Raw genomic sequence first — 115,343 nt, forward strand, 5'->3', positions numbered from 1 at the left:
ACATTTAAATTGATTAGATGCTTACCGTTTCTCAATGTAAAGTATTTACCAAGGTATTCCTCAGGAACATCTCTTACTGACCTGCTGTCGTAAATCCCCCTCTGTGCCATAGATAACACTTCGGTATTTATATCTGTTGCAAGTATCTGTATATCCCATCTATCATACTGTTCCAGCATTTCCATAAGGATAATAGATAAGGTATACGGTTCTTCTCCTGTTGAACAGGCTGCACTCCATATTTTTAACTTATAATCTTTTTTTGCTTCTTTATATTTAATATATTGTGGCAGTACTTCTTCAGCAAAGTTTTCCAGTTGAGGAAAGTCCCTAAAAAAATAAGTTTCATTAACTGTGAGGTCATTAATGAGTTGATTAAATTCCGACTGGTCCGATGAGAACTTAATTAGTTGATAATATTCCTTGAAACTTTCCATACCCAACTCTTCAATACGCTTTTCAAGCCTTTTCTGAACAAAATATCTTTTTCCCGGCTCATAATAAAGCCCGGTCCTTTTATATATTACATCTATAAACTTTCCGTATAAATCATCTAAAAGAATCATATTCATACCCCCAGTCTTTCAAGTGCTTCCTTTGTACTGTCACATACATCGGGGATACCGCAGTCAATATATTTTCTTAGAAAACCGATTGCTCTCTTATCTCCATAGTGTCCTAGGGATCCTATGGCTGCAAGTTTTAAAAGTGTATCTTCACAATCCAAATATGATACTAACATGTCAAAACTTTCTGCTTCTTGAAATTTATACAACTCTGATATGATCTCATACTTGTTGTTTTCATTAGTTTCATTTTCTAAAAGTGTTGTCAATAATTCGAAAGAGCAACGATTTATTCTTTTACAAAGAGATTTTATTACATTTCTTCTTACTAGATGATCTGAGTCATTGGCAAGTATTTTAATATAGAAAGAATAGGATTCATTATCAAGTAAATCTATTATTTCAACAAGCTTTTTACGGGTACTTCCGGTATCACAATCCATTATCTGCTTTATCAAACTCTCTGCCTTTTCATTATCCAATCGCAACATGATTTCCAATGCATCAAGCCCTATAGTTTCTTTGAAGTCTTTTACTATTGCTTCAATCTCATCAGTATCCACCTTGTCTTGACTCGATATCAACCTTTTAACAGCCAGTTTTCTTATATTTCTGTTTGGATGCTTCAAACATTGGATTGATAAGGCGTTGTCAAGCTTCCCATGATTTATCAAGCCTTCAAGTGCTATGGTACTAAGCTCATTTTCTATAGAAGCAGAAAACCTTTTTAAAAGCTCTTCATTCATATAGCTTTCTATATCGCATATTATGCGAAGTGCTTCACTCGCTACCTTGATTTCATCATTATCGCACAGCTTTTCAATCTCAGGCTTAAGCCCTTCAATTTTTTTATTTCTGATTATTTTTAGAGCAAAAACCTTTATATCGGTACTATCATCTTCAAGTAAACCTATTATAAATGCTATTGGAATAATATTTAGCTGACATACTAGTTCCAAAAGGCTTTCTTCAAAAAATTCCATGTGGTGAAATCTTTTGATTAGAGTACTTACATCGTTGAGATAAAAACTTAGTTGAATCTTTGAAGCAGCCTTAATTGACTTAATTGTATCCTTTTCATTTTCGTACCTTAGCTTTTCCTTGTATATGCCCTCTATTATTTCTAGTGTTTTTAAACTTATAGATACCTTTTCATTTGAGTTAATAATGTCGCTTATACACCGTATTAGGGTTTCGTCACTGATTTTATATTCTTTTATATAAGTGTTAATAACCTTTTCCAGGTCACTTAATGATCCTATTTTGCCTAAAACTCTCACAAAGGAATTTACCAGAATATTTTTTTCCAGATCATTAAAATTATCTGACTCAATCTTTTCCTCTATAATTCCTATAAATCCTTCTTGCCGGAAGTTTCCAAGGGCATTTATTAAAGAATCCAGGACCCAGACGTTCATTTCTGATTTGAATATTGTTAAAAGTACAGGTAAAGCCTTCTTGTACCTATGTATTCCTAAAACTTCCACAGCTGTTTGAATCACATTGCTATCAGTATCTCTTAAAGCTTCCAAAACCAAGCTGCTGCTTTCTTCCGTCGGTATTTGTTTCAGTATGTCCAAAGCAAATTTTCTTATATTTTTATCTTCGTCCTTTAGTACTTCTCCAAGTATATTTACACTTTCTTGACCTATATTCTGTAATATTTCAATCGCTGCATTCCTTAGATAAGCATCTTCCGACCTCAATAAGGGAATGATCTGGCGTACAGATTGCTCCGACTTAAAAAAACTTATCTTTTCAATCAACACTTCCTGATTATATCTGTTTTTTTCATTCTTAAGTTTACTTAAGAGTACCGGAAGACTTTTAGTATCATTTTGTTTTGAAAGGCTCATATATTCACCCCATCCTTGGTTTTATACCTATTTGTAATGCTTAGACATCTTTTACAATTCCCCTGATTGACTCCCTCCATCTTTCCAGCTTGTCTATTGACAGGTTAATTATGCTAATTACATACTCAACACTTTTAAATGGCTTTAGAATATAATCATTAGCCCCGCTTTCCAATGACTTAATTGTTTTATCCATAGTGGAATAACCTGTCATCATTATGACCTGGGCCAGAGCATCATAGGATTTTATCTCTCTTAAAAGCTCTATTCCATCCATTTTTGGCATAACTATATCTGTCAAAACAATATGGAATTTGTCGTTCTTAATCCTTTCCAATGCTTCTTGTGAATCTTCAGTTGTTTCAACACGGTATCCCTCCAGCACAAGATTTTTTTTCAGAGATTCAAGTATGTCACTTTCATCATCCACAATAAGGATCTTGTAGTTTTGTTTATTCATTTCTCTATCCCTCCATTCTAAAGTGCTTTCTTCTACTGCCCCAGTTAAATCCCAAAATTGCTTCAACTTCTGAGTAATATATTTTAAAAGGTTCAATATCATTTAGTGAATCAAGTATATTGTAAATTCTTTTCCTGTAAATCCCATTATTAATCAGAAAAAAGCCTATATTATCATCCGCAAGCTCTCTATTAATTGTAATAAATGTTTTTATATCTTCCGGCTCAATCATTTCAATCTCACTGATGTCTATTATAATATTTTTAAAAACATTTTTATCAATGCGGCTGGTCAGTTCATGCAGTAATGATATTTGAGATTTTGCATGCAACTTAATTTTTCTAAAAACAATGTTATTTTCTATTAATTCATAGATTTCTCTTATGATATCTATAAAAATTTTTTGCAATAAAGCTATGGTATTACGAGATGCATAATTGGGATATTCCAAATAATGTGCCAGAATTTCAATTAAAACAAATATATCCTCTTTATACTTTACTAGTCTTCTTGTATCTATGTGAAATCTGAATTCTTCCATAGTACCTTCCAGTACTTTATAAAGCCAGTCTATAGTTTGTGATCTGTTCAACTCGTGAAAATCCATATCCATTGAAAAATTAAATACCAGATTGGCAATAGCCTTAAAGTTTTTAAAAAATGTATCAAAAAAATCTATATCTTTTGACTTGAATCTAATCTCACTCTCTTCGATATAGTTGCCGGTAACATTTATAATCTTAATCATCTTTATATCACCAACATCAAGAATCTGTAATAGTTCATCTTCATTCCTGTTTGTCGAAATAATGCTTTGATATGTTTTATTGCTATCCTCACTGCTTATGTCAACCATTACCTGATGAGATGGACTAGAATACAAAACAGCTCCCATATCGTTTATTGCATTTAAAAGCATGAACCTTCTGACATTTAGCATGGGAGTATCCTTCTCAAATACCAGATATACAAAAAAAGTGTTGCTATATATTTCATGTTCCTTATGAAAGTTCATACTTATTTCTTTATGCTCAATCTTTTCGTGCTTGTCCTTTATGAGCTTTGATATTTCATCTTCAATTTCCTTTGAAAAATCCGCTATATCTTTGGGTAGATCTTCAGTTATAGAATCAGATCTTATACAAATAAACTTTCTGGTAGTATCAAAAGCATCAAAACAAAGATTTATGATATACTTATCCAGTTTTAAGCTTCCCTTTCTTACAAGATCCAGCATGTCCTCAGTTTTATGTGTAAGGCTCGCAATCTCATCAAATCCTACCGATGCAGAAGAGCTTTTTAATGAATGTGCAGATCTGAAGAGTTGGTTAATATCTTCCTGAGAATATCTTTCTTCAAGCCTTAAAAGTGCCTCTTCCGCATTTTGCAAAAAGTCAAAAGCATCTTCAAAATATATATTTATATGCTCATCCATTTTGGGCCCTCCTTTTATTTTATGTCTAGGAAATTCTCACTACAGGTTTTGCTCTATTAAAGGCAGATTAATAATTATTTCTGTCCCTTCATTTAACTTGCTAAATACATCAATACTGCCCTGATGTTCTTTTATTATCCCATAGACTATTGAAAGGCCTAGCCCAGTACCACCTTCATCCAGGTAAGTAGTATAAAAAGGATTAAAAATCATTGTTAAGTTTTCTTCCTTAATTCCACATCCATTATCACTTACAATTACAGATACAAAATTATGATGTTTAAGTAATGTTTTTATTTCAATACATCCATGAGATTCATTTTGCTTTCTTATGGCTATTATTGAGTTAAGTATTAAATTTATAAAAACCTGCTCCAATTGTTGTTTAGAGCCGTTTATAATATATCTGTCCTTATGGATGCTGTTTATAAATGTAATTTTATGCCTGACAATTTCATTCTTAATCAATTTCAGTGAGTCCTCAAGACAATCAAACAAATCAACAGAGGAGTATCCCACCTTTTCCTGTCTTGAAAAAAATTTAAGTCCATTTACAATATCCATTATTCTCTCGGTACCCTTGTACATAGATTTTATGACCTCATCAAAGTCTCCTATTACTATTTTGATTCTTTCATCCCCTTGGACATCAATATGCCCTATTACAATATTCCAATATTTTTGAAGCAATTCTATATTAGACCGTATATAGGTCGTGGGGTTATTTATTTCATGAGCCACACCAGCTACCAACTGTCCTAGCGATGCCATTTTATCAGCTTGTATCAGTGCTTTTTCCTGGGTTTTTATTTTATCTAACTGCTCCTTATTGGCTTTTTTTAAGTTTTCAAGAAATCTATTCTTTTCCTCATCACTTCTAAGTAGACTTTCATTGGATTCTTCAAATTCTTGAACAATTGCAAGGACTCCTGTGTTAGTTTCTAACAACTCTTCAGTGAGCTTATCTATTTCATCCTCCAGCCTGTGCCTTTCATCCATCATATATTTAAATAAGAGATACCACTTTAAACAATCATTTTTCATAATCATCGCCCTATATAAAAGCAACTAAAACAGTTGCATCATCAGTTTCTTTGCCAAAGTCTCTCATAATTGTATTGGACAAAATAGCCGGGTTTTTCAGCAAAATCCCCGGATAGTTCCGTATATCCCATCTTGTAGAAATCCCATCCGAACACATAACCACTGCGGCACCACTTTTGTAAAATCGTTTATATGTTTTAATACTATTTACTTTACTGCCCAGGATACCATTTGTTGGCATCATAATCTCAGTCCTATCTTCACTGACATACCTTATATCTATATTACCTATGGAGGAATACTCAAATTCATTTTTAAACTTATCTATGACCACTATACCCATTGCCGCTCCACGTGTCTGTTTTAATGCATCATTAACAGAAAATATTATTTCTGTAAGGTTTTTATGATAATTGTGCTCTATTGTTCTTGCTGCCAATGTTGAGGCTTTATGAGCTTCATTTCCATGCCCCAGACCGTCTATAACTGCGATAATTTCTTTATCATTTAAGTGTTTCACATAATATGAGTCTCCATTTATATTAAACCCCGGATATGGTCTGCTCATTACACTTACTTTTATATCATTATTATATGGATCCAACTTACAATTTAACCATTTTTTAACTGTAACTACTGTACCGGCACATATTTCTTCAAAGGGATACCTTAAATATTTACTATCCTTGATATTAGAATATATCTCAAATGAATCCATCAGCCTTTTAACAGCCCCTAATCCTGTGCCCATAGTGCCTTTTGTAGAAAATCCATCTCTGATAACCTCATCTACATCAGCTATTCCTGGACCTTTGTCTTCAACAGTTATCTCTATTCCCATTCTCCCGCCTTCAGAGATTTCTGTTACTATGACTTTTCCATCAACCGCATTATGCTTTATAATATTGGTACATAATTCTGTAACAACAATAGATATTTCACCTACTTCACGTTCATTAAATCCTAAACGTGAGCATATTTGTGTAATACTTCGCCTTGCTGTACCTATATCATAATCCCCTCGTATATCCAGTATATCTATCAAAACCACCCCCTTAAATCCATTTCTTAATAACAACCTTTGTACCTATTCCAACCTGGGATGTTATGAAAAAGTAGTCCATCAGCCTTTTGCTGCCCGGAAGGCCCAAACCCATACCCTTTCCGGTAGTAAACCCTTCTTTCATAACAAGTTCAATATCTTCAATTCCTGGCCCTTCATCAATAAATGAAAACATAAGACCCTTTTGTGATCCATTTGAAATAACTTCAATAACAACCCTGCCACTTCCGGCATGTTCATAGACATTTCTAGAAAGCTCACTTACCGCCGTTATGATCCTGGTCTGATCAACCAAACCAAAATTCATTTCCTTGGCCGCTTCTCTTGACTTTTGCCGGGCAATCACTATGTCACGTTCTTCATTTATCATAACCTCATAAAGTATCATCTAGTTCCTCTCCCAGCTGATCATTCCCATCTAACCCATCATCCGCCAATCTTCCTGTTAATGCTGACTCATCTACTTCTTCTATGCATTGAGATTTAATTTCTCTTTTAAGTTTCTCAATTCCAGACTCCATATCCAAGGCGGTATTGACACTGCCTATTTCCAAGCCTAATTCAACCAAAGTGATGGCAACACAAGGTTTCATGCCTACAATCATGATTTCCGAGCCCAATAATCTTATCATCCTGGCTGTATCGGAAATAACTCTCCCCAAAAATGAATCAATTATATCCAACACAGATATATCAATAAGAACTCCAACCGCTTTATTCTTGTAAATTTTCTCTAAAATATCCTGTTGGAAGTTCACTATGGACCTATCAGTTAAGTCTCCCTGCAAGGATACAATTAGTATGTTGTTAATCTTTAGTATTGGTATTTTTTCCATTTATATCTCTCCATTACCTCTAGCTCTTTTTTACTTTCACTACTCGATAATCCATCATATCATATGCTAATTTTATACCATCTGCCATTAATGCTTTTGTCATAACGCCCGACAAATCCACCCCCAGGTGTACCATGGTCTGGGCAATTGCAGGACTAATACCGGTAATAATGATTTCTGCTCCAAGCAGTTTGATTGCACTTGCTGTTTTTAGAAGGTGGTTTGCAACAAGCGTATCAACAGTTGGCACTCCCGTAATATCAATAATTGCAACTAATGATCCGGTTTCAACAATCATTTCTAAAAGTTTCTCCATTATTAACTGTGTTCTTTTGCTGTCAAGTGTTCCAATAAGAGGTACTGCCAGTATCCTATCCCACACACTTATTACCGGAGTTGATAACTCTATCATATCCTGCTGCTGCCTTAAAATAATGTTTTCTCTTTCCTTCACATAAAGGTTGAATGTAAATAAACTCATTTTATCAAATACATCGGACAGCCTTATAATTTCTGAATTTATTGAAGCATTATCATCACTAAAATCTTTTTGCAAAACTTTAAAAACAATTGTCTTCAATGAATATATATACATGCTTATTTCCATAGGTCCCATACCTTTTAAAGCAGTGGTCCTTGAGTAAAGTTCCAATGACCCTTTTATACCATTAGAATCCATAGCATTTAAAGATACTTTATCTTCACTAAGCATGGACATAAAAACATCTAGAATCTGAGTACAAAAGCTTTTGACATCATTATCCGAAAGTACACTCTTTTTAATGATTTTGTTTAGTTTTATTTCTTTTTCCCATAAGTCTACGATAATATCCTTTTTATTTATTAGTAATTCATAGGTCTTTACACTATTTATTTTGTCCATATTTTCATTATTCTCCTATCTCATCACTGCTCTTATTATTTCATTGGGAATTCTATGTGATGGTGCCACTATTTGGGCACCTCCACGTTCAATAGCTTCTCTTGGCATACCGAAAACTACAGCAGTAGACTCATCCTCTGCAATTGTTATGCCTCCTGCTTTTCTTATCTTTACCATAGCATCAGCACCATCATCACCCATGCCTGTCATCAATACCCCTATAACGTTTTTGCCTCCGTAACACTCCAATACTGACTCCATAGTAACATTTACAGAGGGCATAAATAGTGTCTTTGGTGTATTTGTTAATCTGATTCCCTCTTTCCTAACTGTGAGATGATATCCTCCAGGAGCAAGAAAACCTTTACCATTAACTACTTTGTCCCCTACTTCTGCTTCTTTGATATCGATTTTACTTGCGTCATTTATCCGCCTCGCAAAGGTTGATGTAAACGCAGGTGGCATGTGCTGAACAATAATTATGGCTGCTTTAAGATCAACAGGAATCATTGGAAGGACCTCCATAAGTGTGTTGGGCCCGCCAGTTGATATTCCTATCACAACTACCTTGGATGCACACGATTTACTTAAAGATGATGTGCTTACTGCTGGCCTTTCTCTATTCGGCTTTATAATTGGTCTTTCAATCCTTCCTCTGATACTGCATTTTCTCGAGTACTTATAAGCTGCCTTTACCTTTTCAATGATCTCTTTTCCGACAATGTATATATTTGAGGATACTGTTCCAGATGGCTTGGCAACAAAATCAAATGCACCAAGTTCAAGTGCTTCGAATGTGATGAGTGCTCCTTCCTGAGACAGTGAACTTAAAACAATAACAGCAACATTAGGAAATTCATTAAGAATATGCTGCATAGAAGTAAGACCATCCATAAGAGGCATGTTTATATCCATGGTAATTACATCCGGCATCAATTCCCTTGCTTTTAAAATAGCATCTTCACCATCTCTTGCCACCCCTATCACTTCCAAGCTGGAATCAGTAGATATGATTTCCTTTATAGCCTTTCTCATAAGTGCTGAGTCATCAACAATTAATACCTTGATTCTCTCCATGGTTGTCCCTCCAAAACATAAGAAGATATCAATCATTCTCAACTAATGGTAATCACCCATCCCTCTCCCGGGTTTACCTTTTGAAATAAACAATTAGTAATACGGGAGAGAGATAAACAATTTCACTTGTTTATGAAACTGTCTTCAGTGACATTAAACAGTTTTTTATACTGGTTGCTTCTTGGCCTTTCCTTTTGCTGTCTCAACCTTCTTTTCCGGCTCAACTTCAATGGATGGTTTCTCATTAAACTTAAGAACCTTTCTAAGGCTTAGAATGAGTATCATCCTCTTTCCGCTGTCCAGCTTTCCAACCCCTTCAATATACTCAGTATCTATACCGCTGGATAATATTTTAGGAGGTGCTTCAATATAGCTTTTTTCAAACCTCAATACCTCAGATACAGCATCGACAACTATTCCTGTCTTCTTACTCTCTACATCCACTATAATAACCCTTGTAGAATCTGTCTTTTCTTGGTCTGAGAGACCAAAAAGTTTTCTTAGATCCAGTGCAGGAATAATATTACCCCTTAAGTTGACTATACCCTCAATAAAATATGGTGCCCTGGGTATCTTTGTTATTTCTGTCATCCTGTTTATTTCCTGCACATCGGTTATTTTTATGGCAAATTCCTCATTATCCAGTTTAAATGTAACCAACTGCTCCTCATCCATAAGCTGTCTTTCAATGCTTTTGGTCTCTTCTTCTGAAGATGATTCCTGGTAACTTTTTATATTACTAAGTTCATCCATTGAAAGCAGCTTTGTAGGTTCTAAGAGAAGCAACAGCCTTTTACCATTATTAAGCTTGGCTATTCCTTTAATCTGCTCACCGTCTGCATTGTAAAATACAGGTGGCGGAGGTTGTATTACGCTTGTCGGTACTCTTATGACCTCTGTAACCTTGTCTACTAAAATTCCAGAGGTCATATTACCCATATCCACTATGAGGATTCTGGTATGGTCGGTTAGATCATCATCTTCCATTCCGAAATATCTTCTTAAGTTTAAGATGGGCAGCAGATGATTTCTAATGGATACAACTCCTTCAATATAATGCTCGCAGTTTGGTACCTTTACTATCTCCGGCACCCTTATGATTTCCTTAACCTGCATTATGTTTAGTGCATACTCTTCTTTCCCAATCATAAAGGAAACAAGCTGCTCCTCCTCTAACATTTCTTTAGTTGATGTGGCTATTGATTCTGCCGTACCTGAATTGTTGGACATGTTGTCTATTATTTCATTCAAACCTTCCATGTCATCCATATTAAGTATCTTTAACAGCTCTAAGAACATAATAAGTCTTTTTCCGCTGTTTAACTTCACAACACCGCTGATATAATCGGTATCAATGTTTTTAATAACTGCAGGCGGAGGCTCTACTTCAGATGTATTAACCCTCATAACCTCAGATACCTTGTCAACAATCATACCTGTAGCTTTTCCGTTAATATCAATAACAAGCACCCTGCTGTTTTCATCCTTCTCTTTTTTTTCCATACTCAGCCTGGATCTGCCATCAATAATAGGTAGGACGCTTCCTCTTAAGTTGCACACACCCTCTATGTATGATGGAGCATTAGGAACCTTTGTTATGTCTGTTACCCTGACAATTTCTTTGACATTCATTATATTTGCTCCAAACTCCTCATGTCCAAGATGAAAGGTAACCAGCTGTATCTCTGTAAAGCTTGATGCATTTACCTGAGAAGCCATTGCTATACCCCCATTCCATTACATGTTTTGTAATTCATCAGCCAAACTTGATATTTCCTCAATGGCTTCTGCCAGCTCCTGCATACCTCTTGCTTGTTCAGATGCCGCATTTGAAGCCTCATTAGCTGCCTTTGAAGCCTCCTGTGCTGCTGCTGCAATCTGCTCAATTCCCTTTCTTGCCTGTTCAAGTGCTACCATTGATTCTCCCGCACCTTTGGCAACTTCTTTTACTCCCATGAGAATTGATGTCATATTCTCTTCGATTCCATTTAAAGACTCTGTAATCCTTTTTGCTTTTTCTGCTTCTGAGAATGCTGTTTTACTTGAAATATCTATATCTGAGGAAACTCTCAGTATTTGACTCTGAATTCCCCTTACAAGATCTTTAATTTTATCTGTATTTTCTGCAGACTCATTGGCTAATGTCCTGATATCACCTGCAACTACAGAAAAACCTCGCCCAAATTCACCGGCACGTGCTGCTTCAATTGATCCGTTTACTGCAAGCATATTGGTTTGAATAGTCACATTGACAATGGCATCAACAATTTTATCAATTTTCCTAGTAGTCTCCTCTAGGTTCTTTATATTCTTTGCAGATACAGTACTTGATTGTGCAGCTGAAGAAATTCCTTCAATTAGATTATCTACTCCAATTTTATTGGCTTCTATCAATTTTTGAAGTTCAGATACCTTATCGTTAGCTTCTCCGGCACTTTCGTTCATCTGTTTAGCTGCCACAGAAAGCCTTTCTGCTAAAGTCCCTGCTTTATCAGTAATCTCAGCCTGTGCTTTGGCACCTGTAGATATCTGTGTCATAGCGGTCATTATCTGGCTTGATAATGCATTAGCTTCCTCAACATTTGCTGATAACTCCTCTGCTGCAGCGGCTAAAGTTTCTGAGGATTTTTGAGCATCAGTAGATACCTTCAATTCCTCTGCCAATTGCGCAAGTTCAGCTGATGCAACATTCAACTCTTCAAATGCCTTGTTCTGTTCAGACAAGGACTTATCAATCTCTTCCGCTGCACTGCTTTGCTGTTCGGCAGCCGCCGCAACCTGTTCAGCAAGGGATAAAAACTCAGCAGCACCTTTATTGGCATCTACAGCATTTTGCGATACTTCATTAACACCTTTTTGTACTAAAGCAACTTCATCGTTTATTTTAACTAAATCTGATGTAACCTTCTTAGATTTTTCAATCTCTTCATTTGCCGATTTTGTTGCAGAGTCTATGTCACCAACAACAACTTTTACATTCTTTTGTATATCATTAACCAGTTCTCTTATATCTCTAGCTGATTTTTCTGATATTTCAGCCAGATTCCTAACTTCGTCAGCAACAACAGCAAACCCCCTTCCGTGTTCACCTGCCCGTGCTGCTTCAATTGCTGCATTCAGTGCAAGAAGGTTGGTTTGATCCGCTATCCTTACAACGGCCTGAACTATATTTCCAATCTCATCAGACTGTTTTTCCAACGCTGTAACCAGTTTAACAGACTCTAGATTCGTATCAGCCGACTCCTTAATTCCCTTTACAAGCTGTTCTATATCACCCGCTGTTGCTTTTATTAAGACTTGTGCTTCATCAACCTTTTGTAATGATTCCTTAGCCCTCTTGTCAGCAATTACCGAAGCTTTATCAATCTGGTTTATTGCTGCTCTGGATTCTTCAGCAGCTGACGATGCTTCGTTTGCCCCAGTTGCTATCTGGCCCATTGTTGCACTTAGTTCTTTCGCAGCATTACTGGATTCTTCAATACCTGAAGCCAGCTGTTCAGTTGTAGCGGCAATTCTTTCCGCCATCTGCTGCTGTTTTGCAAGGGTTCTGGCTTTTACTTTCTCCTGTGCCTGCTTTTTAGCCAGCTCCCTTTTCTTTTCAATATCATTGGCATTATTTTGTACTGAGGTTTGTTCAGTACGTTTTTCACCTACTGATGAAGCCCTAGACGTAGTAGCAGGCTTTGCAAGTCTTTTTTCCATAAAATTGATACCTCCAGTTTTTTTGATGTTTGAAAGTATTTACCAACTTCTATTACTACATTTAAAAATTCCCAATACTTATATAAAACTTGATCGTCTCCCTACACCCAAAATTCGTAAGTGAAAAAACCGGAAACAACAAGGTTGGGCCATAATTTCCAATAGACGAATAAAGGCCAATACAATTAACATAATATAAATATATTTTTATATCATGTTAGTTATATTGGCCTACATGTAACTGGCATTGCTTTACCATTCACAAAGTCAACCTATATTAAGAAAGTAAGGAGGCATACCTTGAACTAGCATCTTTGCCTTTTCAAAGTACCCATTAATATATTTAATTTTTAACATATCATTGGGGTATAAATCCAAACTTACTTATATCCAACAACAGAGTTATCTTATCCCCATTATCTGAGCTGTCAATTCCTTTTAGTACTTTTCCGTTTCTGCCTTTTTCACTTTCCTGAAAGTTCCTGATACTGTTTGATGAGATATTCAATACTTGAGATACTTTATTAACCAAAATCCCATACAAAATTTGATCTACAGTAATGATAATTATTCTCGAATTATCATTTGGAAGAAACTCCACTTCATCAAGAAAATATCCTATATTAACTACTGATATTATTTGATCCCTAAGGTTTATTATACCTACCAGGTACTCTTTACTCCTGGGTATTTTTACAACACCGGAATACCTGACAATCTCATTAACATACTTTAGTTCTATAGCGTACTCGGTATTATTCAAGCTAAAGTTTAGAAACTTAACATTATGTGTTTCTTCAATTATTAACTTATCATGTAAATTATTCGGTAAACTCTTAGGTGGATTCTGCAGATTAGTTGTTTCCTCGGGATAATAATCTTTTTTCTTTTCATCCATATTTTTTTCGGCAAGTTCCTTCTTCCTCTGAATATCAAGTTTTACTTTTTCGAAGTTATTTTTTAACTTATCACCCATTTTATCACTAGTAGTTTTTTTTGCCATTTTACCCAATCAGCCTTTCTACAACTAATGAAAATTGATTTGCCGCTACATTATCAAACTCAAATACTGTTTTACCCAGCTTTCCTGCCTCTGTAAGCTTTATTCTCCTGTGAATAGGCTCAGATAATATATTGCTGTTGCTAAAGAATTCCTTTAAAAACTCCAGGTTTTCTTTGCTATCATTAGTCCTTTGATCAAACATATTAGGAATAACCAATGATATCATATCAGGGTCTAATCTAAGATCTGCCAGATATTCATATATATTTCCTATCGCTCTTACTGAAGCTGCTTCAACCTGGACAGGCAGTACAATATTATCTACATAGCAAAGAACAGCATCATTTATTTTTGTTCTTTGGGGTCCGCAGTCTATAATTACATAATCATATCTTAAACTTTCCAAACCCGCTAATAATTCATTAAGTACTAAATCTATTCTGGATATCCTGTGGAACTGCGAATTTATCTGTTCTATGTGCATTGACGGGAGAAGATCAAGGTTTTCACGGGCACTTATAATACATTCTTCTATTGTGCAGCAATTTCTATTATTAATCAGATCAAAAAAAGTATTTTTGTAGTCATCCTGAGTAAATCCTAGAAACATGCTTGAATCATTCTGTCCATCCAGATCTATGAGCAGTATTTTAAAACCTTTTAAAGCCAGGCCATGCGCTATCTGGACAGATACCGTGCTTTTTCCTACCCCACCCTTATTATTAATTACTGCAATTTTTTTCATAGTATACCCCATTATCTTACAATAAATTTTTCTTCAATATTCTCTCTCATTGCTAGTATAATCAGGTTTTCCCCAGTTTTAGTACTTGTTTCATAATGCGAACTTATAACATCACAATTGACAATTTTTATAACAAGGTCTTTGAGATAATCTTTTGTCGCCTCAAACTGAGTTACTTTAAATTCCTTTATTTGTTTTATACCTTCAATATTCTCAGCAATTTTACGCTGAGCAAGACTAATTATATTCCCTGTACGAATTATTATTAGATCTTGAGAGATGATTGTCCTAATGGACTTTGGCCCTTTTCCATAAACTTCAGTTTCAAATTTACTTACAGCATCACTAATTTTGGCCTCTATTTGTCTTTTTATCATCTAATTAAACCAGCCTTTAGAATATTATTGTGTCTTTCAAAGGTGTATCTATCTTAATTCATTTTATAAAGTAATTACTGAATTCTTATCGGATATTTATACATCATTCTTAATACTGGATTTTTATTTTATATCGCCATTTTTTCAAACGAATCAAATGTATTTTATTCTATCATTGGCATACTTAGCTAAAATGGCACTTATGACAGTGTCATTTCTTCGCGGAATTCTTAAAGAAAAAAGCTAATGCAAAATAACCTTATAAGTAATTATTTTGCATTAGCTTCTTATAAAACATCATTATGTTAACAAATTTACTTCAAATCATCATCCATTGGCAAACATGTTTTGTTCCTTAAGAATAACGTCATGAGCTCCACCCTCTATTATACTGGTTGAGGACACTAGAGTAAGCCTTGCAGTCCTCTGGAACTCATCAATTGATGTTGATCCGCAGTTGCACATTGTTGACTTAATCTTGTGAAGGGTAATATCAAGATTATCCTTTAATTTGCCTGCATAAGGAACATAGGAATCTACACCTTCTTCAAAAGAAAGTTTCTGGCTTCCTCCCAGATCATATCTTTCCCAGTTGCGGGCACGCTTTGAGCCTTCTCCCCAGTACTCTTTAACATAATTGTTACCAACCATAAGCTTTTGTGTAGGGCTTTCATCAAACCTTGCAAAGTATCTACCCATCATAACAAAATCTGCACCCATCGCAAGTGACAGAGTAATATGGTAATCATGAACTATTCCACCGTCAGAACACAAAGGAACATAAATACCGGTTTTTTGGAAGTATTCATCCCTTGCTGCTGCAACCTCAATAAGAGATGTAGCCTGTCCTCTTCCGATACCCTTCTGTTCTCTTGTAATACATATGGAACCGCCGCCTATTCCAACCTTAACAAAATCGGCACCACATTCTACGAGGTACAAAAATCCTTCTTTATCTACAACATTACCGCCGCCAACTTTAACTTCTCCGTTAAAGGTTTCCTTAATCCATTTTAAAGTATCTCCCTGCCATTCGGTATATCCATCAGATGAATCAATACACAGGATGTCCACTCCCGCTTCTACCAATGCAGGAACCCTGTCCTTATAATCTTTTGTATTAATTCCAGCCCCTACCATCAAGCTTTTATTCTTGTCTAAAAGTTCATTGGGGTTTTCCTTATGTGAGTCATAATCCTTTCTGAAAACGAGATAAACAAGATTTTGTTTGCTATCAACAATTGGAAGACAATTGAGCTTGTTCTCCCATATTATATCGTTTGCCTCTTTAAGGCTTATACCGTCTTTTCCATATATCAATTGTGAAAACGGCGTCATAAATTCTTTAACCTTTTCATCAAGACTGCATCTGCTTAAACGGTAATCTCTGCTTGTCAGAATCCCTTCAAGCCTTCCGGTAGGCGTACCGTCATGTGTGACAGCAATAGTGGAATGCCCTGTTCTTTCTATTATTTTAAGCACTTCTCTTAAAGAACTTTCAGGTGTAATATTAGCATCACTTAATACAAAACCTGCTTTATATTTTTTTACTCGCCTTACCATGCTGCACTGCGATTCTATTGATTGAGAACCAAAAATAAATGAAAGTCCTCCACTTCTTGCCAAAGCAACCGCAACATTATTATCCGATACAGCTTGCATTATGGCAGATACTATAGGAATATTCATCTGGAGACTTGGTTCTTCACCCTTTTTGAATTTAGCAATTGGAGTTTTCAGGTTAACATTTTCAGGTATGCAATCTTTTCTTGTCAGATTAGGTATAAGAAGATATTCATTAAAAGTTCTCGAAGGCTCATTGTAGAAAAAAGCCATTTTCTTATCACTCCTTAGTAATTTATAAAAAAATAATCCCGTTAGGAATTTTTTAAAGTTTTCTGATTAATTTTTTAATCTATTTGGATATTTTATATTACAAATCCCGTTATGTCAATACATTTGAATAAATTAATATAAATAGTAAAAAATAAGCCTTGGAGGGATTTATATGGACAAGAAACTTACAAAAGAAACCAATCCAAAGCAGCCAATTGAAAAACACGATACAGCAGCATGGGCCAATATTGAAGCAGTTAAATCCGATTCCTGCGTAACAATTCCAAGTGACATACAGGTACGCAATTCCAAGGAATATGTTGATACAAATGAAAAATGATGAGTAAAAACAACAGCCTCGAACTTTATTATTGTTCTGAGGCTGTTGTTTTATTGTCTAAGAAATTATTGTGTATTCTACACCATAATTTTTCGCCACAAAGATCAGTGTTGAAAAAATCTCAAGCTATTTTGTTCCAATTTACACTCCATGCTCCCACATTTTCTTATATCTTTCAAACCTGTCCTTAGCATGTACTTCCGCTATATCAAACATCTCTCCTGCTATATCTGGGAATACATTCATTAACTGGGAATACCTAATCTCACTGTTTATAAACTCTTTAAACGGCTTTGTCGGCTCTTTGGAATCAAGTATGAATGGATTTTTGCCTTCATCCTTCAAAAGCGGATTATATCTATATAGATGCCAGTATCCCGATTCCACAGCCCTTTTCGACTGTAGTATACTTGTGCCCATACCTGTTTTAATACCGTGATTCACGCATGGTGCATATGCAATGACAAGAGATGGTCCCTTATAGTTTTCTGCTTCGGAAATAGCTTTTATAGTCTGGTTCATATTGGCACCCATAGCTATCTGAGCCACATATACGTAGCCATAACTCATTGCCATTAGCCCTAAGTCCTTTTTCCTTATCTTTTTGCCTGCTGCAGCAAACTTGGCTACTGCCGCTGTTGGTGTTGCCTTTGAGGATTGGCCTCCTGTATTGGAATAAACCTCTGTATCCATTACAAAAAGGTTAACATCATCACCTGATGCTAAAACATGGTCCACTCCTCCGTATCCAATATCGTATGCCCATCCGTCACCGCCAATCATCCAGAAGGATTTCTTTATTAGATAGTCTTTCTTTTCAATTATCTCATTAATAAGCTTGCTCTGACTTCCCTTGTAGTCCTTAATACTTTCCAAAACCATTTCTGCAGCCTTCTTGGATTCTTCTCCATCCTCCATATGCTTAAGCCAGAGATTAAAAGCTTCCTTTATTTTAGGCTCGAGATCAGTGTCCAATCCCTGTTTCATCAGATCCCTAAGCCTTTCTCTGATCTGCCTTACTCCTAAATACATACCATATCCGAATTCCGCATTGTCTTCAAAAAGTGAGTTAGCCCATGCAGGTCCCTTTCCTTCTGCATTGGTGGAATATGAAATTGAAGGAGAACTGGCACTCCAAATAGAAGAGCAACCTGTAGCATTTGCAACCATCATTCTGTCGCCGTACAACTGAGTCAAAAGCCTTACATACGGTGTTTCTCCACATCCTGGACATGCACCGTTGAATTCCAGATGCGGTCTTAGGAGCTGACTTCCTTTAAGAGTATTCTTATCTAAAAGGTTCTCTTTTGGAATTATGGTTGTTGCAAATTCCCAATGCTCTGCTTCCGCTTCAATTTCCTGCTCTGCAGGCTTCATTATAATTGCCTTTTCCTTTGTAGGGCATATATCTGCACAGTTTCCACAGCCTGTACAATCAAGAGGTGCTACTTGAACACGCAGCTTAAAGCCTTCAAGTCCCTTACCGGTAGCATCTTTGGTTTTAAATGAGGCTGGAGCCCTATTCTGTTCTTCCTCATTTAAAAGGAACAACCTGATTGTAGCATGTGGACATACATAGGAGCATTGACCGCATTGAATGCATTTATCAATCTGCCACTCAGGTATCATAACAGCAATACCTCTTTTTTCATATGTTGTTGTTCCAAGAGGATGCGTTCCATCCTCCATACCCAAAAACGAACTTACAGGAAGCTCATCACCCTCATGCTTCTCCATTTTCCTCTGTATTCTTTTGACAAATTCAGGTTCGTCCTTTTCCACTCCTTGTTCCTCCACAGCATTAGCCCAATCAGGAGGAATCTCAACCTTCAAGAGTGCATTAGAGCCTTTATCAACTGCCGCCTTGTTCATTTCTACAATCTTTTGTCCCTTTTTCCCATAAGTCTTTTCAATGGATTCCTTTAAATAATTTAGGGCATCCTCATAGGGTATAACATTAGCAAGCTTAAAGAAAGCCGACTGCATAACCATATTTATTCTGTTTCCAAGTCCTACTTCTCCGGCTATTTTTACAGCATCTATTACATAGAAACCTATGTTATTTTTGGAAATAGCTCTTTTGAGGTAAGCAGGAAGGTTTTCATCAAGTTCCTTACCTGTCCAGGGACAATTGAGCACAAATGTGCCGCCAGGCTTTAAACCCTTTAAAATATCATAATTATATATAAAGGACTTGTTGTGGCATGCAACATAATCAGCTTGATACACAAGGTATGGAGATCTTATGGGATTTTTGCCGAATCTTAAGTGAGATACAGTTGTTCCGCCGGATTTTTTACTGTCGTATGAAAAATACCCTTGTGCGTAAAGGTTTGTTTTATCACCGATGATTTTAATTGCAGTTTTGTTTGCACCTACTGTACCATCGGAACCAAGTCCCCAGAATTTGCAGTTTATGGTGCCGCTGCCAGAAGTATCGATATCATCAGTTTCCTTTAATGAAGTTTTAGTAACATCATCAACTATCCCAATTGTAAAATTATCTTTTGGACTTGTACTTTTCAAGTTTTCAAATACCGCAAGTATTTGAGAAGGCCTTGTATCCTTAGATCCCAAGCCATACCTTCCGCCAACAATCAATGGCTTCTCAGCCCTGTTCGAAAATGCCTTAACAACATCCAAATACAAAGGCTCACCTGTTGCTCCAGGTTCCTTGGTTCTGTCAAGAACAGCAATCTTTTTAGCACTTCCAGGAAATACATTAAAGAAATGCTTAATTGAAAAAGGCCTATACAGATGAACTCTTACCGCTCCTACCTTTTCACCTTTACTTATGAGATAATCAACAGTTTCATCAATTGTATCACAGGCAGAACCCATAGCTACAATAACATACTCAGCATCAGGTGCACCATAGTAGTCAAAGGGCTTATATTTTCTTCCTGTAATTTTCTCAATATCATTCATGCAACTTTCAACGATTTCAGGAGCCCTGTCAAAAAAGGGATTCTGCACTTCTCTTCCCTGGAAATAAACATCCGGATTTTGTGCCGTTCCTCTAGCAACAGGATGCTCAGGATTTAAGCTTCTTTGCCTGAAATCATTTACTGCATTCATGTCAACAATACTTTCAAGGTCTTTATAGTCTATAATACTTATTTTTTGATACTCATGGGAAGTTCTAAATCCATCAAAAAAATGTATAACAGGAAGTCTCATCTTAATAGCCGACAAATGAGCTACACATCCCAAATCCATAACTTCCTGGACATTTGATGAGGCTAGAAGCACTGAGCCTGTTTGTCTGCATGCCATAACATCCTGATGATCTCCAAATATGGATAATGCATGGGTTGCAATTGCTCTTGCACTAACATGCAGCACACCAGGCAAAAGCTCACCTGACATCTTGTAGAGATTTGGTATCATTAAAAGCAGCCCCTGGGAGGCTGTATATGTTGTTGTAAGTGCTCCTGCCTGCAGAGACCCATGCATTGCACCGGCAGCACCGGCTTCCGACTGCATCTCAACCACCTTCACCTGCTGCCCGAAAATATTTGTCTTTCCATGGGATGACCATTCATCCACACCTTCAGCCATTGGAGATGATGGTGTAATAGGATAAATAGCTGCAACCTCTGTAAAGGCATAGGATGCATAGGCTGCAGCCTGATTACCATCCATTGTTTCAAGTTTTGGCATATTTTATTCTCCTTAACTTTTTGATTTTATTTTTTGCCAAGGAGAAAGAAAATATTCCAATGTACTAATATAGGGTTTGTTAATCTCTTTTTTGGTTATTAATTTGATTATGCTCTTCATTTATTGCTTCATCAGATTCTTCATTTTCATCATAATATTCCTTTATTTCTTTAGTCTTCTTAGAAGCAAGCCTAATCCTTTTCTTTAGGACTTTCTTATAAAACACCACAATAGCAATTATAACTATACCAACTAAAACCAAAACTGGGAGCAACTCCACCAACACCAGTATAAGCTCACTTAAGAAAGTTACGACTCCCCCGATGCTTTCAGTAAACCTATTAGCCAACCTTTCCCAATATGTAGCTTCTTTTTTAGGCTTGGATTGTGGAGCCTTCTCACTCATTTCAATTGTTATGGTAGATAGCTGAACCATATCTTTCATTTTATTCAGCGTACCTGTCAAGTTCTCAATTTCATGCCTTATATCCGTCAATCTGCTCTCTATTTTAAAAATAGTATCCGGATCGGCAGTTTTTTTGAGATATTCTTCAAGCCTGCTTTCTTCATATCTAATAAGCCGTAATCTTGATTCAGTATCAAAAAACTTATCTGTAACATCATCGCTTTTTATATTTTCATTAATAAGCGTTCCAAGTCCCTTCAAATCCCCAATAATACTGTCAAACCTATCCTTATCAACTCTTATAATTACTGTGCCCCTTGTTATGCTTTTTTCACCCTCTGAAACATATACCTTGTCTTTTCTAATATTTGACTCCTGAATGAATCCATATGTAGAAATCATTGACTTAATCCTTCCATATGCACTGTCAAAGTTTTCTACCTCTATAGATACAAACGCATTGCGAATTATTTTTCTCTGAGACAGGATTGCATTATTTGGAGTATCGTTTGATGATATTGTTGTGGCAGTTATTGCATTTGCTTCACTGTTATTACCGTTTACAGCTCCAGCTTCAGGTTTGCTGCCTGAATTATCGGCAACACCACCTACCTTTTCACTAAATTTTGTCTCTACATTGTCATACTCTACGGAACCGTCAAGTGATATCTTAGATTTTGAATCATTATAGCCATACTCAGATAGTGCTACTGCAGGTGCTTCACTTGTGTTTTCCTTTCTGCTGCCGCACCCAGTAAATATTGACACTGCAATCATTAACAGCATCAAAACCGACAAGGATTTTTTGAACATGGATATGCCCCCTTTGTTATATCTCATTCATGAATGGTTTATATACATAGACGCATACTAAATGATTTTGTTCCAGAAATTTATATATAATCAGTATAAATTTACTAATACTGAATTAATTAAAAGGAAAAAACACATATTTACAACATTTATTTTTTGTGTTAAAATAGAATGCGTCGTCGGGGTGTAGCTCAGTTTGGCTAGAGTACTTGCTTGGGGTGCAAGGGGTCGTCGGTTCAAGTCCGGTCACTCCGATTAGTTTACAAAACTTAAAGTCCTTGAAACTGAATGGTTTCGAGGATTTTTTCTATTATTAAGCAAGCACTTGTTTTGGTAGGATTTGGTGTTTCTTATCATTATTTATCATATAAAACCGTTAATAATCATTTGTTTTGGTGTATAAATTGGTGTATAACTATTTTGCTTAGAACCCTTTGTTTTAAATACTTTCATAGTATTTTTCTATAAAAAATTGGTGTATAACTTTTGGTGTATTTATTTAGCTAAAACCAAATTATTTAACACTTTAATTGCATCTACTTTATTATCCTGAGTTAAATGAGTATAAATATTTAGTGTTGTTTCAATTTTGTTATGCCCTATCAGACTACTTATAACCTTTATAGGTACATTTTCTTCAAAGAGACGAGTAACAAAGCTATGTCTAAATACATGCATACCTGATTTATTGATATTTGCTTTATTACACACGATATCCATTGATCTTCTAAGATTTTTAGGAAACATATATGTTCCTGCTTTACTGCAAAATACAATATTATGATCGTCAAATCCTTTTTGGAATCGCTTCTTTTTCATTTCTTTTAAGAGATCAATACATCTATTGGTTAGTGGAATTAACCTATTAGCTGATTGAGTTTTTGGTGTATCTTGTACTTTAACTACAAGTTTTTCCTTAACTTTGTCTTTGACACTTATAACAGTTTTCGATATCTTTACTTCGCCCTTTTTTAGATCAATGTCATTCCAGTTTAATGCTAATATTTCTCCACTTCTAGCTCCTGTATCTAAAGCAAAAATAAATAACTCATAAAATGAACTTTCTTTTGCTTTAGTCTCAAACCTATTTTGTTCTTCTCTTGTAAATGCTTCAACTTGTTTTTGTTTAGGTCTTGGGAGTTGTAAACCATCACATGGATTTTCATTAATAAGCTTATTTTTAATTGCTAACTTAAATGCTGGATTTAAAATATTCTTGATTTTCTGTAATGTAGATGTTGAATAACCTTCTCCAAAATTATAAAGCTTATTTATAAAATCTTGTATATGTATGGGTTTAATATCTTTTAGCTTGTTATCTCCTATTTTAGGGTTAATAATGGTATCTATAAGCGTTCTATATAATTCTAGTGTCTGTTGTTTTAAACTTGTAATTTTATAAGTATTCAACCATTGATTAAGCCATTGTTTTAATAGCATTCTTGAAGGTTCATAATAGACTTCATCATATACTTGTGCTTGAAGTTTAATCATTTCTTTAGCAACTTCTCCCTCAGTATTGCCATAAACACACTTTCTAATCATTTTTCCATTAATATCTCTTCCAACATTGACTCTTCCCATATATTTTCCACTTGGTTTATGATAAGTAATAGATCCTGTATTATTGTTTCTTTTATTCATAACATTTCACAACCTTTCATATTTTTGGGTTATTCATCCATTCAATAAAGGAACTCTTGGTAATAACAAATTTTTTACCAAGCCTTATCGAAGGAAAATTTTTTGAGTGAAATAACTCATATGCCTTTCCCAAACATATTCCAATTATTTGTGAAACGTCATTTACTGTAAGAAATAAAGGTAAATCTTCAATATTATTTATGTTTTCAAGGTTCATAAGCACTCCTCCATTTTACATTATTAAGGTTATTCAATCAATACAAAAAAGGTAGTGCCTTTAATCGGCACTACCCAAATTTTTCAATAAAATACTTGTTTTAAATTAAATCTTAAAAAATAAAAACATAACGAAAAAACCACCTCAAAAAGGTGGTTTTTTAAAGTTTATATACCATAGGATTATTAGCAATTCACATAATGTGTTGTTAATAATTTAGTCCTATGTGAATGCACAAAGTGCATAAAAGTCTTATTGATAATTTAATTTTATCACTATTATTATATTCAGTCAACTATTTTTTGATTCCTATTAATAATTTGATTTTTTCTTCAATCTCTACTCTTTTGTCAACATTATCTATTGAACACACATATTTCTTTAATCTATTTTTACTTATAGATTTTAAATGTTCTAGTTTAATAATTGATTTTTTAGATAAATCATTATGATCAATTTCTACATGTGTTTTCATTAATCTTTTTTGATTTCCATTAACATCAAGTATATCAGTAAGTGGAACTATAATTACTGTATTACTATCAGAATTAAAAATTTGATTTTGTAATACAAGTACTGGTCTATTAGTGCCATTTTGTTCACTTCCAACATTCTTTCCTAAATTTGCTTCATAAATAGACCATTTATAAATTAATCTAGGTTTTTCTTTGGTTCTATTTGATTTTCTATAAACTTCTTGTCTAGTTTTTTCTTGTTGAGATAAATTTATCTTCTTTGAAGTCCAATTTAATATAGGAATAGCAATATCAACATTTAAAGCATTTACATTACTTTTAATTTCTGTTAATAAATTATTTACAATATCTTTTTTTGTAATTCTATTTGCCATTATTTCTCCTCCACTCAACAAAATACTACCTAATTATATCATATTATGACAATTAGGCAAATATTTTGTAAAATGTGAAGGTTGTTGTTACTATTAGTATATGTTGGGTTTGGAGATTTGTTACTTCTTAAACTTGTTAGCTGTCTTTGTTATAAGATGGTTAGTGGTTTTATTTTAATAATTGTTGACTTATTATAATATTGTATAGTCATATGTTACTGTCATACTGTGCTGATCATCTTTTATAATTGGGGTGTCTAGGTTTAACATTTTTTAAACTTGCTTGCAGCCTTTACTATCAACCAGTAAACATCTTTATCTTTACTTGCTTTATCAATCCACTTCTTTTTATCTGTAATTATATTCACTGTCTTTTCCATAAGTATATTAATAGCATTTTCAACATCTGGATTTATCAATTCTGTTTCATTTTCATAACATTTTAATTTTCCAAACACATTAAAACTAGTAAATAATTGAGTGTTAACAACCCCATAAAACGTTGATCTTGCGTGCAAAACACGATTGTTTCCTAAATATATTCCTATATGTACTATTTCATTTGTACCTTTAGTAAAACATAAGTCTCCAACTTTCAATTCAGCTTTAGTAATAGGTTTGCAGAGTTTATCATAAATACCTTGAGCAGTATAATCTTCTGAAGGTTTTATTTTGCCATCTTTCTTAAGTGCATATAAAATTAGATCCGAACAATCCCCACTATATTTTCCAATCCATTTTTCGGTGCTGTACCCATTAAAATAATAATGCTGTTTACCAAAATTATTAATTAACCTTTGTAATTCCTTGGAATCTAGCACCTTCTCAAAATTGCCACCCCATGCGTAGCCTTGTCCTAATTTACTATTTGCATAGTTTATAAAATCTTTTAACATATTAACACCTTCTTTAAATTTTACCTAAAACTTTTAAAACTAAAAGAATTATAGATGCTATAATTCCACCAGTAATTAAACTTGGAATAGCTTTACTTGTAAACCATCCTAATACATCTGTAAAACCTCTTTTACTTAATTTGGCAACCATGTTTTCTATATTCTTTAAAGTTGTAGCCATTGTATTTAATTTCTCGTTTACAATTCCATTACCAACTTTAATTTCTGTAATATCTGCTTCAACTTTGTCTTGCCTTGTTTCTAATTTATCTATTCTTTTTTCTAATGCTTCAATTTCAGTACTCATTTTAAAAACCTCCAATTATTGAAAAATCTTTTTAAATGTTTCTAATACTATTTGTACAAAAGTTTTCTTTGGTTCTGGTGGAGGAATAGGTGGAATAGGTGGTATTGATTGATTTGCCATAATTATTGACCTCCCTTAATTGATTGATTCATTTTCATATCATTATTTTGAATTGATTGTGAATAATTTTGATTAAAATAATATTTTGCAATATTACTTTCTTTAATAGAATTAGAAATTGTAAAAAATCCAACCATTATTGTTACACATATTAGCAATGTAAAAATTATACATTTTAAAATATTTACAAACATTTCATATGTGTTAAAGATTTTTTCTGTTTTTTGTAGTACTGAATTTACTGCATCTAATACTTTCTCGTTTAATTGTTCCATGTTTAACACCCTTTCCAAAAAATAAAAAGCATAATCCCAATTAAGAGACTATGCTTTATTTTTATAGGTGTATTAATATATACACCATTTCCTGTTATGGTTTCCTGAAATATATAAGTACAAAGCACAGGTATTCAGGAAATACCATTCATCAAGTTGTACATACTTGATTTAGTGCTTTGCTTGTTTAGTTTAACATATTTAATTAATTTAATCAATAATTCATTATGTTAAATATTATGTTAATTCAAAACATTCTGCACAAAAATACATTGGATTATTTGTACCTCTAAATAAAGAAAATCCATTATAATCTCTTTCTGGACTAACCCTTACTCTAATAATATCATTTACATTTAATTGAACACTTGCTGATACAGTTTGATATATTGTAGTGTTAAATTCAGGATCATAATCAATATTTAAGATTGTATTAGTTGTACCTCTAGTCATTATTAACTGTGTTTTAATACGATAGTTACTGTCTTTCATTACTATATCTATATCTACACTTGCACTTATCCTATATTTACCTGCAACTTTACATGTAATACAATCAGGTTGAGATATATCAAACATTCCATGCGTATCATAATCTGTACCTGTCCATGGTACATAAATTCCTACACCATTATTATATGAAATAGGTACAGTTGTTCCACTTGCTTTTACTTTTACATTAGGTAAAGTAATTATATTATTTATAGCTTCATCTATTTTATCTAAATTACTATTATAATCTTCTCTTTTAAAAAATAAATCTGTACCATCAGGCTTTTTTAATCCTAAGTTTGTTGTTAGACTAGACATTATTCGTCCAACTCCCTTCTTCAATTTCAGTCCATGTTAAATTTAAATTTTCAATTTGATCCCATGTTAAATTTAAAGATTCTACATTATTCCAATTAATTGTTTTAAATTGTATTTCTAATCCTAAATGTGCAGGTTTTCTTGTCACAATATAATTATAGAAATCACTATACTCTGAAGGTGGAGAATAATAATCTAAAAATGTAATAACTAATGTAGAATTTAATAGTCCAACATTAATTTGACCATAATTAAAAGCTTGTGCTAATTCTTGAATACGAGTAGCATTTAATTTATTTAAACCTATCAGATAACTTTTTATAGTTCCTCGTCTATCATTTAAATTTGTATCACTTTTAGGATTAATATTGAGGATATTTTTTTCCCATCTATTTAATCCATAATTTGTTGCGGTATCAATAAACATTTCATTTTTAATATCTTCTTTACTATCATTAATATCTTCAAATTCTGGTGATTCTGCTTGTAATATAGAATCAATTTCCAAAATTTCATTAAATTCATTAGGTAAATATTTTTTCATTTTTTCGTATTGATCTGACAAGTAAATCACCTCTTTATGTAGATTCAGTTAATGTTAAACTGTTTAAATTCGGTATTTCTTCTGTTAATAATGTTATATCTGAATTTCCACCATTTAAAGTTAAAGAAACTATACTTTCTATTTCATTTAAATTTGTCAATACTGTACCAATGGTGAAATAAGAAACAACATTCTTTTTATAGGAAATTTCATTTCTAAAATAGTTTCCTATTGCTAATTGTGTAGCCTGTTGAGCTTGTGTTAACGTATAACCTTCAGCAACATTAACAGTTGCAACTATATTAATATTCTTATAAGTTGCTGTTGTTACTGTTACTATTGCTCCTATTGGTGCTACACCTTCACCTAGTCCTTCTTTATTTGGATCTAAAAATTCCTGAAATGAATTAATTAATTCTGTAGATGCAATATCATTGTTTGAGTTTAAAATAGATACTTTCACTGTATTATTTCCATTCCATATTGGAAAAACTTTAACATTACCTATTCCAGAATATTCATTTGCCCATTCTACATATTGAGCAACATTTCCATCTTTTTCAATATTTTTAACTTTAGAATAATATCTTTGTCTTAAACTATTATCATCTTCTATATCTTCACCCAATATTAATATTTCAGTTAAATTTGCTGTTTGAAGTCCTTCTATATATGAAATTGGAATTAATTGTCCTGTAACAGTATTTCCTATAGAACCTGCTATTTCACATTGCATTTTATATTGACCATTTGCTATTTTTTCTATAGCTATAAAATTTACGCTTGAATTTACTGCTGTAAATCTACTACCAATATCAATATCTAATGCTGATCCTTCTGTACCTGTAAACACACCCTTTTGAATTGTTTTACTTGCTGAAATTCTTGTTATTCCAATTTCAGAACATTTTTTATCTAAATATATATTTTCTGCTGTATCTGCAAAAGCATTATTTAAAATTAAATCTAAATCTATATAAGATTGTGCTAATTCTGCTGCTGCTGGTGCAAGTGCATCATATATTATACTTCCTTGTCTCTTATCTATTGTATTGGGTACTCTATCAAGCATATTAGTCAATATTACTTCATATGATTTACCTTCAAACATTTACAACCACTCCTTCTATAGTAATATCACCTTCTGTTGTATTCGCAGTAAAAGATACAACAAATACACTTGATTCTGAATTATTTATAATAAAATCAGATAATGATATTATTCTATCATCTGCTGTTAAAGCTTCTGTAAATACTCTTTCTAATTCTGCTGAAACAAATAAAGGATCTTTTCCAATTAATCCTTCTAATTCAATACCATAATTCCAATCATAGATGGCATACTGAAATCTTTCCGTTTCAATTATTTTATATATTGCCTGTTTCATGGCTTGTTTTCCATCTACATAACCAGTTATTCTTTTATTTGTAGTATCCCAATAATATGTTAAAGTAGGTTGGTTAACTACTTCTATATCTTCACCAATATTAATATCACTACTAGGTATTATTGCCATCATTACACCACCTTTGACAATACAATAAATTTTTGTCCTTTTTCTACTCTCAATAAAATAACTTTATCATTAATTTGTAAACCTTCATTTATTGTAATTTCCTGTGAATCTACTGTAATTTTCTTTTCAATTACATTAGATGTAAGAATTATTACACTTTCAGGTAATTCTAATTTTTGATCTATTTTAATCCTTAATGGTGATATACTTGTGACTTCACCATGTGTATAATCTGTTAATTTCATAGTTTCCAATCTATTTGTAATTATATCTTGAATCTGTGGTAAAAACATTGTATATCACCATCCTTAAATAACCCTTAATTCTAAATTCATTGTATAATCATTGTTTGAAAATGAATGAGTTGCTTTTTCTATAAGCATAAATTGATTTAAAACAATATCACCTAGATTTAACTTATTTATAAAAATAGAAAATCCTGCTCTAGCTCTAACATCACCAATAACAGGAATTGACAATTTTCTATTAACTCTATTGTATAAAGACAATGATTTATTTGCTCTTTCAATAATTTGTGCTTCATTTAAACTATCATCTACATTTTCATAATATTGTAACTTACCCCATTTTGCTATAGTGCTACTATCCTTAACAATATAAACCTCTCTACTACCACCAGATTTATCTTTTTTCACAAGTTTAATCTGATTATATGTATCATTAATTGAACTTGAATAATCAAAATCAATTAAATTTGTTTGACCATCTATAATTAAATCTGTTTTAAGATTTTCAACATTTCTTAAATCCAGCTTTCCAAAATTATCAAATAAAACATATAATTTTTTCGTAGATAATAATGTTAAATCATTTGCTTTATATATGATATCTAATAAGGATTGATTATCTTCTACCATAGAAGGAATTACATAACCTGTATCATCTATATTACCTGTTTTCAATTCCCAATCATTAGCAATTTTAATTAAAACTTCACTTGCTTTTTTGTTTTGAAATACATATGTTTCTTTATTTTTTAGATATCTTAATTGATCACAAGCTACAACTTTTATTACATTATCTTTATTTCTACTTTTAGAAAAAACAAATCCATAAAATATGTTATTCCCATGGTATTTAAATCTAACAATTGAACCTTCATAAAATGATAGTTCTCCATTTGGAATAATACTAAATTCAAGATTACTTGCTTCTCCTAATCTTTCTGTACTCCAAGTAATTGTACCTTCTACTATATCCGAAATATCATATATATCACTATTGGTATTATCTTGTATTAATAATTCTATATTATCCAAGTTTTAACACCTGCCCAACATATATTGTATATTTTGAATTTGATGTATTTTTATTTCTTTTATCTATTTCAGTTTTGTTTAAATTATATAAATTAACATACTTAGAACCATCATTCAATTGATTTTTAGCTATTAACCATAATGTATCACCTGATTTGACTGTATATGTTTTAGGTATATTTTTAGTAATTGGCCTATTAGATTGTACATTTACAACTTTTGAAGTACTTGTTGAAGTAGATTTCTGAAAACTTAATTTTTTAGTGCCATATTCACGATATTCTTTTAAATTTAATGAATACTCCCAATCCCCTAAAGCTCCTGCAACTTCCGTAGCAGTATAATCTTCTATTGTAACAAGTATATTTGTCTGAACATCTGAAATACCTTCATATGTTTTTCTTGTTACTACAAGCCTAACAGGTTTTTTACTTTCCTTATATTGTCTAAATTTTACCAAATAAAATATTGGATATTTAAATAGATTTTTGGTTAATACCCATGGATAATCTTTATTATTAGGTAAAGTACTTTTAAAACTTATTTCTCTTAAAGGTATATCTTTAATTACAGATATTTCACCTAATTTAACTAATTCATATGTTTTATTTGAACTTTTTACTTTTATTTGAAATTCAGAAGGATTTTGAGGAAGACGTATAGTTTCACCCTCAAAATCAAAAAATATACCATATTCTTCTATCATTATCTATACGCCCCTCTGCTGATAATGCAATTTGCTGTTCTAACATTTCTTTTATTCTATTAGCAACAACGTTTACATCTGCTGTTTCACGAACATCACCAAATTTAACAGTTATATTTGGTGCTAAAGTTGAAATCTTGTTAATAGCTTCTCTTTCAGCTACATCACGCAAAAGCTTAATATCTTCTGCATTAATTTTAACATCACTTTTAATACTTCCTATTTGTGAATTACCTTTTCCAAACAAATTATCTTGACTATCCAATAACGAATTAAATTTATCTCCAATCATACCTGCAATATTCTGAACACCATCTACTGCAAATTGACCTACTTTTTCACCAATTTGTTGACCTTTATTAAATGCATCTCCATAACTAATCTGATTAAATCTAGTAAGTTTAACAACATCTTTGTCACTTTTTAGATTATCTCTTTCAGTTTTAAGTTTCTCTAATAACCCTGTCATTCCACCTGTCATATTTACATTTAGACCTGGAATTTTATTGATTATACCTTCAATACCTTTTGCTATATTTGTTAAAAAACTTAATGCATTTATAGCCAAATCGAAAAACAATTTCTTTACTGCATAAATAGGGTCACGCCAAACATTAATGAAAAATTCTGCTACAGATAAAACTATATTGGCGAAATATGCAAAATTGTTAAATAAAAATGCAAATAATGAACCAAATATTCCACCAACTACACCAACAACTTTTACAACAATATTACCAAACTTTATCATTGCAAATAATAATAATCCTATTGCAGCACCAATTAATAATATAGGCCAATTTACTGCTAACCAAGCTGCTGCCTGTGCCAATATAGGAGTTACCATTAACCATAACTTAGTGATTAACATTGGAATTTGTGTTGCTCCCCATAATAAAAATGCTGCTCCAATACCTATCAAAATAGGCTGAATTATATTCCAATTTTGCTGCACAAATGTTCCTATTGCTATAAGTGAATTTAGTAATCCACTAAGAATCATTACAACTACATTTAAACTACTTGCCAAAGCATTAACAAAAGCCATTCCACCAGAAGAATTGAATAAATTAGTAATACTTTGTTGAATTGGAATTAAGCCAACCATAAATTTATTTTTAATTAAATTACCTATATCTCCAAATGTCATTGGTATTTTTTTGAATTGGGCATCTGTTTCTTTTGCTGAATTAATCATAGCATTTTTAATAATTTGTGCTGTAATTTTACCTTCAGAACCCATTTTCTTTAAGTCACCCATAGGCACTTTCATTTCCATAGCAATTGCTCGTGCTAACAAAGGTGCATTTTCCATAATACTTCTAAATTCATCCCCTTGGAGTTTACCTGCTGCCATAGCTTGTGTTAACTGATACATTGCTGAAGATTGTTCCTGAATAGATGCACCACCAATTTTAAATTGTTTATTCATCTGTTCTACAAAATAAATAGCTTCATCATTAGTTTTAAATGCATCTTTAGCCAATATACCAAGTTTACCAACACTTGAAGCCATTAAAGCATATTCACCCCTAGAATCTTGTGCAGCACGATATATTTTATCTTGAAGTTGGGCAAGCGTTTGACTTCCATCATTTATTAAGTTTAATCTAGCACTTATATTAGATAAATTATCTAATGTTTCCATAGATTTTTTTATAGCATAGAGGCCAATTAATCCACTTACAATATTTTTCAAATTTGAAAATATACCTGTTGATTTTTGTGCTTCATTATTATATCTTCTTTGTGCTTCTGTTGTATGATTAATTCCATTGTTTGTATCATTAATACTTTGTGTCATTCTCTGTATTGCTCTATTTGCACTCGTTACTTCTGCTCTTGCTGATGCAATTGTGTTACTCAATCTTATATCTCTTGCAGAGGCAGAATTAAGCTGTTCCATAACATTTAATGTCATATGCATTGCTTTTACAATTGATTGCAAAGGCTTGGAAAATTGGTCATTTAATTTTAGAGTAGATGAATACGTTGACATTCTTCACACCTCCCACTTGAGAAAATTAAAACCACCTACAAATAAACAGGTGGTTTATATAATCTATTTTAATTTTTTTTCATCTTCAATTTTGATTAATGTACTTGCATAAATAAATGCTTTTTCTGCATCTGGTAAATCTGCAAATACACTTGGTAGTATATGAAGCTTTTGCAAGGCATAGTGTGCCATATTAAATTCACTATCACCTTGCTTTATTAGTTTTTTGCTTCTTCAACTAATTCTTCTAAATTTTCGCCAAATCCAGATAATATAAGTATTTTTTCAGATAATGATATAACCTCACCACTTCTTAAAACTTTATATAAGTATTGAATAGGTAAAGTTGCTCCTACTGCTTTAATGCTTTCAGCATCTTTAAAATTAGGGTCTACTGTTCCTTCTATAACAATCTTTTCAGCGAATGTTACATTATCAAACTCTGCACCATTTTTAGTTATTTTAGTGCAAGCTTTTTGAATGGTTTTATATTCAGATAAAGGAACTGGCCTTATTTTAAATTTTAGTATTTCTCCTGTATCTTCATCTCTAAATCTATTTGAAATTATAACTTCTTCTGTTACTTCCTCAATTATATTCTTATTTAAAAATGCTTGTAATTTAGACATAATAATATCTCCTCTTATTTAAATTAATTTTAGTTGATTCTGTTATAATAAAAAGGGACTGACTAATTAGTGAGTCCCTTTATAAATTAGAAAAACTATCCAACACTTCAAAATCATCAAATGTAAAGGAAATTTCTTCGTCTAATGCAGTAGCATCAACATCAAGTTTTGCAAGTATTACACCATCAATATTACAATTTTTTAGTACTGTTGTTTGTTTTCCTGTTGCTGAAGCTGGGTCTTCATTTGTTACCTGAATATCAAAATAGGTATCCTTTCCTGTTCTATTATATTCAGACATTAAATTCCTAAAGATTGAAGTTATATAATAAATAGTCATAGTGCCAGTACCTTTCCAACCTCTGGATTTTGAACCAGTACCACGCTTACCAAGTGTTTTCACTTCTTCTTTATTTTTCTCAATTTTTGCTTCTACTTTTTTAACATATGCCAATTCTTCAATATTCCCATTAATCGTTGCGAATGCTGTTCCTTCGCCACCATTAATAACATCTTTTACATTATTAAAAGCCATAGTCTATTTGCCCCCTTAAGCTATATTTACAATTACATAAATCTTTTCTACTGCATCTACAGGTTGTGCATAAAGATTTATTACAACTGCATCAGATTCTTCTCCTGCAAGAACTTCTATATCAGTTTTTGCATCAAAATTTTGGATTCCATTTAAGCTCTGTAATGTCTTCATATAAGTTATAAGCTCATTTTTTAAAAGATTTCTACCATTAGCATCATTATTGACTTTACCAATATAGAAATTTTCATAAATCTTTTTCGCATCAACTGCTATAGCATCAAGTGTACGAATCACTTTATTTTTTCTAAACTCTTTGCCTTTTTCTGAAGTAAATGAAACAAATGTGTTTATATCCTGCTCAACTATAACTTCTCCACTTGCATTTTTAGTAAATACAAATTCTCCTGCATTAAGTGCAGTTATAATTTGACTATTTGTATAAGTAGGATTTACAGGTACATCACCATCATATTTTCTGTATGTAAGAGATTGATTTACATTTGCTCCTGCTACTGCACCTGCTGTCCAAGCAACTAATTTTGCATCATTTTTAATTGATATAATACCTTCATAATTAGCACTAGCATAATTATAAAGAACTGCCTGTATTTTTCTACCTTCTGTATCTCTTAAACGAGCAACAAAAGCTTTATATACAGCTTTAATATCAGAATCATCACCAATATATCCAACTGTATTAAAATCTACAATTTCAATTGCACTTGTAAAATTAGTATGATTTGTACTTGTTACAGTTCCATTTGCCCCACCTGCTAACAAAGTTCCTGCTGAAACTGTTAAATTACCAGTACCACTAAATACAACCCAATCATTGGCTTTTAAATTTGCTACAGTAGAAACTAATGATTGTCTATCTTGCTCTACAGAATCAACATAAGTTATAACATCAAATTTGGTATTATCATCAATATTCTGCTGAATAGCAATAGAAATATTATTTCCACGCAAACCTGAATATTTAGCTGTAACAACTAAAGTTCCAAATGTTTTTGTTGCTTTAGTACCTGTATTAAGTCTATATACATATACTGTTTTAGCATTTCTTAAAGCTTCTCTAACATAAAACAGTTCACTGGTTGGTGTTGTTGCTGTTGCATATGAATACAAATTAGAATTAAACAAATCATAGCCAAACAGTTTAAAGAAATTAGCTTCAATATTTACTTCTGTAACTGTTGCTTCTGCACCCCAATCCATTATTAATGGTAAAGCACAAATACCCCTATCTGATACATTTCCTAAACTATCAGGAATTGATTTAAAATTTACATAAACTCCAGGTCTTACTTTATTTTGTGTTGCCCAAGTTCCTCCAGCCATACTTTATACCACCCTTTCCAAAAACGCATTAATTAAATTTTCTGCTTCTTCTATACTATAAGTACAATCATCTTTCAAAATTGCCATTATTACATCTTTGTTATAAGAAGAAAATTTCTTACTATTCAAAATCTGTTCTTTTGTATACTTACTAATAGTTTCAATTTCTTTTTTTGACATGATTATCAATCCTTCTTTATATATGAATTAGTATCAAGTGTTTCCATATTAACACTGTCAACTGGTATTTTTGTTGAAACATTTATATCCAAAAAGAAGTGTAAAACTTTATCTTCAATATTATGTCTTTTATTTAATCCTCTTAAATTACCACCAGACAAATCAGAAAATAATTCTAGCTTTTCATATAAATCTTCAGCAATCATATGATATTGTTCATCAATGTTAACTGTGTTTTCATCAAGGAAACAATGAATATCGAACATAATATTAAATCTAAATCTATTTTTACATTCTTTTTTTGTATCTTGTTCTATTATTTTTACAAAAAAACAAGGTTCTTGAAATCCTTGTTTAATTAACTCATCATATATTTCATAAGTTGGATACGATGTTTTAAGTGCCTTAACAATTGAATCTTTTATATTTGTAATTATCATATCGCACCACCTAACAATTGTTTAAATCGCTTATCCCATTCTTTGGGTATACTCTCTTGAATCTCTTTTAATGAAATAGTTGCCATGAATTTACCTTCAATCCATGCTGTTTTTGTTCCCATTACCACACCTTTATTAGAGTTTGGATTATAAACAAATCTTTTACCTTTCCATTCCCCAGGTACATAATGTTTATCAACTCTATGTCCAAATTCAACATAACTAGCATAATCCAATGGGTTTGATAAAATAACAGTTAAATTATTTCCATTTCTTTGAATGTTTGATAATACCCATTGCTTTCTTAAATCACCTGTCAATACAGGAGTTCGTTTTTTTGTTCTTGCTAAAGCTTTCAAAGCAATTTCATAAAAAAACTTTTCAATTTCAACATCTATTGTTTGTGATAACTTTTCAAAATTCTGTATAAAATCTTTAAACCCTTGTACATCTAATGACATAATAACACTTCCTATCCTCTATCAAGCCTATGTAACAACAATTCTTGGTGTGTAGGATATAAAAATGGTTCTCCTGCTTCATAAGTTTTGATTACCTTACCATTCCTTATTACCTCAATTCTATCACCTGTTTTAATCTCAAAATCATTTGAGCAAAATAATTTAATCTCATAAGATATATTGTTTTCTGTTGGTGTTTGGCTTTGGATAGGACTATTTAATTCTTTTTGACTTATTCTACATGGCATATTTTGAATAGTTGGTGTTGAACCAGCATTAACTCTTGTTGCTCCTGCTGAAGTAGTTGTTTTACTATATCTATATACATTAGCAGTATCAGTATATAGTTTTTTATATTGCTTTTTAATATAATCAATAGTACTTGAATTTAACATGTTAAATCACCTCTGTATATTGGAAATTTTGTAATTCAGACATGTTCTCTTCCAAGTAACCAATTATATTTTTAGAATCTTTGCTACCTTTTATTTTAATATTTGTGTCACCCATATTAACAGAATCCAAACCATCTAATCTATCATCTTTTATCTTCCTAACTATAATATCAACAACTAAATCTGATAACTCTGTAGGAAATGACGATAGACCACAAATATTAACTATCCTTCTTTGCAAAGCAGATATATAATAGTTAATTATTGCATCTTGACTTGTATCTGAAATATCAAGCAACAATTTAGCTGTGGATAATATTTCTGAATTAGTCATAATTTCACCCCTATTTATATACAATCCATGCACTACCTGCACCACTAAATGTCAATTTAATAGAAGTATCGCATTTTATAGGACAATTTGAAAAATCTACACTTGTATTATTTATTGCTGCCCATTTTGCAGTTGTATCATCATTTAATGTTACATTATAATTTCCATTAACAAGAATTTTTGCTACTTTACCTGCACTTGTTTTAACTGTTTTTGTTTCTGCTGCTGTAGCAGTAATAAGAACAGATGTCCATCCTTTATTAATATTTTCTAAAATTTCTGTGGTTCTAGCTACACTCACAACTATTCACCAACTTTCGTTAATGCTTCTAATATATCTTCTTGCTTCATGCTTCTTTCAAGTTTTATACCTTTTTCTTTAGCAACCTTTTTTAAGTCCTGAAAAGATAATTCTGAATAATTTATATCTTTATTTTCGTTATCATTGCTATTAGATTCTTCATCTTTAATATCATCAGAAGATTTATCATTATCTTGATTATCTTGTTCATCACAAGAATAATTAAGGTTCTTTAATTTTTCTATAATAACAATATCTTCAGTTACAAATTCTCCATTAACAAATTTACATAAAACTTCATCATTTTCTTTATCCCAAATTACACCATGACCATAAAATTTCATTATTTCACCTCAATTAAAAATAATAAAAGAGGCTGAATTAACAACCTCTTTTAGTTTAATTTTCTTTATACCATTTTTAATAAATCTTTCATGAACAAAGTTTTTATCCCATTATCATGAATGTACTGAAACATTTGCAACACTAAGTCACCTGAGAATTGCCATCCAACTGGTTCAACTCCTACAGGGCTAACATCATGCCAGTAAAATGATGGAGTTATACCACCTTCCAAACACCAATCTAAGTATGGTTTAATATCATCTACCCAAGTAGAACCTGAGCCTAGTGCTATATTTGGTAATTCCCATTTATTTGCTATTGGTAAAGATATTGGGATTCCTGTTCTATTAACTCTAGCTGCCTTGCAACCATTATCACGTAATCTTTGCATCATGGGTTCATCCCAGCATTCTCCTGCACCTGGAGTTGCAAAATAATATGCACCATCACCCCAACCTCTGTTTAGCATGTAGTCACGCATTAAAGCAAATTCATTGATTTGTGTTTGAGGGTCAGCTAAGTGCAAATCCTCTGCGTGAGTCCAACTATGATTACATAACTGTACAGTGCCACTATCAAGAGCTAAAGCATCTAATTCTGATTCAGTAAGTAAGTTTTCATTACCACCAATTATACTAGAATGTGGTATCCAAAAATTCCACTTAATCCCATACTGTTTTGCTAGTGCATGTGTGACTGTTACATTGTTTTTATAACCATCATCTGAGTGAATTAAAACTGCTGGTTTAACATATTCATTATAACTACAATCAGAAAAATATACTGTTGGTTTGTTTTCTCCAATCGCCCATACTCTATAAGAAAGTATTTCAACCCAATTCCATGTTGCCTCGTCTATGTTCTTGAACATACTTTTCGTTATTTTAAAGTGATTCCATCCATTAGATAAATTTGGCTTCGTACTGTCTGCATAGTAACTGTAATAAAGCATTTCAAATTGTGGATATGAAGAAGTTGTGGTTCGCAGAATAATCCCTATTCTATCAACTTGAGATATATCAGGAATATAGCACCATACATCAACACAGTCAAGCTCACTCATATTTTTTTGTATATATTTATCAATAATACTTAATGTACTATCAACTGGTGTAGTAACAGCTAAAGCTTTTCCATCAGCCTGATGCGAATATGTTTGGTTTGTTATCAAAGTAGGTACAGTACTGGGGGAATAATCTTCTACTGATGCGAAGTCATCCAGCACTACTTTATTTTTATAATTAATTAAACTGCTAGAGTAACAACTTTGACCATTAAAATACGCATCTGTGATGATATTGCCATTACATTTTACATCTGCAATACTACTACTATTAAATATCATCATTTTGTTATCACTCCTTAATCATGTATACAATACCATCTGTATTTTTAGTTTCAGGAAGTGCGTCATATTCAGCTTGAGTTAATATAATGATTTTTTGCAAATTGGCTAATTTCTCTCTTATTTTTGGCTGTATTCCAATTAATGTATCTGCCATTTCAAATTCACCTTATCTTTCCTTATTATCAAATAAAAAAGGGAATATATTTCAATTCCCTTAATTAATAAATTAAATTATTAAGTCTTTAAGTTAGTTATTGTTCCATGCATAAAAGAAGCTCCATGAGCTAATCCAATCTGTCCAAAAATCTGACCTGATTCTGCTGCACCTGTTTTAGCAAGTTCTTCGTAGAACAAATTACCTTTATTAGGTACTGGCTGGAATACAGGAGCAATTACAGACATATCGAATATACCAATTGTTCCTGCTGGCATAAATCTATCAAGTTGAACACCTATATTTCCAAAATCTGTTTCTATTTGTTTAATGTTTAATCCACCTATAGCCCTGTCCATGGGTGCATAACCATAAGCATTAGATATTCTTTGCTTTTGATAACCATTACAGAAAAGAACCATATTTTTGAAAGATGCTCCATTTGTAAACATTTCAAGTAATAAAGAATCTATCAATTCTTTACTTAATTCTGCACTTGCTGCATCAACTGTATTTCCTGTAGAACAAAGTTCAATCATACCTCTTGTCTTATTTGCTACACCTGCATTTGTTGCAATTTGATATGTACCATTTAAGAAAGTATAGTTAACATCACGAGCGATTTTTTCTAATGCTCTTGCTATCTGGAAATCTCTTTCAGAAGGTGCATTATTTGATGCTCCTGCTGAATTTATTCCTGAAAGTCTACCAGCATTGCTCATTTTCACATAAGAAAGTGATACCTGTTCTTGGAATATCTGAGTTACGTTTTTATCCTGTGTTTTTACATAAGATATTGCTGTTGGTGCTGTCAATGAAGCTGTTTCAGTAATTGCAGGCTGACTAGCTGATTGATGTGAATATAATGAATCTACTGGAAACTCAAAGTTTTCTGTCATCATTCCACCTGTCAAACCACCTATCATTGAAAGAAAAGGTGTGTTAATTGCATCTGCTGTAAAAAGCTCACCTGTATAATTTGGAAGATTCCATACTGTTCCTGCTGCTACGTTTGCCATATTTATCATTCTCCTCTTATTTTTTAAATTAATTATTTTTTATTTTGCAATGCAACCATTTTATTTTTAATTGCAATTGCTAAAGGCATATTTCCATTGCTCATTGCTGTTGCATATTCTGCTTGCAATGCTTGTAATTCTGAATTGTTATTACTTCCTCCACCATTTGGTGGCACATATGAATTTCCTGCTATTCTTGCTTCTACTTGCTTTTGTATATGATCATTAAAAATAGCTTCAAATGTTTCTATATTTTTATTAGTGCTTTCTAAATCAGCACCAAGAATAAAATCTATAATAGATACAGGAAGTTGTTTTTCTGTTGCTGTTTTAATAGCTGAATTAGTTAACTCTTTTTTAAAAGTCTCTTTCTGCATCTGTTCTAACTTCAATTCAAGTTCCTTCATCTTTATATCTTTGGGATCAGCTTCAGGAAAACGTTTCTTTATTTCTGTATCAATTTCTTTTTGCAAATTGTTAGTCTTCCAAGTTTCCAAAGACCCTGAAGATATGTTTTTAATTCCTCGTTAGAATCCTTATTACTTTCTATAAATGTTTTTATTTCATTAAAATCCATATTAAATCCATCCCTTTCTGCCCTCTTAACGATTAAATCCCTAAGAACGCAATAAAAATTATTTTGATATTTTTTAGTTAATATAAAAAACCACTTTGTTTATAAACAAAGTGGTCAATTTAATCTACATATTTTTCTTTCCACTTTTCATAAGTCATATCACCTTCAACATAATATGTTTTACCTTCTGAATTTCTTGCAATTCTTTCAGGTGATAATTCATCTTTAAAATATGGAATTATTGTTGATCTACAATTTGGATGACTTGGAGGATAATTTATGCCTACTTGTTTGTCAGATAATTTAAATACTAATCCATCTAAACCCTGACAAATTTCTGAAGTTAAATTGTCCAATGTGGCTACATATTCATACTGTGATACTACACCAGAAGCAATTAAACCATCTCCAAAGCTTTCATTAGAAATATGATTACTTTCAGTTCTAACTAACCTTATAGCATTGTTATATGATATATCTAATCTCTTAGATAAACGTTTTGCTGTATTTTGTCCACTATCACCACGAATAAAACTTTGTGTCAATTCAGTTTCAAGTGTACGAATTAATTTATCCTTATCCTTATAAATCCTGTCTGAATAGTTTTCACCTAACCATTGAGTTTTAACAACTTTTTCAATAGTATCAGTATTTAATTTATCAAAGCTTAATCCAATTGATAAACCTGTTTGAACTGTCCAAATACTTCTATAATAGCCATCAGAATAAATATTATTAAGTAATTTACCAGTTTCTATATTATTTTTAGAAGTTAATAATTGAATTTGATGTTCTATTTCAATTTTTAATGCTTCAATTCTTCTAACTCTAGCTCTTATACTCATATTTTCCAGCTTCTTTATATATTCTGGATTATCTGAATATAATTTAGCTTGTTTAATATATTCATCTAATGAATCCTTAAACTTACTTAATTCTGATTTGCTTAAAAGCTTTTGTGCTTCTATATAATTTATATTATTATTTATTGCATACTTTTGATAGAAAACAGATAGTTCTTTATCTATATTGTCTTTTACATTTTGGTAAGACTTTAACAATAATAAACCATATTCTTCTGCTTTCTTTTCCTGTAATATTAAATTTTGCTCTGATCTCTTAATCCAATATTCTTTATTGGGAATAGCCATTATTGACCACCACCAGTATTTGAATTGGTATTGTTAAATCCAAATTGATTATTAGTATCTGGATTTACTTCCATTTCTTGTTCTTCAAGCCATTTCTTATAAATTAATTCTGGATTATCTACATCACCAAATTTTGATAATATATGAGTTCTAGGATATATTTGTAATAGATTTGGTATAGCATTGGATAATGTTGTAATCTCTTTTGGTATATTTAATGTAAATTTAACATTTACTAATCTATAATCAAACTTTGTTCCAGTTAATTTATAATAATAATCAAAGAATAATTTTAATCTTTGTTTTAATACTTTTTCTATAGCAGATTTCATTAAACTTACTTTACATTCCAAAGCATGTAAACGTTGTCTTAATGCATCTCCACTTGTATTACTTGTAGGTGTTTTAACTTCATCAATCATAGATGCAGCACCATATACATCTTCTTTTAAATTATTTATATGATTACTTACAAATTCACCTATTTCTTTAGTAACGAATTCCATACTAGCATCTTTATTTTTACAATTTACCCAACCATTATTAACAACATCTTTATAAAATTCATCTGTATTTCCTGAACCATCAGAATCTGGTTTAATAGACATACCTTTAGAAAATAAAATTGCATTTCTATTATCATTGATTTCATTTTGGTAATTGCTAATAGAAGTATTGTAAGCATCTTGTTCAGTCTTATAATCTTCTAAATTTGCTATAGCATAATCATTAAGCCTTAATACACGCATAGGAACTTTACTAAAATTATGTTTCTTCCTGCTCTTTTCTTCACCAATCTGCAAACTAGTTACATTATAAGTTATTACTTCAGTATCAGTATAAACATCAAGGTACTTTTTAACAATACTTGAAGCTGTACCAATACTATCTATAGCATCTTCATAAAAGTGTAATCCAAGTAATACATTTTTATCTGCTGTTCCATCTTCTAAAATAAAAGCATTTAATGGATTTAAAGCCAAAGAACCAAATTCTTTATCTGCGTTTATGTAGTTAAGCTCATAACTTTCACCAAAGATTAAACAATATCTTAATAACTCTTGATTATGTAATGTTTCCCAAGTAGAGAAATTTAAATCTATTATATCTGTAACAGTTTTATCAGCATTTTTGTGTATGTAATTAACTGGATTACTTAACAAATAACTTACATATTTTTCTATAAATTCTTTATTAAAGTTCTTTACAAGAATATCATTGCTTCTCGAATCAATCCTTTTATAATCTGCATATATATCATGTAAACCAATATAATACTTTTGATATATCATTTTTGCTGCAATATTTATATTTAACTGTTCAAAACATTTTTTTATTAATTGCATCTGTTCCAAAATCTCACCACCTTACCTTCTTCTATATAGGTCACTTATCTTAAATATATCTATAGGTTCAAGAACTTCAATTTCATCAATCCTATTGTTAAATTCCGCGGTTATATCAGCTCCATCGTCATGGGCAGAAAAGTTACACCCTTGAAATTCCATAATTTGTTCTATGAATTCAGTATCTTCAGAATTGAATATAATTCTTCCATTATTAACATCACCAACAATTGTTGAAATCTTATCATCTTTATTTTTGTTTTGAGATGTATTAATAATTTCTATATCTCTACATCTTAATTCATGATCTTTACATAATTCTTCACGAATTCTAATTGCATCTGCTCCACCATAAGTATTTTTTTCAATCCATATGTGGGTAATATCTTTAAACTTTTTTAAAAGGTCTAAAGTATGTTTAATATAGGCATCATATTCTTTTCCATTTGATTGTTCAAATTTAAGAAGTTCACCTTTACGACAATATTTAAAACCATTATCAGATAATGAACCAACCAGAAATGCAAAATAGTCTTTTTTTTTACCTTTTACTTTTGTATTTGTTCCAGCAGGGTCAATACAAAGCATAGTCTTTAAGAAATTATGTTTGTTAATTTCTTCAGGTGATTCAGTTCTATTAGATTTGAATTTCTTTTCTCCAATAGTAGCTGCATCATTCATTTTTTCAGTCATGAATGCTTCTCTATTCTTCCAGTACTTAACAGCTAAATCTTCAAATCTATCCCATTTATCTTCCCAAAGTATAGGAAAATACATTAATTCTTTATTTTCTATATAAAAATCCTTTGCTTCTTGATAAGGATTATCACGTTTATTATCAAAATAAATTCTTTTACATTCCAACCATAAGCCTTTATCAAATATATCTTCAATCTTTTGTCCATCTTCAAGAATAATTGCTCTTTTTAACAATGTCTTATAATCTTTTTGCTTACATAATCTACTTATAAGACAATTACTTTTCATAATTGTACCTATAGATAAAATCTTTGTTGCTTTACCTACTTTTACACCATCTCTATATGTTGCTGTATCACCAAATTCTTCAATCTCTTTACACCATTTATCCCACTTCTTAATACTTGCTTCTTCTGTTAAAACATCTGCTTCATCCTGAAAATCATCACCAATAAAACATGTAGGTCTTATTCCCCTATAGTTCATACCTCTAACTGAAGCACCTGAAGATACTATTTGTATATCTGTACCATTAGATAATTCAATTTCTTCACTATTTACAGTGAATTTTTTAGTATCAATTAATTTACCAAATGCTTTAATTATAAATTGATTGTTTTCAAATACAGTTCTAATATTATCCATAAATTGTTTAGCATCTCTTTCTTTTTTTGCTCCAATTATAGTGAATATAGATTGTTTATAGCAATGAAGCCATATTGTCAAAGCTAAATCACACACGGTTGTTTTTGCACAACCTCTTGGAATAACCATATTACCTTTATCAAAGTAATCTTTAATAAACATTTCATCTATGAAATTCCACATTTCATAATGAACTGGTGCTAATCCTCTTTGTTTATTAGTTGGTTTTGCAACAAATATATCCTGTAAGTAATATAAACAAAAGAATTCAAAAGACTTTTGACCTAAATAATAAGCTAATCCATTTTTTCCCCATAAATTAGTACTTGTTCTTATTAATTCAGTTGCCTTTTTCTTTGCTTCAGCTTTAGGATAATTTTTTTCTTGTATTAATTGAAATGTAAGATATTTGTGAAGTGTAATTTGGTTATATCTATCATTATCAAAATTATTGTCTATCATTTAATTCACCTGTTTCTTAGGGTTCAAATCCTTAAAAAATATTATAAAAAACTGTAGAGGTAATCACCCCTGATTTTTGAGATTTCCAAAAAGAAGGGTATGGGTAGGGTATCATGTATTTTTATACACAAATTAACGTATATCAATGTATAATATACATTCTGATATGCATAAAAAAATATAATTGACATACATTAATTTATTATAATCCTTGTAACCATTGATATGACTATATTATAAGTAGTTTTTATAATATAATACAACTGAGATTATGTTGTATTGAGTTAAACTTAATATGCATTGTGTTGAATTGACTACTAATTAATTACAATTTTACTTTGTATTAAAATTAATCTTTTATTGTATCCTCTGTATTATCCCAATCTTCTATATCTTCTATAATATTACCTGCATTATCTGTATCTTCTATATTCTCTGTAACTGTAAGCTTATTTGGTATCTTCCCATTTAGTACCTCATATATGTACCTGGCTGCTTCAAGCTTAGTTGCTTCATTCTTGCCACTTTCAGCAATATTTATTATAGTATTTATAGCAATATCTAGCTTATTTTCAAACTTCTTTTCGCTACTATTCTTTAAAAAACTTTTATGCTCTTGTATCCTTCTGTCCAGTTCAGCTATAAAAGTCTTGTTCTTTTTTCGCCAATCCCATAGAGTAGTTCTTTCGACACCACAAGCAGCAGCTATCTCGTTAATTTTATAACTTCCATCTATTATCATTTCAATAGCTTTTAAATGTCTATCATCTAGTATTGGTAACTTTTCAAATCCCATATTATCACCCCAACTTATCAACATTTCATTTTAATATTCCAACATTTAAATCACTCTTACATAGACAAAATTTATTAAATACCTAGAAAAAACACTTGAATATGTTGCAGTTAATAAAAAATGTCCATCTATTTAAGTATCCTATACTTTTATTTTTCAAATACTTCAGGGTTATCCAACAAAAACATATACAATCCATTACTAAATAATTCAACTTGCTTTTCTGTCAGATCACTACCGTACATTTCATCAATGCCATGGACTATCTCATGAATAAAGGTAGCTTTCTTCTGATTATCATTAAATTTATCAGCTATATTTATATATTCATTATCATAATTGATTTGTCCATAACATTCTTTTCCATCAACATAGATATCATGATTAACCATGTTAATTGTATAATTCTTGTAGCCAATTTTCACTTCATTTGTAATTTTCATATGATACCTCATATCTTCAATTTAAAATCGCACAACAAAAAACCTCCTGTTTTCAAGAGGTTTCATTCATTATTATTTGATTGCTATCTTTTTACTTTCTTATGTTTTCTATTTCTATTCATTTGAACCGCTTCTTCTATATAATCCTTGATTATTTCCTTTTCAGGTTCTATAACATTAATTTGTTTCCTTAATTGAATCTCATCGTTTAAATATGCTATAAAGTATTTATACAAGTAATTCTTTGCAGTTATACACCTATTCGAATACATTGTAATCAATACAAAAATAAATAAAGCTATTATAAGAAAATATACTCCGGTTAATAAGATATCCAAAAATGTTTGATTTAAAGTGTTTTGAGAAATTCCTATAAGTTCACTTTTAAATTCAGGTTTATTGAAATCTGGCTTATCAAATGTTTTACTCCAATAACTATTAATTAAAGAGTTTTTAAATCCCCAATAAACTGCAGCAGCAGAAAACATAATAGAAAACATGATATTAGTTATAAAAGTTATTATCGGAAGAAAAATTTTCATGTAATCTGATTCCAATCTTAACTTATACTCTTCCAGCAATTCACTTAATCCATCTTCTTTTATTTCTTTTATTTTTTCAATGTTTTCTAACCTTATTTTATTAATGTGCTTATGCCAAGTTTCATGTTTTATTACATAATTTAAGCAATATCTGCAATATTTTAATTTTATTCTCATCCTGATGTCCCCATTCTAGAAGTTTTATTAGAATGGAATATTCTACATTCTTACAAATAATCCTTTATTATTATATAAATTTCAACAGCTAAAAACCTCTACCTGATTTTGATAGAGGTTTCAAGCACTTATAATTTTTTACTATTTATCTTCTAAATGATCTTTAACCGCATCAGCTGAAGTTCCTACTGCTTTTACAGCATCTTTTAATTCTTCAGGTGTACAATCTAAAATATCAGTCCAATTTCTTACTTCATTAGGATCATTAATATCAATTCTTTTTCCATCTAATGGTTGCCTAATTGTTTTATCATCTGGCATACAATTCACCTCCCTTCTAATTTCCTATTTCTCTATTAGGAGGGAATTTCCTGCAATTAATATAAATATTTTAATAAATATGTAAATTAAACAATATCTTCAACAAACTCTGGCTTAATTGGTTCTAAATGAATCCATTTTGTTATTCCTATTTGACTTATATACCCTTTGTTAACATCCTTATAGAACTCTGCTATCTGCTTTGGTTTGTATCCATTTATCTTAAGCCACAATATTTCAGCAATTATTTTATTTTTATATTTCGAATTAGGATTATTACTCCCTGAATTTACTTTCTGTCTTTTGATAGTTGTAGACATGTCTTTGTTGCTACTATGCTTTGAAACTTCATTCTGTGTATTACAACAAGAGCTTCTATACATCTCAATATAAAATTTTTCTAAAACACTTAAAGCTTTGTGTAAGTTTTCCTTTTCCTGAAAACTCATTTCCTTAACTTTTTTGTGTTCAGATTCATGAATTACTTCAAAAATCAATTCTTCTAAATCAAAATAATATTGCAGAATCTGTTTATTAGTATTATTATACAAACCTCTTTTCAAATAATAATTGTGCCTACTTAGTGCATCATTAATCTCTATAGCACTACCGACATAAATATACTCTTGAGAACCCTTTAATCTCATACCATATACACCAGCACAATAAATATTTCCTACAACTTTCATTTTATCATTCATAATTTGCTCCTATCTTGTCTTTCAGGCTTAGACATAACCAACTAAATTTAAAATACCTATATTGTTTTCCTCCCATATAAAAAGAAAAGAGCTGCCACTTAGACAGCTCCAAACAGGAGGATTATATTTAAAGCAGCTTTACTGCTATGAAATATCTAAATTATTTTTAATTTTTTCTTGACTATTGCATTTGAAAATGTTAGTATTATTATGCAGTATTATATCTAAATATTTATCTTAAAAAACTAATACCCTTTTGATTCTAAAAACTCACTCAAAGCCTTATATTGAGCATCTTTTAATATATATTTCTTTTGTCCTTTTCTCCATCTACAGAAATAAGGTTCATCTATATTTAAAGTTTCACATATAAATCTAGCTTTAATACCACATTCCCGTATATATTTATTTGTTCTTTCTACTAGTGTTTCATTCATAACCTCACCTTTTAACATTTAACAATTTTTTTTGTAAATAAAAATATTTTAAATATATATTGACTTTTGATTTTGGCTTTGATACAATAGAGTTGTCGATACTATATAATATAAATTATCTTGTCATATTGTAATTGACTAAAATTTGGCTCAAACCCTTTATTTTACTATGTTTTATAACTTTATTGCATAAAATAAAAAAGTGCCTTTAAGCTAGTAATATAAAGGCTTAAAGGCACTTTTTAAAATGTGGAATTTATTTCTTCTTTCTCAATTTATCTTTTTCTTTTCTGTTTTTATCGGAACACTTTTCACATCTTTTTTGGTTGTTAGATTTCTTTTTATATCTCCTACCACAACCCAAACACATAAAAGTCTTTTTATTAAGTTTTATATTGCCAACAATCACATCACCAAAAGCTGTCCATAATAAACTCTTACATCTGTCTTTATGCTTGCTGTAAACATATTTTATTAGTATGTCAACAATATCTACTATATCAATAATTCTACAATCATTATCTTTACTCACAACTGACAGTATTTCCTGTTTACATTGAGAATAAATTATACTGGATTTATTGATTATAGTTTCTTCTTCAGAATCATTTAAATTTGTATCTTTTACTTTTATGAACCATTTATTTTTAGTTTCGTTCATTTCTTCATATTTGTTAATAATTGCTTCACCATAAGTTTTATAAACTTCTGTCTCATTAATTTCAGGATTATTCATTATATTCTTGATATAGAACTTACCAATTTTACTAAAATCATAAGTAAACTCATTATCTTTAATATCCTCAAACTTTTTACAGACTTTATTAACAACACTACCATTAATTTCTTCAACTTGACTTTCTTTTTTGTTCTTAGCATATATAAAGAAATGTGGATTTTTTAGCTTATCTAGTATTTTGAATTCAATTTTTAAATCTTCAGGTATTTTAGGGAAATATTTAGTTTTAGCAGCATCAATACTAGCATTGTTTATAAAACATATTTTTTTTGCCAATGTTAAAGCATTATCATTGATACCATCAATATTCCAAATTTTAGTCAATCTATTACTATAAATACCTATGTTGCCATACTCCCATGCTAATTTCATACTTTCCCAAATAGAATCATTATTTATTTCTTCAGGCTTACCTGTACCTAATTCATAATATAATGGATTAATACCCTTCATTGCTTCTTCAGCAACTTTAGTCCAAGTGCTATCTGAAATTACTGTTGCTTCATCCCCATCTACATCATACATAAGAAGCTTTGACATTATAGTATGACAGCTTGTATAAATACAATTGGTTATAAACCACTTTTGGGTATTATCATCTATCAGATTAGTATTTATTGCATGTTCTCTATACAATGACGGACTTCTTAATATATCAAGTGTTACACCATCATCATATAACATACAACTTACTTGACCATCTTTCAATAAACCTTCAGGATTCTTATTACCTGAAATCAGATATTCTAACCATGCAAATACATCAGGGCATAAAAACATTCGTTTTGTATTTTCAATAATAAATTTACCTGCTTTTGCTTTCTTTTTTCTGCTGTTTATTGCTCCTGATAACATATCTTGTACATGATAATCATGTAACAGTTCAGGGTATAATAACAATGCATCTTGTAAAGCATTTCTTTTTCTATTTATCTTAGTTGCTCCCAACATTTCAAGCATTGTATCTGTATCATTATAAGCATCCTTTATTTCATCATATGTTGATTTAATTAATATATTAACTTCTGTTTCTGTCATATTGGTTAAACTTTGCAAAAATTGATAGTTTATTTCTTTATCAAGGAATGTATCAGGCTCTATATTAAGTTTACATGCTTCACACTCTAATTCAATAAAATAATCCTGATAAGTTTTCCAAGCAGTTTTATTACCACTCTTTTTTGCTAGGTGCTTATAGTATTTATACATCTTGAACTGTGATTTGGTGAAAATATATCTTATGTCATGCTTTTGTAAATCCCATTCAACTCCATCTAAATCACGAATAATATATTTGTTTACACTCGAACAATATTCTAGTAGTGATTTTTTGTTTACAGGTATCATTAGCCCCTTCATCCAAGGTAAACGGCATTGGAAAGCATTGTCTATTTCACTATCAGTAATATATAATCCTGCACCATCACTATGATTTATTAGAATACTTCTATTATCATTAAGTGTAATTTCAAAAGTTTTATTATCAATATAATCAACAATTCCTGTAACTTCAGTCTCAAAATCAGGAATTACTATTGCTTTAGATATATCAAATCCTTCCCATAAACTTGAAGCTGAATTTGTGAGTGCCAAGTATGTCAAGTACTTGTTCACTATGCAACCTTTATATTCTTCATCATCTATAATTTCAATATAACTATTAATATCATCAAGAATTAAACCACACATTAATTTTTTCTTAAAAGTATTAAAGGTGCTTTCTTTAATCATTACTACCTTTTTTTTGCGTAACTGTCCCGCACTTGAAGTAAATACACAATAAGTATTACCCAAATATTTAAAGCCATTTTTGACCAATTGTTCAATAATATCATAATAAACAGTTTCAATAATAAATATTTCCTCTGTCAATTCATCATACTTTAAATCAAGTGTTCTGGTTAAGAATGAATCAAATAAAGCTATTTGCTTATATACTTTAACCTTTTCTATTTCTTCACCAGTATCCTTATCTTTGTATTTAAAATATAATCTATCTCTTTCAAGTGTCCTAACTAAATCAACATTAGATTTACGTTCTTCTTCAAATTCTTTATGTAATTTTTTTATATTATCTTTACAATCTTTATATTCTTTAATACTCTTTAATTTTTTCTTATAAATACTGATTGATTTCATTTTATCGCATTTACATTTATCTTTAACTTCTCCACAATCCTCACAAATGACTAAAGATAATTTATTTTCATTATCAGAAATAGTGTCTTTATCCTTATCAGATAATCTGAATTTTTTACTTCTTTTCACATCAGCAGATTTCAAAATTGCATTAAAATACTTTTTTAATTCCTCTAATTGTTTTATTTCTTCATCAGACATTTCAGTATCTTTATTATAAGTTTTGGATTTTAAACTTTCATATAGTTCCTTCTTAACTTTATACTCACTTAAACTTTCAGTGATTATTTCAAGCATACTTAATTTAGTATGTTCCTCAATAAGTTTTTTATATTTCTTTGTTTCCAGATACTTTTTATTTAATTCGCTCTCTTTAGAAGTGTAAAAATCCTTTACATCAAGCATAAATAGTTTAACCTGTTTATTCATCATACTATATAAAGTCCTCCTATTATTTGATCCCTTATTATTTGAATTTTATTTTATAATTTTCATAATTACCTGATTAAAAGTCAAAGTCAAAAGCCTAACGCGGGGCAAAGAACGCCCCTTGTTTGGTCTTTGGGAGAAAGGCACTCCCAAATCCCATCAATATATTTATTTTTTATATTTTATAAATTATTGAATAATAATATTGATTAATGATTATAATTAATATATAATAAATTTCATCAATAAGTATTTTACTTTTTGTTTTATTGTTGTGCTCACATATAATAAAGATAAGATGTATTAAATTTTTCAAACGCTCACTATCACTACATTTCAAGTTTTTTTGAGGTCGCAAAATCTGACTAATAGTATGGTTTTTGGTCGGAAAACCTGACTCATCAAAAATACTTCTCCATTACTTTGAAAGCATATTCTGGTTCACTATCACCATAAATTATTTTTGGATTAATACATATTTCTTTTTTGTTCGAATCTATATCTTTTTCAATAAATATCAGAACATTTTTACCATCTGCCAATTTAATCTTCTTCAATTCCTTTTTGAGCTGAAATAGATACTTCTTATTATATCCAAGAATTGCAGCCAAATTGTCTAAAGTTAAAATGTTTAATAGTTCCAGGTTTTGCTCATCTGGATTAGTACAAAGTATATTCCAGTACCTATTAATAAATGGAATTAACATAAATATAATTCCTAGTTGTTTATGATTTTTTACAGGAGTATTTTTATATAGATGCTGTATTGCATCAATATAGATCCTTATATAATTCCTTTTCAAAATAAATTTCTTATGTTCAGCAGGAAATCCCTTAAAAAAATGTGCTTTGTTTAAGTAGAGCTTATCTTCTTTTTCTTCTATTATTTTTAATTTCACTATCTTATTATAAAATGTGTAGAACGTTTCTTTATGTAGCTTTAAAACTAACTGATTAAGATTTTGTTTTGTTAATACTGTTCTATTATCAAAGGTTAATATTCCTTCATATGTAACAAATGATGCAAGATATATTAATCGAGTTAGATCTGCCTGAGTTAAATCTTTTTTTGATTTGCAATATCTATAAATCATGAAAATAAAACTTCCACTTATTTCTTTGTTGTAATCTTTCATAAAAAAGACTTTATTTTCCTTTTGTAAGGCCTTTTTTTGCTTATCTCTTAATTCAGCTTGTTTGTGTCTATCTTTTTCTGTTAAAATTATTGGTTTATCATCTTTAGTAAATTCTGTTCTCTCTCCTGTTTCTGCATCTATATATATTCCTGCTAGATTATTATCCATTTAGCTCCTCCCATCAATTCACTTTATTTAGTTTCTTAGTTGAATAAGAATAACCCCTTAGTTCTCTATCTCTTTTTCTCTTTATAGCATTGGCTATTGCCGTTTCTTTTTCTTTTTTTAAAATTTCATAATCAGCATCTTCAAGCTCACGAATCTTTTGATAATATATGGCATAATTTTCATACATCCTTCTAAAAATGCCTTCTTTAAGCCTTAAAAACTGATATTTATGATAGAAAATACATTCATTTATTTCATTCATACGAATTGTATGTTCATTTAAATCTATTATACTTGCTAAAGAATTCGTACTTTTAGTTCCTAGATTTCCATTATTCTTTTTATATATAGTAACTGCATTATTTGTTTCCATATAATATATCCTCCTGTTAATAGTTCAGTAAGGACTGCCCCTTAAAGATAGTCCTCCTGATTTAGATTTAATTTGTTTAAAGGTTTGTAAATGGAGGAGCAGAACATAATTCTGCTCCTAACAATGAGCTTTTGAATTTAATTATTGTCTTTCTTTTTCTTTAATTTTTCTTGTCCCCAAGGTGTTTCAGCATTTCCTTCAATTACATCTTTTATTGCATTTCTTATTTGGTTTTGACTCATACCTTTTACTTCTTCTTGTACTATTTCATTTGAAACTTTATTAAATATAGCTTTAGCTTCATCAAAAGTAATATTAAATTCACTAGCAGCTTCATTAAGAACTAAATCATCATGTTTTGAAGGATAATAAGCTCCATCCCTTTTTATGTAATATTTCCATTTTGTATCACAGAATTCATATACTTTCTTTTCATTTATATCTATTATCATCTTTAAATACCCTTTCATTTTTAAATAATCTTGTTTTTTTATTAGTAACTATGCTATAATTTCATTACGAAAAATTTTTCTTGATGCTTTAAAGTGTTGGTAGCACTTTAAAGCTTTTATTTTTTGTGCAGGACTTCTAATTTGTAGTTGTATCATCAACTTATCTCCTCTCTATAAAATTTATATAAGTTCCAAATTGGAATCATATTCAATTAATTAATAATTTAGAGCCTTTATTTTCTATAGCCTTAAACACTACTTCCCCGTCATATTTAACATCCTTATATTCAGTTATGTAGAACTTGAAACCAGCATTTAGATTAATATTTAATGCTTCAAGTGTTTTTATTACTTCTTCAGCTTTCTTTTGTGAATATGAAGATATATATCTTCGATCATTATGACCTGTAGAGCCGATAAAAAACCACCTAGTTTCAGATTCTTTGATAAAGCAGTTTTCATCAATAATTGTATTAGTAGTTGATTCCATAATCATATAACATGTGTTATCTTTCACACCCTCAACAACTTTAAAACTATGTCCTAAATTCCCTACATTATTATGTAACATTAATTTCTTTACCGCATCTTTTGCAATTTCTTCTGTAGCATATCCTCTTTCTGGTTTCTTAGTTGGGTTATAGTAGAATGTTTTACCAACCTTTTTAATGCCATCTTTAAAGGTATACATGTTGTTCTCGTCCTGAATTAGATATTGTTCCATAATATTGACCTCCTGTATTTATCATTTAATAATATTCTATAAATATAATATACCAATTATATTATAATGTCAATATTATATTTGTTATATTTAATATTTTTTTATATATTCCTATATTATATAATACTATAATATATATAAATTATATCTTGACATTTAATATAGTTAATATTAATATTAAAATATAATAGTTATAGGAGAGTGTTATAAGGTGCTTAAACCAAAAATATTAATAAATGAGCATATCCGAAACAGAATCACTGAAGAACGAATAAAAAGCGGAAAATCTGGAATTGCAATATCAAAAGACATTGGAAAATCAGATGCATGGGTATCATTATTAGAGAATGGTAGAATTTTATCTGTAAAATCATCTGATTTAATTAATTTATTTAAAGAATTATTATCTATAAACGAGGAAGAATCTGAAAAATATATTGAAGACTTGATTAAATCAAATAGTAAAGAATCATCTATTTCTGATAATAATCATAATAAAGAAAAGTTAAATATTTATGATAAGCCTAAAGACTTAATTAATGAAGACAACTTCAAAAAATTTGTAAAGGATATAAACGCTGGTCTAAAGTTTGCTTTTAAAAATAACGAGGAATATACATTCAATCAGGTTGTTCTTTTTACAAGGAATATGCATTTTGATCTAGGTTTTATGCTAGCATTAATGAGCTTTCCTTACTACAAACTGGATAAACTTGGTTTCGAGGATAGACAAAATTTTTTAGAGAAAGTATATGAGCTAATCAAGGACTTCAGCAATACAACTGATGATGATGAGTTAGAAATTGAATTTAATAAGTAGTGCAAAAATAAGAGGAGCAGTTACTGCTCCTCTTATTTTGCTCCCTTTAACTTTATTTATATGTAATTACATCTTACATTTACTGTTTTTTGTCTTTTAACATCTCTTTAACAAAGATCTTTTTCATTTTAACATAATTATCTTCTGAAATTAATTCTTTTTTTACTGCTTCTCTTAATAATCCAACTCCGATAGCTATACCAATAGTAGTTGATATGTCACAATTTAATTTTTCAATTTCTTCTCTTTCCTCTTCAATATCTAACATTTTAAGCATTATCTCCTTGTGGTATTTGCATTTTCTTTATAAAACTATTTTTCATTTTTATATATTGCTCCCTATTTATTATATCTTTATGTAACATACTTTTTAAAATTCCAATACCAATTGCAATATCAATAGAATATTTATTTTTTCTATTTCTTTAATTTCATCTTCACAGTCAGAACTTAACATATGTGTTTACCACCTCTTCTCCTTACGATAGCTCTCCAATAATATCTTACAAATATCATCAGATACTTTATCAATATCTTCCTTGCCGTTAAATCTCAATTCAACCCACATTTTGTATTTTTCATTGTATCTTATAAATCCATATGTATTATCTTCATATGTAAGCTTTTTATATTTATTATTCAAAAATAATACTTCTTCTTCTTTTATAATTTTTTTATTTTCTTCTTCCATCCGGGGATCACCTCTACATCAAATAATCAATTTTGGTATCCACAGAATCTACACTTATAAAAATCCATTAAGAATTCCATATTGATACCAAATGGTATAAAATTAACTTCACCACACTTCTGACATTTATATTCTGTTAAAGCTTTATAAATAGCCTCTCGTATAGCCTCATCATGTTCTTCTTTATTATTATTCATTTTTACAATCACCTTCATAATTAAAATTACTCATGAGTTATGTAAATTATATACCGAAATTTGTCGAATTTCAAGTAAAAAACATCGATATTTAAAGATATTTATACTATTACTTAGATATTAAGATTTATTTTGCCCATATCACGTTATTTGATAAATTTTATATTAATAATCATTAAATTTAAGGTTTTACTATTTTGTTACCAAGCCGCTGAAATGAAGTATTTGAATCTGATGAATTCTTTGTAATATTATTTCATTTGTTTAATTGTGCTAGATTTAACGAACACTATTATACATTTAAGGGTAAAAATGAGTGAAAATCGATGATAAATATTATTTTAATATTCATAGATTAAGATATCGTATTTTATTGTGATAGCTGAGACAGAAAAGAGGGGAAAATTTCTAATAAAAATAACAGGTATATATAAATTCACCTGTTAAAGTTTATAAAAGATTTATATTATAATTGTTATGCTCTAAATATCAATATTTTCAAATGCTTTTCCTATATCATCACTTATAGAATCTTTATCGTATTCTATCTTATATATTAGATCCGAAATCATTTCTTTTAATTGAACAACATTTGTGGCTAAATAGCCATCCATTTTTACATTAGTTATCTCGTAAATTCTTCCTCGCTCTAAGTCACTTAGTTTATTTTTAATATTATCAATCTCATGACTATATTTTTGTGAAATATCGATTACCTTATTTGCCATCATGATTCCTCCAAAAATTTAATCTAATCCAATTTTATCCGCACAATATTCCCCTATTGCCGTTTCCATCATTTCTGCCCATGATTCAAATTCTGTATTTTTATTTACATATGCATCCAGTTCTTCCTCTGGAATTTTATCAAGATCTTCTGCCGATTCTACTTTATATTGGCTTTTATCAAACATTTCGCCCAATGTTTTAAATGAGGTATATTTCTGAATAAAATTATCATTAAATAAAACTTCAAAAGATACTTCATTTTCACCTTCAAGTTCCTCTGCTTTATTTACAATATTGTGTATATCTTTATTAAAGTCATCTATTCCTTCCATCTTAAATCCCATTTCGTATACCTCCACTTGTATTTTTAATTCATTATATCACTTAAATGTAAAGTATGCAATTATATGTAAATACCTTCACTAAAAACAACTTTCCCTTCATTTGTATCCTTCTCTAAATCTATAATCTTCTTACCTTTACTACATAATTGAGTTTAATTCATATATAATCAAAATCATTGTAAAGTTATGTATCATTTGATAAAATATTTATTAAATTGGAGGTATATAGAAGATGAATGATAAGATTAAGGAAATATTAGTAGAACTTAGACTACAAGAAGATGATATAAATGAAATTTTAACTAAAGGTGAGGTCATAGTAGATATTTTAACAGCAAAAGATTTTGCAAATGTATTTCTTGAAAATGGAGCTTCTTTTAGTTGTGAACCTGATATTGATGCATTAGTTAAAGTCACAATGCCAATAAAAAAGTAATTTTTATATTTAAGAGGATGATAAAAATGTTCAAAGTAAAAGAAAAGGATAGTAAGCAGCTATTACCAATAATAGTTTATGCAGTTAGAACAGATAAAGATAATTATTCATGGTTTTTAATTTATGAAAATCATAAATGGATCTGGAGAGGATCAAGTACTTATGAGCCTTGGATAGAATAAAATTAAAATATTAAGAGGAGTGAATTTTATGATGAATGAAATAACATATTCAAATATAATTAAAGATTCAGTTAAAGCTACTGAAAAGAAAATAAATCGCAATTTAACTGAAGATGAAACCAAAATAATAAAACATGCAATAAGAGCTGCTTTAAATGAAGTTAATAGTTTGGAATCAGATGATAAAAATCAAATGGTATTAGATGAATTAAAAGGTTGGCTTTTACAAGGTATAACATGTTTAAAAAGTGATAATTATTCAGAACAAGAAAAACCAATAATAGATTTAAAGGCAAATACAATGGATATGATCTTACAAAAAATCAATGAACTGGAAAATTCATTATAAATAGTGAGGTATAAATACACCAATGGAAAAACTTAAAATATGTTCTGTTAAAGTTATAGAATCTGATAAGTTAAAGTTTAATTATGAATATCCAAATATTGTTGTATTCAACCAAAATGACAAAGAAAGAATCTCAATATATGGTGAAAGAATTTGTGAAATATTATATAAATATATACACAACAGGTCAGAAGACGTCATTTTTACATCATATTTTGATAAGAACGATATTCAAATGGATATTGATAGTTCGATCAATAAAAAGTTAAAAAATGAGGAAAGACAAAGTTTAGCGGATATATCTGCTTTTGTATTAAAAGTTGTGTTTAAAAATTTAGGAGATGTTTGAGATTAAACGAGTTGATCTATATTTTATTATGGAGGAATAAGATGAGTAAGTATGCAGACAATTTAGCAGAAGCAATAATTGATATTGACAATAATGATAAAGCAAAAGCTGAGAGATTAATAATAAAAGCTACTGGAGAAACAGAGATAAGATTCTCTTGGTGGACACAAGGTGGCACTCATTTTCAACATGCTCCATTAGACATGTCTGAAGATAACTGGTTATGTCTATTTGAAGCAGCATTTGAAAATAAAGTGTTTTCTGATGAGTTTATCAAAGGACTAAAAAAAATGATCCAAAAATATAACAATCATTTTTAAATCTTATGCAGAAACCACCTACAACTTCTTATTTCATACCTTAATTCAAATAGTCTTTCTGATCCAGCTATAGTACTCTGACAGGTATAAGTAATTATATTGCTTCCAGATATCTTTTCTTCTTGGGATTTAATAATCTTTTCTATTTTAATTACTAATTCACCCTTATCTGTAGGCATTTTGAATTTTATTGGTGTAAGCTTACCTGCTGTAGTTGACATATAGATCATTTCTATCGGTTTCATATGTACTTTCATAAAATAATCCTCCAGTCATAGAACATATGTTCTATTATCAATTATACTAGAGGAAGATTATTCATGTAAAGACCTAAAATTGAATAACAAATAAAAAGGGTCTTAATAGAGAGTATATACCTATTAAGACCCTTATACTATTTTATCAAATAACGTTTACTACATCACATCATTTTGTACACCAACACGTATAACTTCCTCATTTACTATTTCCACTCCAACACCCAAATCAAAATCCCATGTGCATTCAAACAATATTGCAATTGTTCTTTCATCAGAATTTTTTATATAAAAATTAACTGGCTTAACCAAACTCCCTACTTCGTCTACATTATGAATAATCGGTGCAATTTTATCAATATCTGCTACTCTTTTTTCTCTTTTTAGTGGGCATATTGACTGATAATAATTAAATATTTTTGTTTCTATTTCTTTTATAATTCTTTCTTTATTTTTTGCAAACTCTACCATTGATTTTCTCTGAACATCAGTAATATCTTCATCTTCATCTTCACATTCAATTGATAGAGTTATATTATTATTCTGATTAAATATAAAAAATTCAATTTTCCCTTGCCATAAATAATCATACTCTAAGTGTCCAAACAATTCATCTTGCATACTATTTTCCTCCATTTTTCAACATTATTTTATATTCTCCACATCCTCCCAGATGTTGGAATATAGGATGGTTAATTTCACTTGGAACTAACTGTATTGTCTCACAATCATTTAATTCGTGCCATGTATAGTTATTCTCTTTAATCCAGTCTGATACTCGTTTTGCAGTCCATTTTTCGCCTGTTTCTTTAGTAAGCTTTTCTGCTAGCTTTTTATTAGCTTGTGCAAAATTTTTAGGTCTATCTTCTGTCATTTTATCAATTTTAAATTCTTCAATTACAAATTGTGAAAAATCTGGCATTCCATTCTTATACTCGATACCACTAACACCTATTTCTTTCAGAGTATCAGCTACTCTCTCATCAGTAGAAACAAAAGTAGCTTCACCAGGTTCTCCTGTCCAATGTCCAACTGAACTTGGATTCCCAGGCATTTCTTCGTAACGCTCATCTAAAGTACTGTATTTGGGTACAACTTCATTACCTTTTGTATATAGTTTACTGGCTCCTGCTTCCTCTAATATAGCTTCTGCTATAACTGCTAAAACAATGTTTGGTTCATTTGGAAATAATTCTTTTAGCTTTATTATTGATGTTATTTTACTACAACCAGAAGTACGTTCTTTTATTTCTTCAGCCATAGCATTAATAGCTCTTTTTTCTGCTGTTGGAAAACGTTTTTGTAACACTTCAATAAGTCGGCATCTTTTCCCAGATGTTGCACCTGTATACGATATCTCCCCCATTAATTCACCACCCCAACCATAGATTTTTATGGTAAAATGATGTGTTATGTATTTAATATTTAATTATATGTAAGAATTAGTAACTTTATTGTATGCAAAATTTCACCATAAAGTTGGTATTTTTTACATAATACCATTTTTTGTAGTGAAATTCAATCAATAGATATAAAATCTCTGACCTTGAAAACAAAATTAAGAACACAAATCAGGTTTATGATACTAATTTTATCTTCAATTGGTGTAATTAGTGGTGTATAATAAATAGAAAGCTTACAGTAAATGGCGTTCTCAGACTTTTTGAAATGCTTGGGGTGCAAGGGGTCGTCGGTTCAAGTCCGGTCACTCCGATTAGAGAACAAGCGACTTTCACACAATGAAAGTCGCTTTTGTTTTGCAGTTTGCCCCCAATTATACGAAGGAGTTATTTAAATGGAAATAAAGAAAGAATTATTCGAAGCTTCAGCAAAAATTATAGGTATCTCTATTGAGGATGCAATAGCACACCATAAAGTGTTGGAGAACATAAATTCAATTTATGTCTGGAATTCAATTAGAGGAGGTGCTGCGGTTATTATGGAAAACGAGGACTCATTCCTTTATGCAAATTCTTCTATAAATTTTGATGAACACTTGCGAGCGTTTTTATCTGGGAAGCGTACAGAACCTAAAATGTTTAAGAAATAATTTTTTATAAAATTAAAGGTCTGAAATTAATTTTCACCTCTAGAATGTTAATTTTCTTATGAATCCTTTGGGTTATACCTATAATCACCAAGTAAACATCTATCTTCTACGCTACCTTTACATTCTGATTAATACCATCGATGACCTTTCGAATCCCCATCCAGACACCCAATATAATGAGGGATTATAGTCATGACAAAAATGGTGGGTTATTTCAACTGCTTCTACATGATGATTAACAGCATTTAGTATTATATCTTCCAGCTTATCATCACCATCGGACCATATTGTATGATTTGTCTTTTAACTCTATAAGGGATACCAACCGCTTTCAATAAAGATAGTTGTTTACGCATATCAAATTTATCAATATCAATTTTCATAATACAATAAAGAGGAGCCAAATCAAATATACAGTTGATAAAATTATTTAGAAAAGGGAAAATTATAATTATCGAGAAACGCATAATAAGATTTATTATACTTACTAAAGGAGAAAATAATATGGGCAAAGTTCTATATATTAAAGCAAATGCAAAACCAGAAGGATTATCAAGAACTTTTAAAATATCCGATAAATTTATAGAAGCATATAAGCAGAGCCATCCTAATGATGAAATTACAACACTTGACCTTTATAAGGAGAATATCAAATTTTTGACAGAAAGTGATATCAACATAGTCTTTGGTCCGAAGACTGAGGAAAGTAGGAAGCATCCTGTTTTAAAATATGCTTATCAATTTGCTGAAACAGACAAGTATATTATCGCAGAACCTCTATGGAACCTAAGTATTCCTGCTATACTTAAGGCATATATAGACTATATTACTGTTACCGGTATAACATTTAAGTATACAGAAAAAGGTGCAGTTGGATTATTACATGGGAAGAAGGCTGTGAATATAGTTGCTAGAGGAGGAGATTATAGTTCTGAACCTTTTAATATGTATGAGATGGGTGATAGATACTTAAGAACAATATTTGGGTTCTTTGGAATTACAGACTTTACTACAATATCTGCAGAAGCCTTGGATATAGTAGGACAGGATGTTGAGGCTATTGTTGGTAACACAATTGCAAAAGCACAAGAATTAGCAAAAGGTTTCTAAGATAATAAAAAGTTTGTTTATTCGAAAAAAATATCCCTCTTGCAGCTTTCTTTCAAGCAAGGGGATATTTTTTTCGATCATAATTATATCGTTATATTATTATCAAGTTTATCTACTTACTTGGGGTTTCAGATACTTATTCCAACTCCCCCTATATATGTTTCCCAGCATTCGGGGAGTAGTTCAGACATGGGATTGGCAATAGGTATTCTTAAAATTTCTGCCTTAATCATACGTCCTTTTTCAGGCACTGCCTCTGATATAGTAGGCAGAAAAATTTTTTATATGTCGGACTAGTTATTTCTCTTATTACTATGGTTATTTATTTTTTTGCTACTACTCAGCAAACTTCATTCATAGCAAGACTTATAGAAAAAACATCCCTTTTCCCTTCATCTTTGCTGCTGCTTTTAGGTTTGGTTTATGGTGGAATCGTAAGCTTTATTACATTATTTGGTAAGAAAGCAGGTATCAAAAATGTAGGATGGTTTTTTCTATTTTTTGCATTAGGCCCATTCCTAGTTCGTACTGTATCCGGAAAGTTATTTGCATTCCTGATCGCTTTTCTAATTGTATATTGTATTTATCTGGTTAGAGTTAAGACACCTGAGCAAGTGTAGAGCATGGCTATGGTAGACCCTTTCTCTAAATCTTGCTTAATATTTTTCCTATCATTATCAAATAAAGCATTCTTTAACTTAATTATTACAACTTTCACTTTTCATCTATATTAAATTTAAATTTTTAATCCATTTCTTTTTTCCATAATGATATCTTCCAGTTTTTTTGCAGTACTCTCAACATCACTATCTAAAATCAAGTACCCGCCTGTTATGTTTTTAAGGTCCTCAGTCAATAATTTTGTAACCAGATCACTTCCTGTTATAAAAGGCGGAATTGCCAGATGTAAAGGAATTCCTAAGGAAAGGCCAAATGCACCATCTGCCAGTGCTTGCTCTTCAAGCCATTGAGGAGCAGAGAATACTAATGGGAGCTTTGGAATATCAACACCTATTGCTTCTGCAATCTGAGATGCAACAATTTCAAGCCTGCCGATAGCAAGACATGGCCCAAAATTGAGAACTGGAGGAATTCCCAAAGTTTCGCATACGGAACGTAAGCCATCACCTGCAAGTAGTGCAGCATCAGGGGACATGAGACCTACATTTTCAAGAGCACCGCTTGAACATCCTGCAGATAAAACAAGAATATCCTTTTTGATGAGCTCTTTTACAAGTTCTACTGTAAATACATCATGCCCTTTTGCAGTAAGGTTTGAACATCCTACAACACCTGCAATACCCTTAATTTTACCGTTTACAATAAGTTCAATAAGTTTTGACCAGTCTCCTCCCAGAAAATCTTTAAGAGAAACTTCACTTAAACCAGTTATTACATTGGAGTCACCATGATCTTTTGGGTAATTTATCTTTACAGATTGTCTACGACTCTTATAGCTTTCTATAGCAGTATTAATGATATACTCGCTTATCTGTTCCCGCTCTTCATACCTGTAGGGCAATAGCTCTGCATTTGTTTTTTTGGCAACATCATCAATACATATCATTTTAATCATAAATTCATTAGCTATTGGCTCAATTCCCGGAATGGTACAATTGAACTCCGATATGACAAGATCAACAGCTCCCGTTGCCAAAACTGCTTCACTGGTAAAATTGTTACCTACATGACCTGAATAAATATCCTGATAATGCTCTCCCCTTACCTGCAAGTCCTGGCCAACACAGGTACAACCCACTATTTTAAAACCTTTGGCACCTATAGCTTTAGCTTTTTTAACAACATCATGTTCTATAAGTACTTTCTGAAGATGAGCCAGATTGGAATGCTGGTGACCTGTTATCATAATATTTATGTATTCAGGATCTATAACTCTAAATCCAACAGGAGCTTTTCTTATGACAGGTTCACCTAAAATTATATCGTTTAAAATATTAGTAAGCATAAGACCGTATAAACCCGTTGATATTCCAAGTTTCAGACTGTGCAGCAGCATATCAGAAGCATCACTGCTAAGATTGGTTGATGTTTTGACGACAGCATCAAATACTTCAGATTTTGCTCCACCGGGAATGAGGTTAAGCTCTTTCCATTTATCATATCTAGGTGAATAAGATATCTTTTCTACCAAATCCATTTTTTCATATGATGGCTTATATAGATCAGAAAGCACTTTATCAGCAACTTTAATTGCTTTTTCATAAGTATCCGTCTCTTTTATATCAAATGCCTGAGCCAGTCTATCCAAGGCATTTAGACCTTTAATAGTTTTTCTATTTAAGGCTGTATTTTTTAAATTTCTAGCAGTGTTTTCTACTATATGTATGTAGCATCCCGAGCCTGCAGCTACTGCCCTTAAAAAATTTCTGGCTACAATAGTGTGAGCATCAGCTCCGCATACACCACGCGGAGATTTTGGAGTTATTTTACAAGGACCATTGGAGCAGGATTTGCAGCTTGAACATGCATTCATATCATAACCTCCTTTAATGTATACCATTTTAGTATAGTATTAATCATAAAATAATGGGGTTTTCACCCCGAATTATTATTTTTAATCTAAGATTATTAACACTTTTTATCTAAAATATCTTGAAAAGTTATAGTAGATATTTCGTTTATTAAGGTTTTTTGTACTTTTAGAAGTGCATTATGCACTCCGCAGCTATTTGACCTGGAAAGATTGCAAAGTTTCGGGTCAGACAGACAGTATAATTGTTTGAACATCTAAGAGAAAAGCAGGGACTGATATATAGCTTATCAAATAATTTAACACTATCCCACAATTTTGGGATGATGGATACTGTCATCTCCCTTCGACCTAATAAATTACGCAAAATTCTTAAATCTTTAATAGAAATTTCAGCTAAACTGAAAAACGAGCATTATTCAGAAGAATTTTTACAAAAGGAAAAAATGAGATTTATCAAAAAGCGTTTTTAGTGATGGAGAACAACACATATGCTGCATACTGGTACAATCAAATAGAGTTAATTCTTGATAAGAATTTTGCAGATGATCTGCAATCATCGGTAAGTAGGGTAAATAATATAACTTTAGAGGATATAAAGTTTGTTAGGGATCACCTGTTCAATTCAAAAAATTGGTTTTTGATATGTATCGGAAAATTATTTTTCCTTCACAAATGGTTGCTTATAAGAAAAATAAAGAAGATGTTAGCCTGATGGTTTAATATACTCAGTTTGGTGAATCTTCATTGAATGTTAGTATACTAATCACCTTAATTATACTTTATTATACAAGTAAATATGGATTTATTTTTTAATACATGATACATTTATAATATGACATATTTCTTCAAAAAATTTATAAAAGGAGGAGTGTACAATGAAAAGAAAATTGATGGTAATTCTTGCATTTTTATTTTGTCTTACCATCGTATTTCCAGTTAACGTACAAGCAGCAACAACGCTTACATCAAATGCTACTGGCACAATTGACGGTTATAACTACGAGTACTGGAAAGACAACGGTACTGGTACTATGACGCTCAATGGTGGCGGCACATTCAGTTGCTCATGGAGTAATATCAATAATATATTATTCCGTACTGGTAAGAAACTCGGCTCGACCAAAGCATGGCAGGATTATAATGGTATAACAATAGATTATGCCTGTAACTACCAGCCAAACGGCAATTCATACATGGCTGTCTATGGGTGGACGGAAGATCCCCTTGTAGAATATTACATCATAGATAGTTATGGCACCTGGAAGCCACCAGGAAATGGTATACCAATGAAGGGAACAATTACTGTTGACGGGCGTACATATGAAGTTTATCAAAACTCGAGAACAGGACCTTCTATTAAGGGTGATAATACAACTTTTCAGCAGTATTGGAGTATATGCACATCTAAAAGAACAAGCGGAACCATAAGTGTCAGCGAACACTTTAAAGCATGGGAAGCCAAAGGAATGAAGATGGGCAAGATGTACGAAGTTTCCATGGTTGTAGAGGGTTATCAAAGTAGTGGTAAAGCTGATATGACTAAAATGAATCTTACTTTCGGTCCATCTCCGTCATCCTCGACAAGCAATCCAAGTCCGACGCCTACAAGACCAACAACATCAAGCACAACTAAGATAAGTGCTTTTGATACAATAGAAGCAGAAAACTACAACGATTATAGTTCATCAACTATAGAAAAAATCGGTACTGGTGATGGAAACGGTGTTGGTTATATTGAAAACGGTAATAATCTTGTATTTAAAAATGTGGACTTTGGAAGTGGAGCTACATCATTTAAAGCTCGTATTGCTGGTGAAAGCAATACAGATATACAGTTAAGATTAGGCAGCCCAACCGGCACCCTCTTAGGTACATTGTCTGTAGCACCAACAGGGAGCTGGGATACATATGAGGAACAGTCATGCAATATAAGTAAAGCTACTGGAGTAAATGACTTGTATCTGGTATTCTCAGGCCCGGTTAACATTGACTGGTTTACATTCGGAAGTGGAACATCACCTTCAACACCACCGTCAACTATACCGTCAACTATACCTTCAGGTTCATCATTAAAAGGCGATCTCAATAATGACGGTGTTATAAACATGGCTGATGTTATACTATTGGCTACTAAATTTAATTCAGTGGCTGGAGATGGAAAATATGTTGCTTCATATGACTTGAACAGTGACGGTTCAATAAACATGGCTGATGTTATTATAATTGCTTCAAATTTTAATAAGACAGTCAGCACTACCACAACGACAACAACAACTACCAAAGTAACACCAACGCCTATACCATCACCTAAGGGGACTGCATTGTACCAATTGGCTGCGGCAAAGGGAATAACATTTGGTACATGTGTTAACAGTCAATGGTTCTCTGGTCAAACAGGTTCAACTTATGATAATATTCTAAAAAATGAATTTGGAATTGTTGTAGCTGAGAATGAAATGAAAGTTAATGCTATAGAGCCTTCGCAAAATAATTTCAACTTTACAAACGGCGATAAATTGGTTAACTATGCGTTAAGTAACAATAAAAAAGTACGTGGACATACTCTTGTATGGCATTCTCAACTTCCTGGATGGATGGGAAATTGGAGTGGAAGTCGTGATGGACTGATTTCAGCGATGAATAACCACATTACCAAGACCATGGAACATTTTAAGGGAAAAATCGCAGAATGGGACGTTGTCAATGAAGCTTGTGATGATAGTGGTAATGGACTTAGAAAAAGTGTGTGGACAAATAAAATAGGTAATGATTTTATAGACATTGCATTCCAGACTGCAAGAAAAGCTGATCCTGATGCACTTCTTTTCTATAATGATTATAATATTGAAGATATGGGTGCCAAGTCCAATACAGCATATAATATGATTAAGAGCATGAAGGAAAGAGGAATTCCAATTGACGGAGTAGGATTCCAATGTCACTTTATCAATGGAATGAGTGCTTCCCAGCTTAATGCTATAGAGCAAAATATCAAGAGGTATGCAGCTCTCGGATTACAGGTATCCATTACTGAGCTGGATATACGTATGAATGATTCAGAAAATCAAACTACCGGCTTCCAGACACAGGCAAACAATTACAAGTCATTGATGGAAATTGCCTTGAGAAACCCTAATGTTAAAACATTTGTGGTTTGGGGCTTTACTGATAAGTTTTCATGGATTCCATCAACTTTCCCAGGAACTGGTAGAGGTCTGATTTATGATAGTAATTTAAATCCAAAGCCGGCGTATAATTCACTAAAAGAAGCACTGATGAAATAAAGACAAATATCTCAAAAATGTGATAATCAAGTGGGAGGGAATTAATTATTTTAATTCCCTCCTCTCACACCACGGCACATACCGTTCACAATAATTTACATGATGCTTCCTTGATGATTTACCACATAACTCGATTGTATTTGTCCATCTCATGTCGCATTAAATGTTCCACAGATTGCACATGGCATGTATTTACAGTCTTCGAAGTAAATTGACGTCGTTTCATGCTTCAGTACTTTAAAACCTATTCTCTATTATAAAGTCACAAACATATATGAACTGCTCAGAAGCTACTTTATTTCTCTTCATATCCATTAGGATTGTTAAGTTGCCACCTCCATGAATCTCTACACATATCTTCAAGACTCATTTCTGCAACCCATCCCAGTTCTTTCTTGGCTTTAGTTGGATCTGCATAACAAGCATCTACATCTCCAGGCCTTCTATCAATCAGGATGTACGGTATTTTTTTTCCTGTTGCCTTTTCAAAGTTATCAACTACATCAAGCACGCTATACCCTACTCCTGTTCCAAGGTTATAAGCTTCAACGCCTGTTGTGTTCATAACACTTTCAAGTGCTTTTAAATGACCTTTTGCAAGATCTACTACATGGATATAATCTCTTACACCTGTTCCGTCATGGGTATCATAATCACTACCAAATATACTTAACTTATCCCTTTTTCCAATAGCAACTTGAGTGATATAAGGCATTAAGTTGTTTGGTATACCATTTGGGTCTTCACCGATTCTTCCACTTATATGTGCTCCAATAGGATTAAAGTATCTTAGAAGAGCTATACTCCAGGAATTATCAGCCATAAATACATCTTTTAATATTTGTTCTATCATGAGTTTTGTGCTTCCGTATGGGTTATTCGCACTCAGTGGCAGATCTTCAGTTAGTGGAGACATATTGGTCATTCCATATACAGTTGCTGATGAACTGAACACAATATTTCTTACATTATATTTTTGCATTAACTCACAAAGAATTAGAGTGCCAGTAATGTTATTATGATAGTACCTTAGAGGTATTTGAATAGACTCTCCCACTGACTTTAATCCTGCAAAGTGAATAACTGCATCAAAAGTATTTTCAACAAATACATTTTCCAGGTCTTCTCTATTTAATAGATCTAATTCATATAATGTTAACTTCTTATCGGTTATTTGTTGTACACGATTTAAGGATTCTCTTTTACTATTTAAAAAATTATCAACTACAATTACATCATATCCTGAATCAAGTAGTTCAATACATGTGTGGCTTCCTATATATCCTGCTCCACCAGTTATTAATATAGACATGACATTCTCCCCTTTTTTCACTACTTTTTATTTAGACATGCCCCAAATATAACTTCCCGTATAATTTCACTTTAGTGTTAACTTAACTCGTGAACACACGCTCAAAACGGGAAGTAATATTTCAATCATGCCTTAACAGCTTTTTTACTTTACCTTTTATAGTAGAAACAATAACATCTACATCATCTATTTTCATAAAATAAATTATAATAAAATACACTAAAGCTCCGATCCCTATAGCAGCAATAAGTAAAATACTGGAAGAAATTTTCCCAATCAAAGTATTATAAACCAGTTTTGCCATAACACCCATTAACAATGAAGCACATAATATTTTCACAAAGGAAATGGTTATAATTTTTAAACCAAATGAACCTATCTTCTTCCTTAAACTTATAAATAATAACCCTGTGCAGAATAATGCTGAGATACTTGTTGCTAATGCAAGTCCGCCTATACCTAAGAATTTAGAAAGTATTATATTCAAAACAATATTCATCATTAGTGCAATAGCAGCATTAATCATCGGAACCTTGGTATCTTGTAAAGCATAAAAAGCCCTTGAAAGGATTTCTCTAAGCCCAAATCCCACTATCCCTACTGCAAAGAAGAATAATGCTTGAGATGTTAACACTATCGCGTCTTGATCAAAGGCTCCACGTCCAAATAACAGTGTAATTATTTGCTCTGAAAATATCATCGCTCCAATTGTTGATGGAATAACCAATAAATTTATTCCATTGATTGATTCTGACAGATATCTTTTAAAATCTTTCATGTTATTCTCCGCAGCCATTCTAGAAATCATAGGATAGATAGCGGTAGATATAGAAAGCACAAATATCCCCTGTATAAATTCATTAAGTCTATTAGCATAATTTAATGCAGATATTCCGCCTACTACAATTTGAGATGCTATTGTTCTATCAACAAGTATATTAATTTGATTTACAGACACGCCAATAATAACCGGCAGAGCAATATATGCCATACTTCTAATATTCTTATCATTAATATCCAAGACAAGTTTGTATCTATATCCTTTTCTATAAACATAAGGTATCAGAAGCATTAGTTGAGCAATAGTAGCAATAAGGCTCCCTATAGACAAAACCAGTACACTTGAAGCAGAACTCACAAAAATTGACAAAATAATAAAAAAGTTCATAGGAAGCCCTACTAACGCAGGTATAATATAGTTTCCCTTAATATGAAGATATCCAGTAAAAACATAAATGAGACCTGTAAAATATACCCCGTATAGACTTATTTTTGTAAACCGCACAGCTAATGCCAATGTCTCACCTTCAAACCCTGAAGCAAATACCCTAACAATTTGATTTGTGAATATAAGGCCAGCAATAATGATGCAAGTGCATAAAACAATCAATATATTTACTAGATTATTAGTGTATCTATTCCCTTCAATTACACCCTCATTTTGCTCAATTTTGCTATACATAGGGATATACCCTGTGGTTATTCCAGTTCCTATAAAAGAAAACACAACAAACGGAATTACTTGAGAAATTAAATAAGCATCACTGACATTTGATGCTCCATAAAAGTAAGAAAGCGTAATGTCCCTTACAAATCCAAATACTTTTGAAAATATTGTAATTAACATTAAAATTATTGCTGTCCTCTTCATCAAATCCTCCCCATTACCTCCTATACTTTTATGATAATGTATCTTTCTATATGTTTTGCAATAATCATTTTACATTTTTAATTATTGCAAAACATTTTACTTGATTCATATGTTGCGAAAAATTCATTTTATAATGCAAATGCAGGTGATTCAACTGCATTTGCTAATGTAAAATCTTTTTCGTAACATATATAAAAAGCATTCCAAGATACTATTCAACAAAACCAATACCGATTTGTTTATCTAAGTCGACTATCATTTGCCTTTTCATCAAAGTATTAATCTTTTTATTTCTTATTGTATAATCACTACCATATTTAGGTGACTGTTCAAACATTTCCTTGCTTCTTTTTATATATTCACTGGTTGTACATATAATTTTCGCAGGATTTCCTGCAACTACAGAATTATCTTCTATGTCCTTTGTTACTACACTGTTAGCTCCAATTATTATATTGTCACCTATTCTTACATTAGGAAGTATTGTGGAATTCGCTCCTATAAAAACATTGTTTCCTATGGTTGTTAAACCTATCTTTGTATAACCTATATACATTTTAGTGCTTGCATCATGTGCTAAAATTGTTACCCTGGGGGCTAAAGTAACATTGTCACCAATTTTAATTAACCAACAATGTGAATAGTCTAAATCGCAGCCAATCATCCTTTTGAAATTTTTACCCACAATCATACCATTTTTAATATATTTTTCAGTCAATATTTCGCCCCTAATTCGATATATAAGTTTTTTTATAAGTTGTTTTATAAATTGTTTCAACGTACATCCTCCCTTATTTTAGATTGTCTTGGGAAAAATTTTAGTATTAGATATATTGGTAAAGCATAAGTTAGAATTACAGATAAAGCTATAGTATAGTTATATAAAACAGGTATACATGCCATGAAAATGGCTAAAAAATTTCCGATAAACTTTTTAGTAAAATTATCTGCAACTTTTGATTTATATTCATTTTTTATACTTAGATATACAGCTAAACATGAAAATATCGGTGATAAAACATATCCAAAATAATAGTATGCTTGCCCTGAAGCAGGTATTATCTGGCTGACATACATAAAATTTATCGATCTCGTCTGATTGAATAACAATGTTATATTGGTCATATCTACGAAGAATGTTTTAAACAATGGTATGGCTTGTAAATTATCAGCAAAAAATACACTTAATACATTATTCTTATGAATTGATAAAGCTGTTGCAAAATTTACAGGTCCTCCAAAATATGCTTGAATCGTATTGGATAAGTTATAGAATACATTAGATGTTCCTGCATTTGATGATATAGCAAATAATCCTAATCCCCCTACAAAAGATATTAAGACAAACAATTGTGCCAATATCCTTTTTTTGTAATCCTGATATAAAAGGAGCAAGATAAAAAATAAAGATATTGTTAAAAATAAGTTTAAAGCTGTATTATCCGTTGATATTAAACTGTTCAATACAATTATAATAGTTGAAATGAATAAGCAATAAAAGGGTGGCTTAGATTTCACAGATACACGATTTCTAATAAATAGAATTATACCAAGTACTATTATAGGTCTTAATATTTCTATAGCCCAGGTTGACAAATAGAATACTAAAGGTGGAATTTGTTTTCGTGCCATTAGATAATTTATAGTCCACGTTCTTACATCTTCCTGAGAGCTTAAAATCAAAAATCTATAGTTATATCTAATTTCCGGATAAACTATAAAGCATGATAAAATAAATATCAGTAATAGACTAATTAAAATTTTATTATGGCCTAATTCAAACTTTTTCACTATAAACTCGGGATCTAGTAATGTACTATTGTTTTTAGTGTAATATTTCTTGATCAGAATACTAATAATTACGAAAACTAATACAAATTCATATATCATCATAATAATAGCTTTATCCATATTTTCGTAAACATCAGTATTTATATTAGATGTCTCATAATAAGCTAATTTTAATAACATTGGGGATATAACCATTCTTATATAATAAGTTCCTATTATAATAGGGAATATCATACTTTTGTGTAAATTCATATAAACATTGATAAAGATCATACTGCCAATAGTAAAGAACATAGGTAAATAGGGCAGCATGAAATAGTACGGCGGAATACTGTCATCTCTCAATAGAACTAAGGTGGTACCTATTCCCGATAGTATTATAAATACAATTAAATATAATTGTAATATATTTATTTTTTTCATCGATTAACCCCACTTATTTTAATAAACATTTTTAATTGCCAAGTTGATTCAAGTAAAAATCCTGAAGATTTCTACATTCTTGATAAATGTCAAATCCAGCATCCTTAATGCACTGTGTCATATTTTCTCTCGTATAACCATTATCATATTTTAAAACTTGGTCCGCCCAGAATTTTGCACTATCTTCCAGAGCAACAAATTCAATGTTTTGTGTCATCTTAATTTTTGTAGGAACATTGTTTGACACAATACATTTCAAGCCAGCTGCCTGGGCCTCTACCAAAACTATTCCTAACCCCTCAAAAATCGATGGAAATAAAAAAACATCCATAGCCTGCATCAAACTATATACCTCCAAGCTACCTTCAATAAACCTAACGCTGTTAGAAAGACCCAGTCCCTCTACTTTTTGCATTATCATATTTCTTAAATTACCTTTTCCAACTAGCATTAATATAGAATTTTTATTCTTTTTATGTACTTCATGAAATATATCAACTACAAAGTCATGATTCTTTGCCGAATCAAATCTACCTACATGACCAATTACAAACTTATTTGTTAACTGATACTCTTGTCTAACCTTTTGCCTTATATTATTATTAAAGACAAACTTACTTATATCTATTGCATTATTTATATGCATTACTTTATTCATTGGTACTTGGGACTTTCCATATAGCCATTTTCCAGCAATATCAGAACATGTAAAGTAGTGAGTTGCAGTTTTATGAATTGAAATACTGTTAATCTTATGTAAAATGTGATGCATTTTATTTTCCGCTCTTGTACTATGTGCATGTATAATACGAGTTTTTACGCCGTTTTTTTTAGCCATTTGTAACGGCTTAATATAGCTTAATGAACTAACATGCTGATGGACTATTTGATACTCTGGATTATTTTTAAAAAAATCATCTAAATCTTTTTTATTTTGTCTCAAACTTTTTCCTCTGGGTGTAATATAAAATATATATCCACCTAAAGCCTTTATTTCATCGTCGTAATCCCCAGGAGTTTTTGAATGTACAAAAAAATCGAATTGAACCTTATTACGATCTAGATTTCTATATATGTTCATTATAAACGTTTCTATTCCTGCCATATTCATCTTACCTAATACATGTAGTACCCTAATCATGGTGCACCTCTTTTTTATTGACCCATATTATATTAGACATGATTGAAATATTACTTACCGTTTTGAGTGTGTGTTCACGAGTTAAGTTAACTTAGAAAGAGAAATTATTCGGGAAGTTATATTTGGAACATGCCTTAATTAAATACTGTTTAAGGTGATTCCTAAAAAATAACTGGTCAACTGGCGATTTCAAAAATATTGAATTTAGTACTTTTCACCATTAAGAATTGACCAAGGAAATTTTTGAAATCGACTAAGTAATATCCTAAATTTCCACAGAAAAAGCTAAACCCTCTATTACCTTTTTATATTGTAACAATGTAGTTCCTGTTACACTATTCCAGGAATAATATTTATTAATAAATTCCCGTGCATTCACCCTATACAAGTCTGTCATATTGATATCTTTAATAATTAATTGCAACCTGGCTGCAACATCTTTAGGATCAATAGCTACCTTCCATCCACATTTATAATTTTCAACCTCTTCAGCTAAATTAGTACCCGGCGTTAAAAGACAGGGTATACCAAATGAAAGTGCTTCCAAGACTGACATAGGCTGCCCCTCTGACCTTGATAACAGAACAAAAATATCAGTACCTATTAGTACTCTTTGCTTTTCATTGTCGTATACCGGTCCATGTAGTTTAACTATATTTTCTAAGCCGTTATCCGATATTAAGTTTTGTAGTATTTTTCTGCATCCTCTATAGTCAGAACCATATATATTAATAACAACCTTATTTTTTAATAGTTCTTCCTTAATTATTGAGCTAGCCATTACTAAACAATCGAGACCCTTATTCTGAATATCCAACCTACCTATATAACTTATATTGATAGAATCTTTACTACAATCTTTAACTGTATTAAATACATTTGGTAAATCAACACCGTTTCCAGCTACAAAGAAGTTTTTATTCCATAAATTAGAGTTTTGTGCTTCTCCATTGGATAAGTACTGTACAGCTTTTGATGTTTTAATGAGTTTATTTAAAAAAAGAATATTTCCTAACTTTTTCTTTATCTTTTTTTGCTGTTGTGCAAATTTAGTCATTCCACCATGGGGAACAACAATATATGGAATACCTCTCTTTAAAAGATGTTTTGACATTCTTAAATGAGCTGGAATATATGTACTATGAAATATTACTATATCAGGCTTATTAAAAGGCTTGTCTAGTTTATCCAAGTCAAATGAATTGAAATTGGAATAATCATAAATACTGAAGTCCCATTTTTTTCTTTCTACTTCCAGAGTTTTCAAATCTAGCTTTTTACTAATTATTAAGGCTGAATTTATCCCATCTATTTTATTCTGGTTACTTACTATATTTGGAACAACTACTGATACTCCAGAAGATTTATTAAAACTTAGTGGTGCAATATGTAATATAACCATAAGCAGGCCCTTTCAACACATTCTAGATATAATAGCATTATTTATACAATTGCTCCTATTGAACATATAATAAAAAAATATAAAATATTTGATTTTTCTTCATTTCATAAACTATCTGAGTTTAATTAATTCTACAATTATCGAATAAGTATATTTACGATCAAACTTCATATCAGCTAACCTACGATTGTTATAGCCCATCTTTTTTCTTAATTGGTTTCTGCTGTACAACACTAATAGCTTTTTAGCCAAATCATTAGGATCATTCTTGCAATTTAATCCTATTTTATATTTATTAACCAAGCCTCTATATTCCGAACTTTCCTGTGTATTTAACACAGGCAGGCCCGCTGCAGCATAATCGCCAACTTTATTAATAATGCTTCCGGCAGATCCATTTTTAATAGGATTTACAGCTATATCGCATGACAACAACATACTTACCATTTTTCCATAATCCAACCTCCCACAAAATTCAACATCTACGTTTTTTTCCTTTGCATAGTTCTGAAACTTTGATTTTAATGGCCCATCACCTATCACTATAAACTTTATATTACTAATTCCTTTTTCCTTAACTAATTTCAACGCATCCATAACATTTGTTAAATTATAGCTATGTCCCAATGTCCCGATATAAACAAGCCTAATTTCACCTTCTACCTTATTCAAAGCCTTATTTTCTTTCGCTAAATTATCAAAATATGACAACTCTGTCCCTAAAAAAACAGCATGGCCCTTTTTACACTTCTTATTTACCTTTATTGCTCTATCTACATAAGTTTGAGATACTGCAACAATATCATCAGCGTTTCTATAAATATATTCAGCTTTCTTTTTTATAGGCCATAATATAATATTACTAATCAACGGAATATTAAAAACCATTTTAAATGCTTCCGGCCATAAATCCTGAACATCAATAATCAGTCTTATATTATTCTTTTTAGCATACTTGGTTGCTACTTTAGCAACATCGAGTGAAGGAACTGCACAATAAATAACATCAGGCTTTTTTCTTGTAGCCAGATAATCTTTTAAGCTTTTACCCATAATATAATGACTGTAAAAACGCTCAATGGATATATTTTTTGAATATCCAGGCTCGTAAAGCATGGTAAGCTTATAGCTAATATCATTAATCTGATGTTTCGTAATAATTCTCTGCGTTTTAGTCCTATGTGAAAAGCTAGATGTAACTAATTCAACACATGCATCACTTTTGTCAATTTTTTCTGCAATATAATTAAATCTCCCATTACCATATTCACCTGGTATCTGAGTAAAATGTGCGATAATTAATATATCTTTCAATCCACTCACCTACATAAAAAATATAATTGTTCCTTGTTTAAAAAATTAAGTTATTATCACTTATTTATATAGTTAGCGTCTTACCCTATATGCCGGAAAGAACTTTGAGTTTCTATCAGCCCCCACGATTTCACATAACCTAGAATTAATTTCTTCGTTCCATATTTTTTTTCCAATATAAAATCTAAATTCAGTGTTACAACCAAACTGCTTTTTAAATAAATACAAACTATCATCAATATCATTGCTTCTGCCACCACCATGATGAATTAACTTATACCCTTTTTCTTTTCCCCATATGGTAATTGCATATCTCAGTATGTATGCAGGCGACAGATAAAGAAACTCGTTAAGTGTACCTGACAAGTGAATATGAATTGTTTTGTCGTAGATAAAATAGAACCCCATAGCAATGGTAAGTTCTTTGTAAATTGCTTTAACCAGTACAATATTCTTGCCAAACAACTCAATGCAATGCTTAAAATATTCTTCATCAAAGTAATAATAATCATCTGCTTTATTTCGTTTCATTGTTGAGTAATAAACTTTAATAAAATCGTCCACATCACTTGGTTTTTCAATTATTTCAAAACTAACCCCGTTTCTTAATGCTTTTTTTATATTCTTACGACACGATTTAGAAAACTCTGATTGAAAAGGGTCACCGTATTGCTCTAAATTAGTTCCAATTGTGTTTCTAATATGTTCCACATCATAATAATCTATAAAATCTTGTGCATTCCCGATTATTGGATGAAATCTTACAAATTCGCTTACGATATTATTCTTATTACAATACTGATTCAACGCTAGACAGAAGTCATTTACCAGCTCTTTCCTGCGTCCTTCTTCGCACCACTCAATTATAGGTCCACCATATCCATAAGGAGTTATAATGTCATAGTAGGTTTTTTCATCTATTTTTAATGGTACCTGGCGTTTAATAAACATGTGACTTACAATTCCATAGTCACTCTTAAACTCAAACACTTCACTAACTCCATTTTCAACTTTTTCATATAACTTCCCGTAAGATGATTCAAAATATAAATCATTCATATAGTACCGAAGAACCCTCCTATCGTATTTACTAACCTCTCCATATCATACAAATCATATCTTTGGTCACAAATTAAAGATAACTCTTCTTGATATACATCGCTTGTATCAGTACTAAGACAAAATTCATTAGGAATAGGCCAATGAATTGGGCAATACATTCTATTAGCTATCAAATAGTTTTTAAGTGCATCTCTTATATCTTTTCTTGCTCTTATGGGAAAAAACAACGGGCAATCTTTAGTAAAATCATGATTGCTTATTAATGGTTTTATATTATTAAATTTCTTTACAGCCTTGTGGATATAAGATGCATTTTCTCGACGTTTCTTTTTTATCGTATATATATCAATTGTAGATAAAATACTTCTAGATACTCCATCGATTTCAATACTTTTATAATCAAGATAAAGACTCTTATTAAATCGAGAGTACATTTCTGAAAAATTCTCCTTACCACTCTCTTTTATCAGCGTTTTCTTCTCATATTCCTTAATATATTCTGCCTTTTTAGACATAGCATTTATCTTAGTATTTATTATTGATGACAGCGGCAGCTTCAATGTTTGTCTGGAGAACTTACCTTTCTGTTTTACAGCCAAACCACCACTAGGAATGGCAAACCACTTCCTTAGACTCGCAACTTTGTAGTCAGATTCATTACAATATGGTTGTTCACTTAATAAGCGATGGGTTATATCTTCAATAACAATTGTACCTTTGCTTTTGAATACTTTAATTATTGAATCCATTACTGTGCTGGAAAATCCGAAATAACTGGTGGAAAAAAAACATCACATGATTTATCATAATCTACTATATACTCTAATCCTTCATTAGAAAAAATAACCTTATAGAAATCAATTTGTATACCTTTATCAATAAATGCTTGTAACATCGAACTACAGCAATAAGAAGGAAAATATACAGATTTAACTTTTGTAGTGATATCTCTTAATACATAATCAATTGCTGTCCGCCCAGAAAAAAGAAGGCGATGATCTTTACCCAAGTTGAGCCAGCTTGGTGATTTTATGGTGCCTTCGTTTGGGATACTATCCAGCCAAAACTCACTACCTATCTCTCGCATTTTTGATACTCTCTTCGCAACAAAGAATAGGATAGTACATTATGATATTTACCTCTTTTGTAAATTCTAGATCGTAAAACCCCATCCTTTTTAAATCCGCACTTTTCAAAAACCTTCTGAGACGGATTATTGTATTCCAATATATTGGCTGTCAAACAATTCAAGTTCAATTCATCAAAACAGTAATTAATTAAAATTCTGATTGTTCTGGTTCCAATACCCCTACATCTAAATTCATCACTCTTTATTTTAATATTTAAATTCGCAACAGAATTTTTAAAATCAAATGAACTTATGGAAGCCATTCCTACTGCTATAAGATTTACCTCTATAATAAATTTCATATCATCAGAATTTAGATTATTAATCCATTCAGCTTGGATTTTTGAAGAAACAGGTAATGACCATCCGATAACCATATTCTCTAATTCAGGATCGTTAATCATATCTTTTAGAAAATTAGCATCTTTTTCTTCTATGGCACGGAGTACTATATTTTCATCAATTAAAAGCATTTTATTACCACCCTTCGTGTAACTGTAATCAATTAGAAATGTGCTTTTTTCTTGTTCCATTCTATGTTTATGAAAATCTTCTACCCTAGCAGTCCCTCTTACTGATACACCCTCCTGCTTAAAAACTTTTAGCATTGTTTTAAAAATTATTTTTATATCACCCCAGAAGGTTATTTTATTTATGTATTGAATGTCATAAGCAAATCTCTCTTCCCACATCATTGTATTTCTTCCGTTAATCTGGGCCAAACCTGTTAATCCTGGTCTAACATCATGACGTTGTCGTTCAATATCATTGTAATATGGTAGATAGATTGTAGCCAAGGGCCTGGGTCCTACAATTGCCATATCTCCACGAACTATATTCCAAAGTTCAGGGAGTTCATCCAAAGATGTTGACCTCAAAAACTTACCAAACTTAGTAAGCCTTACACTATCAGGTAATAACTCTCCATTCTCATCTCTCTCATCAGTCATTGTCCTGAATTTATATATTTTAAATATTTTTTCATTAATTCCAGGCCTATCTTGTTTAAAAATTACCGGACTACCTAGTTTAATTTTCACAAGAATAGCTACCGTTAATAGGACCGGACCTAAAATAATAATAGCAATACCAGCTAAAATAAAATCCATTGGTCTTTTAATATATTTCTTATAAATACCTTCTTTACTTGATAGCACTGCACCTTTTTTAGTTTCGGTTTTCATCTATCTCCACAACCCCTTGGTAATCTTACAAACTCTCTCTAAATCGTCATCCGTCATCTTCGTATCACTTGGTAAGCAAACACCATTCTCAAATAACTTTTCACTCACATCTCCACCAACATAATCATATTTCTCAAAGAAAGGCTGCATATGCATAGGTTTCCATACAGGCCGCGATTCGATATTCTCAGTTTCTAAAGCTTCCATTATTTGAATAGGCCTCACTTGGCCATTTAAAGTCATGACACTTAACCAATAGTTGGGCTCATTCCAATCATTGATAGGCATAAATTCTACACCTTCAAGGTAACATAATTCTCTCTTATAATATTTAAAGATGTACTTCTTCTTAGCTACTCTCTGTTCCAATACTTTAAGCTGTCCTCTACCAATACCGGCCACAACATTGCTCATACGGTAATTAAACCCTAATTCGCTATGCTGATAGTGCCTTGCTTGGTCCCTGGCTTGTGTTGCCCAGAACCTGGTTTTAGCAATCTTCTCTTCGTTATCAGAAACAAGCATACCACCACCTGAGGTAGTTATAATCTTATTGCCATTAAAGCTAAACACACCAAACTCACCGAATGTTCCGGTATGTTTGCCTTTATAATAAGTTCCAAGTGATTCTGCGGCATCTTCTATAAGCACTACGTTGTACTTATTACAAAGTTCAACAATTTTATCCATATCCGCTGCCAGACCATAAAGGTGAACCACTATTACTGCCTTCACACGATCTCCATATTTTATTAAAGCCTGTTCTAATAGTAATGGATCCATATTCCAGGTAACAAAATCACTATCTACAAAGACCGGAGTAGCTTTCTCATAAATAATCGGATTTGCTGAAGCTGAGAAAGTCAACGATTGACATAGAACGATATCCCCCTCTTTTACCCCAACTAACTTAAGTGCAAGATGAATCGCAGCAGTTCCGGTTGTTGTTGCTGAGGCTGCTTTGGCACCTACCTTAGCCGCTAATTCGTTTTCAAATTCAGTAACATTTGGTCCAAGTGGAGCTACCCAATTTGTATCAAATGCCTCCTTAATATACGCCATCTCATAGCCCTCTTCACTCATATGAGGGGACGCCAACCAAATCTTCTCAGCCATTACTATTACTCCTTTTCAAAACAAATTCTTACGGAAATATTTTAAAAATATTACTTCTCATAAATGTAAAAGGAACTAAGAAAATAAAATCATTTTTCTTAATCCCTCTGTATCTTTTAACATAAATAACTGTATGATTTTTTATAATTGCTTTACTTTCCTATACAACCCTGTAAATGCAATTGCATGTACAAACATCTTATATGGCTTCAGGTGGTAAAATACAAACCCTACAGCCTAACGCCTTATCCTAAACACAATACGGTATGCAGCAATATCGTCAATATAACCTCTTCACTTCAAGCTAAGCCGAAACTTAAAGCATAAAGATCCGATTTTTTAAATGGGTTCAACCATAGAAACTGACAGTTCAATCAGTCTAGATTCACTCATAAAATTTACTCTTAGTTTTACTCTTCCTTTTCTCTTGTCCAGTTTTTCAATCAAACCCTCCATTCCTAAAAGAGGCCCATCGATCACAACTACTTTTCCTTCGTTTAGTCTTATATGTGAAGGCTCAATTATACCTTTATTGGAAATAAGCTTGCCAATGATATTTATCTCGTTTTGGTTAATTATATACGGCTCACAGTCATCCTTTAAGACCTTGATCAGATCAGGTATATCTTTTAACAAATAATATTCATCCGGTCCCAAATAGCCATTCAACAATATATATCCAGGAAATAAAGGTCTTAGCTTATATTCCCAAATACCGTTTTTTTTTCTCTTAGCCGTCTTTTAGGTACAATTACCCTTAGATTTTTCTCCCTTAGTCTATACTGAAGTCTTTCCTTTAATATATCTTCCTTCCCTGTCATAACAAAAAGTGCATACCAGTTGTTACATGTATTAATATCATTCAACCCAATCACTCCCAAAAGTTTATAGGGGAAGATCTTAAATTATTGCTAACCTAATACAATAAAAGGAATGTTTATATACTCGACAATAACATGATATTCAATTTTAAAAAATATGTGAATGATTTTGGAATTGGACATCTCGTATAAATTTCCAAATTTAATTGATTTTTTCCCTAACAATAGCTGTTTTAATTAAAGTAGGAAAGTGTAATTCTTATTCAAAGTAATTTTATGAATGTATGATATATAGAGGATTAATTTGAGTTATGATTTCTGTATAACTATACAGAGTTAAACCCCATTAACTCAGCATAGAAAAGATCAATCCATAAAACGCATTATTTATAATCATTTGGAGTACCCCAGTTTTCAAACCGATTAAACTCAGAGTTTGTTGAGTCAAAATTTATCCATATGGGTGCATTGTCTAAAACCGGATATGCATCAAAAAATCTTCTATCCCCATACCTAACAGCTTCCAATGCTAATGGCAGCTCACGCCTAAAAATTGCATTACGTACAGCAGATACTGTTGGACCAAATTGGCCATCTACATAAACGTATACAAATAGAAATGGAAATCCATTGTTCGTTCTCCATTCTGCAAGCACCTCATCTCTCATGGTATTGATCTTCTCATATGCAAACTGGAGACCTATGGTAAGAAAAAGGTCTGCTGTCATGTCCGAGTGGGTTAATGTATACTTACGGCCTACTATTGGCTCAGTAATTGTAACACCAGGTCTGAATTCAACATACAGCTTTTCAGGGTTTAATCTTCTCACAATTAACCTCCTTGTGCGGAAGCTGTCAGAAAATACAGCATCCTAATAATCACAAAATCAAACTCATTCAAATTATCCTTAAATAGTTACATTGACTCTTTTATACTATTATATTGTTGAATTTGTGAATTAGTGTCTTTTGATTAACTTATTTACCTGTTATTGCTGCTTGTAATTCTTTTGGAAGCAATATTAACCAAGGTGCAGTTAGTATTCCCATAGCGATTGCAGTTTTTATATAAATTCTTTTTTCTAATCCTTGTTTTTTAAATAGTTTAAAATTATATAATCCAATTAATATTCCGGAAAAAACTACTATTGACAGACATGAAAGAGGGTTAAAAGTATTTATTACATTTGATTCTTCAAGTATAAGTAGTGAAATGGAAGCAAGGACATCAATTAAAATGCCTATAAACCAAGCTTTTGATATCGGAATAATACATTTCTTCCACTCAATTTGGGCTTTAGTAGCTATAAGAACTGCTCCTATAACAACACTATCAATTACATAATTAACAATCATTGATATAAATAAGAAAGGCGGAAAAAGAATTATAATCCATATCGGCCAAAAAACATCATACAGTTTTTGCCTGTTTCCAATTGTTTTTATGTACATTTCAATAACCTTGATAATTATCATCACCATTTAAATAATATTTTAATCTACAATCACAATTGTATTTGCGTGAATTCATTAAGATTCTGGCACAAATTTACTTTTATGTTAAGACATGATTAAAAATTACAATATTACTTCAATAAAAAAGCCATACCCTAATATTTTTAGTAATATTTTAGTCATTTCTTAATTCCCCCTTGAAAAAAGTATCACCGTGCCTTAAAATAACTTCCGGAGGCGAATTTGATGAAACTTGGATTTTGCGGCGGTGCACAAGAGGTTGGTGCAAGCTGTATTCTTTTAAATTTGGACGGTAAAAATATAGTTCTGGACTGTGGAATGAGAATGGGTGGTTCAAAGGAATACCTGCCTGATCTCAGTATAATCCAGGAAAACGGCGGTGCTGATGCCATTGTAATAAGCCACGCTCATATGGACCATACTGGAAGCCTTCCGGTACTCAGCAGAGAATACCCTGAAGCTAAAATATGCATGACCCATGCAACCAAAGATCTTGTTCGTGTTCTGTTATACGACAGCTTGAAAATTATGGAGTACCGTGAAACTGAAATACCCATTTTTGCTGAAGTTCATGTGAAAAATATGCTTGACAGGATACTGTGTTTTTCGCCGGGTTTTACCTTCAGGCCTTTTGATAATGATGTGACAATTACATTTTACAATGCAAGCCATGTCGCAGGAGCTGCCTCAGTATATATAAGCGGCAAAGAAGGTTCTTTTTTCTACAGTGGAGACTTTTCGCTACAGCCTCAAAAGACAGTTGAAAAAGCTTCATTCCCAAAGCTTCGCCCCGATATCGCCGTCATAGAATCCACTTATGGAGACAGGCTTCACTCCAGCAGGGAAACAGAAGAAAGAAAGCTTGTTGAAAAAGTTGGAGAAATAATAAAAGAAGGTAAAAAGATATTAATTCCTGCTTTTGCACTCGGGAGAGCCCAGGAAGTGATTTTAATACTCAAATCCGCTATAAACAAAGGCGTTCTTCCTCCTTTTAGAATTTATACCGACGGTATGGTCAATGACATTTGCCGAGTATATAAACTTAACCCCAATTATCTTAAAAGACAGCTTTCCAAAAAAATATTCAAGGGAACCGATATCTTTTTTGACGATAATGTTATAGCAGTATCAAACAAGCAACAACGTGAAGAAATAGTAAATTCCATGGAGCCCTGTTGTATTATTTCCAGTTCAGGTATGCTCTCAGGAGGCCCAAGCCAGTGGTATGCCGAAAAGCTTGCTCCTTTTGAAGGAAATTTCATAGCCATTACAGGCTACCAGGATGAAGAATCACCCGGAAGGCAGCTATTGGAACTATCTGATAATACAATTGACTCTGAAAGGTTTTTAAAACTGGGTGAATCAAATGTACCTGTTAAATGTGGTATAGGAAAATTCGGCCTTTCTGCCCATGCGGATAAAACCGGAATAATTTCACTCACCCATTCCTTAAGTGCAAAAAAGGTATATTTCGTACATGGAAATAGGGAAATTACTTCTTCACTTGCAAATGACGTGCAAAAAGAGTACCAAGGACGGATATATGCACCAGCAAACAGCGATATATATGAAATAAACCTCACTAACCCCAGAAAACAATTAACAAAGACTGAGCTGGGTTCATTGAAAAAATCAGAAGCACTTACTAATGATAATATAAAAGATTTATGGCATTATATCATAAAAACGTATGGTAATAGTAGAGCGTTTACAATTGAAGAAATTTTCTTTATCTGGTCAGGACGGGAAATCAAAGAAGAAGAGGTTAATAAACTCATTATTCTTATAAATACCTCTCCATTTTTTGAAGCAGGTTTAAAGTACCCGTTTATGTTTCACGCAATTGAAGAGGATATAATCGCATCAATTGATCAAAAGGGGCCAATGGAATCAAACTCCATGCTCTCACTAATAGATACACATTTCCCTCAGGAGGCAGGTATTTACAAAAAAGGTGCCCGCTTTGACGAAAAAACAGCTCTCATTTACTTTAATTTTCCTCAGGTTGCTTCTAAAAAATATGAAAATGAAATAAAATCATTTGAAGAAATATCCGGTTGGAAGGTTGAAACCAATGAAGACTGCAATCTTTTGGCTGTTCAGAATTTGATAACCTCATTACTTCCTTCCAATACAGAATTAACAGGATCTGTCTCATACTACAGGAATGAAAACCTCATAAAAGCCGCATTGAGTGCCGAAATCAACGAAGAAACCAAACAAAAATTATCCGGTGAATTTCTAAACACCTCAGGTATTAACCTGGATTTGATAACACCAGGCCAAAAAACAACTTCAGTACACATTCCGGTTAGGAAATATGATTTCCAGATGGAGCAAAATCAAGCACTTTCCTTGATTGATGAAGCTTTCCAGGATAAACCCGACAAGATTTACAGAAAAAGCATCAAGTCCATAGACGGCGTAGGCTCTATAGAACTATCTTTCATTTCCCCTGCTATTGGAGAAAAATACCGTTCATTGATAGATGAATTGGAAAGCAGGGTGATGTGGAGTTTGAGAATAAATCCCACACCGAACCAAAATGAAATATTCAATATAGGCACAAGATTGTTTGCAGAAAAGGGTATCCAACTCAAAAAAAATCTTGCATACCTACCCAAAGAAATGGTTATCAAGGCTGTTGTCAGTTCTATCGAGCCAGACATGGCACAAACCATAAAAAATGAGTTTTGGGATAAAATTGGCATGACGTTGATTATTAATAACAATTAAAATTACCATTACTTATCATCTTCTTTTTTAATCATGTCCTCCATCTTCTTTTTTACTTCCTGTGGCAATGCATCAACCAGGTAATTGCGATCTATTCCTGCCTTCTCCTTATATTCCGTCATCAATTTATTATTGGCTCCTATAATCTCAGCATACAGTTCCCTGGCAGATAACAGTGAGCATCCCTCACCTCTTACGATCATCTGCTGTAAACCGTCCGATGTAGCAACTGTTATATTATAGTTTTTCTTATTGTCATGAGCAAATTTTTCAATATAATTATCAGCTGTTTGTGCCTCTCTGGTATACACAAGATGGATATTATAATAATCAATTATTTCTTCACGATGTCCCTGAACACGATAAGCATCAAACACTGCAATAATCTGACATTTCCGAATCCACTGGTAATTACTTAAAAAATCAAGCAGTTTTATTTTTGCAGAATCCATGTTTTCTTCTGCAAGTTCTTTAAGTTCCGGCCATGCAAAGATAATATTGTAGCCATCCACAAGAAGATACTCATCTTTTGTTTCCTTTTGCCTGCCAGCATAAGCGGCAGGTTTATAGTTACTTTCATAATTTGTTCTTTCTCTTTTCCAGACAACCTTCTTACCTTGGTTTGCATAAAAGGTTTTATTCATAATTTGATCAATTTCTTCCAAGCTGATTGACCTTTCTTCTGAATATGCTTTATATTTTGGGTTTGTTTCTTCCAAATTGGATTCTTTTTGCAAAAAGCTTTCAACATGCATGTAATTCTTTACTTCATCCCATTCCACCAAAAAACCTGCTCCTTGAGCACAAAACACAGAACCTGTGGGATTTCCCACATCTCTTTCGGAATCGTATCCTATACGTTCCATTACCTCATGTGTATTATGGCATGGTTCATATCCTTTAAGGCTGCAGAACAACCTGCCAAGACCTTTAGTATACGCCATTACCTCCTTCTGATAATTCCTCATAGTGATAACGGGTGCACTCCCAACAAGAACTGCCATATCGTCGTTTATCTGGGAAATTTCTGATGTACCATTCATATTCTCAATATCAGTCATTGCCCTTCCCACCATTTTCTCAGGAAGTTCCAACTGGAAAGCATAATATGGCTCCAATAAAATGGATTCCGCTTCCTTTAAGCCCTGTCGCACTGCACGATAGGTAGCCTCTCTGAAGTCACCGCCTTCTGTATGTTTATTGTGTGCTCTGCCTGAGACTAAAGTTATTTTCATGTCTGTAATAGTTGAACCTGTTAGTACACCTTTATGAGCTTTCTCTTCCAGATGGGTCAAGATAAGTCTTTGCCAGCTTTTACTCAAGACATCCTCACTGCATTCTGATCTATATAGGAGGCCGCTTCCCGGCTCCCCAGGCTCCAATAACAGGTGGACTTCTGCATAATGCCTCAATGGTTCAAAGTGCCCTACACCTTCAACAACATTCCCAATAGTCTCTTTATATACTATTCTTCCTTCATCGAATGCTACATCCACATCAAATCGGCTTTTAATAAGGCTTTGCAGAATTTCAATCTGCACTTCTCCCATTATCTTTGCCTGAATTTCCTGCAACTGCTCATCCCAGGCAATCTGAATCTCCGGTTCCTCTTCCTCAATCTGACGAAGCTTTGGAATCATTACTCTTGGATCGCAGCCTTCAGGAAGTACTATCCGATAAAGCAGCACTGGTTCTAATACAGGTGCTGCTGATGCCTCCTCTATTCCCAAACCGTCACCTGGCCTAGATTCACTTAACCCAGTTAATGCAACTACAGAACCTCCATCGACCTCATTTACAGGCTCAAATCTTTGACCGGAATATATGCGAATTTGATTCACTTTCTCTTCCCATACCCCATTGGTCAATACATCTTTCACTTTAAGCTTTCCGCCTGTTAGCTTCATGTGTGTAAGTCGGTTACCCTGCTCGTCCCTTGTTATTTTGAATATTTTGGCTCCAAACTCATCAGTATAGCCAGGTGCTTTTGCATACTTTACCAAACCATGGACAAACTGCTCAACACCTTCCAATTTTAAAGCTGAACCGAAAAAACATGGAAATACTTTGCGTTCCTTGACAGCCACGCCAATCCGTGCAGTTTCAATATGTCCTGTTTTCAGATATGCTTCCATCATAATTTCATCACACATTGCCAATTGGTCATAAAAAACATCTTCCTTAACTTGTCCAAATTCAATACATCTATCATCCAACTGCTTTTTAATTTTATTTATTAACTTGTCCCTATCTGTGACATTCTGATCCATCTTATTAACGAATAAAAACACTGGTATCTTATACATATCAAGCAGTCGCCATAAAGTTTTGGTGTGCCCCTGCACTCCATCTGCACCACTTATCACTAAAATTGCATAATCCAGCACCTGAAGTGTCCTTTCCATTTCAGCTGAAAAATCTACATGGCCTGGAGTATCCAATAAAGTTATCCTAGTCCCATCTATTTCAAATATGGCCTGCTTCGAGAAAATGGTGATGCCCCTAGCCCTTTCCAGCTCATTGGTATCTAAATAAGCATCCTTATTATCCACTCTTCCAAGCTTCCTTATCCTACCGCTTAAATATAGCATGCCCTCTGATAGGGTTGTCTTTCCTGCATCCACATGTGCAAGTATTCCGATAACTAACTTTCTCATAATTTCTTTTCAAATCCTTCATATTAAATCTATTTCTCTCTATTAATTCTCATCCACTATATCATCCTCCATTATTTCATTATAAATGTCAATAATTATTCTAAATAACCAATTATATTATTATATAAATTGTTGATACCATTCCATATATATGATATTATTTATGAATTAATGGAAAAATTTCTATTCTTAAAAATACTCATTTATCACTTAAGGTTAATACTTACAAACAATTTTATTAAAATTTTAGGAGATCGAAAAAATGAATATTTCAAAGAAGTGCCTTAATCCCATGTGCAATAAATATGAGGACGCAAGCAAGAAAAATTATAAATCATGTAATGATTGTGCTTATCTGTTTAAACCTGGTATAACCGGTCTGTTAGATAATATTAGAAAAATCGGAATTTCTGTCCTGCTAATTTCCGTACTTGTTATCACTGGCTTTGCTGTCAGTAAGGCTGTTTTTCAAAACCATAATAATGAAACTTCAAGTTCCTCAGCAGCAAATGAAATCAGCAGTCCCACAGAAGAGACAAACCCAAAAATACCGGGTACTTCCTTAGACAACTCTGAAACAGTATTACGAATTCATGGTTCAAATACTATTGGCACAAAGTTGATGCCAAAACTGGTAGAGGGTTATCTAGAAAAAAAGGGAGCCATACAAATAAAAACAACAGAAGGATCAAACCCACAAGAAAAAAAGGTAGAATTTAAGTGGTCTAATCAGGATGAAAAAACATATGATATTGAAATCTATTCACATGGATCCGGTACAGCATTTAAGGAATTTGAATTAGCAGCATGTGATATAGGTATGACATCAAGGAAAATAAACGAAAAGGAAATTAGTAAATTAAAAGCTATTGGACTTGGTGACCTTTCTACTGTGAAATCCGAATTTATAATTGCATTAGACGGCATCTCGATAATAGTAAACAAGAATAATCCTATAAATCACTTGTCTGTTGAACAAATTTCAGATATATTTAGCGGTAAAATTACCAATTGGTCACAGCTAGGCGGGAAAGATGGCAAAATCAGAGTTTTTACAAGGGATGAAAATTCGGGAACATATGACACATTTAAAAATCTCATACTGAATAATAAAGCTCTTTTAAGTGCAGCTGTATGGATAGAGAGTACTAAGGACTTATGCACTGAGGTGTCAAAAGACATAAATTCCATAGGGTTCACCAGTTTTTCATATACTGGAGACACCAAACCTCTTTCAATATCACAGGGTACTGCAGATCCTGTATTTCCAAATACCTTTAACATTGCTACAGAAGAATATTACCTAAGTAAGAGAATATATTTATACTGTCCTGAAAATATTCAAAACCCCTATGCCACTGAGCTTATAAATTATATTACAGATGATGAGGGACAGAATATAATAAAAGATTGCGGCTTTGCTACAATAGACATTCAAGTTGATGAGAATTTCAAACCATTTACCAAACCAACTTTTAAAAATCAGAAAGCTCAACAAAAGTATAATCAAATTGTTTCCAATGCCCAAGGAAGACTTTCAGTCAACTTTTTATTTAAAAACGGGAGCTCTGAACTGGATAATAAATCCATAAAGGATTTAGAAAAGGTTATAAACTTCTTATTTAGAAATAAATATATTAATTCTGAAATCTTATTAGTTGGATATTCCGATAATAAAGGTGATTATAATATGAATATTAAGCTATCCAATCAAAGAGCTCTTCGAGTAAAAGAATTAATTTTAAACCAATTCAGTGCACTTGGCGGCAGAGTAGATGTTTTAGGTATGGGACCCGAAATGCCCATTGCGTCAAATAAAACAAGTGGAGGTATGGACAGGAACAGAAGAGTTGAGGTTTATATTATGAAAAATATAAATTAACCGTATATAAACTGGTGCTTAATTATTGGAGACCAACTATGATTAGCTTAGGAAGAAATACAAGGTGGTTTAATAAATTTATCGATGAAGTTGAATTCTGTAAAAATAATGGCTTTGATTTTTTACAGGTATGGTATGATTCTAAAGGTTTTAGCCTTGAGAAAGATCCTTATCCGCTTGATACAATAAAGTCTGTCGGTTTTCCTTCAATTATTCATGCTCTTCTAGATATTAATGAAATAGTGGACTTAGCTCCACAATTATTAGATATTTTGTTATACCTTGAGCATAACGAAATTATAATCCATCCAGTTTGCAAAAGTGAAGAAATCAACAAAGAATCCATTAAAAAGTTGACTGAAAAAATGTCTTATATGACGGAATTCTTTGTACCTGAAAGAATTACTGTTTATCTGGAAAATAACAGTAGATTAGATCCTATATTTCATAGCTGCAGCGAAATAGAATATGTTTTTTCAAAGATACCAGCATTAGAGTTTTTAATTGATATAGCACATATAGATAGTTATGATCATTTAAGACATATGGTTAAAATCAAAATGCCAAAAGTATTGCATATTTCTGACAGGCAATTAGAAAAGGTTCATGAGCATTTACCTCTGGGAGATGGCAATATCGATTTTAAATATATTTTTGATGATATTCTTAAAGATTTTGAAGGAAAAGCGATATTTGAGATACCTGAAAGTGATAAAATAATATTAAAATCAAAACGAATATTCAAATCAATATTAAACAGAAGGATGCAAGAACCATGTGGGAGTGGCTTTTGATATAGGAGTGCTAGTAAGAATGAAGACTTAAATACTATACCCGTCAGATTATTTTCATATTAATCGAGTTGACACTGACTATGAAATTGAATATAGAGTTGCATACAATATGCCTGAATTTGATATCATGTTATATAATTATGATGAGTTTATTTCAAGTGGAGTATTTAAAACATATCCTTACAATTTAGATAAAGGATTATGCATTTACCGTGGCTGGATGTTGAAGCCGGATAAATATAAGGAACTTTATGAAAAACTAATTAGCTGAAGATATACGCATCTGTATGCATAAGGAGCTCAGATACTATGAAAATTTGTTTTGTGGATATTAACTCATTAGTCGTGAATGAGTTAAAAAAATTATTTGAAAATGAAAAGATTTTTGAGTTTTATGAAGGGAATATTCTATCTATTGCAAGAGGAGCTATTGTTTCCCCTGCAAATAGTTATGGATATATGGACGGAGGAATCGATGAGGATTATACTGACTTCTTTGGTATTTCACTCCAGAACGCTGTTATGAATAGGCTAGATAGAATTGGTGGCTTTTTACCAGTAGGATCAGCATTTACAATAGAGACTGATAATCAGAGAATTAAGTATTTAATATTTGCTCCTACTATGGAATTACCAGGTGCTGTACCTGCCCATAATTGTTACTTTGCAATGAAAGCCATTTTAAGAGAAATAGATAAAAACAATGGTAGATATGAAGAAGTATATTGTCCTGGTCTTTGTACCTGTACAGGCAGAGTTGAGCCTAATATCGCAGCAGAAGAAATGTATAAAGCATATAAAGACTGGCTAGATGAAAAAAGTATGTTGTAACCATAACTGCTTTTCTGTGATTGGAGGAAAATTATGAGTCACAAACAAGATACAGAATATACACGTGGATATCAAATTTTTGAAAAACTTGTGAGGGGCGATGCTGTCATTGGTCTTTTTACTGACTTAAACGAGACCATACAAATCATGATGGATTGCTTGTGGTGTGCAGCATCCCGCAATAATCCTTTATCTTATCAAGTTATTGGTGATTGCTATTTGGCAGTATTGAAACCAATTGGTGCATTTGATGGTGTATCACCAGAAGATTCAATACATCGTCCTTGGTCTGAGGAAGCAAAGAATGTAATGGATGACGATAAAGCACTCCAATCAGCACTGCGTGCATATTTTGAAGGAGCACGCCTTGGAGACCGGGGTGCACTATTACAATTCTCACAGATGTCACGTTATTCCAATAAGAAAAATCAACATCTTGGACTAGATCTTTTTAATAAACTCGAATCACTATCAGCTATGGAAATTTATCAATGTGGTTTGGTACAGTACTGGCTTGGGGAGTTTGGCTTAAGTGCTCAGAGCCATCTTCGTGCTGCCAATATGGGAAATACAGATGCACAATTCGAGTTGTATATCTACTTTTCACGGGGAATAGGTGTAGAAATAAACCCAGAAATGTCACAGCATTGGTTGCAACGTGCTGCCGAAGCAAATCACCCAAGAGCACTATATAATATAGGTGCTGCGTATGCTTCCGGTTCGAATGTGAAACAGGATTTTAAAAAAGCAGCCTATTATTACGCACGTGCAGCTCAACTTGGTAACGGTCAAGCTGCTGCCATGCTTGCAGTGATGATCCTGATGGGTCAACTGGAAGGCTCAAAGGAAAAAGCTATTAACTGGCTTGATCTTGCTGATGAGTTTAACTATCCAACATGGGAGTTACTTGATACTGTGGGAATTAACGATCCCAGAGAAGCATGAGCAAGTATATTGGCTAAGATTAGTTTATAATATCTCTACCTGCTAAACAATTTATAAATTCACCAACATCCCTTAAGTTCACTATAGTGTTTGACATATTTCAACCCCAATATCTGTAGAATCTTCTCACATTTAATATAATCCATTCCTTCAATCATTCACCCTTGTCACATTTATATTTTTCACCGTAATACTCTTCAACAACTCGAATTTCACCAATAATATGACTGTTAAAATCATCAAGCTCCTCAGCCGGAACCCATAATTCTTTATGGGTTGATGTGCCTACTGTTTTGATTTCAAACCTAGATACATATTCATCGTCAATATCAAATTCTGTAACAAAGCCCGCATATCCTGGTGCACTTTTAGTATTCCAATCCAATGCAATTTGGCGTGCATATTCAATATTCATAACTGGATAAAAAATCGGTTGTTCTGGAAGCCTTGGTGGAAACTTGGTCATTCCAGACTCTTTTATAAGTTTTAGTTCTCTTATTCCTACTGGCCTAAATAGCTTCATATCCTTCAACCTCACAATTTACTAAAAGATTTATATTCATTCTTATAGATACCCGAACCATAAAGTTGCATTTCAGCTCGTTATCGCTCATTATCTAAATTATCAAGCTTAATACTTTTTAATATCTTATCTGCAGCTTTCCTATATTTTTCTACTCTTTTATAATCTTCTCCACAAGGATTTGAAATACGTGATAAATCCATGTTATCCATCAAATCAGCCAGTTTAACTTGGCAAGCAATCTTGTTTTTAATAACTCTATCAATAAAATCATCATAGTCTTCATTATCTCGTTTTGTCAATGCATCTAATGCATCCAAAACCATTTGTGAAAAACCCTCTTCCCTTAAATATTCTATTGAAATATTGGAATCCTCAATCACATCATGCAGAACAGCGCAAATCATTTCAGCTTCATTCTTTCTGTTAAACATTACACGAAGAGGATGCAGTATATATGGTTGCCCAGCTTTATCCTTTTGCCCCTCGTGTGCTGTAGCTGCTATTCGAATAGCTTTATCAAGCATCTAATCACTTCCCCTTTTAAATTTTTATACTTCTATAATCTCGTTGCTTCAGCTATACACATGGCAGCTGCTAAAGGATCACAGCCATTCAAACCTGCACCCCATGCGGCATTTGCCTCAATAACTGCCCAACCTTGTTCAACAATATACGAACTGTATTTTCTTGCAGTAAAGATTTTTGGAACCAGCGGCTTTATAAAGCCTGGATAGCCAAGCTGCTCCGCTTCAGCTATAGTGCTTATATTAACATTCCTTTTTAACCACTCCTCTGACAAATATACCAATAGATCATCAGGTGGTGAAATAAGCTTCAAGTCAAGCTTTTGTGCAAGTACCATACAGAATATATGGTTCCCATATAACCGGATTTTTTCCCTGTCTAACTCCGGAGGTTCCCAGAAACGGCCAATCTTTTTTACCTTACCGCCCTGCTGCTCCCACATTTTAGCAACCTCATCCCTTTCAATATCAGATTTATCAGGAATCACAAGGAGCATGTCTGTAAAATCAGGCATAAAGCTATTAGATTCAAACATATATACGTAGACCCCCTTTAATAATTACACTTCAAACTCACCGATAACTTCTCTTGCAATTTTTTCATAGTCTGTTTGTGATTCACCTAAATATCCTACCGGAGATCTGTACAATTTTATATTACCCATATCTAGAAACAACTTTTTATGCCTGTGTCCAAAAATGATACTTACTTCTCTGTTTTTTGAAACACTTTTAATGAATTCTCCTATTTTAGTACTTCCTTCATAAGCATCAAAAGGACTGGGCTCATCTTTAGGAATTATACACTCTTTAAATGGTGCCGTATGTAATACTACTAGTAATTTCCCGATATTATCAGGCATATTTTGAACTGAATTTTTAAGCTCATCAAATAACATTTCAAACACCATATTATTGGTTAAAGCTTTAAGCCTATCCTTCCAATATGACGAATTGGGTGATTTAAGCCAAACTGCATACTTTGTGTCGTTCCACGTTCCTTCTTCAAATGTGCCTTTAGCGTAATCATTAAAGCTATATAAGCTTTCCAGCCTGATATCAGCCAGGGAGTAGTCATACCAGCCAATGTTTCCGATAATTGCAGTGCTACCAATAATGATGGGCTCAGTTATTGGATATGAAAATCCATTCTGCTGACAGACTTGCGGAATTGCCTGCCTGTATTTATAAAAGCTATCCCTTCCCTTTCTTACGGAGTTATTGGATTCTACCCACACATCGTGGTTACCTGGAACCATAACTTTAAGGCAACTTAATTCACTAAAGAGTTTTAAAGTGTTATCCAAGCTTTCAAGTGAATTAGAAATATCCCCTGCAATTACAAAAACATCAGGATTTATATCCTCAATCCGTTTAACCAAAAATGGTATGAGTCGAGAATTATTTAAAGTAATATCAGCATGTATATCAGAAGTATAAGCTACTTTCATATCATCTCACCTGTAAATTCTAATAATGATTCCTTTTTCTATATCAAATGTACAAATATTAACTATCTCAATTATCACATCAAATTTCAATATATCTATTTTATCATGGTTTACATATAATTTACTAATATAAGCTAAAAAACTATACTATACCAAAAAATGTGATATACTGAATGTGTAATTTCCAGATTAGAAATTGCACATGATATGTTTAAAAATCAACAGGCGGAGATTAATTTTTTAGGGGGACGGACATCATGAAATCAGTTTTCAGAAAATTAATATCAATTCTATTAATTCTTACTCTTGTTATGGGACATGTTTTGGTTTCCAACTCTATTGACTATACAACCTGTATACCAGAACAAATAACAATCAGTGCAACACATGATCCGTCAAAAGTTTTAAATTTTACCTGGACGGTAAAAGACATGAATCTTGTAGAAGGAAATGTTCTTCAGGTCATGGAGAAGACACTATCTACAAAATTTGATCCATTAAAGGCGTTGAAATTCTCTGCTATAGCAAGAAAAGGCTTTAATATGCCGGGAAAACTTGTGATAAAAGCTTCTGCAAACATCCTTAAGCCTGATACCGAATATCTATACCGTGTTGGCAATGAGATTGCAAACATTTGGTCTGAAGGCAGCTTTAAGACTACAATTGACAGTTCAAAAGACACTGATATAAATTTCGTTTATATTGCAGATCCTCAAGTTTATGGAAACGACTCAAAGGCAGCATCTGCAACATTTGAAAAAATATATAACAAGTATCCCAATTCAAATTTTACATATATAGCAGGTGATTTTACAGATGGTGATAATAATGAAAGCGAGTGGGAAGCTTTATTTAATGGTGGTGGGCTTTATCCAAATGGAGGGCAAAAGCTTTTCGCAAACAAAATAACTGTGGGAACTCAAGGTAATCATGATTGGGTTGGTCTGGCAGACCATTTTTCATTCCCTTCCTCTTATGGACTTGATACGGTTTATTCATTTGATGCAGGGCCTGTTCACTTTATTGTTTTAAACAGCAATTACTGTTATCAGGCTATGAGTGAATTTCAAAAAGAGATAGCTTGGCTTGAAAATGATGTTAAGGAATCTCAGAAGCCTTGGAAAATTGTTTTGATGCATAAACCAATATACTCAGGGAGTTATCACGTCTATGAAAACGATACAAGATTCTTACGGCTATATTTGGCCCCCGCGTTGGCTAGATTGGGAATAGATGCTGTTCTTGGCGGTCATGATCATGTTTATACCAGAGGATTTGTAGATTTGAAAGGAAACAATGTCAAGCCTTTAATGCTAACTGATGAAACTGCTGTACAACCGAAGAGTACAAACGAGCTGGGCATTGAGTATAAACCTGTATTATTTATGGGCAATTGTACTAGCGGAGGACTAAAGTGGTATCCTCCCTGCGAATATACTGTATATCCCGATGATCCCCTTGCAGAAAATTACACTTTTCTTGAAAAGAATTCAATGGGAATTACTGATAAACATGAGTATCAAACCTATACCCATGTAAATGTTTCAAAAAACAAACTGAGTTTTACTACTGAAATGTTCCATTATGACCTTGTGAAAGATGAAATAACAACAGAACCTTTTGTTTACGATAAGTATTCAATTATGAAAGAAAATACTTATTCTCCCACAACTACACCTGCTAAAACCTGTAAAATATCAGGCTATGTGAATGTTGAATTTAGCAATTCGGCAGAATCAGCAGGAGAAGTCAAATCAGGGTTTAATATTGGACTTGTTGGAAAAAATTTAAATGCAAAAACAGATGCCAATGGATATTTTGAGATAGCGAACATTCCTGTTGACAATGAGGCAACCACAATAATCGTTAGTAAGCCTGGATATCTCAAAAAAACAATAAGCAATGTTACTATCAATGAAGACAAAGAGTTGTTTTCCAAAACCAATCCTCTTTTTATCATAGCCGGGGATATTGACCAAAATGATTCAATAAACATGGCTGATATAGCAGAGATTGCAAAAGCTTATAATTCAGTAAAAGATAGCAGTTTATACAGAATTGATGCCGATTTTAATGCTGATGGGGTAATAAATATAAAAGATATAATGATTGCTGCAAAAAGATTCAATAAAGTATCTGAGGATTTTAATGAGCTTAACAGTGCTCTATTTTAAAAAAATCAAACCCAAATCCTTCATTGCTTGGTGCCATAATTCTAACGTCTTTAATATTTTATAATTAATTCCAGTACTTCCTTCTCAACATTTAAAACATTATACGTCCCAGAATTAATTATTCTGCTATTATTATACTATAATTCTTAATATATAACAATGTACTTAAATATTTACTTGATAAGGCATACACCATAATTTCTTAGACATTAGAAAATCGACTGTTCTGGAAGTCTTGGCGGAAACTTAGTTATTCCACACCCTTTTATTAGTTTAAAATGTCTTATTCCTACAGGTCTAAAAAACTTCATGTTTATTAGCCTCACGCTTCATCACTCTTGTATTCAATAATATCTCCTGGCTGACAGTCCAAGGCTTTACATATTGCCTCTAGAGTTGAAAACCTAATAGCCTTTGCCTTCCCATTTTTGAGTATAGAAAGATTCGCCATAGTTATTCCAACCTTTTCTGTAAGCTCTGTTACACTCATTTTCCTTTTAGCCAGCATTACATCAATATTAATTATAATCGCCATATTCCTCACCTCATATCGTTAAATCATTTTCTGATTTTATGTCTATGGCTTCTTTTAAAAGCTTTTGAAGTACAGCAGCAAAGACTGCAATGACAGATGAAGCAAAAATAATGAGTAATGGAATGGCTACAAGACCAGGAGCGTCATCTGCATCAGCTATAGGAAATACGAGTGGTGCGATTACAGAATATAAAATACTTATTATGATTGCACAGTATTTTATATTCTTTAAAGCATTTACGGATAATTCCGAAAAAGCTTTACTCTTGTCTATATAACCCAAAAGTTTAAAAGCCTGGTAAAGAGCAAAGAAAAATGTAATTGCTGATGCATACACTCCTGTTAAAATAGGATAGTGCAGATAATCTGCACCCGAAGGCAGCCAGAATATGCATAGGCCAAGAACAGGCATTCCAATAAGAATAACAGCTAGTTTCAAAAAGAGTGTTGTTCCATGTTTCATAAAAAGCACCTCGCTTTTTTTATTTATTTCATTTTAGCACATAATTTATCGTTTTGCAATAAATTATTATCGTATACAATTATACTTTTATTGTTATATTCACTTTCTATAATGAACTAATCCGCAACTTATTGGAGGGCCTTTTAATACATTTATATCATTGTTCCATTATTTACCTTGGATAAAATCATCTGCCTTTTCAGCAATTGCTTTTGACTGTTTCCAATGTAAATAATGTGCTCCTTCTAAATATACTATTTTTTGAATTTCAGGATTTGAGATTACTTCTTTGTGTAACCCCTCCCATGTTGCGTTAAAACCTTTTTGAGCAAGTTCTTTACTAAACACCTTACAAGAATCACGGCTTAATATAAATAGTACGGGAATATTATCAGGATATTTCTTATCATAAAGCATTTTACAATTTTCTTGAAAAAGCCTGCTTTCACTAAGCTGTGCTTTTGAAACGGATTTTCTATTGTACAAAGCAGAGACATTTCTCATATCTTCTTCCGAATAACTTCCGCTTGCTTCCATATCCTTAAGATATGCATCTCCAGAAAGACAAGAAAGTCTTTTGAGACCTGTTGCATCCATAAATCTAGCCAAATAATACAACCCATCTGACACATAGAAATCGCCTTCATATTTAGCTTGATTTGGTACAGCACAATCAATGCCGATCATAGCTTCTATCTCTTTAGGATATGTGTTCATATATTGAAGGCTGTATATTCCTGAAACTGAATGAGGCATCAATATATACGGTGGTTTAATTTCCAATTTTCTTAGTGTACCTCTTATTTCCTCAACAACAGCCTGACTCGTCCGTCTATCACTTGAATCGTCACTTAATCCATATCCCGCATAATCTAAAGTAACAACCTGATAATGATCACTTAATTTGTCAGCCAGCGGCTTAAAATCTATAATTGGACTGGTTGTTCCCATACCGCTTAATAATACAATGGTTTTTTTACCTTTACCGGTAACTGAAACTCTTATGTCCTTGCCATTTACATTCACATTTGTACCAACTTGTCTTAATGCTTTATCCTCTTTCATGCAAACGACCTTATTCCAAATTGTAGTTCCAAGTAAAAATATAATTATTAGTCCAAGGAATATGATAAATATCTTCTTTAATACCCATGCTATTTTTTTAATTTTTTCTCTCATTGTGTTTTCGGAAAAGTAATTATTTTATTTTTTTTATTCTTTCATAAGAGGAATATGTATGGTTACCTTAGCTCCTCCAGTAATTTCATCATTTGCCAGGTGAATTGTTCCGTCATGTTGTTTTATAATTGAATCTACAATGTAAAGCCCTAACCCATAATGATTCTTTCTGCCTCTGCTGGTATCATCCATGTAGAATTGTTCCATACCATGCTTTATGGCATTTGGACTGAAACCACAACCGGAATCTGTAACAGAAATAACTGCGTTGCTTTCTTCTGTAGTAAGAATTATTTTAATAACTCCTTTTTGCGATGTAAAATCCAACGAATTCGATATCAGATTATTAAATACACGTTCAAGCAGAGTTCTGTCTGCTGATAAACAAATATTCTCTTTTTCCTTTTCAGAAATAATTGATATTTCTTTTTCATCCGCAATTCGTGTAATGACTGAAACCACATTATCAAGTATTTCACCAAGATCAATTATCTGCTTATCCAAAACGTAGCCCCTTTCTGCTCGCGTCATCTCCAGAAGCTGAGACAAATATGTTTCAATCTGCTTAAGGCTGATCTTGGCATCTTCAACATAGTCTTTACAAGCATCGTCTAATTTACTACTCTGCAGTAAATCTATGTTGCCTTTCAATACAGTAATTGGTGTCTTAAAATCATGTGCCAGAGCTGAAATCTGGTCTTTGCGGTTTTGTTCAAGACGCCATTGCGTTTCCAGTGCTTTTTTCAAAGCAATTCTCATATCATCCATACTTTCCAATATCTGATCGATCTCTTTTACTCCACTGAGGCAAATATTAAAATCTAAATCCTGCTCCTTGATTTTTTCTGTTACATTTAAAATGGACTGACCTCTTTTTCTTATTCTTTTCACTGTCATTAACGGAATAAAAATTATGAAGCAAACAACAATGCAAAGATATATGATAACAATTGCCAATTCAATATTCGGATACACTTTTGCAGAAAAAATCCCTTTTTTAGCCGTGAAGTATAAGAATATGAGCACACATGTTGTTAATGCGATAATTCCAAATCCGATACCATATACTGCCCTCATTACAATGGATAGAAGCGTTGCCTTATATTTTTTTCTGTTTTTCAAATTTCCCATTTGTACCCAATCCCCCAAACCGTCTGTATAGGTGATACTCCGACATTATCCAGTTTGCTTCTGATATTTTTGATATGGGTTGCAATTGTATTGTCATTACTTTCTCCATCATATCCAAATACAGCTTCATAAATCTGTTCTCTCGAAAATACCTGCCTTTTGTGTCTTGCAAGAAACTCACATATTTGGTATTCACCTTTTGTAAGATTTACACTCTGGTTTCCGACCATAAGTTTCATGCCGTGAAGATCAAACTGAATATCCCCCATTGGCAGTACTACATGGTGTTCACGGCTTTCTCTTCTTAAATGAGCATTTACCCTTGCTTTCAACTCTTCCATACCAAACGGTTTTTTAATATAATCATCTGCACCCAATCCAAATCCATATACTATGTCTTCTTCTTCCGTCTTCGCAGTGATAAACAGTATTGGACAGTCCACCTTATTACGAATCCGCCTGCAAGCCTCAAAGCCATCTGTCCCCGGCATCATAACATCCAATAGTATCATATTAAACCACTGCAGGCTATCCTCATCCACCTCATCAAAGCTCAAACATGATGTGACCGTATGTCCATCCTGAAGTAGAATATTCCTAATTAATTTCAGGATTCTTTCTTCATCATCGACAACAAGTATCTTAGCCATATATACCCAGCCTCTCCCTTATGTTACTTTTCCTTCACTCCTTTCAATAAGATCTTATAATTACTTTTTAAAGATTTTATAAAGATTTTCAAATTTTTATAAATTTAAAATATATCTATTTTGAAAGATATGATGAAATTTTTCCTGCCTAATTATATAAAAAAAAGACATAGAAAACAACTTGGTCAATCATGTCTTTTCAATATACGTTGTAATGTTTTAATCATCATCTGCGATGGTTAGTTTATTATACGATGTCTATAACTAGCCTCGTACCCCCTCAACCACCATTCTTGCACCTTCTTGATAATATTTTATTTCTTTAAATTGTGCATTTTTGAAAAATCGAATCATTTCCTTTTTATTGTAAATTCTCACATCCCCCATCTTGAATAGCGGAATAAAAACATTCTCAATCTGACGAATAATTACTGGAGCGGTAGGATCCGCTATTATAAGTCTTCCTCCGTGCTTTAATATACGATATGCTTCCTTCATAAAGGCTTCAGGATCAACAAAATGATGAAATGCACAACATACGGTGATAATATCAAAAATTTTATCATCAAATGGCGTTTTATTTGCTTCACAAACCTTGAAAACAATATCATTATTATCTTTCTGAGCAGTCTTGATCATTTCCTCGGAGACATCAATTCCAAACCCATGAATTCTGCCCTTTTTCGAGATCATGTTCAGCAGTCTACCGTTTCCGCAAGCTACGTCTAGTACATTATCATTATCCTTTACATTAATATGGTCATATATATACTGCTTAAATGGTGCCGTAAACTTTCCATCGAAAGTATTTTCATATTCACGTGCTTTTCTATTGTAATTGCTACGTGATTGTTCTGTTTTATAATCCATAGCTACTCCTTCTCAACTTCTTTAATTTGACATATAACCTTTGCAATTATAGCAGCAAACTCGGCTCTTGTAATCATATTATCCGGTCTAAAGCTTTTATCCTCATACCCTTTTATAAGTTCAAGTTCAAAAGCTTTTGCCACATAAGCTACTGACCATTTTCCTATCTTGTCATTGTCTTTAAATAGCGTCCCTTTAACTTGCAGATCCTTATATCCTAAAGCTCTTACAAGTATAACAACTAATTCCTGCCTGGTTAAGTTTTTTTCAGCTCTGAATGTATTATCGTCATAACCATTAAATATTCCAGCTTTGCATGCCGCCATTATAGGTTCCCTGGCCCATTCTGGAATATTATCGGCAAATTTCTTATCGTATTCCCCTGCTTCAAGTCCTAATATCTTTACTATTATTGCTGCTGCCGAAGCTCTATCAATTTTATTTTCAGGCTTGAATGTTGAATCAGGATAACCTTTGAGTATCTCCTTTTTCATTAGGTCCTTAATATAGTTTTCCGCCCAATGACCCCCTATATCATTAAGACTGCTAACAAAAACAGCAGTGATATTCATATCTTTTGCTGGGTCAAAAGTTATTATATCTGAAGTTTTATCAATATCAGCGATGCCTTCTCCATCCCAATGGCTAAATTCATATCCATTTTCCGGGACAGCCTTTAAAGTTATTGGAACACCTTTGAAGTACGTTCCAGTCCACGAATCCGGATTGGTAATACCTGGTGTTGATGTTGTTATGTCAATAGAGTTTATCTTAATATGTCCCTTGCTGCTATCAGAATTCAAGCTGATTTTTGATGTCCCTGTCACACCATTACCAGTAAACTTATCTACTATAAATTTTCTCATTTTATCAGGCCTGTCTTTAGCAAATGTTTTCATCTGCTCTACATTTGAATTCCAATCAGTAATCCCCTGCCAGCGGTCGATGTGTTCAGGTATAGATTTTTCTATTTCAGCTTTCATTTCACCAATCCTCTGATTTACCCTTACGGTATCAAAGGATGTATTAATGTTGTCAGCAAAACGGTTAATAAACTCAATTCTGAACTCCGAATTCTGAAGCAATGTTTTGAATAAGAATACTGCCCACTCAAAGTTTCTTCCACTTCTAACACCCTTTTCCACCCCTCCTTGAGGTATTACAGTTGGAGCAGCTGTTTGGGTAGCATTTATAGTTGGAGTAGCACTTGGAGTAGCAGTTGAAGTAACAGTTGGCTCTGCGGCATAGCTTAATGTATCGTGGGATGAATCTCTTATCAATCCGAAACCAAACTCAGTATCCTTTAGAACCCATCTCCATCTTCCATCCTGTCCTGTCGGTGCTTCGGGATGATACTTTCCATCATTTGTCTTGTATTTCCATACAACTACGTTATTTCCCGGCCAGTCTGAATTAGCAAAATATATCTGTGATAATTGGTAGTCGATAAAGTTATCTACATCTATCTTTGTCTTTATGTTTTCATAAACGCTTTTATCTTTTATGGAATTTACCTTTAAATATTCTATAATATCATTAAAATAAGCCTCTTTATCTTCCGTTGTACCTTCATCAATTTCGATTGTCTCTTTAGAACTTAATTTCCATGAAAGGATAGCTAATTTGTTTTTATCAAGATTATAATGAGATGCAAAATAGTATTTGTCGAAACGCTCACGAATATTGTGTATCCCCCAGAATTCACCATTTAAGAACATTACTGACGGCCTATAAGCTTGTGTGCTTACATTAAGATGGGAAACAAGACTTTGCATCAATCCGTCTCTGAACATTGTGCTGCTCCAGTCATTTCCTGAATTTCTCAGCAATAAACGCTTAAATTTATCTATCTCTTTTCCATTTGCATCTTTTAGTCCTGGGAAAATATTATACTTAAAGGTATCCTTGTCACCATAATCATCACTTGCATATATCCTCAATGTCTTTTGTGAATTTCTGCTTGAAGATTGACCATGCAGCTTTGCACCTGCATTCTGGGAAAACCATAAGCTTCCATCCTTGTCATAGGCCTCTACATGGATAGGTACCGGAGAACTGTCTGATGTTTCTGTGGCTTGTGAACTTTTAGTAAAATATATTCCCTTTGAGCTGTCAAAAAAATTGGATTTGTCAGTCACAATAGATATAACAGGAAGATTGTATCGTTTAAAAATATCCGAATCTACAAAATATGAATTAGTAATAATTTTACTTTTTACTCCTTTATCACTGTAAGCAGCAGCCTTTATTGTCCACCCCTTAAACACTTCACCATTTGGTGCTTTCCATTTACTTGATGTTGAAATAAGTGAGAGCACATCAGGTTCCCCTGCTCTGCTCTTTATGGGTATACTTTCTGTGTACTTTATTGTTCCTACATCTCCAGGTGCAGGATCTGATCCATCTAAGGTATAATATACTGCCTCGCACGTGCTGAGAGCATCTTTTGTATCATCTACATAATCACTTGTACTTAAAATTAGATCAAAAGCATCTGTATAAAGTCCTCCTTTTTTAGAAAAAACAGGTGGCTTAATGAGTAAAACCCCTTCACTATTTGATTTTCCCGGAGTAGCTTTCGAAAATATAACATAGGAAGAACATCCATCAATTTTTGCACCATATGACTCATTGTTGGACAAACCTCCATATTTAACCGAATCACAAATCAATCCATCAGAATTTACCAGAGTTATGGTCTCACCTGATGCCCCAAGCTTAAAATTAGTATGTAATTGGCCATCTGCGGTAACTTTATCCTTGCCGGAAGCCCAGATAAGCAAACATCCATTTGCCGGTACTATTCCTTTCGGAAATGTCCATGTAGCATCACTGTCAGATATTCTATACCCTGACAAATCAATTGCCTTAGTGCTTGTATTATAAATTTCTATCCAATCGGAATAAGTTCCGCCTTTGATTCCGTCATCATCATCAAGCAAATCTCCATCCCTTAAGGTAGAAGTGCTTGATGCCATAATTTCATTTATATGTAGAATGCTATCTTTGCTAGTTCTAGATAAAGCTTTTGCATATCCTGCCGGAAAAATTGCTGATGAAATAACAAATACTGTGGATAATAAAATGCATAAAAACTTCCTCAATTTATACTCTCCCCTTCAAAACTTAATTGAAATTATCCTTCCCAAGAAATATTGGAATGGAATATTCCCTTTTTGAAGGCTTATAAATGAAATTTAGGTATTCTTTTAAATCTTCGCCTTTAACTTCAAATTGCAGTTTAATTGACTTTGATTGGCCAGGTTCAACAGTTTGAATTTCATTAGTAATGGTATTTACTATTTTATCTTGGCTATCTCTTAATTTAAAATCCTTTGAAAGATCAATATTAATTGGTGTCGAGCTGATATTTGCAAAGTTAAAACCAAAATGTACCAAATATTTATTTTCTTCTAATCTATATCCACCTTGAGTACCATTCATTTGAATTTTAAATTTGTTTGTTAATACTGAATTTTCGTCAAAATACGGTGCATTAGTTACCTCAATCCTTTTACCCTCAGAATTCCAAGTTACATTAGCTTTAAAACAATCTGAGAAATCTCTCAAAGGAACATAAGCCGTATCTCCAACAGTTAGGATAGGTTTATTGGTTTTAAATTGATTTCCATCTACAAGGATAGTTAAGGCCGCTTTCTGAACTTTTATTATATCTTCAGCATAAGCAATACTAAATGATATAATACACCCTATGAGTAGACTAACAATAACTTTTTTCATACGAATACCTCCTTATAATCCCACATTTAGCCTGTATTAACCTTAGCATAAATGCATAAGTTAATATTTAACAATAATTCAACTCTAAATTAATCATACCTTATTAGCAATCTTTTTAAAAGAATTTTGTATAATCCACAACTTCATACAATTCATATCATAATTGTAAAAATCAAACTAAAAGCTGGAATAAGTCCTTATTTTAGGCCATTCCAGCTTTTAGTCTATTACATGCAATTACACCAATACTTCTATATAGTTGTCCAAGTTTTGGATTATCCTTTATTACCAGTAATAGTAATAATACCGATCATCCCCATCAGGTTCTAAAGTTGGACTTGGAATAGCAATAGTAGGAGTTGGCGTACTTGTTAACACATAAGCTGGTATTGTAGATGTTTCGCCAACATTATAATCTAATATCATATTTCCATCCCAATCAGTTATTATTGTACCTTTTAATGCTCCAGGCATAGTATCACAGTTTTCCAAACGTATCTTTGTAGTTTCGTATTTAAGTATTTTAAAATATATAACAGCTATGGAACCTGATGATTCAGCTACGCCTGAGTTTTTATACGAATCAACTGCCAAATAAGTTCTTCCAAAGTTTAGAACACCATTTTGCAGGTCGTGTTTTGCAAAATCTGTTGGTATATATCTTTTGGTTAATAGGCTACCTATCTCAACCGGAGATTGAGAATCATATTCTGATCCGTCGGAGTAAACAGGTCTAAGAACTTGAGGATCGTATACAAGATTTGCCTGATATCCGGAAAAATTAGCAATGTTCTTTATGTTAAGAGTTACTTTAAGCATATTTAAAGGTTCTTTGCTATAACTTATGTATAATCCTTCAGGTTGAACGGTTGGAACCGGAGTAGAAGTTGGAGTCGGAACAGGTGTTAATGTTGGTGTTATAATCGGGGTAACATAAGGGGTAACTGTAGGTGATGGAACTAATGTAGACTGCACTGGAAATATTTTTATCATCCCCAAAAGATGCTGACGCATGTAAGCATAATCATCTGAATTATATAATCCGTTGCCATCAACATCGCAAGTAGCTGGAACAATCTCTTTATCTATCATATTAAGCATGAACTGCCTGAATAATGCATAGTCATCCGAGTCAAAATTGCCATCATTGTCAAAATCTCCGTAAACAGTCACTGGTGTATCAGAGGACGCAAATGCTGATAACGAAAAGAAAGTGGTTAGAATAAAACTCACGGCCAATAGCACAATAGCCTTTTTACCTTTCATTGTAAAACCTCCTAATAATATAGTCTCCATACCTCTTTACTTATCAATTTTCAAATAATTATATTTGTATGGAACGTGGATACCATAAAAACTGGAACAAAACCCTTCCAGGCTATCCCAGTTTTTGTGGTATTTCCAATGTTTGTATTAGTAATTATATTAATTGATTCTCGATTATGTAATGCTATCTACAACTATTCATTAAAATCGAACATACCTTATTCATAATGGTTTAAAACAGCATTTTAATAATTATCCCAATCATCGTATGGATCTGGCACTGCCGTTGGGGCCTTAGTTGGTGCTGGTGTTGTCGGTGCTGGCGTTGTCGGTGCTGGCGTTGTCGGTGCTGGCGTTGTTGGTGCTGGTGTTGTTGGTGCTGGTGTTGAGCCATAGTTATACCAATCATCGTATGGATCTGGTGTTGGCGTTGGAGCCTTAGTTGGCGTAGGTGTTGCTGCCGGAGCTACATATGATGAAGTTGAATAAGAAGTTGCCGGTGTTGCCGTAGCCGTTGCTGCCGGGGTCGGTGTTGCTGCCGGTGTTACTGTTGCGGGTGTTGCAGCAGGTGTTACTGTTGCTGCTGGAGTTGTTGTTATCATTGCTCCTGGAATAGGTGTAACTTCTGGAGTTGTAGTTACTCCCATATCAACTTCAGCCTGTTTGAGTTTATCATTCCAATCTACCTTTACACCTAAAGCATCACCTAATACTCTCAAAGGTAAAAATGTTCTTCCTTCAACTACTACTGGCGGGTATTCGGAATCAAGTTCATCACCACGCACTATTACTTTAAATTCTGCCTTTAATGCCTTCCAGCTTTTATTTTTCCATTTTGCTTTTTCAGAATCGGATAATGCTGTCTCAGTCTTGGCTGTATCATTTAAATCTATAGCCATTCCAACTTCAGCCTGCTTTAATTTGTCATTCCACTCAACCGAAACACCTAATACATTTCCCATAGCCCTTAAAGGCAAATATGTTCTACTTTCAATAACTATCGGAGGAGTCTCAGAAACATATTCCTGTCCCCGAACCATTACTTTAAATAATGCTTTTGTTGCTGTCCAATTTGTTGGACCCGCATTGGCAAAAATGCAAGTTGACAATATTCCCCCAATTACTAAACCGCTTAATAACCTTTTCATAATTGAATACACTCCTTTAAAATTTATATATAGTTTACTAAACTTTCCCACATAGAAATCAGATCAAGTTTTATTAATATACATTTTTTTGTGATATACAATATCACTTATTAAATATTCACTATCGATAGTTAAAGCAATGGTATGCAGCCGATGCTGTAAGATTATACCTCTGTTTGTGCTTTGGATTTACGACTTTTAATAAATGTTATAAAAGCTGGTAAAGTTGTTACAACCACAATACCAACAATTACAAAGGTAAAGTTTTCCTTAACTGCTGGAATATTGCCAAAGAAATAACCCAACAGCATGAAAGATATAATCCAGGAAATACCACCAATGGCATTATACATGGTAAAACTGGCAAAATTCATTTTCCCTATACCTGCTACAAAAGGTGCAAATGTACGAATGATCGGGAAGAACCTTGATAATATGATTGCCTTGCCTCCATGTTTATCGAAGAAAGTGTGAGTCCTATCAATGTGTTCCTTTTTAACAAGACGGATTTTTTTAAATCCAATAATCTTGTCCCCAATAAATCTTCCGATAAAGTAGTTTGTTGTATTTCCCAATATAGCAGCAGTTACTAAAAGTATAAATGCAAGCTTTATATTCACACTGCTGTAAAGTGCACCTAATGCAAAAAGAAATGAATCCCCCGGCAAAAACGGTGTAACTACCAATCCAGTCTCACAAAATATAATCAAAAATAGAATCATATAAGCCCAAGCACCATAATTCAGAAAAATCTCTGCAAGATGCTTATCAATGTGCAGTGCAAAATCGATTAACTGTGTTATTATTTCCACTAAATTCCCGCCTCCTTTCTATGGTTACCAAATCTTTAACTCCGACCTTTCACAATTATTTAGTGATATATAATATATCACTAATTTTGCGTTCTCCACCAAGAGACGGCTGATTTACTACCTTTCCATTAAAGTACATATTTGAGGAGCCACCGCCATCAAGATTGAATGCTTCTTTACAACCTAAGTCATAAAACATTTTAGCAAATTCATCCAATGTAGCACCTCTGCTATAACCGGGATCTCTTCCATCTACTACTATAAAAACAAAGTGATTTGGTTCTATCATTCCAATTCCGGTACGCGGATTTGCACCCTCAATTGGTCTTCTTGCAGCTGAACTTGGACTGTTAATATCAATTACTACATTTACAAAAGGAGATTGCAGTACTCCTGACTTCACAAGTGCTGGACCAAATGAAATGGCTTGGTATGCTCCATTTTCCAATAGTTTAGTTACCGAATCACTGGACTCAGTATAGGATTCCATCTTGCCATTATTGTAAATGACTAAACCTGTTCTAAATGGAACATTTCTGTACATTTCCCCGTTTCTAATCTCAATACCATCATCCCTGAATCCATAGTACGAACCGTTAACAGCAAAAAGCGCATTATTTTGTTCTGCCATGTTTGATGTTGTATCGGTAATATTTTTCCCAAATGTGTTTTTTGCAAATGCCGAAAGTATATCAGACCCTTTATTTACTTTTATATCTGCAACGTAATATGTAATCTTGTCTTCCCCTGTACCTTGTTCATATTTTTTAATATGTACACTTTTACCATTACCAACATAATTCATATCATCTAGTACTTCTGCAGGAGTATTTGTCGGTGTAGGCATCGGTGTATTTGTTGGCGTTGGTGTATTTGTGGGCGTATTTGTCGGTGTATTTGTCGGTGTACTCGTTGGCGTATTTGTAGGCGTCGGTGTTGGTGCCTTTGTTGGTGTTGATGTTGGAGCTTTTGTTGGTGTCGAACCCTGCACAACTTTATAAGTTATATCAGAAGGATAGTCTGAGCTTTTCTTGTTAAAGTTCTTAGCCACTCCTACTACGTCCAGCATATTTATGGCATTATCGTTGTTTACATCATATATCTGGTTATAAGTTGATTCTAAAGCCGCAGTATTAAAAACTTTTGAAATTTGAACTATATCCGACATATTGATGATAAGGTCTCCATTAAAGTCCCCAGGCCAAATATTAATTTGTAAATTTCCCTCTGACAAGACAATATTATTGGTAACCGGTATATTGGTTATCTCCCTTGTCAAATACCCTGGTTTGGATATAATAAACGAGACCTTAGAACTACTTAAAACATCCTTTATTTCAAAGTATCCTTTTGAATCGGTCTGACCTGGAGCTTCGTATCCGTCAGTAACAATGGTAAAACCAGAAAGCCTGGTAGACGCCGAACCTATTTGGTTTGCAAGAGCAGGTTTAACATACCCTGATACGGTATAAACATCTTCTGCATTAACCTGCTGGAATATAGCAATCAGTATAGTAAAGATTATAAGCAAAGCCGGCACTACTTTTTTTACTCTTCCTTTAGAAATTTTTAAGCTTCCCCTCATTAAATAATCCTCCCATTCCTTTAGTTTCTTTCTAATAACTCCTATAATCCAGATTATGATGGAGTCAATTTTATATCATTATCTTTTTTGAATATAAAAAGCTTCTGTACTGTATAACTTATTGTAAACAGGGTAATTTCGGTCAATATCTTTGCAGGTATAATATGCATATGAATTACTTCTATAAATAACTTCATCATGCAATAATTCAATGACAAGATAGCAAGTGCCAAACCAAAATACTTTGGAGCAGACTGTTTTGTTGATGTATCTTTTGCATCAAATACAAAAACTTTATTAACAATATAGTTAAATGTTGAACTTATCACCCTTGCAAATACTATGCAAAAAAACAATCCCCCCAATAGCTTATTAAATGCTAATAACAGCACAAAGTCAATGCAGAACGATAAAATAGAAGAGCTGCAAAACTTTAAAATAGGTAAAAGAACACTTATAGAGTCATTGATTGGTCTAAAATGCGTTCCCTTATTATTATTATCATATATTGTAGCAATGGGTAACTGCTTTATAGATATGCCTGATTTTTTTGATTTTAGCAATAAGTTCTGCTCATATTCAAACCTTTCTCCCTGAACAGAACACAGCCATGGCAATAATTCATAAGGATAACCCCTGAGACCTGTCTGCGTATCATTCAGCACTATGCCGGTAGCCATTTTAAAAGTGAAAGCTGATATGCTGTTTCCAAAACGGCTCTTAAAAGGCACATCTCCTTCAAATTGTCTGACACCTAAAACCATTTCCGGTTTATTGCTATCAATGGCATCAGCCAGCTTAATAATATCATTCACATGATGTTGTCCATCCGAATCGGCACATACAACCTTATCAGGCTCACAATTCGAGTGTATATAACTAAAGCCTGTTTTAAGAGCTGCTCCCTTCCCTTTGTTAACAGGATGATGTAATACTATGCATCCGTCTTCTTCAGCTTTATTAAAAAGCTGACTGAAGCTGTCGCCGCTGCCATCATCTACTATTAAAATCTTATAATCCGTTTTTTCTTTCAGCTGTGCAACAAGCTTTAGCATTTTCTCAGTAGGTTCATATGCCGGAATTAAAACAATCATTGTCTTCACCTCCACAAAAAAATTGTAAATTTTTCATTATTTAATATAAATAATATCGCTTGTACCACGCTCTTTATCTTTACCGCCTGGTTTGTTGACACGTTTCCCCATGAAATACATTGTTGCCGAGTAACCTCCATCTACGTTGTATGCAGTTTTGCAGCCTAAGTCCTGAAAAACCTTGGCAAACTCTTCCAGTTCCATGCCTTTTGAGTAGCCTTTACTTCTACCGTCTACTACTATAAACACAAAATGATTTTTCTCTATCATACCTATACCGGCTCTAGGGTGAACCCCTTGTATGGGATGGTTTCCGAAGTTTGTATCAACTTCGTAATTAGCAATATCCGTACCCACCTTACCGTCAACCACTAAAGCAGGTCCAAAAGAGACTGTATTCCAGACACCGTTTTTAAGAAGCTCTTCACCTGTAGTTTTTTTCTCATCATAAATCTTCATGCTTCCATCTTTGTAGAAGGCAAGACCTGTCCTTGCAGGTTCATTTCTTAGAAGCATACCGTTTCTAATCTCAATACCATCTGATCTAAATCCATAGTAGTCACCGTTTATAGCAAGAATTGCATTGTTTTCTTTCGCAATAACGGACGTACCTTCAATAATATTTCTACCAAACTTATTTTTTGCAAAGGCTGATCTCATTTGAGTATAGTTAGTGAGCCTAATATCAGCTACATAATATGTCAATGTATCGTCCCCTTCACCTGTAACAACTTTCTTAATTTCAATAGTCTTGCTGTTACTTTTATAGCTCGTATCGGTCGCAGTATATTTTTCAGGGCCGGCAGCTTTCTGATTGTTAGCTTTCTTGCCTGAGCTCTGTCCTTTTGAAGCTACTTTTGGAGTAGCTTTTAAGTTTGCTTTTGGAGTTACTTGAATTGCTCCACTTGAAGTTACTTTAATTGCCCCACTTGGGGTTACTTTAATATTTCCACTCGGTGTTACTTGAATTGATCCACTCGGTGTTACTTGAATTGCTTCACTTGGTGATTCCTGATCAGCTTCATCCAAGGGCTCTGTAAGATCTTCACTTGCAGCCGGTACTTCCATCTGACTTAAATCAACTTCCACATGCTCTATTAAGTATCTGTCTGCTGCCCAATATGCGATTATTCCTATTACCAGTAAAAATACTCCAATAGACGAAATAACTATTTTTGCTTTTTTTGACAACTTTCTTTTCATGTTTTATTTTCCTCCCAATATGTTGCAAACATCCAAAACAAATGAGCATTTGTATGGATTTACCAAAAATATTGTGCAAAAGCTCACACAAACATTCCTTAGGTTATAAGATATCAACCTCCTTATTGACCAAGTTAATTCCCATGATGACATGTAGAACTGGGTTAAAAGTTTATATCAAGTTTCTGTTTTGAAAAAACAGAAACTTATGTTCATAGAACAATATCGCTTGCGGTTATGCAATCTTACAAATGATTACTTAATAATTAATCAGTATTCTATATATAATTACATAGGTAAAAAATTTTTTGAGTCACCAATTTTTAAATTTTATCTGAACTTTATCTGAACTTTATCTATAGATATCAAACTGTAAAACTAGTTATATACAGCAATCTATTTTCTATTGGAAATCCTTTTAAAACCCGTATGTTAATTATTCTAACGAATTTAATACTTAATAATAATTATCGTATTGTTGATTTTGCTTTAAAATGGAT

Annotated in this window: 120 protein-coding genes, 1 tRNA gene and 1 pseudogene (1 of these 122 running past the window's edge); 18 read left to right on the forward strand and 104 right to left on the reverse strand. The window is 32.3% G+C overall.

The annotated features are described in order from the left end of the window. The 16 genes from Bccel_RS07380 to Bccel_RS07455 all read right to left on the reverse strand — a co-directional run. On the reverse strand, positions 1-566 hold the 5' portion of the coding sequence (locus Bccel_RS07380) for a CheR family methyltransferase (RefSeq protein WP_036942349.1). Its footprint begins 262 nt before the window's first position; only the first 566 of its 828 coding nucleotides appear in the window; the start codon lies at positions 564-566; the stop codon falls past the left edge of the window. A gap of 2 nt (positions 567-568) precedes the next feature. After that, positions 569-2,422, reverse strand: coding sequence for a HEAT repeat domain-containing protein (locus Bccel_RS07385; protein WP_036942352.1), 1,854 nt, complete (start codon positions 2,420-2,422; stop codon positions 569-571). A 40-nt stretch (positions 2,423-2,462) separates the two neighbouring features. Then, the gene (locus Bccel_RS07390; protein WP_036942355.1) at positions 2,463-2,882 is read right to left on the reverse strand and encodes a response regulator; all 420 of its coding nucleotides are present in this window, start codon (positions 2,880-2,882) and stop codon (positions 2,463-2,465) included. A gap of 4 nt (positions 2,883-2,886) precedes the next feature. Next, a complete protein-coding gene (locus Bccel_RS07395) occupies positions 2,887-4,317 on the reverse strand; it encodes an Hpt domain-containing protein (RefSeq protein WP_036942357.1) in 1,431 nt (476 codons plus the stop codon). A 39-nt stretch (positions 4,318-4,356) separates the two neighbouring features. Beyond that, positions 4,357-5,361: a sensor histidine kinase gene (locus tag Bccel_RS07400; protein ID WP_036942359.1), complete on the reverse strand. Its 1,005-nt coding sequence runs from the start codon at positions 5,359-5,361 to the stop codon at positions 4,357-4,359. Between the two features lie 10 nt (positions 5,362-5,371). After that, positions 5,372-6,406 carry an ATP-binding SpoIIE family protein phosphatase gene (locus Bccel_RS07405; RefSeq protein ID WP_036942362.1) on the reverse strand — a complete coding sequence of 345 codons (1,035 nt, stop codon included), beginning with the start codon at positions 6,404-6,406 and terminating at the stop codon, positions 5,372-5,374. Positions 6,407-6,416: 10 nt separating this feature from the next. Next, the gene (locus tag Bccel_RS07410) at positions 6,417-6,812 is read right to left on the reverse strand and encodes an anti-sigma regulatory factor (RefSeq protein ID WP_036942365.1); all 396 of its coding nucleotides are present in this window, start codon (positions 6,810-6,812) and stop codon (positions 6,417-6,419) included. Next, entirely contained in the window at positions 6,799-7,260 is a 462-nt protein-coding gene (locus Bccel_RS07415) for an STAS domain-containing protein (protein WP_081926949.1), read from the reverse strand. Before Bccel_RS07415 ends, Bccel_RS07410 begins: the two co-directional genes overlap by 14 nt. 19 nt (positions 7,261-7,279) lie before the next feature. After that, on the reverse strand, positions 7,280-8,143 hold the full coding sequence (locus Bccel_RS07420) for an STAS domain-containing protein (RefSeq protein ID WP_036942368.1): 864 nt from the start codon (positions 8,141-8,143) through the stop codon (positions 7,280-7,282). 15 nt (positions 8,144-8,158) lie between these two features. Next, positions 8,159-9,220, reverse strand: coding sequence for a protein-glutamate methylesterase/protein-glutamine glutaminase (locus Bccel_RS07425; protein ID WP_036942371.1), 1,062 nt, complete (start codon positions 9,218-9,220; stop codon positions 8,159-8,161). A gap of 165 nt (positions 9,221-9,385) precedes the next feature. Beyond that, on the reverse strand, positions 9,386-10,939 hold the full coding sequence (locus Bccel_RS07430) for a chemotaxis protein CheW (RefSeq protein ID WP_036942374.1): 1,554 nt from the start codon (positions 10,937-10,939) through the stop codon (positions 9,386-9,388). 18 nt (positions 10,940-10,957) lie between these two features. Then, positions 10,958-12,922, reverse strand: a complete 1,965-nt coding sequence (locus Bccel_RS07435; protein ID WP_036942375.1) for a methyl-accepting chemotaxis protein — start codon at positions 12,920-12,922, stop codon at positions 10,958-10,960. A gap of 358 nt (positions 12,923-13,280) precedes the next feature. Next, positions 13,281-13,925 (reverse strand): chemotaxis protein CheW, encoded by a 645-nt coding sequence (locus Bccel_RS07440; RefSeq protein ID WP_036942378.1) that lies wholly within the window; start codon positions 13,923-13,925, stop codon positions 13,281-13,283. A 1-nt stretch (position 13,926) separates the two neighbouring features. Beyond that, positions 13,927-14,670 carry a ParA family protein gene (locus tag Bccel_RS07445; protein ID WP_036942381.1) on the reverse strand — a complete coding sequence of 248 codons (744 nt, stop codon included), beginning with the start codon at positions 14,668-14,670 and terminating at the stop codon, positions 13,927-13,929. Between the two features lie 11 nt (positions 14,671-14,681). Then, positions 14,682-15,047, reverse strand: coding sequence for a Na-translocating system protein MpsC family protein (locus tag Bccel_RS07450; RefSeq protein WP_036942384.1), 366 nt, complete (start codon positions 15,045-15,047; stop codon positions 14,682-14,684). Between the two features lie 327 nt (positions 15,048-15,374). Then, on the reverse strand, positions 15,375-16,883 hold the full coding sequence (locus Bccel_RS07455; protein WP_036942388.1) for an IMP dehydrogenase: 1,509 nt from the start codon (positions 16,881-16,883) through the stop codon (positions 15,375-15,377). Positions 16,884-17,055: 172 nt separating this feature from the next. Between Bccel_RS07455 and Bccel_RS28755 the strand changes: the two genes are divergently transcribed. Then, positions 17,056-17,223: a CDIF630_02480 family spore surface protein gene (locus Bccel_RS28755; protein ID WP_081926950.1), complete on the forward strand. Its 168-nt coding sequence runs from the start codon at positions 17,056-17,058 to the stop codon at positions 17,221-17,223. Between the two features lie 141 nt (positions 17,224-17,364). On the opposite strand, the gene nifJ is transcribed toward Bccel_RS28755, so the two are convergent. Both nifJ and Bccel_RS07465 read right to left on the reverse strand, forming a co-directional pair. Further along, entirely contained in the window at positions 17,365-20,886 is a 3,522-nt protein-coding gene (gene nifJ / locus Bccel_RS07460) for a pyruvate:ferredoxin (flavodoxin) oxidoreductase (protein WP_036942390.1), read from the reverse strand. 79 nt (positions 20,887-20,965) lie between these two features. Beyond that, positions 20,966-22,105 (reverse strand): DUF4349 domain-containing protein, encoded by a 1,140-nt coding sequence (locus Bccel_RS07465; protein WP_036942393.1) that lies wholly within the window; start codon positions 22,103-22,105, stop codon positions 20,966-20,968. A 180-nt stretch (positions 22,106-22,285) separates the two neighbouring features. Here Bccel_RS07465 and Bccel_RS07470 point away from each other — a divergent pair. Beyond that, positions 22,286-22,360 (forward strand) — tRNA-Pro (locus tag Bccel_RS07470). 240 nt (positions 22,361-22,600) lie between these two features. Here the strand turns inward: Bccel_RS07470 and Bccel_RS07475 are convergent. From Bccel_RS07475 to Bccel_RS07670, 43 genes are all read right to left on the reverse strand, one after another. Further along, the gene (locus Bccel_RS07475) at positions 22,601-23,749 is read right to left on the reverse strand and encodes a tyrosine-type recombinase/integrase (RefSeq protein ID WP_036942396.1); all 1,149 of its coding nucleotides are present in this window, start codon (positions 23,747-23,749) and stop codon (positions 22,601-22,603) included. A 16-nt stretch (positions 23,750-23,765) separates the two neighbouring features. Beyond that, complete coding sequence (locus Bccel_RS07480; RefSeq protein WP_036942399.1) at positions 23,766-23,966, reverse strand: helix-turn-helix domain-containing protein; 201 nt, start codon at positions 23,964-23,966, stop codon at positions 23,766-23,768. Positions 23,967-24,261: 295 nt separating this feature from the next. Beyond that, positions 24,262-24,816 carry a type II toxin-antitoxin system PemK/MazF family toxin gene (locus Bccel_RS07485; protein WP_050753245.1) on the reverse strand — a complete coding sequence of 185 codons (555 nt, stop codon included), beginning with the start codon at positions 24,814-24,816 and terminating at the stop codon, positions 24,262-24,264. Between the two features lie 263 nt (positions 24,817-25,079). Beyond that, the gene (locus Bccel_RS07490) at positions 25,080-25,712 is read right to left on the reverse strand and encodes a C40 family peptidase (protein WP_050753246.1); all 633 of its coding nucleotides are present in this window, start codon (positions 25,710-25,712) and stop codon (positions 25,080-25,082) included. 13 nt (positions 25,713-25,725) lie between these two features. After that, positions 25,726-26,019, reverse strand: a complete 294-nt coding sequence (locus Bccel_RS07495) for a hypothetical protein (RefSeq protein WP_036942402.1) — start codon at positions 26,017-26,019, stop codon at positions 25,726-25,728. 122 nt (positions 26,020-26,141) lie between these two features. After that, the gene (locus Bccel_RS07500) at positions 26,142-26,414 is read right to left on the reverse strand and encodes a hypothetical protein (protein ID WP_036942405.1); all 273 of its coding nucleotides are present in this window, start codon (positions 26,412-26,414) and stop codon (positions 26,142-26,144) included. A 237-nt stretch (positions 26,415-26,651) separates the two neighbouring features. Continuing rightward, positions 26,652-27,224 carry a hypothetical protein gene (locus Bccel_RS07505; RefSeq protein ID WP_036942410.1) on the reverse strand — a complete coding sequence of 191 codons (573 nt, stop codon included), beginning with the start codon at positions 27,222-27,224 and terminating at the stop codon, positions 26,652-26,654. Continuing rightward, positions 27,217-27,789: a putative phage tail protein gene (locus tag Bccel_RS07510; protein WP_036942417.1), complete on the reverse strand. Its 573-nt coding sequence runs from the start codon at positions 27,787-27,789 to the stop codon at positions 27,217-27,219. Before Bccel_RS07510 ends, Bccel_RS07505 begins: the two co-directional genes overlap by 8 nt. Before the next feature lie 13 nt (positions 27,790-27,802). Beyond that, a complete protein-coding gene (locus Bccel_RS07515; RefSeq protein ID WP_036942418.1) occupies positions 27,803-28,879 on the reverse strand; it encodes a baseplate J/gp47 family protein in 1,077 nt (358 codons plus the stop codon). Beyond that, a complete protein-coding gene (locus Bccel_RS07520; protein WP_242853132.1) occupies positions 28,872-29,288 on the reverse strand; it encodes a DUF2634 domain-containing protein in 417 nt (138 codons plus the stop codon). The genes Bccel_RS07515 and Bccel_RS07520 overlap by 8 nt, the downstream gene beginning before the upstream one ends. Then, complete coding sequence (locus tag Bccel_RS07525; RefSeq protein ID WP_050753247.1) at positions 29,288-29,578, reverse strand: DUF2577 family protein; 291 nt, start codon at positions 29,576-29,578, stop codon at positions 29,288-29,290. The genes Bccel_RS07520 and Bccel_RS07525 overlap by 1 nt, the downstream gene beginning before the upstream one ends. A 15-nt stretch (positions 29,579-29,593) precedes the next feature. Then, the gene (locus Bccel_RS07530; protein WP_036942419.1) at positions 29,594-30,565 is read right to left on the reverse strand and encodes an XkdQ/YqbQ family protein; all 972 of its coding nucleotides are present in this window, start codon (positions 30,563-30,565) and stop codon (positions 29,594-29,596) included. Beyond that, positions 30,558-31,271 carry a LysM peptidoglycan-binding domain-containing protein gene (locus Bccel_RS07535; RefSeq protein ID WP_050753248.1) on the reverse strand — a complete coding sequence of 238 codons (714 nt, stop codon included), beginning with the start codon at positions 31,269-31,271 and terminating at the stop codon, positions 30,558-30,560. The genes Bccel_RS07530 and Bccel_RS07535 overlap by 8 nt, the downstream gene beginning before the upstream one ends. Next, on the reverse strand, positions 31,243-33,270 hold the full coding sequence (locus Bccel_RS07540) for a tape measure protein (protein WP_050753249.1): 2,028 nt from the start codon (positions 33,268-33,270) through the stop codon (positions 31,243-31,245). Before Bccel_RS07540 ends, Bccel_RS07535 begins: the two co-directional genes overlap by 29 nt. A gap of 218 nt (positions 33,271-33,488) precedes the next feature. Then, positions 33,489-33,899: a phage tail assembly chaperone gene (locus Bccel_RS07545; RefSeq protein ID WP_036945452.1), complete on the reverse strand. Its 411-nt coding sequence runs from the start codon at positions 33,897-33,899 to the stop codon at positions 33,489-33,491. Between the two features lie 79 nt (positions 33,900-33,978). Continuing rightward, positions 33,979-34,434, reverse strand: coding sequence for a phage tail tube protein (locus Bccel_RS07550; protein ID WP_036945454.1), 456 nt, complete (start codon positions 34,432-34,434; stop codon positions 33,979-33,981). Positions 34,435-34,449: 15 nt separating this feature from the next. Continuing rightward, positions 34,450-35,778 (reverse strand): phage tail sheath family protein, encoded by a 1,329-nt coding sequence (locus Bccel_RS07555; RefSeq protein ID WP_036945455.1) that lies wholly within the window; start codon positions 35,776-35,778, stop codon positions 34,450-34,452. A gap of 3 nt (positions 35,779-35,781) precedes the next feature. Continuing rightward, a complete protein-coding gene (locus tag Bccel_RS30720) occupies positions 35,782-35,958 on the reverse strand; it encodes a YqzN/YkzM domain-containing protein (RefSeq protein ID WP_162838930.1) in 177 nt (58 codons plus the stop codon). Positions 35,959-35,963: 5 nt separating this feature from the next. Beyond that, entirely contained in the window at positions 35,964-36,398 is a 435-nt protein-coding gene (locus tag Bccel_RS07560; protein WP_050753250.1) for a phage tail terminator family protein, read from the reverse strand. Continuing rightward, a complete protein-coding gene (locus Bccel_RS07565) occupies positions 36,395-36,859 on the reverse strand; it encodes an HK97 gp10 family phage protein (RefSeq protein ID WP_036945456.1) in 465 nt (154 codons plus the stop codon). Before Bccel_RS07565 ends, Bccel_RS07560 begins: the two co-directional genes overlap by 4 nt. An 11-nt stretch (positions 36,860-36,870) precedes the next feature. Then, positions 36,871-37,254: a hypothetical protein gene (locus Bccel_RS07570; protein ID WP_036945457.1), complete on the reverse strand. Its 384-nt coding sequence runs from the start codon at positions 37,252-37,254 to the stop codon at positions 36,871-36,873. 1 nt (position 37,255) lies between these two features. Further along, positions 37,256-37,588, reverse strand: coding sequence for a phage head-tail connector protein (locus Bccel_RS07575; RefSeq protein WP_152965955.1), 333 nt, complete (start codon positions 37,586-37,588; stop codon positions 37,256-37,258). Between the two features lie 10 nt (positions 37,589-37,598). After that, positions 37,599-37,889: a hypothetical protein gene (locus tag Bccel_RS07580; RefSeq protein WP_036945459.1), complete on the reverse strand. Its 291-nt coding sequence runs from the start codon at positions 37,887-37,889 to the stop codon at positions 37,599-37,601. Positions 37,890-37,891: 2 nt separating this feature from the next. Continuing rightward, on the reverse strand, positions 37,892-38,233 hold the full coding sequence (locus Bccel_RS07585) for a hypothetical protein (protein WP_036945460.1): 342 nt from the start codon (positions 38,231-38,233) through the stop codon (positions 37,892-37,894). 65 nt (positions 38,234-38,298) lie between these two features. Continuing rightward, positions 38,299-39,582 carry a polysaccharide deacetylase family protein gene (locus Bccel_RS07590; protein WP_036945461.1) on the reverse strand — a complete coding sequence of 428 codons (1,284 nt, stop codon included), beginning with the start codon at positions 39,580-39,582 and terminating at the stop codon, positions 38,299-38,301. Positions 39,583-39,589: 7 nt separating this feature from the next. Further along, positions 39,590-39,736 carry a hypothetical protein gene (locus Bccel_RS30160; protein ID WP_154673515.1) on the reverse strand — a complete coding sequence of 49 codons (147 nt, stop codon included), beginning with the start codon at positions 39,734-39,736 and terminating at the stop codon, positions 39,590-39,592. An 80-nt stretch (positions 39,737-39,816) separates the two neighbouring features. Further along, positions 39,817-40,755: an SU10 major capsid protein gene (locus tag Bccel_RS07595; RefSeq protein WP_036945462.1), complete on the reverse strand. Its 939-nt coding sequence runs from the start codon at positions 40,753-40,755 to the stop codon at positions 39,817-39,819. 32 nt (positions 40,756-40,787) lie between these two features. After that, the gene (locus Bccel_RS07600; RefSeq protein WP_050753251.1) at positions 40,788-41,228 is read right to left on the reverse strand and encodes a DUF4355 domain-containing protein; all 441 of its coding nucleotides are present in this window, start codon (positions 41,226-41,228) and stop codon (positions 40,788-40,790) included. After that, the gene (locus tag Bccel_RS32020) at positions 41,201-41,332 is read right to left on the reverse strand and encodes a hypothetical protein (RefSeq protein WP_276326219.1); all 132 of its coding nucleotides are present in this window, start codon (positions 41,330-41,332) and stop codon (positions 41,201-41,203) included. The genes Bccel_RS07600 and Bccel_RS32020 overlap by 28 nt, the downstream gene beginning before the upstream one ends. Before the next feature lie 119 nt (positions 41,333-41,451). Beyond that, positions 41,452-42,483 (reverse strand): minor capsid protein, encoded by a 1,032-nt coding sequence (locus Bccel_RS07605; RefSeq protein ID WP_081927243.1) that lies wholly within the window; start codon positions 42,481-42,483, stop codon positions 41,452-41,454. Continuing rightward, the gene (locus Bccel_RS07610; RefSeq protein WP_242857069.1) at positions 42,483-43,829 is read right to left on the reverse strand and encodes a phage portal protein; all 1,347 of its coding nucleotides are present in this window, start codon (positions 43,827-43,829) and stop codon (positions 42,483-42,485) included. Before Bccel_RS07610 ends, Bccel_RS07605 begins: the two co-directional genes overlap by 1 nt. A 21-nt stretch (positions 43,830-43,850) precedes the next feature. Then, complete coding sequence (locus Bccel_RS07615; protein WP_036945464.1) at positions 43,851-45,635, reverse strand: terminase large subunit; 1,785 nt, start codon at positions 45,633-45,635, stop codon at positions 43,851-43,853. A gap of 349 nt (positions 45,636-45,984) precedes the next feature. Further along, the gene (locus tag Bccel_RS07620; RefSeq protein WP_036941504.1) at positions 45,985-46,431 is read right to left on the reverse strand and encodes a phBC6A51 family helix-turn-helix protein; all 447 of its coding nucleotides are present in this window, start codon (positions 46,429-46,431) and stop codon (positions 45,985-45,987) included. Positions 46,432-46,580: 149 nt separating this feature from the next. Beyond that, positions 46,581-46,874 carry a hypothetical protein gene (locus Bccel_RS07625; RefSeq protein WP_036941502.1) on the reverse strand — a complete coding sequence of 98 codons (294 nt, stop codon included), beginning with the start codon at positions 46,872-46,874 and terminating at the stop codon, positions 46,581-46,583. A gap of 83 nt (positions 46,875-46,957) precedes the next feature. Next, positions 46,958-47,593, reverse strand: coding sequence for a hypothetical protein (locus Bccel_RS07630; RefSeq protein WP_036941501.1), 636 nt, complete (start codon positions 47,591-47,593; stop codon positions 46,958-46,960). Positions 47,594-47,734: 141 nt separating this feature from the next. Beyond that, positions 47,735-47,914 (reverse strand): DUF3606 domain-containing protein, encoded by a 180-nt coding sequence (locus Bccel_RS07635; protein WP_036941499.1) that lies wholly within the window; start codon positions 47,912-47,914, stop codon positions 47,735-47,737. An 86-nt stretch (positions 47,915-48,000) separates the two neighbouring features. Continuing rightward, positions 48,001-48,615, reverse strand: coding sequence for a GIY-YIG nuclease family protein (locus Bccel_RS07640; RefSeq protein ID WP_036941498.1), 615 nt, complete (start codon positions 48,613-48,615; stop codon positions 48,001-48,003). Positions 48,616-48,860: 245 nt separating this feature from the next. Continuing rightward, positions 48,861-49,052, reverse strand: a complete 192-nt coding sequence (locus Bccel_RS07645; protein WP_036941496.1) for a hypothetical protein — start codon at positions 49,050-49,052, stop codon at positions 48,861-48,863. Positions 49,053-49,308: 256 nt separating this feature from the next. Beyond that, complete coding sequence (locus tag Bccel_RS07650; RefSeq protein ID WP_036941494.1) at positions 49,309-52,362, reverse strand: RNA dependent RNA polymerase; 3,054 nt, start codon at positions 52,360-52,362, stop codon at positions 49,309-49,311. A gap of 398 nt (positions 52,363-52,760) precedes the next feature. Then, positions 52,761-53,663 carry a hypothetical protein gene (locus Bccel_RS07655; protein WP_036941493.1) on the reverse strand — a complete coding sequence of 301 codons (903 nt, stop codon included), beginning with the start codon at positions 53,661-53,663 and terminating at the stop codon, positions 52,761-52,763. Between the two features lie 13 nt (positions 53,664-53,676). Continuing rightward, a complete protein-coding gene (locus Bccel_RS07660) occupies positions 53,677-54,036 on the reverse strand; it encodes a hypothetical protein (protein WP_036941492.1) in 360 nt (119 codons plus the stop codon). A gap of 137 nt (positions 54,037-54,173) precedes the next feature. Then, a complete protein-coding gene (locus Bccel_RS07665) occupies positions 54,174-54,488 on the reverse strand; it encodes a hypothetical protein (RefSeq protein WP_036941491.1) in 315 nt (104 codons plus the stop codon). Between the two features lie 208 nt (positions 54,489-54,696). Further along, positions 54,697-55,212 (reverse strand): hypothetical protein, encoded by a 516-nt coding sequence (locus Bccel_RS07670; protein WP_036941490.1) that lies wholly within the window; start codon positions 55,210-55,212, stop codon positions 54,697-54,699. A gap of 211 nt (positions 55,213-55,423) precedes the next feature. Between Bccel_RS07670 and Bccel_RS07675 the strand changes: the two genes are divergently transcribed. Beyond that, the gene (locus tag Bccel_RS07675) at positions 55,424-56,032 is read left to right on the forward strand and encodes a hypothetical protein (protein WP_036941488.1); all 609 of its coding nucleotides are present in this window, start codon (positions 55,424-55,426) and stop codon (positions 56,030-56,032) included. Between the two features lie 79 nt (positions 56,033-56,111). Here Bccel_RS07675 and Bccel_RS07680 read toward each other — a convergent pair whose 3' ends face one another. From Bccel_RS07680 to Bccel_RS07700, 5 genes are all read right to left on the reverse strand, one after another. Next, positions 56,112-56,300, reverse strand: a complete 189-nt coding sequence (locus Bccel_RS07680; RefSeq protein ID WP_036941487.1) for a hypothetical protein — start codon at positions 56,298-56,300, stop codon at positions 56,112-56,114. A 195-nt stretch (positions 56,301-56,495) separates the two neighbouring features. Next, positions 56,496-56,723: a hypothetical protein gene (locus Bccel_RS07685; RefSeq protein ID WP_036941483.1), complete on the reverse strand. Its 228-nt coding sequence runs from the start codon at positions 56,721-56,723 to the stop codon at positions 56,496-56,498. Between the two features lie 26 nt (positions 56,724-56,749). After that, positions 56,750-56,920, reverse strand: a complete 171-nt coding sequence (locus Bccel_RS30165; protein ID WP_154673466.1) for a hypothetical protein — start codon at positions 56,918-56,920, stop codon at positions 56,750-56,752. A 482-nt stretch (positions 56,921-57,402) separates the two neighbouring features. Then, positions 57,403-57,651, reverse strand: coding sequence for a hypothetical protein (locus Bccel_RS07695; RefSeq protein WP_242856995.1), 249 nt, complete (start codon positions 57,649-57,651; stop codon positions 57,403-57,405). Positions 57,652-57,666: 15 nt separating this feature from the next. Continuing rightward, a complete protein-coding gene (locus Bccel_RS07700) occupies positions 57,667-57,993 on the reverse strand; it encodes a hypothetical protein (protein WP_036941475.1) in 327 nt (108 codons plus the stop codon). A gap of 232 nt (positions 57,994-58,225) precedes the next feature. Here Bccel_RS07700 and Bccel_RS07705 point away from each other — a divergent pair, with 232 nt between their 5' ends. From Bccel_RS07705 to Bccel_RS07720, 5 genes are read left to right on the forward strand one after another with little or no spacing between them, the layout of a single operon-like run. After that, positions 58,226-58,429: a hypothetical protein gene (locus tag Bccel_RS07705; RefSeq protein ID WP_036941472.1), complete on the forward strand. Its 204-nt coding sequence runs from the start codon at positions 58,226-58,228 to the stop codon at positions 58,427-58,429. Between the two features lie 26 nt (positions 58,430-58,455). Next, positions 58,456-58,611, forward strand: coding sequence for a hypothetical protein (locus tag Bccel_RS30170; protein WP_154673465.1), 156 nt, complete (start codon positions 58,456-58,458; stop codon positions 58,609-58,611). A gap of 28 nt (positions 58,612-58,639) precedes the next feature. After that, positions 58,640-58,960 (forward strand): hypothetical protein, encoded by a 321-nt coding sequence (locus tag Bccel_RS07710; protein WP_036941469.1) that lies wholly within the window; start codon positions 58,640-58,642, stop codon positions 58,958-58,960. A gap of 22 nt (positions 58,961-58,982) precedes the next feature. Further along, positions 58,983-59,309, forward strand: coding sequence for a hypothetical protein (locus tag Bccel_RS07715; RefSeq protein ID WP_036941466.1), 327 nt, complete (start codon positions 58,983-58,985; stop codon positions 59,307-59,309). A gap of 41 nt (positions 59,310-59,350) precedes the next feature. Then, a complete protein-coding gene (locus Bccel_RS07720; protein WP_036941463.1) occupies positions 59,351-59,629 on the forward strand; it encodes a hypothetical protein in 279 nt (92 codons plus the stop codon). Here the strand turns inward: Bccel_RS07720 and Bccel_RS07725 are convergent. From Bccel_RS07725 to Bccel_RS07735, 3 genes are all read right to left on the reverse strand, one after another. Beyond that, on the reverse strand, positions 59,626-59,886 hold the full coding sequence (locus tag Bccel_RS07725) for a hypothetical protein (RefSeq protein ID WP_036941460.1): 261 nt from the start codon (positions 59,884-59,886) through the stop codon (positions 59,626-59,628). The two genes, Bccel_RS07720 and Bccel_RS07725, sit on opposite strands and share 4 nt — an antisense overlap. Positions 59,887-60,045: 159 nt before the next feature. Continuing rightward, a complete protein-coding gene (locus Bccel_RS07730) occupies positions 60,046-60,507 on the reverse strand; it encodes a DUF6985 domain-containing protein (protein WP_036941457.1) in 462 nt (153 codons plus the stop codon). A 1-nt stretch (position 60,508) separates the two neighbouring features. After that, positions 60,509-61,252, reverse strand: a complete 744-nt coding sequence (locus tag Bccel_RS07735) for an HNH endonuclease (RefSeq protein ID WP_050753253.1) — start codon at positions 61,250-61,252, stop codon at positions 60,509-60,511. Between the two features lie 429 nt (positions 61,253-61,681). On the opposite strand from Bccel_RS07735, the gene Bccel_RS07740 reads away from it, so the two are divergent. Together Bccel_RS07740 and Bccel_RS07745 are read left to right on the forward strand one after the other, a co-directional pair. Then, positions 61,682-61,936 carry a hypothetical protein gene (locus Bccel_RS07740; protein WP_036941454.1) on the forward strand — a complete coding sequence of 85 codons (255 nt, stop codon included), beginning with the start codon at positions 61,682-61,684 and terminating at the stop codon, positions 61,934-61,936. A 504-nt stretch (positions 61,937-62,440) separates the two neighbouring features. After that, positions 62,441-63,046, forward strand: a complete 606-nt coding sequence (locus Bccel_RS07745) for an FMN-dependent NADH-azoreductase (protein ID WP_036941452.1) — start codon at positions 62,441-62,443, stop codon at positions 63,044-63,046. 736 nt (positions 63,047-63,782) lie between these two features. On the opposite strand, the gene cooS is transcribed toward Bccel_RS07745, so the two are convergent. Further along, on the reverse strand, positions 63,783-65,540 hold the full coding sequence (gene cooS, locus Bccel_RS07755) for an anaerobic carbon-monoxide dehydrogenase catalytic subunit (RefSeq protein WP_409372127.1): 1,758 nt from the start codon (positions 65,538-65,540) through the stop codon (positions 63,783-63,785). 242 nt (positions 65,541-65,782) lie between these two features. Between cooS and Bccel_RS32520 the strand changes: the two genes are divergently transcribed. After that, a complete protein-coding gene (locus Bccel_RS32520; RefSeq protein ID WP_152965956.1) occupies positions 65,783-66,010 on the forward strand; it encodes an insulinase family protein in 228 nt (75 codons plus the stop codon). 405 nt (positions 66,011-66,415) lie between these two features. Beyond that, the gene (locus Bccel_RS30175; protein WP_082225131.1) at positions 66,416-68,824 is read left to right on the forward strand and encodes an endo-1,4-beta-xylanase; all 2,409 of its coding nucleotides are present in this window, start codon (positions 66,416-66,418) and stop codon (positions 68,822-68,824) included. A gap of 295 nt (positions 68,825-69,119) precedes the next feature. Here Bccel_RS30175 and galE read toward each other — a convergent pair whose 3' ends face one another. From galE to Bccel_RS07840, 15 genes and pseudogenes are all read right to left on the reverse strand, one after another. Next, complete coding sequence (galE, locus tag Bccel_RS07770) at positions 69,120-70,136, reverse strand: UDP-glucose 4-epimerase GalE (RefSeq protein ID WP_036941445.1); 1,017 nt, start codon at positions 70,134-70,136, stop codon at positions 69,120-69,122. A gap of 121 nt (positions 70,137-70,257) precedes the next feature. Then, complete coding sequence (gene murJ / locus Bccel_RS07775; RefSeq protein ID WP_242853118.1) at positions 70,258-71,787, reverse strand: murein biosynthesis integral membrane protein MurJ; 1,530 nt, start codon at positions 71,785-71,787, stop codon at positions 70,258-70,260. A gap of 211 nt (positions 71,788-71,998) precedes the next feature. Beyond that, complete coding sequence (locus Bccel_RS32025; RefSeq protein ID WP_276326148.1) at positions 71,999-72,565, reverse strand: acyltransferase; 567 nt, start codon at positions 72,563-72,565, stop codon at positions 71,999-72,001. Beyond that, positions 72,562-74,001 carry a hypothetical protein gene (locus Bccel_RS07785; RefSeq protein ID WP_036941440.1) on the reverse strand — a complete coding sequence of 480 codons (1,440 nt, stop codon included), beginning with the start codon at positions 73,999-74,001 and terminating at the stop codon, positions 72,562-72,564. The genes Bccel_RS32025 and Bccel_RS07785 overlap by 4 nt, the downstream gene beginning before the upstream one ends. Before the next feature lie 31 nt (positions 74,002-74,032). Beyond that, positions 74,033-75,142 (reverse strand): glycosyltransferase family 1 protein, encoded by a 1,110-nt coding sequence (locus tag Bccel_RS07790; RefSeq protein ID WP_036941439.1) that lies wholly within the window; start codon positions 75,140-75,142, stop codon positions 74,033-74,035. 265 nt (positions 75,143-75,407) lie between these two features. After that, positions 75,408-76,544, reverse strand: coding sequence for a glycosyltransferase (locus Bccel_RS07795; protein WP_036941436.1), 1,137 nt, complete (start codon positions 76,542-76,544; stop codon positions 75,408-75,410). A gap of 111 nt (positions 76,545-76,655) precedes the next feature. Further along, a complete protein-coding gene (locus Bccel_RS07800; protein WP_036941435.1) occupies positions 76,656-77,858 on the reverse strand; it encodes a glycosyltransferase family 4 protein in 1,203 nt (400 codons plus the stop codon). A 72-nt stretch (positions 77,859-77,930) separates the two neighbouring features. Then, the gene (locus Bccel_RS07805; RefSeq protein WP_036941433.1) at positions 77,931-78,917 is read right to left on the reverse strand and encodes a GNAT family N-acetyltransferase; all 987 of its coding nucleotides are present in this window, start codon (positions 78,915-78,917) and stop codon (positions 77,931-77,933) included. Continuing rightward, complete coding sequence (locus tag Bccel_RS07810; protein ID WP_050753254.1) at positions 78,914-79,669, reverse strand: aspartate aminotransferase family protein; 756 nt, start codon at positions 79,667-79,669, stop codon at positions 78,914-78,916. Before Bccel_RS07810 ends, Bccel_RS07805 begins: the two co-directional genes overlap by 4 nt. Continuing rightward, complete coding sequence (locus tag Bccel_RS07815) at positions 79,669-80,007, reverse strand: hypothetical protein (RefSeq protein WP_050753255.1); 339 nt, start codon at positions 80,005-80,007, stop codon at positions 79,669-79,671. Before Bccel_RS07815 ends, Bccel_RS07810 begins: the two co-directional genes overlap by 1 nt. Next, a complete protein-coding gene (locus tag Bccel_RS32810; protein ID WP_081926906.1) occupies positions 79,995-81,233 on the reverse strand; it encodes a GNAT family N-acetyltransferase in 1,239 nt (412 codons plus the stop codon). The genes Bccel_RS07815 and Bccel_RS32810 overlap by 13 nt, the downstream gene beginning before the upstream one ends. Beyond that, positions 81,234-82,295 (reverse strand): DegT/DnrJ/EryC1/StrS family aminotransferase, encoded by a 1,062-nt coding sequence (locus Bccel_RS07825; protein WP_476748354.1) that lies wholly within the window; start codon positions 82,293-82,295, stop codon positions 81,234-81,236. Positions 82,296-82,688: 393 nt separating this feature from the next. Then, a pseudogene (loaP, locus tag Bccel_RS07830) lies at positions 82,689-83,170 on the reverse strand (antiterminator LoaP). A gap of 383 nt (positions 83,171-83,553) precedes the next feature. After that, positions 83,554-84,000 (reverse strand): staygreen family protein, encoded by a 447-nt coding sequence (locus Bccel_RS07835; protein ID WP_036941428.1) that lies wholly within the window; start codon positions 83,998-84,000, stop codon positions 83,554-83,556. A gap of 148 nt (positions 84,001-84,148) precedes the next feature. Next, positions 84,149-84,622 (reverse strand): hypothetical protein, encoded by a 474-nt coding sequence (locus Bccel_RS07840; protein WP_036941426.1) that lies wholly within the window; start codon positions 84,620-84,622, stop codon positions 84,149-84,151. A gap of 249 nt (positions 84,623-84,871) precedes the next feature. Here Bccel_RS07840 and Bccel_RS07845 point away from each other — a divergent pair, with 249 nt between their 5' ends. Further along, entirely contained in the window at positions 84,872-87,382 is a 2,511-nt protein-coding gene (locus tag Bccel_RS07845; RefSeq protein WP_036941424.1) for an MBL fold metallo-hydrolase, read from the forward strand. Positions 87,383-87,390: 8 nt separating this feature from the next. Here the strand turns inward: Bccel_RS07845 and Bccel_RS07850 are convergent, their stop codons facing one another. Next, a complete protein-coding gene (locus Bccel_RS07850) occupies positions 87,391-90,039 on the reverse strand; it encodes a translation factor GTPase family protein (protein WP_036941422.1) in 2,649 nt (882 codons plus the stop codon). A 262-nt stretch (positions 90,040-90,301) separates the two neighbouring features. On the opposite strand from Bccel_RS07850, the gene Bccel_RS07855 reads away from it, so the two are divergent. From Bccel_RS07855 to Bccel_RS07870, 4 genes are all read left to right on the forward strand, one after another. After that, positions 90,302-91,921: a substrate-binding domain-containing protein gene (locus Bccel_RS07855; protein ID WP_036941421.1), complete on the forward strand. Its 1,620-nt coding sequence runs from the start codon at positions 90,302-90,304 to the stop codon at positions 91,919-91,921. A 38-nt stretch (positions 91,922-91,959) separates the two neighbouring features. Beyond that, on the forward strand, positions 91,960-92,715 hold the full coding sequence (locus Bccel_RS07860; protein WP_036941419.1) for a TIM barrel protein: 756 nt from the start codon (positions 91,960-91,962) through the stop codon (positions 92,713-92,715). Positions 92,716-93,024: 309 nt separating this feature from the next. Beyond that, entirely contained in the window at positions 93,025-93,546 is a 522-nt protein-coding gene (locus Bccel_RS07865) for a macro domain-containing protein (protein ID WP_036941417.1), read from the forward strand. Between the two features lie 147 nt (positions 93,547-93,693). Further along, positions 93,694-94,491, forward strand: a complete 798-nt coding sequence (locus tag Bccel_RS07870) for a tetratricopeptide repeat protein (protein WP_160317703.1) — start codon at positions 93,694-93,696, stop codon at positions 94,489-94,491. Positions 94,492-94,645: 154 nt separating this feature from the next. Here Bccel_RS07870 and Bccel_RS07875 read toward each other — a convergent pair whose 3' ends face one another. The 4 genes from Bccel_RS07875 to Bccel_RS07890 all read right to left on the reverse strand — a co-directional run bounded on the left by Bccel_RS07875 (position 94,646) and on the right by Bccel_RS07890 (position 96,992). Further along, positions 94,646-95,014 carry a hypothetical protein gene (locus tag Bccel_RS07875; RefSeq protein ID WP_036941415.1) on the reverse strand — a complete coding sequence of 123 codons (369 nt, stop codon included), beginning with the start codon at positions 95,012-95,014 and terminating at the stop codon, positions 94,646-94,648. Positions 95,015-95,094: 80 nt separating this feature from the next. Continuing rightward, entirely contained in the window at positions 95,095-95,541 is a 447-nt protein-coding gene (locus tag Bccel_RS07880; RefSeq protein ID WP_036941413.1) for an HD domain-containing protein, read from the reverse strand. Positions 95,542-95,573: 32 nt separating this feature from the next. Further along, positions 95,574-96,077 (reverse strand): hypothetical protein, encoded by a 504-nt coding sequence (locus tag Bccel_RS30900; RefSeq protein WP_036941411.1) that lies wholly within the window; start codon positions 96,075-96,077, stop codon positions 95,574-95,576. 24 nt (positions 96,078-96,101) lie between these two features. Then, the gene (locus tag Bccel_RS07890; RefSeq protein WP_036941409.1) at positions 96,102-96,992 is read right to left on the reverse strand and encodes a metallophosphoesterase; all 891 of its coding nucleotides are present in this window, start codon (positions 96,990-96,992) and stop codon (positions 96,102-96,104) included. A 257-nt stretch (positions 96,993-97,249) separates the two neighbouring features. Here Bccel_RS07890 and Bccel_RS07895 point away from each other — a divergent pair, with 257 nt between their 5' ends. After that, the gene (locus Bccel_RS07895) at positions 97,250-99,166 is read left to right on the forward strand and encodes a metallophosphoesterase (protein WP_036941407.1); all 1,917 of its coding nucleotides are present in this window, start codon (positions 97,250-97,252) and stop codon (positions 99,164-99,166) included. A 322-nt stretch (positions 99,167-99,488) separates the two neighbouring features. On the opposite strand, the gene Bccel_RS07900 is transcribed toward Bccel_RS07895, so the two are convergent. From Bccel_RS07900 to Bccel_RS07965, 14 genes are all read right to left on the reverse strand, one after another. Next, positions 99,489-99,701 carry a helix-turn-helix domain-containing protein gene (locus tag Bccel_RS07900; protein WP_036941404.1) on the reverse strand — a complete coding sequence of 71 codons (213 nt, stop codon included), beginning with the start codon at positions 99,699-99,701 and terminating at the stop codon, positions 99,489-99,491. A gap of 10 nt (positions 99,702-99,711) precedes the next feature. Next, positions 99,712-100,164, reverse strand: a complete 453-nt coding sequence (locus Bccel_RS07905) for a DUF2975 domain-containing protein (RefSeq protein ID WP_036941402.1) — start codon at positions 100,162-100,164, stop codon at positions 99,712-99,714. A 168-nt stretch (positions 100,165-100,332) separates the two neighbouring features. Further along, complete coding sequence (locus tag Bccel_RS07910; RefSeq protein WP_050753258.1) at positions 100,333-101,229, reverse strand: alpha/beta hydrolase; 897 nt, start codon at positions 101,227-101,229, stop codon at positions 100,333-100,335. Positions 101,230-101,376: 147 nt separating this feature from the next. Then, positions 101,377-102,474, reverse strand: coding sequence for a sensor histidine kinase (locus Bccel_RS07915; RefSeq protein ID WP_036941401.1), 1,098 nt, complete (start codon positions 102,472-102,474; stop codon positions 101,377-101,379). Next, positions 102,462-103,124, reverse strand: a complete 663-nt coding sequence (locus Bccel_RS07920) for a response regulator transcription factor (protein ID WP_036941399.1) — start codon at positions 103,122-103,124, stop codon at positions 102,462-102,464. Before Bccel_RS07920 ends, Bccel_RS07915 begins: the two co-directional genes overlap by 13 nt. Before the next feature lie 264 nt (positions 103,125-103,388). Beyond that, the gene (locus Bccel_RS07925; protein WP_036941397.1) at positions 103,389-103,994 is read right to left on the reverse strand and encodes a class I SAM-dependent methyltransferase; all 606 of its coding nucleotides are present in this window, start codon (positions 103,992-103,994) and stop codon (positions 103,389-103,391) included. 2 nt (positions 103,995-103,996) lie between these two features. Beyond that, positions 103,997-107,098 carry a CotH kinase family protein gene (locus Bccel_RS07930; RefSeq protein WP_050753259.1) on the reverse strand — a complete coding sequence of 1,034 codons (3,102 nt, stop codon included), beginning with the start codon at positions 107,096-107,098 and terminating at the stop codon, positions 103,997-103,999. Positions 107,099-107,120: 22 nt separating this feature from the next. After that, positions 107,121-107,735 carry a stalk domain-containing protein gene (locus Bccel_RS07935; RefSeq protein ID WP_036941395.1) on the reverse strand — a complete coding sequence of 205 codons (615 nt, stop codon included), beginning with the start codon at positions 107,733-107,735 and terminating at the stop codon, positions 107,121-107,123. A gap of 285 nt (positions 107,736-108,020) precedes the next feature. Next, positions 108,021-109,001, reverse strand: coding sequence for a cohesin domain-containing protein (locus tag Bccel_RS07940; protein WP_036941393.1), 981 nt, complete (start codon positions 108,999-109,001; stop codon positions 108,021-108,023). 245 nt (positions 109,002-109,246) lie between these two features. Continuing rightward, entirely contained in the window at positions 109,247-110,149 is a 903-nt protein-coding gene (locus tag Bccel_RS07945) for a copper amine oxidase N-terminal domain-containing protein (protein ID WP_036941391.1), read from the reverse strand. A gap of 164 nt (positions 110,150-110,313) precedes the next feature. Then, positions 110,314-110,961: a DedA family protein gene (locus Bccel_RS07950; protein WP_036941389.1), complete on the reverse strand. Its 648-nt coding sequence runs from the start codon at positions 110,959-110,961 to the stop codon at positions 110,314-110,316. A gap of 55 nt (positions 110,962-111,016) precedes the next feature. Beyond that, the gene (locus tag Bccel_RS07955) at positions 111,017-112,546 is read right to left on the reverse strand and encodes a phosphodiester glycosidase family protein (RefSeq protein ID WP_050753260.1); all 1,530 of its coding nucleotides are present in this window, start codon (positions 112,544-112,546) and stop codon (positions 111,017-111,019) included. A gap of 53 nt (positions 112,547-112,599) precedes the next feature. Further along, complete coding sequence (locus Bccel_RS07960; RefSeq protein ID WP_036941387.1) at positions 112,600-113,640, reverse strand: bifunctional glycosyltransferase family 2/GtrA family protein; 1,041 nt, start codon at positions 113,638-113,640, stop codon at positions 112,600-112,602. A 36-nt stretch (positions 113,641-113,676) separates the two neighbouring features. Beyond that, positions 113,677-114,843 (reverse strand): phosphodiester glycosidase family protein, encoded by a 1,167-nt coding sequence (locus tag Bccel_RS07965; protein ID WP_050753261.1) that lies wholly within the window; start codon positions 114,841-114,843, stop codon positions 113,677-113,679. Between the last annotated feature and the right edge of the window lie 500 nt (positions 114,844-115,343).

Source organism: Pseudobacteroides cellulosolvens ATCC 35603 = DSM 2933 (assembly GCF_001262605.1).
GTDB classification, from domain to species: domain Bacteria; phylum Bacillota; class Clostridia; order Acetivibrionales; family DSM-2933; genus Pseudobacteroides; species Pseudobacteroides cellulosolvens.

Bases quoted from the DNA above. Each gene is read 5' to 3' on its own strand.
- Bccel_RS07920 (WP_036941399.1), bottom strand. From the start codon at position 103,124: ATGGCTAAGATACTTGTTGTCGATGATGAAGAAAGAATCCTGAAATTA.
- Bccel_RS30900 (WP_036941411.1), bottom strand. From the start codon at position 96,077: ATGTTTGAATCTAATAGCTTTATGCCTGATTTTACAGACATGCTCCTT.
- Bccel_RS07560 (WP_050753250.1), bottom strand. From the start codon at position 36,398: ATGATAATTACAAATATAAAAGATTCAATTGTTAAGGCACTTAAAACA.
- Bccel_RS07545 (WP_036945452.1), bottom strand. From the start codon at position 33,899: ATGTCTAAATTACAAGCATTTTTAAATAAGAATATAATTGAGGAAGTA.
- Bccel_RS07960 (WP_036941387.1), bottom strand. From the start codon at position 113,640: ATGATTGTTTTAATTCCGGCATATGAACCTACTGAGAAAATGCTAAAG.
- Bccel_RS07840 (WP_036941426.1), bottom strand. From the start codon at position 84,622: ATGTACATAAAAACAATTGGAAACAGGCAAAAACTGTATGATGTTTTT.
- Bccel_RS30160 (WP_154673515.1), bottom strand. From the start codon at position 39,736: ATGGCAGATACATTAATTGGAATACAGCCAAAAATAAGAGAGAAATTA.
- Bccel_RS07945 (WP_036941391.1), bottom strand. From the start codon at position 110,149: ATGAAAAGGTTATTAAGCGGTTTAGTAATTGGGGGAATATTGTCAACT.
- nifJ (WP_036942390.1), bottom strand. From the start codon at position 20,886: ATGCCAAAACTTGAAACAATGGATGGTAATCAGGCTGCAGCCTATGCA.
- Bccel_RS07805 (WP_036941433.1), bottom strand. From the start codon at position 78,917: ATGAATGATTTATATTTTGAATCATCTTACGGGAAGTTATATGAAAAA.
- Bccel_RS07505 (WP_036942410.1), bottom strand. From the start codon at position 27,224: ATGTCTAGTCTAACAACAAACTTAGGATTAAAAAAGCCTGATGGTACA.
- Bccel_RS07415 (WP_081926949.1), bottom strand. From the start codon at position 7,260: ATGGAAAAAATACCAATACTAAAGATTAACAACATACTAATTGTATCC.
- Bccel_RS07570 (WP_036945457.1), bottom strand. From the start codon at position 37,254: ATGTTAAATTCAAGTACTATTGATTATATTAAAAAGCAATATAAAAAA.
- Bccel_RS07630 (WP_036941501.1), bottom strand. From the start codon at position 47,593: ATGAGAATAAAATTAAAATATTGCAGATATTGCTTAAATTATGTAATA.
- Bccel_RS07815 (WP_050753255.1), bottom strand. From the start codon at position 80,007: ATGCGAGAGATAGGTAGTGAGTTTTGGCTGGATAGTATCCCAAACGAA.
- Bccel_RS07445 (WP_036942381.1), bottom strand. From the start codon at position 14,670: ATGAAAAAAATTGCAGTAATTAATAATAAGGGTGGGGTAGGAAAAAGC.
- Bccel_RS07940 (WP_036941393.1), bottom strand. From the start codon at position 109,001: ATGAAAGGTAAAAAGGCTATTGTGCTATTGGCCGTGAGTTTTATTCTA.
- Bccel_RS07420 (WP_036942368.1), bottom strand. From the start codon at position 8,143: ATGGACAAAATAAATAGTGTAAAGACCTATGAATTACTAATAAATAAA.
- Bccel_RS07905 (WP_036941402.1), bottom strand. From the start codon at position 100,164: ATGAAACATGGAACAACACTCTTTTTGAAACTAGCTGTTATTCTTATT.
- Bccel_RS07715 (WP_036941466.1), top strand. From the start codon at position 58,983: ATGGAAAAACTTAAAATATGTTCTGTTAAAGTTATAGAATCTGATAAG.
- Bccel_RS07410 (WP_036942365.1), bottom strand. From the start codon at position 6,812: ATGATACTTTATGAGGTTATGATAAATGAAGAACGTGACATAGTGATT.
- Bccel_RS07650 (WP_036941494.1), bottom strand. From the start codon at position 52,362: ATGATGAATAAACAGGTTAAACTATTTATGCTTGATGTAAAGGATTTT.
- Bccel_RS30720 (WP_162838930.1), bottom strand. From the start codon at position 35,958: ATGTCAAAAAAAGAAATTGAAACTATTAGTAAGTATACAAAAGAACAG.
- Bccel_RS07710 (WP_036941469.1), top strand. From the start codon at position 58,640: ATGATGAATGAAATAACATATTCAAATATAATTAAAGATTCAGTTAAA.
- Bccel_RS07525 (WP_050753247.1), bottom strand. From the start codon at position 29,578: ATGTTTTTACCACAGATTCAAGATATAATTACAAATAGATTGGAAACT.
- Bccel_RS07825 (WP_476748354.1), bottom strand. From the start codon at position 82,295: ATGGCGTATATTAAGGAGGCATTTGATACAAATTGGGTAGCTCCACTT.
- Bccel_RS07550 (WP_036945454.1), bottom strand. From the start codon at position 34,434: ATGGCTTTTAATAATGTAAAAGATGTTATTAATGGTGGCGAAGGAACA.
- Bccel_RS07875 (WP_036941415.1), bottom strand. From the start codon at position 95,014: ATGAAGCTATTTAGGCCAGTAGGAATAAGAGAACTAAAACTTATAAAA.
- Bccel_RS07640 (WP_036941498.1), bottom strand. From the start codon at position 48,615: ATGAATGATAAAATGAAAGTTGTAGGAAATATTTATTGTGCTGGTGTA.
- Bccel_RS07440 (WP_036942378.1), bottom strand. From the start codon at position 13,925: ATGGCAAAAAAAACTACTAGTGATAAAATGGGTGATAAGTTAAAAAAT.
- Bccel_RS07515 (WP_036942418.1), bottom strand. From the start codon at position 28,879: ATGTTTGAAGGTAAATCATATGAAGTAATATTGACTAATATGCTTGAT.
- Bccel_RS07450 (WP_036942384.1), bottom strand. From the start codon at position 15,047: ATGATAAAAAGACAAATAGAGGCCAAAATTAGTGATGCTGTAAGTAAA.
- Bccel_RS30165 (WP_154673466.1), bottom strand. From the start codon at position 56,920: ATGAATAATAATAAAGAAGAACATGATGAGGCTATACGAGAGGCTATT.
- Bccel_RS07385 (WP_036942352.1), bottom strand. From the start codon at position 2,422: ATGAGCCTTTCAAAACAAAATGATACTAAAAGTCTTCCGGTACTCTTA.
- Bccel_RS07925 (WP_036941397.1), bottom strand. From the start codon at position 103,994: ATGGATTATAAAACAGAACAATCACGTAGCAATTACAATAGAAAAGCA.
- Bccel_RS07615 (WP_036945464.1), bottom strand. From the start codon at position 45,635: ATGATAGACAATAATTTTGATAATGATAGATATAACCAAATTACACTT.
- Bccel_RS07795 (WP_036941436.1), bottom strand. From the start codon at position 76,544: ATGGTTATATTACATATTGCACCACTAAGTTTTAATAAATCTTCTGGA.
- Bccel_RS07785 (WP_036941440.1), bottom strand. From the start codon at position 74,001: ATGAAAAAAATAAATATATTACAATTATATTTAATTGTATTTATAATA.
- Bccel_RS07455 (WP_036942388.1), bottom strand. From the start codon at position 16,883: ATGGCTTTTTTCTACAATGAGCCTTCGAGAACTTTTAATGAATATCTT.
- Bccel_RS07645 (WP_036941496.1), bottom strand. From the start codon at position 49,052: ATGAATGAAACACTAGTAGAAAGAACAAATAAATATATACGGGAATGT.
- Bccel_RS07485 (WP_050753245.1), bottom strand. From the start codon at position 24,816: ATGGCAAATAGAATTACAAAAAAAGATATTGTAAATAATTTATTAACA.
- Bccel_RS07900 (WP_036941404.1), bottom strand. From the start codon at position 99,701: ATGGCGATTATAATTAATATTGATGTAATGCTGGCTAAAAGGAAAATG.
- Bccel_RS07665 (WP_036941491.1), bottom strand. From the start codon at position 54,488: ATGATAATAGATATAAATGAAAAGAAAGTATATGAATTCTGTGATACA.
- Bccel_RS07740 (WP_036941454.1), top strand. From the start codon at position 61,682: ATGGAAATAAAGAAAGAATTATTCGAAGCTTCAGCAAAAATTATAGGT.
- galE (WP_036941445.1), bottom strand. From the start codon at position 70,136: ATGTCTATATTAATAACTGGTGGAGCAGGATATATAGGAAGCCACACA.
- Bccel_RS07935 (WP_036941395.1), bottom strand. From the start codon at position 107,735: ATGAAAAAAGTTATTGTTAGTCTACTCATAGGGTGTATTATATCATTT.
- Bccel_RS07695 (WP_242856995.1), bottom strand. From the start codon at position 57,651: ATGATGGCAAATAAGGTAATCGATATTTCACAAAAATATAGTCATGAG.
- Bccel_RS07490 (WP_050753246.1), bottom strand. From the start codon at position 25,712: ATGTTAAAAGATTTTATAAACTATGCAAATAGTAAATTAGGACAAGGC.
- Bccel_RS07965 (WP_050753261.1), bottom strand. From the start codon at position 114,843: ATGAAAAGAAAGTTGTCAAAAAAAGCAAAAATAGTTATTTCGTCTATT.
- Bccel_RS07725 (WP_036941460.1), bottom strand. From the start codon at position 59,886: ATGAAAGTACATATGAAACCGATAGAAATGATCTATATGTCAACTACA.
- Bccel_RS07685 (WP_036941483.1), bottom strand. From the start codon at position 56,723: ATGGAAGAAGAAAATAAAAAAATTATAAAAGAAGAAGAAGTATTATTT.
- Bccel_RS07540 (WP_050753249.1), bottom strand. From the start codon at position 33,270: ATGTCAACGTATTCATCTACTCTAAAATTAAATGACCAATTTTCCAAG.
- Bccel_RS07565 (WP_036945456.1), bottom strand. From the start codon at position 36,859: ATGTCATTAGATGTACAAGGGTTTAAAGATTTTATACAGAATTTTGAA.
- Bccel_RS07860 (WP_036941419.1), top strand. From the start codon at position 91,960: ATGATTAGCTTAGGAAGAAATACAAGGTGGTTTAATAAATTTATCGAT.
- Bccel_RS07605 (WP_081927243.1), bottom strand. From the start codon at position 42,483: ATGGCTATTCCCAATAAAGAATATTGGATTAAGAGATCAGAGCAAAAT.
- Bccel_RS07845 (WP_036941424.1), top strand. From the start codon at position 84,872: ATGAAACTTGGATTTTGCGGCGGTGCACAAGAGGTTGGTGCAAGCTGT.
- Bccel_RS07865 (WP_036941417.1), top strand. From the start codon at position 93,025: ATGAAAATTTGTTTTGTGGATATTAACTCATTAGTCGTGAATGAGTTA.
- Bccel_RS07595 (WP_036945462.1), bottom strand. From the start codon at position 40,755: ATGGCAAACGTAGCAGCAGGAACAGTATGGAATCTTCCAAATTATACA.
- Bccel_RS07430 (WP_036942374.1), bottom strand. From the start codon at position 10,939: ATGGCTTCTCAGGTAAATGCATCAAGCTTTACAGAGATACAGCTGGTT.
- Bccel_RS07890 (WP_036941409.1), bottom strand. From the start codon at position 96,992: ATGAAAGTAGCTTATACTTCTGATATACATGCTGATATTACTTTAAAT.
- Bccel_RS07850 (WP_036941422.1), bottom strand. From the start codon at position 90,039: ATGAGAAAGTTAGTTATCGGAATACTTGCACATGTGGATGCAGGAAAG.
- Bccel_RS07655 (WP_036941493.1), bottom strand. From the start codon at position 53,663: ATGGATAATAATCTAGCAGGAATATATATAGATGCAGAAACAGGAGAG.
- Bccel_RS07810 (WP_050753254.1), bottom strand. From the start codon at position 79,669: ATGGATTCAATAATTAAAGTATTCAAAAGCAAAGGTACAATTGTTATT.
- Bccel_RS07635 (WP_036941499.1), bottom strand. From the start codon at position 47,914: ATGCCAGATGATAAAACAATTAGGCAACCATTAGATGGAAAAAGAATT.
- Bccel_RS07425 (WP_036942371.1), bottom strand. From the start codon at position 9,220: ATGGAGAGAATCAAGGTATTAATTGTTGATGACTCAGCACTTATGAGA.
- Bccel_RS07500 (WP_036942405.1), bottom strand. From the start codon at position 26,414: ATGGAACAATTAAACGAGAAAGTATTAGATGCAGTAAATTCAGTACTA.
- Bccel_RS07475 (WP_036942396.1), bottom strand. From the start codon at position 23,749: ATGAATAAAAGAAACAATAATACAGGATCTATTACTTATCATAAACCA.
- Bccel_RS07660 (WP_036941492.1), bottom strand. From the start codon at position 54,036: ATGGAAACAAATAATGCAGTTACTATATATAAAAAGAATAATGGAAAT.
- Bccel_RS07390 (WP_036942355.1), bottom strand. From the start codon at position 2,882: ATGAATAAACAAAACTACAAGATCCTTATTGTGGATGATGAAAGTGAC.
- Bccel_RS30175 (WP_082225131.1), top strand. From the start codon at position 66,416: ATGAAAAGAAAATTGATGGTAATTCTTGCATTTTTATTTTGTCTTACC.
- Bccel_RS07730 (WP_036941457.1), bottom strand. From the start codon at position 60,507: ATGCAAGATGAATTGTTTGGACACTTAGAGTATGATTATTTATGGCAA.
- Bccel_RS07495 (WP_036942402.1), bottom strand. From the start codon at position 26,019: ATGAGTACTGAAATTGAAGCATTAGAAAAAAGAATAGATAAATTAGAA.
- Bccel_RS07910 (WP_050753258.1), bottom strand. From the start codon at position 101,229: ATGAAAGAGGATAAAGCATTAAGACAAGTTGGTACAAATGTGAATGTA.
- Bccel_RS07735 (WP_050753253.1), bottom strand. From the start codon at position 61,252: ATGGGGGAGATATCGTATACAGGTGCAACATCTGGGAAAAGATGCCGA.
- Bccel_RS07915 (WP_036941401.1), bottom strand. From the start codon at position 102,474: ATGGGAAATTTGAAAAACAGAAAAAAATATAAGGCAACGCTTCTATCC.
- Bccel_RS07745 (WP_036941452.1), top strand. From the start codon at position 62,441: ATGGGCAAAGTTCTATATATTAAAGCAAATGCAAAACCAGAAGGATTA.
- murJ (WP_242853118.1), bottom strand. From the start codon at position 71,787: ATGAAGAGGACAGCAATAATTTTAATGTTAATTACAATATTTTCAAAA.
- Bccel_RS07720 (WP_036941463.1), top strand. From the start codon at position 59,351: ATGAGTAAGTATGCAGACAATTTAGCAGAAGCAATAATTGATATTGAC.
- Bccel_RS32810 (WP_081926906.1), bottom strand. From the start codon at position 81,233: ATGAAAACCGAAACTAAAAAAGGTGCAGTGCTATCAAGTAAAGAAGGT.
- Bccel_RS07535 (WP_050753248.1), bottom strand. From the start codon at position 31,271: ATGATAGAAGAATATGGTATATTTTTTGATTTTGAGGGTGAAACTATA.
- Bccel_RS07790 (WP_036941439.1), bottom strand. From the start codon at position 75,142: ATGATTAGGGTACTACATGTATTAGGTAAGATGAATATGGCAGGAATA.
- Bccel_RS30170 (WP_154673465.1), top strand. From the start codon at position 58,456: ATGTTCAAAGTAAAAGAAAAGGATAGTAAGCAGCTATTACCAATAATA.
- Bccel_RS07705 (WP_036941472.1), top strand. From the start codon at position 58,226: ATGAATGATAAGATTAAGGAAATATTAGTAGAACTTAGACTACAAGAA.
- Bccel_RS32020 (WP_276326219.1), bottom strand. From the start codon at position 41,332: ATGGATTTTAATGAAATAAAAACATTTATAGAAAGTAATAAGGATTCT.
- Bccel_RS07610 (WP_242857069.1), bottom strand. From the start codon at position 43,829: ATGCAATTAATAAAAAAATGTTTTGAACAGTTAAATATAAATATTGCA.
- Bccel_RS07520 (WP_242853132.1), bottom strand. From the start codon at position 29,288: ATGATGGCAATAATACCTAGTAGTGATATTAATATTGGTGAAGATATA.
- Bccel_RS07680 (WP_036941487.1), bottom strand. From the start codon at position 56,300: ATGTTAGATATTGAAGAGGAAAGAGAAGAAATTGAAAAATTAAATTGT.
- Bccel_RS07435 (WP_036942375.1), bottom strand. From the start codon at position 12,922: ATGGAAAAAAGACTTGCAAAGCCTGCTACTACGTCTAGGGCTTCATCA.
- Bccel_RS07480 (WP_036942399.1), bottom strand. From the start codon at position 23,966: ATGAACCTTGAAAACATAAATAATATTGAAGATTTACCTTTATTTCTT.
- Bccel_RS07880 (WP_036941413.1), bottom strand. From the start codon at position 95,541: ATGCTTGATAAAGCTATTCGAATAGCAGCTACAGCACACGAGGGGCAA.
- Bccel_RS07870 (WP_160317703.1), top strand. From the start codon at position 93,694: ATGATGGATTGCTTGTGGTGTGCAGCATCCCGCAATAATCCTTTATCT.
- Bccel_RS07465 (WP_036942393.1), bottom strand. From the start codon at position 22,105: ATGTTCAAAAAATCCTTGTCGGTTTTGATGCTGTTAATGATTGCAGTG.
- Bccel_RS07855 (WP_036941421.1), top strand. From the start codon at position 90,302: ATGAATATTTCAAAGAAGTGCCTTAATCCCATGTGCAATAAATATGAG.
- Bccel_RS28755 (WP_081926950.1), top strand. From the start codon at position 17,056: ATGGACAAGAAACTTACAAAAGAAACCAATCCAAAGCAGCCAATTGAA.
- Bccel_RS07585 (WP_036945460.1), bottom strand. From the start codon at position 38,233: ATGAAATTTTATGGTCATGGTGTAATTTGGGATAAAGAAAATGATGAA.
- Bccel_RS07555 (WP_036945455.1), bottom strand. From the start codon at position 35,778: ATGGCTGGAGGAACTTGGGCAACACAAAATAAAGTAAGACCTGGAGTT.
- Bccel_RS07575 (WP_152965955.1), bottom strand. From the start codon at position 37,588: ATGACTAATTCAGAAATATTATCCACAGCTAAATTGTTGCTTGATATT.
- Bccel_RS07400 (WP_036942359.1), bottom strand. From the start codon at position 5,361: ATGAAAAATGATTGTTTAAAGTGGTATCTCTTATTTAAATATATGATG.
- Bccel_RS07620 (WP_036941504.1), bottom strand. From the start codon at position 46,431: ATGGGATTTGAAAAGTTACCAATACTAGATGATAGACATTTAAAAGCT.
- Bccel_RS07590 (WP_036945461.1), bottom strand. From the start codon at position 39,582: ATGATGATATTTAATAGTAGTAGTATTGCAGATGTAAAATGTAATGGC.
- Bccel_RS07955 (WP_050753260.1), bottom strand. From the start codon at position 112,546: ATGAGGGGAAGCTTAAAAATTTCTAAAGGAAGAGTAAAAAAAGTAGTG.
- Bccel_RS07670 (WP_036941490.1), bottom strand. From the start codon at position 55,212: ATGGAACAATATCTAATTCAGGACGAGAACAACATGTATACCTTTAAA.
- Bccel_RS07395 (WP_036942357.1), bottom strand. From the start codon at position 4,317: ATGGATGAGCATATAAATATATATTTTGAAGATGCTTTTGACTTTTTG.
- Bccel_RS07700 (WP_036941475.1), bottom strand. From the start codon at position 57,993: ATGGGATTTAAGATGGAAGGAATAGATGACTTTAATAAAGATATACAC.
- cooS (WP_409372127.1), bottom strand. From the start codon at position 65,540: ATGAATGCATGTTCAAGCTGCAAATCCTGCTCCAATGGTCCTTGTAAA.
- Bccel_RS07895 (WP_036941407.1), top strand. From the start codon at position 97,250: ATGAAATCAGTTTTCAGAAAATTAATATCAATTCTATTAATTCTTACT.
- Bccel_RS07625 (WP_036941502.1), bottom strand. From the start codon at position 46,874: ATGAAAATTACAAATGAAGTGAAAATTGGCTACAAGAATTATACAATT.